Below are 115,025 nucleotides of genomic sequence, written 5' to 3' on the forward strand. Positions count from 1 at the left end.
ACCATCATCGCCTGCTGGCTCCCATCGGGTATATTCCACCGGCAGAGGCTGAAGAAAACTATTACCGACAGCTGACTGAAAAGGTCGCCGTCGAGGTCTAACTTAAACCAACCGGCCTCCACGAAAACCGGGGCGCTTCAGTTCCAGATCGCGCCGCCAGGTTCCTTGTGATTGAGGTAACGAGCGCGATGATCGCCGCTGAAAATCAATGGGTAATTTTCTAGAATGCTGCGCGTCTTAGACTTAGATATGACGCCTCCGTTTTTCCACTCAAAAAGCTCGTGGCGAGACTTCTCGGTCAGCGGCAAGCCGATGTTCTGTGTGTACTTTTCTTCTGCTGGATATTCGTACTTCGCTTGCCAATGCTCTAAGAAGGACGTTTTATCTTTTGTTTTAATTTCGAAAGAAAAATGCATGGGTAGCACAGAGGTTCCTAGCAACTAGTATTACTGTAAATACTGTAGCAGACATGCCGAATAGCCGCTTTACTGTATATGCGCGAGAGGCAGCTTTGGGTCGAAAGCAGCCACTAGCCAACGGCCGTTTTCGACCCAAAGCAGACATCATTGAAGAACTTGTTTATACACCTCCCTGCTTGTTGGGTGTTTTAGGTGCTAGCCCGAGAGTTTCCCTATCCTCATCGCTTATTGGGTTATCTATTGCGTCACGAATTTTGCGCTTGCACCAGTCGTAGAACGCCGGGTGTTCGATCCTTAGTAGCAGCTGGCCAAGCTCGTTGAACCGGATTTGATAGCAATAGCGGACAGGCCCAATCGTAAGGGTTGAGTAGAAAGACGTGGGTGCATGAGAGAGTTCGTCTCCGGTAATAATCAGTCCGCCGTGAGCGGCGTAGCTAGCCGATGTCAACCTTGCCTGTATTCGCTTATAAGTGACATCAAGGTCTACGTGTAACAAGATGAAGTTTGTATCGCTGATGCCAATGGCAAAGTCTGCGATCTGTACGTAGAAAGGTGCGCCCATCTCAGCCAAATGGCAACACATCAGCTTAGCGAAATATCTAAAGACGTTTAAGTAGAGGGGCCCACCACTCGAGCTGAACCGGGGATCATTGTGCACCTCGGCTGGATCTAATCCGCGCTTTAAGAGACTGAAGGCTTGAGCATTGAATTTGTCGAAAGCAAGATCTGCCGGTTGAGTCCTCGCATTGTTACAGACTTCGCAAACACGGGCCGAGAAATGAAAGGCTTTTGAGTTCGGACTCTGAGCATGCCGGTAGGCTTCACCGGCGCGGCCGATCACCATTCCCTGCTTTCCAAATATAGCCCGTAGCGCTGACGCCTTTATTTTGTGTTCACCTGATAGCGCTTGGCTCGACCCGCAGAGGCAGCATTGAGAGGTGAGGGGCGGGAAAAAGGGAAGCATTGTGTGGGTTCAGCGATAAAAGATAAAAATTAGTCGCCTAGTTCGACTCTTTGATTAGCAACGGTAGACTGAGAGAGCTTGATGGGTCAATGACGTGCAGACTAGTGGCCAAGATTGCGATCAGTAGACAAAGCAGGTCTTGGCTCGAAAAAAAGCCGGTCGATGACCGCTTCTGACTGACTGCGGTCTACGATTTACGTATGAAACCGACCCAAAGCTGTCAGTATCAAGAGGCAACGATCGGTCAACGACGATTACGCGGGACTTCCCGTGAAGCTTAGGAGCGGCTACAAAACTAGTAGCGTACACGTCACCCTTTATTCGTCAATCGGCCTTGAGATGCAGAGTGAGGGGTGGGTCACCGAAGACTAGTAGCGCCTCGTCGCTCGGACGAGCAGTGGAAGCCTGCCAAGCTTGAACGCCTTCGGCTAGTAGGCGAAGACCTCACCTTCTATCATCCCGCTGTAGCACGGTTGGTCATTTCTCAGTTTTAATTACGCCGGGATACTCAGTAATACCCGTCACATTGAAGAATGACATGCGGTTCTGCAAGTTCACAAGGTCGTAACGAGCTATATGGTGGTCACTAGCCGTTACGGTTGGCGACCGTAGAGTGAGGCCAAGGTCAGAGGTATCAAGCTCGACTATAAGCGCTGACACGTCTAGAGCTTTGCATGACTGCAACGTTTTATGCTTCGTGGAGGGAAATTTGATTTTGAATATCTCGTTGTAGTGAGGTTGAAAATAGCGAATCAAGCCGGCTTCGATCATTGCTATCTTCTGCTTTTTGTCCGGCGGATTTCTGATAGCATTCATCAAGCGCTTTTCGTTCGAGCTATCAGTTATTGCGCCGGAAGCTCGGCCGTCCATCGACGAGAACACCTGCTCATGGTCGAACTGGAACATGAATACAACGACTTCATTGTCAGGGGTATCGTACGCTGAGAGCGCGAGAATCTTCTGAAAAGTAGAGTGGCTTGTCAGGCGCTGCTGCGCCGAACGGTTACCTTGACCTATAGCTTGCCCCACATACAGTACCTCGAAGTGGTTCAGCACCTCCTCAGAATTGCGAGCGCCCAATATCGACGCAACGTGTGTTGCTGGAAGGTAACGGACCTGTTCTCCGGCGGAATTGTATGTCCACAGGTCCCGGAAGGGGTAATCGCACCGAATTTCAGTCGCGCCATCCCACAATTCGAATGGAAAGTCTGCAAAATCAACACGACACTCTACGCCAGCGACTTTGTAGGCAATCTGGCCTGACAACTGTTTTCCATCATGCTTCAAGCTGTCGCCAATGAAATATGAGCTGGGGCGAGCAGCAATTATATATATATGGCATTTGTCAAGTTGGTCTTGCCCCTCATTAACACTCCAGCCAGACATGAGCTGGTAGGCTGTCATCATCGCGGTATAACTATTCATATAACCAAAAGCATATTCTGTAATATTTTTTCTTTTCATCTTCTGTGAAATCCATTTGGAGCTGTTGATTTCTAGCGCGTTTTTATCTGGCTCAGAATCGAGTACGGTAACGGCGCATCCTAAGGAACAGCTAAGGGGCAGATTATTTGTTGGGATGACCGTCCGCTCCTGGCCGAAAGCTGACTTGCAACAAGTTATATCCCAATCCGTACAAATCATCTAGCGACTTTGAAATAAATAAGGCCATCACCTAAAAAGCAACAGCCCTCAAATACGGCTTTCTAAACAATGGCGAACATTTCAGGACTCACCTACGCACAGATGAAACATATCGCCAACGCTATGGGAATTCATGCCACAGATCAATCTCTATGGTCTGACACCCAATACATCAGACGCCTGCTATCTGCCAGAGGTTTTGTCACGTTCGACAATGAAATACCATTTGAATCGTGGGACGGCCTGCCCGATCTGGCACTGTTATCCATCAAGCACTACCAAGAAAACGAGGGAAATTTTTGGCAAGGGTAGTTTTCAAGCAATTGGTAGGCCAACCCTTCGTTCTGGGTTCGGTCAGCTCTCTATCGACAAACATACGTACCGACTTCGATGCTATGCAACACAAATGGTTTGTTACAGTCTCATGACCGCATAATTCCGATTCCACATCAACCTACAGCAACGAGCAACGGTCGCGTCAGCGCCGATAGAGACACACGCTGACGCCCCTGCGCATCAAAATTATCTGGGCTAAGCCAATGAGTCAACGCGTCATTTATCGCCGGCCAATCGCAATCAATAGCGGCGTACCATGCGGTATCACGGTTATGCCCTTTGACTACCGCCGCCTGCCGGAACACGCCTTCAAACGACAGGCCCAGCCGCTGCGCCGCGCGACGCGATGCTCGATTCAGTGCATTGCACTTCCATTCATAGCGCCGAAACCCAAGCGCAAAAGCTTCTTTCATCATCAACCACATCGCTTCCGTCGCGATCGGTGTACGCTGCATAAGTGGCGAGAAATTCAAATGTCCAACCTCAATACTTCCCTGCTCAGGCGAAATCCTTAAGTAACTTGCAATCCCAACCGGCGTATTCGATTCCAGATTGATGATCGCAAAAAACAGGACATCTTGGTCCTGGCCGCAACCGATCAACCAGGACGTAAAGTCTTCAAACGATTCAAACGGCCCGTAGGGAAGATAAGTCCAATTTCTCCCTTCGCTATCCAGCGAAAACGCAGCGTACAAGTCTTTGGCATGAACCGAGGGATTAAGTGGTTCCAAACGACAAAAACGCCCTCCCCGAACTTCAGGAGTCGGCCGTGTTGCTCCTTGCCAATCAGTAACTGGCATACCAAGCAACTGGCCTAACGGATTAAACACATTACTCATAAATCCACTTCCCCTATGCGCCACAAGAAATCATGCTAAAAAGTCTAATTGATGTGAATTGGCAAAGACCATTTTGATACGAAGAAATGCAGCTGAACGTCTTTATTAGGCTAAAAGCGGCTGGTCATACTTAATCAAAAACGCTCTGCCTCACACTGCTCCGGTTCCCACTGATGTAACAGCGTCGCCCATTTCCTCTGGTGTATGTCGATCAGCCCGGACCAGGCGCATTTTTTGAAAATCAACCGCGACCTTTCACAGGATGCTCGCAGGAAAAGCATCACTCAGGCCAAGGCTCCCTGGCTTGATTACCGGGCCTTGGCCAAAGTGAAAAACAAGTTGCACTTCCTGGAACATTACGACACGGAGCAGTAAGGCAAGGCCGACTGGCCGTGTGCAGCCTATGAGCGTGTGCTTGTCTGTTTCAGCACACGTTCCAGCAGTTCCTCGTAAATAGGCTTGCCCCCAAGCCATTTGGCCGTAATGTAGGCACTCATGCAGGTGATCATAAGGGGCAGCAGCAGGCTATAGGCACCGGTCAGTTCTGCAATCAGAATGATGCCGACCGTTGGCGCGTGCACCGAGGCAGCGAACAGGCCACCCATGGCCGCAATGCCGAACACAACAGGATCCAGGCCATGTAGGGCTGGCAAACTGTTTGCAAGTGTGCCGAACCCCAGCCCTGCGCAAAAAGCTAGCGAGAGAATCGGCGCAAAGATGCCGCCAGGAACACCCGTGGCATAACTGGCCGTTGTTGTTAGAAACCGGACGACAACCAGTGTCAGCAGCACGCCGAGTGCAGGTGGCGTGGTGCTGAGTTGCTGGATCAGTTTCTCGCCGCCTGTAACGGCCGAGGGAAAAGCCACCAGCAGAAGTCCAACCGACAGGCCGACGGTCGCGGGAAACGCATAGGGTAAGTGTTTATGACAAAAAGCACTCAGGCTGGAAGCAAACAGCAGCCCCTTGTTCAGAGCCAGGCCCAGAAGCCCCAGCAGGCCGCCCAGCACAACGAAGGCTGGTAGTACAGTCAGAGCAAGCGGGCTTGCCTGTATTGCGAGGTGTAGATCAGGGCCCGGGCTTGCCCCCGTGACCAGGCTGGCAAGCGCCGTGGCCAGTACACAGGCTATGGCCACTGCCATGAAGTTCCGGAACGAGAACGGGAATTGCCGCCGCATTTCTTCACCCACGAAGAGCAAAGCGGCCACCGGTGCGTTGAAGGCACATGCAAGACCTGCTGCAGCACCCGCCGCCAGAAGGCCTTTGTGCTCGTGTTCTGCCTGCCTTGTCTTGTTCGAAAGCCAGGCCGAAATCGATGCGCCGATATGGATTGTTGGGCCTTCGCGGCCCAGTACCAGACCGGATCCGATTGAGAAAATTCCAATAAAGAATTTAACCGGCAAAATGCGTTGCCAGCGGATGATGCGCACACCATCCATGGCACCCTCAATTTCCTGAACTCCGCTGCCAGCGGCTTCGGGTGCAACGCGTCGCACCACCAGAACACAGAGTACAGTGATCAAAGCAGTGATCAGCCCGCTGAGGGTCAGGTGCAGCCAGCCGTTTGTATGACTGGCAAGCCATGCAGGCCAGCGTGACACGCTATCAATGGCCACGTGAAAAAGCCCGCCTATCAGGCCAACAAGTACGCCTACCAGAGCGGCTGCGGCAAAGTGGCGTGCGTCTGAGATGGATTTAGGACTCATCAGTTAGCAGGTTTATTGTTGGGCCCTGAGTTTAACGCCTGAATCCGGATGTTATTTTTGCACGGGTGGCAGGTTGGTAAGGTGCAAATTCTTGATTCAATGGTGTAAAGAGTGTTCCGCACACTTAAAGAGTAATGTGCCCACCGGCATCGGTTTGAAACTGGTGACCCATTGACGCAGATTGGAGTTCACGGAATGTAGTCGATTGCTTAAATACTTGCTGTTGTCGCCGAGCTCCCCGTGGTATCGAGCAGTTCATTGCAGGCTAGCGTTGCATTGACCCACTAGCTGAACAGCAGTTTTATTGTTCTTTCTGGATGGCTGCTATGGGTCGAGGCTGTGTGAAAACGCATCAAGCACTGGCACCGGCAAAAAGCAGTCGGCCATAAGCGTTAATGGTCCAAGCCTACCGTGCAATCTTGATCTGCTTGCAGTTGTAGTTAAATATCATGCTGCGTGATTGGCCATTCTAAACGGAGAGGCCTATAGTTTCTGCTCTTCGGCTTCGTTTGAGCTCAGACAGTGGGCACCGTCCCACCATCAATGACATACTCAGTGCCACTAATCGATGCAGCCCGTGGCGACACCAGGAATGTGATCAAATCAGCGACCTCTTCGGGTCTGGCTGGTCGCCCGAGTGGTATGCCCCCAAGAGAGTCCATAATGATCTTCTTACCGCCCTCGTAGTCAGTCCCTGCCTGATCCGCTAACCGCTTCGCAAGCTGAACGGCTGCCTCTGTCTCAACCCAACCCGGAGAGACACGAACCACACGGATGCCTTTCGGTGTGACTTCTTTCGACAGGCTCTTGCTATAGGTTGACAAAGCCGCCTTCGCTGCTGCATAAGCGGTCGTAGACTCAGGTAATGGCAATTCGTTCTGTATTGAAGTGACATGGATGATTACTCCTGACCTTTGCTCGATCATTAACGGGAGTAACGCCCTGTCGAGGCGCACGGCAGGCATCAAGTTCTGACTGATGGCGGCTTCCCATTCTTCGTCGCTCAGGCTTGCAAAACCACCTGCGGGGGCGCTTGATCCACCAAGAACATGAACCACGATATCGATGCTACCGACATGGTTTAGAACTGCGTTCGTCACCGAGCGACACCCCTCTGCTGTAGTCAAATCGGCAGTAATGTAAATAGCGTTATCTAGCCCTAGTTCAGGTATGGATCTTGCAGCGGCGATGACCGTCACGCCGGCTTTGCACAAGGATTCGACGACGGCAGCACCAACGCCCTTGGTTCCGCCTGTAACGAGGGCTCGTCGACCAGTCAGCTCTAAACTAAGAGTCATACCCTGACCTCCAGAGAAGCAATCATGTCGCCTTCGAGCACGAAGAAGTATTGAAGATCAACAGGACTACCGATGAAGTTGCCAGACACATGGCTGGTTACTACGATCTTGCCGTCCTGGTGTTCGCAAGCGAAGGGCTCGCTTGTGTAGGCGTACTTTCTGAACGAGTTCGTTTTCCATTGTTTGATTTCAGCTAAGCCGTTGTAGGTCTGGCCTTCGTCCTTCACGATAGCGGTTTTAATGAAGCACAAGGCAACCACTTCGCTGTCGCCGCTCTTTGCTGCGAAATATGTGTCGATAGGTTTGGGTAGATTGATGGTCATGCCGATAACTCCTTCAGGGGATCGAATCGCTCTGTGCGATTCGAATTGACGAGTTAGAAGGATGAACTTAAACTGCTCAAATAACAAGAACGCACCAAAAAGTAAGGTACAAACCAAAAAGTATGGAAAAAGAATGGACAGCCACCACGGCAGCAAATGGTGTCGAGCAAGCACTCAAGATTCTCGAAGGCAAGTGGAAACTGGTGATCCTATTCCATTTATTCGGCGGCAATCTGCTTCGATTCTCCGATCTTGAACGGGCAATTCCTGCCATTACGCAGAAGATGCTGATCCAGCAGCTTCGTCAGATGGAAGCCGATGGCGTTGTTAGGCGGATCGTCCATCACCAAGTGCCACCAAAGGTGGAGTACGGTTTGACCGACTGGGGCCAGGCTCTCTGCCCGGCGCTCGATGCACTGTTGAAATGGGCTGATTTACGGGAAAAACATCGTGAAGGCGACGGGTTAACAGCCTCCAGTTAGGCAAGTTGGCGCTGTTTTCTATGACCGGTACACGATTACCGCAAATTGATCCATTGCTGGCATTGAAGAATTACTTCTAGCTGCCCGCTTCATCTACGACTCTTTTTACTACTTCACTTCGCATAGACGTTGCAAAGACCTTGAAGAAGCTTATACAAAGCAGCTTGGTGGTAAGCAATATTCTGTTTCTGAGCTAGTGCTTGTGCAGTTCGGTCAAAAGCAGCGGAAATTAATTGTGCGAGAGCATGCAGTTCTTCGGAGCTAATACTAGCTCGACTGTCTGTCCCCATCAGTAGTGCACCAAGTCCTTCTTCCAGTGCGTATGCTCCGGCCATGTCACTGAGCTGGGACAGCTGTTGTGTATTAAGAACAGCGGGTGCATCTTGGAGTAGCAACTGGGCTCTGCCGTGCTCAGCCATCGCTTTGAAGTAAGCCTTCGAGCCTTCAAGCAGCGCATCCATCGGTGACTTCGTATAAACGCTGCTTGTCTCTATGGCTCTGGCCACCTCCTGTGCCATTTGTTGTGCCACAGCTAAGAAAAGCTCCGCTTTATCTTCAAAGTGATGATAGAGTGCACCGCGAGTAACTTTAGCAGCATCCGCGATGTCCGGTGTGCTTGTTGATGCATAGCCCCGTTCGACAAACAACTGACGCGCTGCTGCAATCAACGCCGCTCTTGTTGATTCACTACGTTCTTGATGGCTACGGGATGTCTTTTTCTCTTGCATACATACAGCCTGTATGTTTAAATTTATTTACATACAGATTGTATATTTATGGAGATGGACATGAAAATCTCACAGTTTTATCCTGTCATAATGACTTCGGAAGTTGCACAGACTTCCGCATTTTATAAAGGCCACTTCGACATGGTGCCATTGTTTGAGAGTGATTGGTATGTGCACTTACAATCTGCACAAGATGACCGTATCAATTTGGCTGTTCTTGATCGCAGCCATAAAAGTATTCCGCTACAGAACCGTGATCAACAAGCATCAGGCTTACTGCTGAATTTTGAAGTAGATGATGTAGATGCCGTCTATGCAAAGTCGCTAGCCGAAGGGATGCCGATGCTACTGCCCCTGCGCAGTGAGCCATGGGGGCAACGCCACTTCATTACTCAGGACCCGAACGGAGTAATGATTGACGTCATCATGCCGATTCCCCCTAGTGAAGAATTTGCAACTCAATATACGGATCAAACGTCGGCCTTTAGCGGGTGACATGATTTTCTCCTGCCATACGCAGGCATTCAAATTCAATGCGTCAAAAATCCCGCTATCGGCCGTTAGCTTCCCATGAGCTCAATGGCTTATCTATTAGTGGGGTTGGCATATAGACCTAGAAGAGTCAGAGCTGTACCATCTGCTCCCTATCTGCGTTACCCTCGCCCTCCGAACTTAGCAAGCGCTTGAACAGGTCGAAACTAGGTGCGCGGCCTTACTGTCTGTCGTTACTAAAAAACAAACATCACCTTGGCGACTCCACTAAAGCCTTGACGCATGCCCGTGAAAGCTTGCGCGCCCAATCCGATGGTGAGCGCGTCGTCAGCTCTAGGTTTTAGCTCAAAGCCTAGTTCAAAGACACCCGTGTTGCCTTTTAGGCTGGGCGATGGCGTGTCCAGGCCATAGACAGTAGCGCGAGCCGCGCCATCAAATTCGCGCTCCCAAGCCGCGCCCAAGTAACCAGCAACCTGCCGCGATAATTGATGATTCCAGCGAACGCCCAAACGGGTACGGTGCGAGTCAACCGACTGAAAGTGATAAGGATCTCCGGCAATTGTTACTTTATCGCCCTGCTGATGTGTCCAAAAATACTTGGCTGAAAAATCAAGAGCACTATGCGTGCCTATTGGCAGCATATAGCCAACGCCCGCATGCAAGCCATAGTAAAGCGCAGACGTATCGTAGGAGGCATCGGTACTGCCTTGCATGTCATTGCTGTCCCAGTTTGAGCTGACTCGCCCTACCCGCAACGATCCTTCCACATAGGGGGCCGCCTGGCTCAACCCCAGGCCAGTCCCGACAAAGGTCTCTGACCTTCCTTGTGCATCCGCAACCGCCCAATCACGTCGCAGCAATACGCCGCCGCCTGCGTAGCGGCTTTTCCCACTCCCACGAACAACACCTGTAGAGAACTCGTTGTACGTTTTGTACTTGCCCCAACCACCTTCCACAAACACGCCCGCCATCAATTGACCTGTACCTTGCGGGATTTTCTTGGCCGCGCCGAGCATCAGGCTATAGCCGTCAACATCAACATGTGAACCCGATTTATAGCGTGAGCTACCACCACTGGACGCACCGAACGTCGACGTTCCACTAGCGCCGCTTGTAGCCCCCATGGCCCGGGCAATACCAGCACCCGCTGCAAGATCTCCCCCTTGGACCGAGAGCGCCATCATACTGGCTTGCCCTTCTACTGGGGCTTTGGTCTGTTCCATAACTACCGCGTCAGTTTTGGCGGTCGCATACAAATTCTTCGCATCGGCCGACAAACCAAAGGTGTACTTGAGCGAAATGCCCTGATAACCAGACACATCGGCCTGAGCAATTGTCGCATCGGTTTCAACACCAATGGGGTTGTGGATGAGCGTTACACGATCACCGTTCTGCAGCACATTGGCGCCACCCACGATACCCACGCCTACCTTCACCCCGCGAAGGTCGGTAGCTATAGGGGGCTGGCCCGCTTTACCTGGTGCCTTGCCCGACAAAGTAATCACTTCGGCATTAGCCTGAGTATTCGCTGGCAGGATGAAATGTAACTCTTGGAAGTCACGAATATTGCCCATTTTCAGGCCTAGGGAACGCACCTCAAGAATGTTCCCGGCACTTACCCCCGCACCAGAGTAACCACCGTAGATCAGCGTATTCGACAAATTAGGCGAGCCCTCGATGATGACGCGATTATTCAATGCATCGCCCGACGTGCCCGAATAGCCGCCGTAAACATTTGCCGCAACGGATGCCGAACCGGACAAACGTACTGTATTACTCGTAGCATTACCGCGACTAACAAAGCCACCAAAAACTGTATTGCCCACCGACGCGTCGGTGATTGACACCGAGTTGCCGCTAACGCTGCCCGTACCATTTACAGAAGCGCCCCAAACGATACCCGAGACACTAATGCCGCTACCCTTAATCATCACGGAATTATTCGTGTGCTTACCACCGCCGCCGTTACCCCCGGCAACTTCAGTCAACGTCCCGCCCGTAATTTCTACCTTGTTGCCGGCTGTCTCCGTCGTACTTTGCCCGCCATACACACTGCCAAGTTGCCCACCGTACACCAGCACGGTATTGTTATTAGCCACCGCACCAGACTCACCGCCCAAAGCGCGTCCACCAATAACAGCCGCAGCAGCAGCCCCAGGCTGCACCGTAATAGTATTGTCTGAAGCCTGTTGATTGACACCTAACTTAACGAAACCGCCATATATCCACTCATCGGGCGTCTCTTCATAAATGACGACCTCAGCGTTTGATGCAGAATTTTCTCCAACGACTGCGCAACGGCCACCGTACGAAGCCACGGTCGCACTTGCCGAACAATCTTCACCCGCACCATACCAGGTACCCCCTGTATTTATCGGTCCAGGCGCCGCTTGCGCTTCTGCGCCAAACGTAACGCTGAACATCCCTAACACGAGGGCGCCCGCTGAAATGGTACGAAATGGGGTTGCCGGCATCCAAGAAGTCTCCAGGCTGTTTTGAGTAAAAAAAAGCGCTACAACAAGGCAGCGCATTGTTAAGTAAAAATATTATGAAATAAAATGACAAATCAAGTATCAACGCAAGAAAATATCAGATACAAAAAAACGGTAACTCAGTGCGCAAAGAACAGACCGCAGCTGGCCTGCCGTTAGGCTCACAACGCCTGGCTTTGAGCCAACCTCATCACCCCCGATGCACCACTTCGGCCACGCGGAACACCGTCTGCTCATCAAAATGACGGCCCACCACCATAAAGCCAACCGGCCGGTCCTCCACCTCGCCGCAGCACACCGAAATCGCCGGATGCCCCGTCAGGTCGAACGGACTTGTGTTCAACAACATCTCCCAGCTACGGTTCACCACCTCTTGCGGCCCCGCATCCGGTCCAGGCATCGGCGTTGCCGTCATTGGCGTTGTCGGCATCACCAACACATCGTACTTAGCCAACTGCGCATCGTATTCCGCCCGCAAACGGCGACGCAAATTCTGCGCCTTTGCATATAAACGCCCACCATGACGCTCAAGCACCCGCCCCGACAACAACACCGCTTTAATCGGCGCTGCCAGCTCTGACGCATGCGCCGGCCAACTTTCATACGCCTTCATGAAACCCAGCGAATACGCGCCAATGCCGCCATAGCCCACGCCATGCCCGCGCACAATATTGTGATATGACCCCTCGATACCTATAGGCAACCACAGCGCCGAACCAATGTTGTGCCAAGGGATCGACACCTCTTCGACAATGGCGCCCATCGAAGCCAAGCGCTTCAGCTCAGCCCGAACTGCATCATCGACCCCCGCCTCGGTTTCAGCGCGCGCAAAACCCTCTTGCACCACACCAATCTTCAGCCCCTTAACACCCTGCCCCAACGCCTCGGTATACGGCTGAACCTGAACATTGCGCTGACGACCATCGATCCCGTCTTCGCCAGCAATCACCTCAAGCAACAACGCACAATCGGCCACGGTACGCGTCATCGGGCCCACATGGTCGAACGTATATTCAATACTGGCCGCACCGGTATAAGGCACCAGACCGTACGTTGGCTTTAACCCCACAATCCCGCAAAACGACGCTGGCATCCGGATAGAACCCGCCTGGTCGGCACCAATAGCCATATCGACATCGCCTGCGGCTACTAGCGCGGCGCTGCCGGTACTGGACCCGCCCGTGCTGCGCCCCGGCACGCGTGGGTTTTGAACCGGGCCATTGACGCCGGTTACGCTGTTACCGGCAAAACACAAGTACTCGCAAGACGCCTTGCCCAGAATCTCGCCGCCCGCGTCAAGAATGCGCGTCACAATAGTTGCGTCTATATCGGGCACATACCCGTCAAGAATCGACGCCCCATTGCTCATGGGCACACCCGCCACCATGACACTGTCTTTAATCGCCAGCGTCTTGCCCTTAAGCTTGCCCTGCGGCGCGCCTTTAATATTTGACTTAACAACCCAACCATTGTGCGGGTTCTCGGCCCCTTCCGGCCGGTAACCTGGCGTGCGCGGATACTTGACCGCCGGCAGCTCGTCGGGCAACTGCTCGATCAGGCGAAAGGCCGGCGTCAGCGCCGACAAATAAGCGTGGTACTCGCCAACCTCTTCGGGGGTCAGGTCGAGTTCGAGCTGTTCACTGATTTCGCTAATGCCTTGCGGGCCGGGAAATGCATATGCCATGTCTGGACTCCTTGTTGTCACGCCGCGCAATCAGCGCGCGGTGCACCGACTATAGGCACAGGCAAACCCGGCTGGCAATGGGGACAACTACCCTGCCTGGGTCAGACGCCCCGTGTAGGTTTCCAGCACAGCTTGCGCCACTGACAACATCGGGCATGTCAAACCCGCCTCTTGGGCGCGCCTCACCATGTCGCCCACTAAATGATCGCCCTCAATCGGCAGGCCCGCGCGCATGTCCCGGTACATCGATGAATTAAATGAAGAATTGGGGTTGGTCAGCACACGCTGATACCCTGCCACCGCCTGCGGATGCATGCCGTGCCCTGCCGCCTGAGCTGTCTGAACACACTCTTCAAACAACTGCAGCGCAATCTGCCCGCCAGCCTGACTGCGCATGTATTCACCCACCGTACCTTGCAGCAAACAATTGGCAGCCCCCAACGACGCCATACGGCAGAACTTGTCCCACATGTCGTCCATTACGGTTGAGCTCAGCTCGGTATCAATACCCGCCGACGCCAGCAACTGCGCAACCCCACGCGCCTTGTCTTCTTGTTCGGGCAAGCGGGCGCCCACCGTAATGCTGCTATAGGCATTGGCCACATGTATATGCGTCGGTTCGGCTAAGGTAGCAATAGTCTTGGCAATACCACCCAGCACCTTCTCGGCGCCAAAAACGGCGTCCAGCGCATCTAAATGACGCAGGCCATTAAGCAGCGGCAACACATGTGTATTGGCCCCCACAATAGGGGCAATGTCGCGAATCACCCCATTAAGCGCATACGCCTTGCTGGTCAATATAATAAGATCGTACCCATCGCCAGGCGCCGTTACGTCAACCGTGGCGGGCTTGAAGTGATACTGCCCGTCGGGGGTAGTCAGCGTCAGGCCATTGGCGTCGATCAGGGCCTTGCGAGCCGGCCGCAACAAAAACCGCACATCGGCGCCCGATTTCTGCAACATGGCCCCGAATAACCCACCGACCGCACCGGCACCCACAATCAAGGTCTTCATTTCACACCTGCGTATTAATTAACTAAAGGTTAAAGTTTATGCCAACCCGCCCTAATGCCCCGTGCTCCCCGGAAGACGTATTGCGATTCTGGTTTGACGAACTGGGCCCCAAGCACTGGTTCGACAAAAGCCCCGAACTCGACGCTCGCATCAAGACACGGTTCGAGGTCACCCACCAGGCAGCCGCGCAAGGCGAATGTTTTGGCTGGCGGACCACACCACAAGGGCGTCTGGCCGAGATCATCGTACTGGATCAGTTCCCCCGCAATATATTTCGCGATCAGGCCAAAGCCTTCGCCACCGACGCGCTGGCGCTAGTGCTGGCGCAAGAAGCCGTTGCGTGCGGCGCCGACCGTACCATCAACGCGCCCGACCTGGCTTTTTTATACATGCCCTACATGCACAGCGAATCGCTGATCATTCATGAGGAAGCCATGCACCTGTTTAACCAACCTGGGCTGGAAGGGAACTACGAATTTGAAATCAAGCACAAAGTTATCCTTGAAAAATTCGGCCGCTACCCGCACCGCAACGCGGCATTGGGGCGCGAATCAACGCCGGACGAAATAGCCTTTTTGAAACAGCCCGGCTCGGGTTTTTAAACGGCTTGAACCCCCTGTTCACCGACGCCACCTCGACCCGTAACATTCGACAACACAGGTCGCTCTAGCGACACGAAACGCAGTAACATTCGCTCCAGGACGCGTTATACGTTGGGTTCAAACCTCAAATTTTCTGCACACACATCATGTCAACTGCTCAAACATTGCCAGGGGCGCCCGGCCCCGTGCAACTGAACATCAAACCCCTGACCATCGCCGCACTTATTGGGCTGGCGGGCCTGTTTTACATTGCCGAAACAGTCAGCGGCCGCCAAGCCGCCCTGTGGGTCGTGGGTATTTTGCTGGGCGTCACGCTCTACCATTCAGCCTTCGGCTTTACGTCCGCATGGCGGGTATTTGTGTCTGATCGCCAGGGCGCGGGTTTGCGCGCGCAAATGCTGATGCTGGCCGTGGGTGTGCTGCTGTTCTTCCCGTTTTTAGCGCAAGGCACGCTGGCCGGGCAAGCGGTCAACGGCTTCGTCTCGCCACCGGGTGTGTCTGTTGTCCTGGGCGCCTTTATTTTTGGTATTGGCATGCAAATGGGCGGTGGGTGCGCGTCGGGCACGCTGTTTGCTGTCGGCGGCGGCAGTACCCGCATGATCGTTACGTTGGTGTTCTTTATCGTGGGCTCGGTCATTGGCGCATGGGCCTTTCCGTGGTGGAGCAATCTGCCCGCCCTCGCGCCTATGTCGGTGGTCAAATCATGGGGGCTGTGGCCTGCCCTGCTCGTCAATCTGGCCATTTTCGGCCTTATTGCCTGGGTCACCGTCGTGCTTGAAAAACGCCGTCACGGGCGGCTGATCAGTCATGCGGCAACAACCGGCACCACCAACTCGTTTTTGCGTGGCCCATGGCCGCTGGTATGGGGCGCAGTTGTACTCGTTATCCTTAACTTCGCTACATTGGCACTGGCCGGACGCCCCTGGGGCATCACCTCGGCATTTGCCTTGTGGGGCGCCAAAACCCTGGCATTTTTCGACCTGGCCCAACCCGACCAGTGGGCGTTCTGGGCAAAAAGTCCCGGCCCGCTAAGCGCCCCCATCACTCAAGACATTACCTCGGTCATGGACATCGGCCTGGTGCTGGGTGCCATGGGCGCCGCGGCCGCTGCGGGCAAGTTTGCCCCCATCTGGCGCTTGCCGCTGCGTTCGTTGCTGGCAGCCGTTGTCGGCGGCTTGTTGCTGGGTATTGGCTCGCGTATGGCCTTCGGCTGCAATATTGGCGCCTACTTCAGTGGCATTTTGTCGGGCAGCTTGCACGCCTGGTTGTGGCTGCCCGCTGCATTTGCCGGCAGCGCCCTGGGCGTCAGCCTTAGGCCGTTGTTTGGCCTGGCCGTTGAGAAATCACCACGGCTAACCGCTTGCTAAAACCTTATCTACCTAGCGGCGTGCCAGCAACCTAATGGTTTCGGCATGCTGCGGGTAGGCTGCCAGCAATTGGGCCGTATCGGCAAGTTCGAACTCTGCAAATTCGAAACCAGGAGCCACCGTGCACCCAACCAGCGCATAGCTGTCGGGGTTTTCAAGACTCGCAGCAAACCAGCAGCCCGCCGGTACGACGGCCTGATACGTGCACTGTGGGTGAGTCAGGGCATTGCCCAGCGTATGAATGACTAACCGGCCATCGTCCCCCAGAACATACACGTTCAAGGGCGCACCGGCATAAAAGTGCCAGACCTCGTCAGAGGCTATGCGGTGCCAGGCCGACCGGGCCCCATCGCTAAGCAAATAGTAAATCGCCGTCGAACTGGCACGTAGGGCATCATCAGAGACGCGCCGAACCTGATCTACGGCACGGTACGTCTCGCTGTAATAGCCTCCTTCGGGGTGCGGCTGCATATTCAGTCGGGCCACCAGTTGGTCTACAGTACGGGGCAAATCGTGCATGCTTGGTCTCGGTCAGGTCAGGGTTATGCGGCAATTATGACGCAACATCTTTTCGCAACGTGGTTGTGCATTTAAATGTTTCAAGGGGTTTACCCTAGAAAACGAATCAAATAAATCACATAAGCCACTAATTTATTGCTGTTTTTTAGTTTTTTTTGATATTATCTCCAGCATTGTGAATTGCTGGAACCCACATGCTGCTCAAGTCGCTTTCCACCCGTTTTTATACCTTTTTAGGCGCCTGCCTGCTGGGGCTGTCGCTTGGCTCCGCGGCACAAGCCGACGACATGCGCTCTGAAGCGGTATTTGTGCAAGATTTAGACAGTGCTTCGGTGCTGTACGACAAAAACAGCGAAGAAGTCAGGCCGATTGCTTCTATTACCAAGCTTATGACCGCGCTGGTGGTTGCCGAATCGGGCTTGCCGCTGCAACAAATGCTGTTGGTCAGCGAGGCCGACATCGACCGGCTGCGCAATTCGCGTTCAAGGCTGTCGGTAGGCACCCGCCTTTCGCGGGCCGACATGCTGCACCTGGCGCTGATGTCTTCTGAAAACCGTGCCGCACATGCCCTTGGGCGCCACTACCCCGGCGGGCTGCAGGCTTTTGTACGCGCCATGAACGACAAGGCACGCGCATTGGGCATGCGTCATAGCCGGTTTGTCGATCCTACCGGTTTATCGGCTGATAATGTCTCTACCCCGCGCGACCTGGTCAAGCTATTGCGTGCGGTAAACCGCCACCCCGTTATTAAACGCTACACCGTCAGCACCGACTACAACGTCAAAATGAAAAACGGGCGCCAGCTGGTGTATCACAACACCAACCGCCTGGTTAAAAGCAACGATTGGGACATCAATATTTCGAAGACGGGTTTCATCAACGAAGCCGGGTTGTGTCTGGTCATGGTAACGCGCATCGACAACCGCGAAGTGGCCATGGTGTTTTTAAATTCGCAAGGCCGGTATTCGCGTATTGGCGATGCAGTCAGGGTACGTAACTACGTCGAAAAACATATCAACCTGGCCATGCTGAAGTAATCCCATGTGCATTGCCTATCTGGCCTTGCGCACGCACGAAGACTGGCCTTTATTTATTGCGGCCAATCGTGACGAATTCCATGCCCGCCCGGCCCGCCCGGCAGCTCCCTGGCCCGATCACCCGCACATTATTGCCGGGGTCGACGAAGCAGCAGGCGGTACCTGGCTGGGCATTACGCGCCAGGGGCGCTTTGCCCTGTTGACCAACTACCGCGACCTGCGCATGCCTGGCCCAAGCAACCCGGTATCGCGCGGCGAGCTGGTCAAGTCTTACCTGACTGCAACCCAAAGCGCCCAAGACTACGCGGGAGCCTCGGCACGCAACGGGCATTTATACGCCGGTTTTAATTTAATTGTGGGCGACCTGCAGCAGGCCTGGTATAGCGGCAACCAAACCAAAACACCCCACGAAGCCCAGGCGCTGGCGCCAGGGCGTTATGTGTTGTCGAATCATTTGCTGGATACCGCCTGGCCCAAAACCGAACGTTTACGTACGCTGCTGGACCACTTCCCCATTACACACCTGGAACGTTCGATCAACCGGGTGTACGACCTGCTGAAAGACACTACCCAGGCCGAAGACGCCGAGCTGCCCGAAACAGGGCTAAGCCTGGAAAGAGAACGCTTGCTAAGCAGTGCGTTTATCGTCAGCCCCGACTATGGCACCCGATGCTCTACGGTGATTGCCGTACATAAAAGCGGGCACGCCATTTTTAGCGAAACCACCTATAACCGCGAAGGCCAGCCTATTGAGCGCCACGACTGGCCCTGGCACATTGGCTTGCCCGACTAATGCAGTGTTGTGCCCAGCGGGGCCTGGGTATCGATGCCGTCGTCAGGATCGCAAGACTTTTCTTTAAGCGTTGACATCGCTTCTTTCCAGCTGCGCATGGGCACACAGGTTTTAAGCCGGTGAATGGCTTGATCGACCAGCGCCGTGTGCAAATCGTGCCCCACACTTGAGGCAATATCGAGCGTGGCATCGCCGCCCAGATCGGACAAATGCGCGTGCACGTTTTGCATGACTGATTTAGGCACGACCGGATCGTTGGCGCCATGCAAAAAGTGCAGTGTGGTGGCTGCAGGGGCGACAGCAGGCAAACTGGCATAGCACCCCGAAAAAGCCAGTACTCGACCTGCCAGGTCGGGCTGGGTCAGGGTCGCTTCGAGCGCCAGGGTTGCCCCTTGCCCAAACCCAGCCAGCGCCGTGGCTTCGCCACCCAGCGACAACTGTTTTTGCACCCACTGAACATAGGCAATGAAGCGTGGCAATGCGGCTTCGACGCGCTGAACATAGTTGTATTCGTTCAGGCCGTCTTGGTCGAACCAGTGATGCCGAGACGGCGCCGTGGCCAACGGGCCATACATCAGGGCTAATGCCGCCTGCGGGAAGGCGGCCAATAGCGCTTTTTTAAGCCCTTCGAGTTGATCGGGGCTGGCTGCATCGTCGTGCAGCAAGACAAACAACAAGGTAGGACGCTGGTTCGCCGGTACAAACACGACGGGGTCGGGAATAGGAATGCTTTGATCTGACATAAAAAAAACCACAAAAGCTCAAGCCCCCATAATAAACGAAGCCGGCGCCCAAGGCTTGTTTTACGCTGCCGATACGTTTAAAATTTACTGTATATTTAAACAGTATTTATTAAACGAAAACAAACCGGGGCGGGCATGCTTAATGTGCAAGATATTCATCCGGCCTTATGGCGGGCGTCGCAGTTGGCAGCAAGCCATCGGGCAACCATCAGCACGGGTTGGACCGGGTTAAACCAACAGTTGCCGGGGCAAGGCTGGCCATGCGGGGCCATCACCGAACTATGCCTGCCCCAACCCGGCGTGGGCGAACTACGCCTGCTACGCCCGGCCCTGGCACAGTGCCCACCCAAACAACAAATTGTGCTTATCAACTGCCCTTTCATGCCTAACGCGCAATGCTGGGCCAACTGGTCATTACTGCACAATCATCCGTTGCTGTGGGTCAATGCCCAAAGCCTCCCAGACATCTTATGGGCAGCCGAACAAACCCTGCGTCACGACGCCTGCGCCGCCTTGCTGTGCTGGCTACCCAAAGGGGTATCGTCCAAGCAGCTACGCCGGCTGGGTATTGCCGCGCAAGGCACCCAGGCTTTGTGCTTCCTGCTCAATCACGTCAATCAACTTCAACAGCCCAGCCCGGCCCCCTTACGCATCGGGGTGCATCCCGCGCCCAATGGGGTGCAACTGCATATTGCCAAGCGTCAGGGGCCGGCCTGCCATGCGCCAGTTATGGTTGCCCTTAACGACTTGCCCCGGCGCCCTACGGCAACCCCGCACCCAGCCCCCGTTGTCAGCCATGCGCTTTATCAGCCTGTATTTCACTAAGCCATCGGTAGCGCTTATCTACGCACTACGCACGGCCATTCATATTGCCCAAATTTTTACGCCTCGGGTGGCCTGCCTGCATGCCAGCCAGGTCATCGTGCTCGACATCGAAGCCAGCCTGGCCTTATTCAACGGGCCTGGTGCTTTGTATAAACGTTTGCTAGGCCAATTGCAGCAGCAGGGGTTGCAACCCGTTGCCGCCCTGGCACCCACCGCACAGGGGGCCATCTGGCTGTCGCAATACCCTGGCACGTTACAACGGCGGTGCCTGGCGTTGCCTACGCTGCATCGCCGGCTCGACGCGCTGCAGCTGCAATACATTCAATCGCTGGCCCCGTGGCAGGGCTGGCTTCACGGCATAGGCTGCACGCACCTGGGCCAGCTGCGTCGCCTGCCCCGTCAGGCGCTTCAGCAGCGCACTGCCCCCACCCTGCTCCAAGCACTCGACTACGCCTATGGGCATGCGCCACAGCTGTATACCTGGGAACCGGCCCCCGAACATTTCAACCATACGCAAGAGCTCGACTTCCGTCTTGAACATGCACCGGGCCTACTCTACCCCTTGCAACGGCTTATCGACCAGGCCTGCCTATGGCTAAACCTGCGCCAGCGGTCTTGCCGGCAGTTGCATTTCTTACTGCACCACGAAAAGGGCCGAAAGGCACAGCCGCCCACCCTGCTGTCACTTTCTATTTCCGAGCCCGCCTGGCAAACCCACAGTTTTCTTCCTGTGCTTAAAGAACAACTTGGGCGCTGCGCACTGCCCGCCCCGGCCATTGCCGTCACTTTGCGTATCGATCACTCCGAGCCCCGGGCGGTACACAGCACCACACTGTTTCCCGAACCAGGGCAGTGGCAACGCAACGAACAGCAACTCTTCGATCTGCTTCGGGCCAGGCTGGGCCCGCACAGCCTGCTTGCCCCACGGCCGCGGGCCGATCACCGCCCCGAAATCGCCAATCGATGGGCCCCCATGGCCTGCTCAATACGCCCGGCCGAAAAGCCCGTGACAGGCATGCTGCCCACCGCGCCACCGCCCCGGCCATTTTTTATGCTGGATACGCCACAAGCCTTAACTGTTGTTAATCACCGCCCCACGCATAACCAACATCCGCTTACCCTGGTACAAGGCCCCGAACGCATCGAAAGCGGCTGGTGGGAAGCCAGCGCCCGGCAGGCCCGCGACTACTTTATCGCTCAAGACCCTCAGGGCATTCAGTACTGGGTGTTTCGGCCCAGCCCCTCACGCGCAAACGCAAACACTGAACGCTGGTTCTTGCACGGGCTGTTTGCCTGACCGCACCTGTTGCAATCCATGTCATCAACCCTGCCCTATGCCGAGCTCGATTGCCAGTCCAACTTCAGCTTCCTGAAAGGGGCCTCGCACCCTGAAGAACTGGTCGCCCGCGCGGCGGCATTAGGCTATACAGCTTTGGCACTGGCCGACGACTGTTCGCTGGCCGGTGTGGTCAGGGCACATGTAGCCGCCAGGCAGCACTCGCTCCACCTTATTGTCGGCAGCCGTTTTCACACTACTGTTCCCGGCCTCGAGCTCATTGTTCTGGTCCAAAACCTTAACGGCTACGGCAATCTGGCCCAGCTCATTACACGTTTGCGCACACAAGCAGGCACAAGCAAAGGCGCTGCGATACGGCTTCAAATCTCTTTGGTAACGTGCTTGCAAACGCCTGCGTCCTGCGCGCTGCAACTGGCAGGCTGCCTGATCATTGCCAAGGCGCAAGAGCACACGCCGGCCATTGTCACGGCGCTTCAAGACCTTAAACAGCATTACCCGACCCATCTTTGGCTGGGGCAAACCCGCCACTATCAACCCAGCGACACCCAACAGGTTCAGGCCAGCCACACACTTGCCAAGCAACTTACCCTGCCCGTGGTCGCCCTGGGTCAGGTCGAAATGCACGTGCGCTCGCGTCAACCTTTACACGACACCCTCACGGCCATCCGGCTTGGCACCCCGATTGAACAATGCGGATATGCCCTGCATCCCAATGCCGAGCATCACATGCGCAGCCGCTTTCGGCTGTCAAATCTGTTCAGCCCGCAAGCCCTGTACGAAACGCTGCACATCGCGGCCCAATGCACGTTTTCGCTCGACGAGCTGCGCTACCAATACCCACACGACATTGTGCCACCGGGCGTAGGGCTGGCCCAGTATCTGGCCCAAGAAACCTGGGCCGGCGCCAACAAACGCTACCCCCACGGCATACCCGACAATGTGCAAGCCCAAATCACAACCGAGCTCGATCTCATCAGCCAGTTGCACTACGAGCCCTACTTCCTTACGGTTTACGACATCGTCAGCTACGCCCGGTCGCAGCATATTTTGTGTCAAGGGCGGGGTTCGGCTGCCAACTCGGCGGTATGTTTTTGCCTGGGCATTACTGAAGTCGACCCCGCCCAAGGCAACACACTGTTCGCCCGCTTCATCAGCGCCGAACGCAACGAACCGCCCGACATCGATGTCGACTTCGAACATCAGCGCCGCGAAGAGGTCATTCAATACATCTATCAAAAGTATGGCCGCGACCGTGCTGCACTGACCGCCGTCGTTATTACCTATCGGCGGCGCAGCGCACTGCGCGATACGGGCAAGGCCATGGGCATCGACCTTTCCGTCATCGACCAGGTGTGTAAATCGTGCCAGTACCAAGAGGCCTCGCAAAGCCTGCTCGAAAAACTCCAAGAACAAGGGCTCGACACCACTGACCACCGCATTCGCGCTTGGGCTGCACTGGCGCAAACCCTGCTGGGCTTTCCGCGCCATTTGTCGCAACACCCGGGCGGCTTTGTCATTTCGCAAGGGCCGCTTAATCGGCTGGTACCCATCGAAAATGCCGGCATGCCGGGCCGCAGCGTCATCCAATGGGACAAAGACGACCTTGACGCCATGGGGTTGCTCAAAGTCGATGTGCTGGCCTTAGGCATGTTGTCGGCGCTTAAACGAGCGCTTGACCTGCTTAGCCTGAAGTATCAACGCCCATTTGCCTTGCAAGACATCCCCCACGAAGACCCGGCCACCTACGCCATGATCAGCCGCGCCGACACCATAGGCGTATTTCAAATCGAGTCTCGCGCGCAAATGAGCATGCTGCCGCGGCTGCGGCCACGTACGTTCTACGACCTGGTGATTCAAATTGCGATTGTCCGCCCGGGGCCCATACAAGGTGACATGGTCCACCCGTATTTGCGCCGCCGCCAGGGGCTTGAATCGGTCAGTTACCCATCGCCGCAAGTCGAACACGTCCTGTCGCGCACTTTGGGTGTGCCCATCTTTCAAGAACAGGTCATGCAAGTTGCCATGGTGGCCGCAGGCTTCAGCGCGGGCGAGGCCGACCAATTACGCCGATCTATGGCGGCCTGGAAGCGCAAAGGCGGCGTCGATCGCTTTCGCCCACGCCTGATCAGCGGCATGCTGGCGCGGGGATATCCGGCCAAATTTACCGAACTCATCTACAAGCAGCTCGAAGGCTTCGGCGAATATGGCTTTCCGGAAAGCCATTCGGCCAGTTTCGCCAACCTGGCCTATGCCAGCGCCTGGATCAAATGTCACGAGCCGGCCGCTTTTCTGGCCGCCTTGCTCAACTCCCAGCCCCTAGGCTTTTATTCGCCCAGCCAACTGGTACAAGACGCGGCACGCCACGGCGTAAACGTATTACCGGTCGACATCAACGAAAGCCATGTCGACGCTCATCTGCCCCTGAATGCACCCGGGCAAACCGTGCGCCTCGGGCTGAACCGCATCAAAGGCCTTTCGACCGAAGGTGCGATTCGCATCGCCCAGGTCAGGCAACAAGCTCCTTTTATCTCTGTCGACGACCTGGCGCGCCGCGCCGACCTGAACAAGCGAGACCTCGACGCCCTGGCCAGCGCCGATGCCATGGGCAGCCTTGGGGCCCACCGCCACGAAGCCCGCTGGCAAGCTGCGCTGCGCACGTCAAAAGATTTGCTGCACCAGGCCCCCATTAACGAAACACAAACACCAGTTTTAAGCGAGCCCACAGAAGCACAAAACATTTACCAAGACTACACCGCCACCGGCCTAACATTAAGGCGACACCCGTTGGCTTTACTGCGCGACCAGTTGCAACAATTGCGTTTTGCCAATGCCCAGCAACTTCACGACACCTACCCAAATCGCCGACTGGCGCGCGCGTGCGGCCTGGTCACCACGCGCCAGCGCCCCCAAACTGCCAAAGGGGTTATCTTCGTCAGTCTCGAAGACGAAACCGGGCTGGTCAACGTGATTGTGCGCCCCGAATTGGCCAGACAACAAAAACAAATATTGGTGGGCAGCACCTTACTGGGGGTTTACGGGGTTTGGCAGCGTCACGACAACGTATGTCATCTGGTCGCTGGCCGCCTGGTCAATCTTGATCATCTGCTAGGCCATTTACCCGTGCGCAGCCGCAACTTCCAGTAAGGCATGCACTAAAATACAGGTCAAACCCTTCATGCTTACCGGCCCATGCGGCCACCAATACAGGACACCACCATGAGCCTTTCGCTCTCACAGCAGCTTTCCGATGCCGTCAAGACAGCCATGCGCGCCAAAGACACTGCGCGCCTGGGTACATTGCGTTTCTTGCAAGCCGCCGTCAAGCAAAAAGAAGTCGACGAGCGCCGCGAACTGACCGACGCCGACATCACAGCCATCATCGAGAAACAAGTCAAGCAGCGCCGCGAATCAATTGCCGCTTTTGAAAAGGCCGGCCGCACTGAAACCGCTGCACAAGAGCAGGCCGAACTCGATGTACTGCAAGAGTTCTTGCCCAAGCAAGCCACGCCCGAAGAGATCAACGCTGCCATCGACCAAGCGATGGCAGCTGTAGCAGAACAAGGCGTCACCGGCGCACCGGCCATGGGCAAGGTCATGGCTATTCTTAAAACCGAACTGGCCGGCCGCGCCGACATGTCGGCTGTATCCGGCCAAGTAAAACAACGCATCATGTCGTAATGCCATGACCGACATGTCAAAAGAAAGCACCGATTACTTCGGCCTGAATATTCCCTTCATGCAGTTTATCGGGCTGCAGCCCGAAGACTTCTCGCCACAGCTGACACGTACCCGTCTGCCCTGGCGGGCCGACCTGACAAACAGCCGTGGCGATATTCACGGGGGCACGCTCATGAGTGCGCTCGACCTAACCCTTAGCGCCGCCGCGCGGGCCAACGACACGTCCACCAGTATGGCCACCATCGACATGACCTCGCACTTTTTGGCGCCCGCCAGAGGTACGGTTGTATTCGAGGCCACCTGCCTGCGCATGGGCAAATCTATTGCCTTTTGCGAAGGTCGCGCATTAAGTGAAGACGGCGAACTGTTGGTAACGGCTACCGCAACCTTCAAGGTTATGCGACCGCGTTAACGCCGCACACAAAAAGGCCCGGCATCAAGCCGGGCCAAATTACTGCTGGGCAAAAACCAGACGGCGTCAAGCTTCGGCAGATGCCTCGCAATCGGCCGGCGACAATGCAGGATAATCGGTATAGCCTTTGGCGCCCTGACCATAAAACGTACTTGGATCGGGCTCGTTTAACGCATGGCCATCGCGCAAGCGAGCAACCAGGTCGGGGTTGGCAATAAACATGCGGCCAAACGCCACGGCATCGCCATCACCATTATCAATCGCTTTTTGAGCCGTTTCGAGCGTATAGCTGCCATTGATGATGACCGGGCCGCCAAACAGCTTTTTCATTTGCGGGGCCAGGCTGTCGGGGCCTTGGGGTTCGCGCACAAACATGAACGCCAGGTTGCGTTTACCCAGTTGTTCGGCCACGTAATAAAACAGTGATGCCGGGTCGCTGTCGCGCATGGCATGCACGCCGGCACGCGGCGACAAATGCACCCCAACGCGGCCGGACGGCCAGACACTGCACACGGCATCGACAATCTCGAGCAGGAAGCGCGCCCGGTTTTCGACAGAGCCGCCGTACTGGTCGGTACGCTGATTAGAGCCGTCGTGCAAGAACTGGTCGATAAGGAAACCGTTGGCGCCGTGCACCTCGACACCGTCGAAGCCAGCATCTTTGGCGTTGCGTGCCGCCTGCACAAAGTCGGCCACAATGCCGGCGATTTCGTTGGTTTGAAGTGCGCGTGGCACAACGTAGTCGCGCTTGGGACGCAAAATGCTGACCTGCCCCTCACAGGCAATCGCGCTGGGCGCCACCGGGATTTCGCCGTTCAACAATTCGGGGTCGGAAACCCGGCCCACATGCCACAGCTGCAACACGATTTTCCCGCCGCGCGCATGAACCGCCTCGGTCACGCGTTTCCAGCCGTCGACCTGAGCCTTGCTCCAGATACCAGCGGTATCTGGGTAGCCGACGCCCTGAGCCGTAATTGACGTGGCTTCGGTAATAATTAGACCGGCATCGGCACGCTGACAGTAATACAGGCGGACCAGATCGGTTGGCGCCCGCCCTTCACCCGCACGGGTGCGCGTCAGCGGCGACATCACGATGCGGTTGCTTAACGACAAGCTGCCGAACTGAACCGGCTCAAATAAATTCACCATAGTGTGAGACTCGTATACAGGTTTACCCTAATTCAATAAAGTTAACATATTCTAGTGATATGCGGTACCCACCAAGGAATATGCACTACGCTTACCTGCACGCCAACCCAGACGGCCATTAACAAGGCGCTTCAATACGCCTACAATGGCGCCCTGTCCAACAGGAGCAAACCATGGCGCAATTTGCCGTCATCGGCCTGGGTCGTTTTGGCTCGGCCGCATCGCTGGAACTTATGAAGCTGGGCCATTCGGTGCTGGGCGTCGATACCAGCGACAAATTGGTCAACAAATATGCCGACCAGCTCACCCACGCGGTCATTGCCGACGTCACCGACCGACGCGCCATCGAAGAACTTGGTCTGGATAATTACGACGTCGTTCTGGTAGCCATTGGCGCCGACCTGGAAGCCAGTTTGCTGTGCGTGGTGCATTTAAAAAGCGCTGGGGTGCAAAAGACATGGGTCAAAGCGACATCGCGCGCGCACCACACTATTCTGAGCAAACTGGGGGTTGACCGCATCATCCACCCCGAAGAAGAAATGGGTATTCGGGTTGCCCAGGCGCTGAGCTATCCCATGGTGACGGACTACATTTCGTTGGGTAACGGTCAGTTTGTGGTCGAGATTGACGTCGGTGAGCGACTCGACGGCACAAACGTGCGGCAATTTCTTGACGAAAGCCAAGAGGACATTCATATTTTGCTGGTCAAGCGCAAAGCCGACATTCATGTGCACCCTGACGATACGTTTGAACTTCACACCAAAGATGTATTGGTCATTGCCGGGCAGCTCGACGCACTGAAAACCATCGCACCCATGCTGTCATAAACCATGCGCAACTGGGACCCGCGGTTAACGCTGCGCCACTATCATCAAGTCAGACGCAATGGTCGCTTCAATGCCGCACCGCCCATGGTGCTGGCGGGCGGCTTTATGTTGTTAAGCCTGATTGGGGCCCTGCTGCTTTGGCTGCCGTTTTCAGTTAACGCCCCGATCAGTCCGCTTACGGCTTTATTCTCGGCGGTTTCAGCGGTCACGATCACGGGGCTCAGCACGGTAGACATCAGCGTCACCTACACCCCGGTGGGGCAAGCTATCCTGATCACACTGGTTCAGATCGGCGGGCTGGGTTTTGTGACGTTTTCGATTGTGGCCGCATTAGCCTTGGGCAAACGTATTTCGCTGCAACATCAGGCCTTGGCCCAAGAGGCTTTCAATCAAACCAGCGTAGCCACGGTCAGGCAAACCGCGTTTGCCATCATCAAGATCACACTTGTGCTTGAGTTGATTGGCATTGTTTGGTTTACCTTGTACTGGTGGCAAGAGTCGAGCTTGCTGAGCGCCCTGGGACACGGCATATTTCATACCCTGGCTGCGTTCAACAACGCCGGTATCTCGTTGACTGCAACCCACCTTTCAAACTATGTCAGTGACCCGGTCGTCATTCTGGGTACTACCGCCCTGATCATTCTGGGCGGTATCGGGTTTCCCGTACTAAACGATATCCGGCAGAAGAAGTCCTGGAAGTCCCTCTCTCCGTATAGCAAAATCGTGCTTATCGGTACGGCCATCATGAACCTGATCGGCTTTGTGATGATCTGGCTGTTTGAATACGACAACCCCTTTACGCTCGGGCCGCTGGATATTGGCGGCCAAGCCTTGGGCGCCTGGCTGCAAAATGTCACGACACGCACTGCCGGCTTCAATAGCGTCGATATTGCCAGCCTTGAAGACAGCACGACCCTGCTGATGATGCTTTACATGTTTATTGGCGGCGGCTCGCTCAGCCTGGCCAGCGGCATCAAGATCGGGACGTTTATCGTGCTGATGGCGGCGGCCTATTCTTATATTTTCCAACGCCCGCAAGTCGTACTGCTCAAGCGCGCCATTTCGGCAGACACCGTGCAAAAATCGCTGGCGCTGCTGCTGATTACCGCAACACTTATCTTTTCGGCCACGCTCATCATGACAATGATCGAAGACGCGCCATTTATCAGCGTTCTTTTCGAGGTCGTTTCGGCCGTCAGCACCACGGGCCTCAGCCGCGACCTGACGTCAACATTATCGTGGCCCAGCCAGTTTTTGGTGATCTTGCTCATGTTTATTGGCCGACTTGGGCCCCTGACCCTCATATACAGCCTGAGTACCCAGCATCGCGGACGGGTGCGCTACCCCGAGACCAGCTTCCAGATCGGTTAGGCGCGTCATAATCACGTCATCTTAGCGTGACAAAATTTCGGGACATCTGCATTTACCCCCGGAATCAATGCCTTGACCCGCCTCAAATCGTCTGTTTCACCTGGCTTCATTCAAGCGGCCATTGTCATCATGGGGTTGGTGACGATTGCATTTATCTGGCTGCTTGATCACCGGCAATACTCGGCGGCGCATGCCGAAGCGTTGGACTCAAAGGCAAACGAGCACCTGAACCTGGCCACCATTGCCGCCGAACACCTGAAGCAGTTGGCAGATCGTTCGTTAGCGGTCAGTGCAGTCGTAAACTCGACCGCAAACACTTTGGGCAACAGCCCATCAGATGCGTCGCGCGCCTTGGCCAAAGACCCGGTATTCAACCGCTTTAGCATCTATGACGCGCGGGGAAACTGGCAATTCCACAGCCACGACAATCTGCCGGCGATCTTGCCGCAGCACTGGCTGGAGCAGGTTTACGCGCAAATCGAGAACCACGGCTTTGTGCCTTTTTTGCCCGTCAGCGACATCAGCGGGCCAAAAATTGCGGCCCCGAAATGGCACTTACCCCTTTTGCTGCCCGTTGCCGATCCGCAAACCCGAGGTCAGTTGGATCGCATTATGTTGGTTGAAATGGACGTCGGGTATTTGGCCAGCCTGTATCAAAACATTGAAATGGGCTATTCCGGTATTATCCAGTTGCTCGATGCTGCTGGTCAGGAACGGCTTCGCGCAGACACCAGCGGCGTTATATTCAATGGCGGTGCACTGATTGCCGGCCCGGAGCAAGCCAAAGATCCGCGGCGAGGCGGATACCGATCGGTGGCCAATGACAAGGTGTATCAAAGTATTTACGTGACTGCGCCTGAACACGGATGGCGCATTGTCGTCAGTCAGCAACTCGACGAGATTCTTACCCCGGTACAAACACGACAAACCAACCAGACGTGGTTGGGCATTATCATGAGCGTCGCCATACTGCTGGCGATTTCATGGATTTTTACCGTGCTGCGTCGCCAGCAGGCCTCACTGAAAGCCTTACAAAACTCCGAGCAAGAGAAACAGCGTCTGATTGAAAGCCTGGAAACCGCCCATCGGCGTAGCAGCCATGCCGCATCAACCGACCATCTCAGCGGGCTGTTCAATCGCCGAGAATTCATCCGGATTGCATCGGACTGCCTGACGCAGCAACGCGCAAAACGACGCCTGCTGGCGATACTGTTCATCGACCTGGACCGATTCAAATCCATTAACGACACCTTAGGCCATAAGGTTGGTGACATGCTGCTCCAAGCCGTTGCCGGACGTATCCAGCGCATGCTGGGCCCGGAAGATCAGGCAGCGCGCTTTGGCGGCGACGAATTTGTCGTCATGCTGGCCGACAACCGTAGCGAACAGCAAATTACAGAATGGGTCAAAGCCCTGACCGAAAAACTGTCGGCAACCTATTCGCTTGAGGGCGTTGAGCTGAACACCAGCCCCAGCGTAGGCATTTCGATTTGCCCGCGCGATGCCCAGGACATCGATGAAATGATTCGTTGCGCTGACGCCGCCATGTACTCGGCCAAGCGCGCCGGCCGCGGCCAGTACCGCTTCTTCGACCCGTCGTTGAATACCTCGCGCATCGAGGAATTCCATATCGAACAGGCCTTGGGCGAGGCTTTGCGCAAACGTCAATTTATCTTGCATTACCAGCCACAAGTCAGGCTGGACACACTGACCATCAGCGGCTACGAGGCCCTGGTGCGCTGGCGCCATCCTGAGTTTGGTCTGGTATATCCGGACCGCTTCATTGCCATTGCCGAGCGCAGCGGTTTTATCATTGACCTGGGTAAAGAAGTGCTGCGTCTAGCCTGCGAGCAACTTAAAAAATGGAAGGTTCAAGGCATTCGTACCACCGTTAGTGTGAATGTGTCGGCCTTGCAGCTAGGGCAAGAAGATTTTGCCGACTCGGTACTTCGCGAGCTGGCGCTGCATGACATTGCCCCGGACCAGCTCGAACTGGAAATTACAGAAACCGCGATTCTTGATCGCGAACAATTGGCGATTGAGCATCTGGAAAGGCTGAAAAAGGCCGGTATTGCCATTAGTCTGGACGACTTCGGTCTAGGCTATGCGGGGTTTGCGCATCTGTACGCCTTGCCCATCAGCAAGCTGAAGATTGATCGCGGTTTGATTGCACAGCTTTCAAACACCCACGATGACAGCCCAATTGTGTCTTCGACCATTGCCCTGGCCAAACGGCTACAGCTGCAGGTCGTTGCCGAGGGGGTCGAAACACGCGAACAACTGGTTTATTTAAAAATTTCGGGATGCGATTACGGGCAAGGCTATCACTTTAGCCGACCCCTATCGGTTGAACAGCTACCGGAATTTGACGAAGCTTTTAAACTCAAAGAAGTGGCCTGATGCTGCGCTTTATCATGTTGTTAATTGCAGTGTTGGCAGGCCCGATTGCCCAGGCCGACACCACCTGCCGCGATACCGACTTGCGTATCGCCGTGATCCCGAAAAAAAGTATGGATGCGCTGGTCAAGGACTACGCGCCCTTGCTTCGCCATCTAAGCAAACATCTAGACATGCCCGTCGAAATCATACGGGCCGGCTCGTACGACGCCGTTGCCGATGCGGTTGTTTCGGGTGGGGTGGATATTGCCTGGCTTGGCCCCGCAGGCTACTTAACCGCCCACTTGCGCGACCCAGGCGTTGAGCCCTTTGCTAATCTCGTCCTGGAAAAAGGCGCGTACACACCGGCCGGCAACCATTATCAAGCGCTGTTGGTGGTGCGCGCCGATACCGGCGCCAAAACGCTCAAAGACCTTGCCGGCCAACGGGTCGCCCTGAACGACCCTTTAAGCACTTCGGGCAGCATTTTGCCTAATCGGGCGTTCCCCGATGCGGCGGGCATGCCGCTATCCGAGTTCTTTGAAAGCCAGGTGTACACCGGTTCGCACGACCGTTCACTGGACGCCTTGCTTAACAAGCGCGTCGATGCCGCCTTTGTCGCCAGCGTCAGGGCTGATGACTACATCAAGCACGGCAAAATGAGCCCTGACACGCTACGCGTGCTGTGGCGTTCTGCGCCGATTTACTACGATCCGTTCGTGTTCAGCCCTATGGTGTGCCCGGCGCTTAAAAGCAAAATTCGCCACTTAATGCTTAACGAACCCACCGCGCTTAGTGGCTTTTTTAAATCACAACAAGCCACCGGTTTGATGCCAGCCAGCCACAGCGACTACGCGCCGCTGATCCCATTGATGGGCGAGACCACGAAATAGGGAAAAAACGTGTTACAACCGCCCCAGAAAAATCAGCATGCCTGGGGCTCGGCACAGAGCTCGCCATTGGAGACACCTTGATGTACGGGATAAAAAACACGTTAAAAAAACTGACGTTTAGCTTTTTGGTTATAGCTGGTGTGGCCGGCTGCACGGCCCAAATAACACAGCCCACAAACAGCCCGCAAAAAGAAACCGCACAAGCAGCAGCTTACGAATTCACGCTCGAGTATGAAACCCTAGAAATGAAAGACGGCGTCAAGCTAGCCGTCACTTTCTACCGGCCTGTTGCCAAAAAGCCCGGCGAAACTTTCCCGGCCCTGATCGAAATGGTGCCCTACCGTAAAGACGACTTCTTTGCCCTGAGCGACTACGGCTATGGCGCATACTTTGCCAAAAATGGCTATGTCGTTGCCCGAGTGGATGTTCGAGGAACGGGCGGCAGCGATGGCCCTGTACCCGTCAGCGAATATTCGGCCGCCGAAATTTCGGATGCCGAACAAATCATTGACCAGCTTTCCAAAAAAGAATGGTCCAACGGCAATGTCGGGATGTATGGCCTGTCATGGAGCGCCTTCAACTCGCTCATGACCGCCCACAGAAAGCCGCCAGCATTGAAAGCCATCATTGCTGCACACGGTTCGATCGACCTGTTTTACAACGACGTCCATTACAACAGCGGCGCGCTGACGCTCGATTACTACAGCCATCAAATCAGCACCGATAACGCCCTGCCCCAGAGCCCCGATTATCGAATTGACGAAACGTACTTCAAGAATCGTTTCGACAAAAAGCCCTGGATCTTTACCTGGATGCGCGAACAGCAAGACAGCGAATTCTGGCGTCAGGAATCAATCAAGTTCAAAGAGCCTCTATCGGTGCCTGCTTATGTGATTGGCGGATTGCTGGATGGTTATCGGGACTTTGTACTCGATGTCAAACAGCACTCGACCGCCCCGGTGATCGCCGAAATCGGGCCATGGAATCACGCATGGCCCGAATATGGTGCGCCCGGACCTAATTACGAATGGCGCCAAAGGGCCCTGCGCTGGTGGGACTATTGGCTCAAGGGCGTAGAAAACAACGTGCTTGATGAGCCCCGCTGGATGGCGTTCATGCGCACTGGGCAACCGCCGACAGCAGACCCGGCTATCGTGCCTGGCTACTGGCGCTGCGAGAAAAACTGGCCTGTTCAAGGAAGCACCGTTCAGCGCCTATACCCGCAAACACAACAGAAACTGACTGGCGCACCGACAAGCAAAACGACCAGCGACTCGCTGAAGTATGTGGCAGGCGCAGGTATGGCAGCGGGTGGCTGGTGGGGCGAACAAACCGGCGACATGTCGACCGACGATCGCAATAGCCTGGTGTATGACTCGGCCCCACTGACGCAAGCCATGGAGATCATGGGCAACCCGCTAGTGCATTTGCGGGTTGCAGCCGACGCACCTTTTTACCAGTGGAGTGTACGCCTTGAAGACGTCGCGCCAGATGGCACGGTGTCTCTGGTCAGTGGCGTGTCCATTAACCCTTCGCAGCGCCATTCGCGACTTTCACCGCAGGCCCTGACACCAGGCGAACCCGCGACCCTGACTGCACCGATTCACTTCACAACCTGGCGCTTCAAGCCTGGCCACCGGATTCGTCTGGCGATTTCTAATGCCCAATTCCCTATGCTTTGGCCTAGCCCGACACCCGGCACTACCCGCCTGATTCTGGGGAAAAACACGTGGTTCGAACTGCCTGTGGTGCCCACGCGCGATGCGACTGATGCTACCTGCCCCCTACCGGCACCCGAACCCAGTGACGAGGCCCCCTTTGGCAAGACACTGGAAGATACCGGTACTGTGTTTACACGGCAGCGCGACGATGAAAAAGGCGAATCCACCTTTACGACCACTAGCAGTGTGGTGTGGACGCAGTACGACAACGAGTTCCGCTCTGCCGAATCGTATGAGTGGCACGTTAAGGATGCCTCCCCTGCCAATGCCCACTTCAAGGGCAAACGCAGAAATACATTCACGATCGACGGCGTAAAAATCGACCTGCTCGGTGAAATCAAGGTTGAGTCAGATGCCACTCACTTCGACGTGACATTTACCAAAACACTGCACAAAGACGGCACCCTGATCAGGGAAAAGACCTGGATCGAGCGTATTCCGCGACGCTTCCAGTAATACCGGGCTGTTGGCGCTGTTTATTGCAAACAGTGCCCGCGCCCCTGGCAGACCCACGTTTGCCAGGGGTGCGCGCCTTACAAGCAAGCCAGACTAGGACCGCAAATAGAAAAAGGGTGACAGCAAAAAATGCTGTCACCCTTTTGAATTTATTGGTCGGGACGGAAGGATTCGAACCTTCGACCCCTTGCACCCCATGCAAGTGCGCTACCAGGCTGCGCTACGCCCCGACTAAAGAACGCTATTCTAGCACGTAAATTTTGCCGTAGTCAAAACGAAAACTAAAAAATATTTAACAGCCTAGACCGGGCGCCGCACGGCCTGCGCCACCCGACTTACGTCATCTCGCGCATATTCGTATTGGCGCGCCGTTTTTATAGTTTGCCCTACCAGCTGTATCTAGCCGTAAAAAAATGGACCGGGGCAAACCATGGGATCGGAAAAAAAGCGCAGTTCAAGTATTTTTCGGGCATCGGTACAGGCCGGCTGCGTGCTCGCGCTAGCCACTTCTGCTGCCCACGGTACAACCCCCGAAATTTACCAGGCGCTGCGACAGGCGCAGAACGCATACCAACTGGCCCCCGACAACACGCAAGCGCGACGTCAATATATCTTTGCGTTGCGCGACGCCCGCTTAAGCAACGCAGCGCTGGCAATGGCACAGCGCTACCCGAATGCAGTCAGCAGCGACGAACTGCGTGTCCTCCAAGCCGACGAAGCCGCCGAACTCACGCGCCTGGCCAGCACACCATCACGCAACCAGGAAGAACGCTACCGTCTGGCAGATCAGGCATTACAGCGCTATGACCAGTACCTGAACGACTGGCAGAAACAGGGACTAAGCGATACCGCTATTTATAGGCGCATTGAGCTGGACCGCCTGCAGGCCTTGCATGCTCGCCAGTCCATGCAGACCCTGGTTGACACCTACGAAGCAATGCAGCGTCGCGGCGTTACGATTCCGTCGTACCTGCTCAATGAAATAGCCTCGGCCTACCTGTACCTGAAACAGCCCGAGAAAGCGACGGCACTATTCCAGGCGGCACTGAACGCCGAGCGCTTGGACAGTGCGGAAGTCAATGACGACGAGCTGGCCTACTACTACGCACTGCAGGAAAGTGGTGAACACGCCGCCGCCCGGGCCCATTTAACCGCCCTATCCAACCGCCAGGGGCCATGGCGTCGGGTTGCCGGCAACCCCCAGCCTTTGCCCAACGAGAACTTTCTTAATACGGCACGCACATCGGCTATCGACCCGATTTATGCTGGACAAGTCGGTAACGCTATAGATCAATTGCAACAATTGGCCGATGAAGCACCTCGTGATGCGGGTCTGCGCATCGCACTGGGCAACGCCCAATACCTGCAAGGCTTTCATCGTCAGGCCGAAGTCACCTTGAAGCAAGCCGAGTCGTTGGAACCGCAGAATCCGGAACTCATCAGTGCGCAAGGCATGAATGCGCTGTCTTTACACGAATGGGAGCAGGCGCGCCTGCTGAAAGACTATGCCGTTACCCACTACCCCGAGTCGCCGGCAACACAGCGTTTAAAAGAAGAGTGGGAGACGCAGCAAAAATACGAGTTGCAGATCAGCGCAGTGCGCGGACACGCTACCGACAGCCCCGTTACGGGCGGCAAGGATTTTCGGACTGAAGCGACGCTTTATACGCCAACCAGTGACAACGGCATGCGCTATTTTGGTGGCGCAGGGTACGCCCAGGGCGACTTTGAAGAAGGTGAGCTCAACCAACGCTGGCTGCGCGCCGGTGCCCAATGGCGGACACGTGACCTTATTATCGAGGGTGATGTGTCGTCTCAGCAGTATGGCTACGGCACCAAAATAGGCGCACGTGCAGCCGCCACGGCGTGGCTGAATGACCAATGGCAAGTCGGTGCGCAAGCCGCATGGCGCCCGGTATCCACTCCCATGCGCGCACTGAAAAACAATATCTGGGGCAAGCGCCTTGACCTTTGGGTGCAGCGCAATGGCAAAGACGACAGCCAATGGTTGCTCGCCTTTGCGCCTACACGGTTCAGTGACGGCAATCAGCGCTTTGAAGCCCGGCTGTCAGGCCGTGAGCGGCTATACAGCAGCGCTGAATTCACCGCCCACCTGGAACTAGATGTCAGCGCCTCGCGCAACAGCCGCACCGACGTCCCCTATTTCAGCCCCCGTCAAGACCTAGAGGTATTCCCCGGCCTGGTACTGACACAAACCCTGTACCAACGCTACGACACCGTCGTCACGCACAGCCTTCAGTTACGGGCAGGCCTGTACAAGCAGCGCGACTACAGCGCCGGCAGTGTGATGGCCGTGGGCTATGGCGTGCGCTACCAAACCGGCAAAAACGTCGACATTCAAGCCAACGTGCTAGGTGTCAGGCGCCCTTATGACGGCAAGCAAGAGCGCGAACTGCGCTTTCAGCTTGAACTCAATCTGCGCTTCTAGGAGCCCTTCATGCCTCACGCCCACGTCTTGACGCCGTTAGGCGGCAACACCCGACACGCTTACGGCGCAGGCCGGGTTGCCAATGTATTGCGTTTTTCCGCCCTACTGCTTTTTTCGCTGCTCTTGGCGGCTTGCAGCAGTGTCGATCGGGGCGTGCCATTTGTGCCGCCGGCGCAAAGACAGGCGTCGCCGGCCACCCTGGCCTGGCCCACAAACCACTACCTGGCGCTGGCCTACCACGATGTCGAAGACGAAAACCCCGACCAGACCTTTGTCAGCGTCGGCACGACGCATCTTCAAGAGCAATTTGCCTGGCTGCACGCGAACGGCTATCAACCCGTCAGCGTTGACCAGATTTTCGCGGCAGCGGACGGTGGCCCCGCATTGCCGTCACGCGCCGTACTGCTGAGCTTCGACGACGGCTACCGCAGCTTCTACGAACGCGTATACCCATTGTTGCGAGCCTATGACTGGCCGGCTGTATTGGCCCCGGTAGGTGTATGGGTCGATCCGCCAGACAATGGCGGCACCGTCAGCTTTGGCGGGAAGCCAGTACCCCGCGAAAAGTTTTTAACTTGGGGGCAGATTACTGAAATGGCCGCATCGGGCCTGGTTGAAGTAGCCGCCCACACCAACAACCTTCACTACGGTATTACGGCCAACCCGCAGGGTAATCAGCAGCCGGCCGCTGCTGCGCGCCGGTACGATCCTGCAACCGGCCGATACGAAAACGACGCCGAATTCAGTGTACGGATTAGGGATGATGTTCGGGCAATAAGCCAAAAGATCACTCAGGCGACCGGTAAAGCGCCCCGGGTGTGGGTATGGCCGTATGGCACCACGAGCGGCATGGCCGCAAGCATTATTCAGTCTGAAGGCTATCGGCTACTGCTAACGCTGGACGACGGTCTGGCATCGATGCAGCAAATGGACCGCGCCCCGCGTTTACTGGTATCAAACGACCCGGCACTGACCGGCTTTGCCAACGCGGTCGTGGCCCAAGAGCGCCCCGAAGTCATGCGCGGCGTGCACGTACGCCTGGCAGACCTCTACGACCCTGATCCAGCCAAGACCGATGAGAACCTGGGCGCACTGGTGCAGCGCATTGCCGATCTGCAGATTACGACGGTATTCCTTGAGGCCGCCGACGCAGCAACGCCGGACAACACCCAGCCGGCAGTCTACTTTCCTAATAGCCAACGACCTGTACGCGCTGATTTGTTCAATCGGGTAGCGTGGCAATTAAGAAGTCGTGCGTTTGTGGATGTGTACGCGTATTTGCCGCAACCGACCAACACGGCGCTATACGAAGACCTGGCCCGGTACGCTATTTTTGCCGGCCTGGCGCTGGATGACAGCGCTTCGAACCCGACGGCAGATCAGGCATTGCGCGATCACGACATCATCCAGCGCGTCAAAGCCATCCGGGGCCAGGACACCCGTGTTGCCCGCGTACTGAAAGTGGATGACGGCGCAACCGCCGAGCACATGCAGCGCCGCCTCGACCTGGCGCTGGCATCGGCCGACTGGGTGCTACTGGCGCCAAGCCGCCAAACCGACACCCTTCAACTTAATGTGCTGGCCGATGCCGTCCAGCGCAGCGCTGCGCCTTCTCGGGCAGCCATTACCTTATCTGCCGGCACCGACGACACCCTTCTGGCCGGCCAGATGAAGCACCTTCAAACACGGGGCGTACGCAGCTACACCTATCGCACCGACGACCACAACCCCGACACACCGCGCCTTAGCGTGATCCGGCCGGTCTTGTCCAACGCTTGGTATCCCTTCAAATGATAGACAGACTCATTGCCCTGCTTGCCCTGGCCATGGTTGTGGGCGCCCCCGTTAGTGTGGCCCTGGGCTGGACCAGCACACTGTTGCTGAACTACGTCTTTTATTACCCGCTGGTGATGTCGGCACTGTGGATGAGTGGCGGCGTGTATTTCTGGTGGCGCTGGGAACGTCACTGGCCCTGGGGCCCTGACCAGCCCCCACCAAATCTCGCGGGTCACCCACGGATCAGCATTTTGATCCCTTGTTACAACGAGGGTCGGAACGCCAATGACACGATCATGGCCGCGCTGGCGCAAGACTACGACAACCTGGAGGTCATCGTCATCAATGATGGATCGAGCGATGACACCGGCGCAGTATGCGATGCACTGGCTGAACAACACCCGAACCTGCGCGTACTGCATCTGGCGCACAACCAGGGTAAAGCCATGGCGCTGCGCATGGGTGCTATGGCGGCCAACAGCGAATACCTGGTGTGTATTGATGGCGATGCCATGCTGACGCCCGAAGCATGCCGTTATCTGGTCGCCCCGCTGGTCGACAACCCACGCGTGGGTGCGGTCACCGGCAACCCGCGTATTCGTACCCGCTCAACCCTGATCGGACAAATCCAGGTAGGCGAATTTTCTTCCATTATCGGCCTGATCAAACGCACACAACGCGTATACGGACGCATCTTCAGCGTGTCCGGCGTCGTGGCTGCCTTCCGGCGCAGCGCCCTGGACGAGGTCGGTTACTGGAGCCTGGACATGATCACCGAGGACATCGATATCACCTGGAAACTGCAGATGAAGCAGTGGCAGGTGTTCTATGAGCCGCGAGCCTTGTGCTGGATCTTGATGCCAGAGACGCTGCGGGGGCTCTGGAAGCAGCGGTCGCGTTGGGCCCAGGGCGGTGCCGAGGTCTTCTTGAAAAACCTGACCGCCATCGTCGCGTGGGATCAGCGTCGCATGTGGCTGTTGATGATCGATTACGCCTTGTCGGTGCTGTGGGCCTTTGCTTTGGCAATTTCTATCTTGCTGTGGGTACTCGGTTCACTGGCCGAGCTGCCCGAACCGGCCCAGGTTGCAGCATTTTTGCCGCCCACATACACCGGCCTGGCGCTGGCCGCAGTATGCCTGCTGCAGTTCACGATCAGCATCTTGATTGACCACCGCTATGAGCCCGGGCTGACGAAATCTTTGTACTGGATCGTCTGGTACCCGTTCTTGTACTGGCTTATCAGTTTCACCACCACGTTGTACAGCTTTCCTAAAGTCATGCTTCGCCTGCGACGCCGACGTGCCCGCTGGACTAGCCCTGACCGCGGGATCAAGGAGCTCACATGACCACACTGATTCATACCCCCTGTTCCCGTATCCACAAAATTATGGACCGAGGCACAACCGCACTGGGCTGGACGGGCTTTGCCTACCTGCTCGCGCCAGACTCTATTGCCTATGCCTCAGTACAGACGCTCGCGCTGGATATGAACGCCGTCAGCCTTTTTTCGGCAACCCTGGTTTGCAGCAGCCTCGGGCTGACGGCCTGGTCGCTCTACAACAAATGGCTATATCAACGTGGCCTGACGGCGGAGGCTGCAGCCTATCACCCGCTCGTTGACGACCGGGTTGTTGCTGATCATTTCCTGATTGCGCCAGAAGACCTGGAAAGTGTTCACGAAAGCCGTCGTACGGTGATTTACCACACCGAAGAAGGCACCATCGTCAGGCTGGAAACCGATGACGACGGACGCGCAAAGCATGCTGGCCATTTGCGCCTTATAGCCTAGCCATACGGGGGAAACCCTTCCCCCTTGCAGCCGAATACGACACGCCAAAGCCTACGTTCAAAAACCTTTCCGGCCTAAGACTTTTATCTCATGTTTGTGACTGTCCCCGTCTCTATCATGGTTTTCAAGGTGTTAGCAAAACGTAGTGATGTTCACGATTGTGTAAAGCATGTTTCAGAAACGCCCGGAGGCGCTGCCATGAGTAACCGTGTTTCAGATCGCAAAACACTGCCGGCCAGAATGCTGACCGCAGTGGTATGCGCCCTGTATGCAACCGTTGCCCAGGTAGCCGCCGCGGCGCCTCTGAAAACTACCGAGAGCGCCAGCCGACCCGTGGGTACGACATCAAAAATCGATAAGCCCGCACGCTCAGGTACATCGAACGGTGCAACAAACGGCAATGGCAATGGCACGCTGAACGGAAAGCTTAATGGGAGCCTGGATGCAGACCGAGAAAGCCGCAAGCGCCTGGAAGACCCGCTGACCGGAATTGTCATCAACCGCACCATCACCGTGCTGGGCAAAGACTTCTACAACTATTTTGTGACTGCCTGGCGTCATCTGGATGGCGACAACAAATACACCATCACCATATTCGAGCGCCCATCGGCCCGTTGGGGCAGCGAGATCTGGATCGAATTCCGCCGTACCCGAATGTTCCACACTTTTTTATCGCCGGCTCGTCAGGCCGCGCGCGAAGCCAGCGAGCAGGCTGCTGACCTTGTTTACCAGAACATCATGGAAAACGAAGTGCGGCGTGCGTTGTTCAAAAGCCCTGATCTGGGCGAAGAAGAACTGTAATCAAGGAGACCATCATGTCCAGCAAGCCAGGAATTCAGCGCGTCGCTATTGCGGCCCTGATCGCCGCAATAGGAATGTCGCCGCCACTTAAAGCCAGCGAACTGATCTATTACCCCATCAACCCATCTTTTGGGGGCAACCCGCTGAATGGTTCGTGGATGCTGAACTCGGCCCTGGCCACCAACAAACACAAAGACCCTGCCCTGGATGACACCAGCGGCATAGAAAGCACACAGCAAACGCCATTGCAAGCTTTTCAGGAAAGTCTTGAGCGCGCGGTACTGTCGCGCCTGACCTCGGCCGCAACGTCTAACCTGTTTGACCCCGTCACCGGCAAGCTTGTACCCGGTACGGTCGAAACCGGCAACTTCACGATCACGATTGCCGACAGCGGTGGCGGCATCCTGACGATCACCACAATGGACAAAGCCACCGGCGCAGTGACAACTTTCGAGGTCAGCCAATGAACACCGCTCTGACATCCGTGGCGCCAGTAGCCGCAAAATCGTATAGCAACCGCTTGGCCAAACTGGGGCCTGTGCTAGCCGTCTGTGCTGCGCTGGCGGCCTGCGCTCCGTTGCAAAAGCCGGCCGAAGTCGCCAATCAGGCACAACTGACGCCAGCTACGCCTTCGACGCACGACTTGCTGAAACTGCCGCAGCCCAAAGGCAAAATTGTGGTGGCCGTCTATGGCTTTCGCGACCAGACCGGACAGTACAAGCCGGCGCCCGACAGCTCGTTTTCGACCTCGGTCACGCAAGGCGCCGCGTCGATGCTGATCAAGGCGCTGAAAGATTCGGGCTGGTTTACCCCGGTTGAGCGCGAAAGCCTGCAAGAACTGCTGACCGAACGCCGTATTGTTCGGGCGCTGGATGGCTCACAAGACAAGAATACGCCGCAGATTTATATCCCCCCGCTGGTGCCGGCCTCCATTCTGATCGATGGCGGGATCATTTCTTACGAAAGCAATGTCCGGACCGGTGGCCTTGGTGCGCGATTCCTGGGGGTTGGCGCTTCGACGCTGTACCGCGTCGACCAGGTCACCATCGGTCTGCGCAGTGTCGACATCCGTACCGGGCAAATCCTGCAAACCGTGTCCACGACAAAAACCATTTTCTCGTACGAAATCAGGCCCAGTGTCTTCAAGTTTGTGAATTTCAAAGACCTGCTTGAAATTGAAGGCGGGATCACGCGTAACGAACCTGCCCAGTTGGCGGTGAAAGAAGCCATTGAGGCGGCGGTGATCTACCTCACGGTTCGTGGGCTGAAAGACGGCCAGTGGGCACTGCGCAATGAGGCCGACTGGAATCAGCCGGTCATCCAGAGCTACCTGCAGGAAGAAACCAATTATGCGGCGGTTGCTGCCGACATGGGTCCGGGAGGCGTAGGCATGGGCGCTGACGCCGGCACGATCGTCAATACCGACACGTCGAACCCATAGCGCGCACTAAACGATTATCGCGATACGAATAAACAGAAGGGACGGGTACCGGGTTCTGAAGGCCGCCAGGTACGCGAGAGAAGCAGTGTTGGCCTTCATCAACGAGGAGAAGCAAAATGAGTATCAAACTTACTGCAGTCGCATTGGGCGTCACACTGGCCTTTGGCGCAGCTTCAGGCGCCATGGCGGCCAACAACGCCACCATTTACCAGAACGGCTGGGGCAACGATTCGTCGATCGAGCAGTACGGCAATATCAATGCCAACGCCACGGTGAACACCTACGGCAACATGAACGACAACGTCGTGGTGCAACAGGATACGATGGCCACAACGGCGACCATCAACACCAACTGGGGCAACAACAATGACAACTACATCAGCCAACGTGACGTCACCGGCTCGAGTGCCACCGTTTATCAGGCTGCCAGCTTCAGCGATGTCGTCATTGAACAAGGTGGCACCACGTCGACGGTTGGCGGCGGGTGCGGCTGGCACGGCTGCTGGCCCGGTCATTCGGTTACCGTTGACGGCACGAACCAGGTGGCTGCGGTCAACCAGTTAAGCGGCTGGGGCCATGACGCCTACATTGGCCAAACCGGCCATAACGTAACAGGCACCATCAACCAGAGCGGCCACAAAAATGAAGCCGTCATCCTTCAGCGCGGCACAGGCGGCGACGCCGACAGTGCCATCATTACGCAATCCGGCAGCCACAACAAGGCCTCCGTTGACCAGTACGGCAAAGGCCTGAACGCCACCGTACTGCAGCAAGGCAGCTACAACGTGGCTACAGTCACTCAGCGTAATTCCGGCCAAAACGCTTCTGTGACACAAGTAGGCAACTTCAACAAAGCCAACGTCGTACAACACTAAACGACGGTTACGCGGCAGGCACGCCCGGCTTGCCTGCCGCAAACCGGCCATAAACAACCCAAAAGGCATCGCCAATGCGTTCTGGCATGACGGGTTGAGGAGACAACTGTGAACATCGACGCGAACATTCAAGTGTGGCTAGAGACGGCTCAACGCACGCAACCCCAGATTATTGTGCCGTACGTAAAGAGCTCGACAGAAACGACACTGAAATATGTCGTCGAGGCCCACCGCAGCGCTGCGCAAGGCAATAGCCGCTTACGCCAAGGCGGAACTATTCACCTGACGGCTGACCAGGCCACCGCCCTGGGGACGCTCGCGCTTACACGCAGTGCTCAAGATACGTGCGAGGTGACCCTGACTTTGCGATCGGCCGACAACACCGAGCGAAAGTTTCAATTGCCCTGCCCCGGCTTTACGCCCGAAACATAAAAAAACTATTTAAATCAGAAAATTGAAAGAAATATTTAAACGGAATCTTTATTGACCCTGTCGGCAACCGTTATTACTATTGCAATACGTTGCATACCCCGGGTGCCATAGACAAGCTGCCGACATCATTCAAAGGATGTAGAAATGGCAAACATCATGATCATCGAGCCCCATGCGTTACTCCGGCTTGGCCTGGTACAACTTCTGGCCGACCTGGGCCCTGACGTTACACTGCAAAGCCAAGACTATCCGTTGGTTTCGGCACAGCCGCAAACCCAGTGGGCCACCGATCTGGTCTTGCTGTCACTGTATAACCCCGACGAAATCGCGCGTCAGGTGGCCGCCGTCGAGGCCGCGTTCAAACCGGTCTCCATCATTGCCATGGGCGAAGAGAAAGTTATGCCGGCCCAATTGGCCGCCCTCTCGGGGCGTCTGGCCGGTTATTTATGCATCAGCTGTGCGCCCGAAATGCTTCTGGCGGCAGTTCGCCTGGTATTGGCGGGCGGGAAATGCTTTCCGCCGATATCTGCCCCCCTATCGCGTCGCAGGCAACCACGCCGGCAGCCGTATCCAATACCCTGCCTGCCAGCGCCGCGACAACCGACGACCTGATGCGCCCATATACGCCGCCACGCTGGCCGCCGGTGGCCGAAACCTCACCACCACCCAAAGCACCACCCAAAAAAGAAATGGCCGAACACGAAATGTTGGGTCTGACGCCCCGCCAATACGAAGTGCTCGTTTTGCTAGCCCGTGGGTACCCCATGAAAACCGTTGGGCGGTGCCTGAATATTTCGGTGGCCACGGCCAAAGCGCACACCGAAACCCTGTATCAGCGGCTTGATGTCCACAATCGCAACGCGGCGGTGTATGCCGCTGTGTCGCGTGGCGCAAAGCTGGGCTGGGCCTGCATGGGGGGCGATGCCGACCCCGGGTCGGTCAACTGTAACCGATGACAACAATCAAATGGGGGCCTCCGGGCTTTCAGCCTGCTGCAGCGCCCACATTTGCGCATAACGCCCGTTCTGCGCCAATAGTTGTCGGTGTGTTCCCTGCTCAATTACCCGACCATGATCCATCACCAGTATTTCATCGGCGTCGGCAACTGTCGACAAGCGATGAGCAATAATCAGCGTGGTGCGATCACGCGAAATTTCGCCTAGTTCGTCCTGAATGGCCTTTTCGGTCTGGGTGTCGAGCGCACTGGTGGCTTCGTCGAGAATAAGAATTGGCGGGTTTTTAAGCAGCGTACGTGCAATCGCCACCCGCTGCTTTTCGCCGCCCGACAACTTCAGGCCGCGCTCACCCACCTGGGTGTCGTAACCATCGGGCAATCGCGAAACAAAATCGTGTATGCGGGCGGCCTTGGCAGCCTGCACAATTTGTTCCTGCGTGGCATTGGGGTTGCCGTAAGCAATGTTGTAGCCAATGGTGTCATTGAACAGCACGGTATCTTGCGGCACGATACCGATATGCTGGCGCAGGCTGTCTTGCGTCAGTTGGCGGATATCGGTGCCATTGACCTTAATAACGCCGCCGGTTACGTCATAAAACCTGAAAAGCAATCGGGACAGCGTTGACTTACCTGCGCCCGAGGCGCCCACAACCGCTAATGTTTTGCCCGCTGGAATAGTAAACGAGACCCCAAACAAAATTTGCCGGTTCGATTCGTACGAAAAATCCACGTTCTCGAAACGAATTTCGGCCTGACGCGTACTCAGGGGCCTGGCATCGGGCGCGTCGGCCACTTCGCGATCTTGCGCCATCAGACCAAACATGCGCTCCATATCGGCCAGAGCATGCTTGATTTCACGATAGACAAAGCCCAGAAAATTAAGCGGTGCATAAAGCTGGGTTAAATACGCCGACACCAGAACCACATCGCCTACTGTCATGGTTTGCGCCACCACGCCCTTGGCCGACAACCACAGTAACAGGGTAATGCCCACCGTGATGATGACGCCCTGCCCCATGTTCAGGAAATTGAGCGACACCTGATTCTTTACGGCCGAATCAACCCACTTGCCCAGATTGCTGTCGTAGCGATTAAGCTCGTAGCGCTCGTTGCCAAAGTACTTAACAGTTTCATAGTTGATGAGCGCATCGATAGCCTTACTGTTGGCCTTGCTGTCCAGATCGTTCATGCTGCGCCGATACACCATACGCTTCTCGGTGACCACCAGCGTAAAGATGATGTAGGCCGCGATGGTGCCCAGGGTAATGACGGCAAACCAGAAGTCATAACGCCAGAACAAAATGATCGCCACCATGCCGATTTCAAGCAAGGTCGGCAAAATATTGAAGACCGTGAAATTGAGTAAGAAACCAATGCCTTTGGTACCACGCTCGATATCTCGACTCAGCCCGCCTGTTTGGCGTTGCAAATGAAATCGCATCGACAAGGTAAACAGATGCTGATAAAGCCGGGTCGCAATGGTGCGGATCGAGCCTTGGGTTACCCGCGCAAACAGTGCATCGCGCAGTTCGCCAAACACACTGGTGGCCAACCGGGCAAACCCATACCCCAGCAATGCCGCGACCGGCAGCACCATAAGCGTTTGCGGCACGCTGAGCTGATCCACCAGATCTTTCAGGTAGAGCGGCAACGTAACGCTGGCCACCTTGGCGGCCACCAGGCAACCCATGGCCAGCAACACCCGCCATTTAAACTGCCATACATAGGGCAGCAGCGACTTGAGGGTCTGGATGTCGTTACGGTCGGCAGGCGCCGGGCCTCGGGCAGAAAATCTCATGGCAGGGGATACGACGTATAAAGACGCCTGATAGACGGGGCCCCATTTTACGCCGGGGCGAAAGTCCTTGCCTGTTTGTACAGAACGCATGCCGCAGGCTCATTTTTTATGCCAAGCCCGCATACAATTATCAACTGCACATTCTTGAACCCGAAACAAACAGAGGTCTCATGGCGGTCAGCCACTTCAATTACAACCACACGCTGATACAGTGCGGGCAGGGTAATGCCCAGGCATTGTCTTCGTTGTACCAGCAGGAAGCAGCCGTCATGCTGGCGCTTGCCGATCAGGTGCTTGAAGACCACGGCAAAGCGCAACAAGCCCTTCACGATGTTTGCGTCATGGTCTGGGAACATGCCGACCAGTTCGACCCGTCGGCAGGCAGCGCGCGCGCCTGGATATACAGCATCTTGCGTTACCGCCTGATGCGTGAACTACGGCACAACCCAGTACCGCTCGACACGGCACGCATCAATCAGTTGCATACCTGGCTCGACGAGAATACCCGACTGATGCACGAAGACTTGCACGACGGGCTTGAACGCGTCGAACCCCTAGCCGCAGATGCTCTAGGCCTGGCCTACTACAAAGGACTGCACACCGCACAAATAACGCGCGTGCTCGAACAGCCCGAGCATGAAATCAGGCAACTCCTGAATCAGGCCTTGCAGTATCTGGAAAAAAAGACGGCCTATGGGGGGCCCCTTCCCCAGGCCCAGCGTCTTGCCATTGCGCAATACACCCTGGGCACTTTGCAAGATCACGAAGAACAAAACGCCCGGGAGCTGATCAGTGAAAATGACGACGCCGTGCAGCAGGCGCTGCATTGGGAAACTGTCTTGCTGGCGCTGGCCGATCGGTTGACGCCGGTCATCCCGGATCCGGTCATCTATGGGCGTGTTCAAAAAACACTTGGCCTGCCCCGTATTGACCCCGACATACAACCTTTGGCCCGCCCCGAAACACCGGCACCGGCAGCCTCCGCAGCCACTGCATCTGCCGCCAGTACACCGGGCGCATCGGCCGCTAAAACAGGCGCCTTTGCCACGACGGCCTCGCCCAAAGGCGCAAGCCACACCATCACGTCAGCAAACACAGCGCCCGCGTCCAGCCGGGGCAATGCCCCAGCGCAAACACCAAACTTGTCTTCTGACGCCAATACCTCGCATGCGCCGGCAAATGCTTCGGCAGCGTCATCTGCCGCAGCGTCTAACGCGGTAGCCGGTACGCTTAAAACGACCGGACCAGGTGCAGGCATTCAGCGAAGCGCACGCAATAAGCCTCGTAGCAAACCCGCTATTTTGCTTGCAACCTTACTGATTGGCGCGGCGCTGGGTTACGTTTCGGCCAGCACCGGCATCTTCATGACGGCATCCACACCCGAACCCACTGTACCTGCTGCCCCACCCCAACCCGAAACGCTGTTCATCGCCATACTCCAACCCCCCGGCAGCACCTCGACCCCTGGCTGGGTAGTCACCCGTCCGGCTAGCCATACACTCAAACTTGAGTCTCTGATCAGCAGCGACAACGAGGCAGGTAAAGGCCTGGCACTCTGGACACGCGCCCCGGCACAAGCCGAAGCGACGTTTTTAGGGTGGTTGAATGACGGCACCAAAAATAACGTTACCCTGCCGGCAAACACAATGCTGACCAACAATCAATTGTTTGAAATTACGCTGGAAGACACCAGCCGAAGCAGCAACGCCCAGCCCGACGGTACCGTTTTGTTTATTGGTCAGGCGGTTATTACGACGTTGCCGGGGCCTGATCTTGCGCCTGCAGCGCCTCAAGCTCAGCCTGGGTGAACCCGGCAGCACGACGTGCGTCCAGATTAAATGGCCCTTTAAGCCGGGGCGCACGATACTGTTTAGCCAAAACAGCGTAATGCGCCACGGGGTCTAACCCGCGCTGGTCGCACAAATAGCGGTACCACTGGTTGCCAATGGCTACGTGGGTAATTTCGTCGCGCAAAATAATGTCGATGATGCCGGCCCCGGTAGCGTCACCGGCAGCCTGCAACTTGGCGCGTACTGGCGGCGACGCGTCCAGCCCTCGCGCCTCTAGGGTGCGGGGAACCAGAGCCAGACGCCCCAGCAAATCGGCCGACGTTCGTTCGGCCATATCCCACAACCCGTCATGGGCCGGAAAGTCGCCATAGGCGTACCCCATCGACTGCAAGTGGGCACTCAACAACCCAAAGTGGTAGGCCTCTTCGCGCGCGACCCTTAACCAATCCACATAGAACGCAACCGGCATCCCGGCAAATCGCCAGATGATGTCTAGCGCCAGATTGATAGCGTTGAATTCGATATGGGCCAGGGCGTGAATAAGCGCTGCCAAGCCTTGCGGGCTGTGCGGCGAACGCTGTTTAACCTTGAATGGACCGACCAGCTCGGGCTTGGCCGGCCGCCCCGGAATAGCGGCCGTGGCCGCCAGTTGAACCTGGGTATCGATGCCTTGGGCAAGCGCCGCCTGAAGGGTTTGTACTGCAGCAACTTTTTGCGTTGGGTCGTCTAGACAAAGTGCGTGCAGCGCCTGCAAGCGCATTATCGGCTGGTGCCGTCGAGCGCCTCGGCCAGGGCGTCGCGGATATCGGAAAGCTCGGACCGCAGCGCCTGAAACTCGGCACCTGTCAGCCGGACGGCCGCATCTTGGTCGTGGGGTACGTCGCGGGCGTCACCCAAACGATTGCGCGCACCGCTAATGGTGAAACCTTGCTCGTAGAGCAAGTCGCGAATGCGACGAATGAGCAAAACTTCGTGGTGCTGGTAATAGCGACGGTTACCGCGTCGCTTGACCGGCTTGAGTTGTGTGAACTCTTGCTCCCAGTAACGCAAAACATGGGGTTTGACGCAACACAGGTCGCTGACCTCACCAATCGTGAAGTAACGCTTGGCGGGGATCGGCGGCAAAATGACGGACGGTTCGTTCGTAGTCATGGGCGAGGGTCTGACCTATTGGGAAAGGTAAACTCAATTCAGGCGTTCGATAATAACAAACGCAGGACAGAACTCAAATTCAATTGGACGAGACGTCGGCCGGCACCGGTACGGCCTGCTCGACGGCGCTTTTAAGCTTCTGGCTGGCATGAAACGTCACCACGCGCCGGGCCTCGATCGGAATCACCTCGCCGGTTTTCGGGTTGCGCCCCGGGCGCGGCGGCTTGTCGCGCACCTGGAAATTACCAAAGCCCGACAATTTGACCTCGACGCCGCGCGCCAGCGCATCGCGGATTTCTTCAAAAAAAGTATCGACTAGATCTTTGGCTTCGCGCTTGTTCAACCCTACGCGGTCGAACAGAAGTTCGGCAAGTTCTGCTTTGGTCAGCGTACGTGTTTCCTGGACCATATGGGTACCCCTAATTAAGCGCGTTGACGAACGCCGTGAACCTTGACCAATGCGTCGAGCAACGTGGCCATACATGCCTCGACCTGTGCGTCGTCGAGCGTGACATCGGCATCTTGCAACCAGAAACGCAAAGCCAGACTGGTTTCGGGCGACTGCCCGGCCTGTACTGCGTTTTTATCACGCCAGACGTCAAACAGGCGAATGTCTTTGACAATAGCCAGTTTTGGATCGGCCGAAATAGCTTGACGCAAGGTGTGCAACAAGTCGCCGTAAGCCACGCCGGCCCCAATCCAAACGGCCAGATCGCGAATGACGATAGGCTGACGCGACAGCTCAGTCGGCGCGGGCATGGGACTTACTGAAATGGCCTCGACATCGACCTCAAAGACTACAGGCGCGTGCGCCAGTTCGAGCTGTTGAACCCAGCGAGGATGCACCTCACCCAACCAGCCGATGGGCTTGCCGTCGAGTACCAACCGGGCTGCCCGACCAGGGTGAAGCGCGGGGTGTTCGGCTGCCTCGCAAACCAGCGTCGCGGCACGAGTGCCCAGCAAAGCTTCGAGATCGCTTTTTACGTCGTAGAAATCGACCTGCCGAACCGGCACGCCCCACTGCTCGGGCGCGGCCGGGCCCCAAGCAGCGACTGCCAGACGCTGCGGCTGGTTCACACCCTTGACGGTGAGGTCGCCGTCGGACACGGCGGCGTCGCGCGCAAAAACCCGGCCCAGCTCGAACACTCGGACGCGCGACTGCTTACGATTGGCGTTATGGCGGATATTGGCCAACAAGCCCCCGATCAGACTGGAGCGCATCACGGCCAACTGACTGGCGATCGGATTCAGCAATCGAATAGGATCGGTATTACCCGCGTAGTTGTGTTCCCACGTCTCTTCAACAAATGAAAAGTTGATGACTTCCTGGTAGTCGCGCGCCGCAATACGCTCGCGCAACAAATGCGGGCCGTGGCGGGCCTCGGGGGCGGCCGTCATGACGGCAGGCGCCATCGGGGCAACATCTGGAATTTGCTCGAAACCGTAGACACGCGCAACTTCTTCGATCAGATCTTCTTCAATGGAGAGATCGAAACGATAGGACGGTGGCGACACACGGAATACATTACCGCTGACTTCGAAAGGCAAGTTCAGTCGCGAGAAAATATCTTCAACTTGCGATTGGGACACGTCGATGCCCAGCACGCGCCGGCAGCGATCGAGACGCAACTCGACGGGGTTGCGCGAAGGCAGGTTCAGAATCTGATCGTCGAGCGGGCCAACCTCACCGCCGCAAATATCGACGATCATGCGTGTCATGACCTCGAGATCTTCAGGAATATTGGCAAAGTCGACGCCACGCTCGAAACGATGGCTGGCTTCGGAACTGAACTTGAACCGGCGGGCGCGGCCCATGATGGCCTCGGGCCACCAGAAAGCGCCTTCCAGATAAATGTCGGTGGTGTCGAGCGTTACGGCGCTGGCATCACCGCCCATAATCCCGGCCAGACTTTCAAGCTGGTCGCCACTGGCAATCACACCCACGTCCGGTTGTAGGCTAACAGTTTGCTCGTTCAGCAACTTAAGGGTTTCACCCTCGCGTGCCCAACGTACGGTCAGCCCCTGACTGATGGTTTTAAGATCGAACACGTGGGTTGGGCGCCCCAGTTCAAGCATGATGTAGTTCGAAATGTCGACCAATGCCGAAATAGAACGCTGACCCGCACGTTCGAGACGAGACTTCATCCAGGCCGGCGTTTGGGCGCGCGCGTTGACACCGCGAATAACGCGACCGGCAAAGCGACCACACAAGTCGGCGGCCTGAACATCGACCGGCAAGCGATCGGCCAGCGTAACGGGAACAGGTGTTACCTGCGGACGACGCAACGGGGCGCCGGTAAGTGCCGCCACTTCGCGCGCCACGCCCAAAATAGACAAGCAGTCGGCACGGTTAGGCGTCAGCTTAAGCGTGAACAATGTATCGTCGAGGTCGAGCAAGTCGCGCAGCGACTGACCCGGCTGCGCATCAGCCGCCAGTTCGAGCAAGCCCGCATGATCTTGCGACAGACCCAGTTCGCGTGCCGAGCACAACATGCCGAACGACTCGACGCCGCGCATTTTGGCCTTGCCAATTTTCATGCCGCCAGGCAAGACGGCGCCAATGCGGGCCAGCGGTACCTTGAGGCCGGCGGCCGCGTTAGGGGCGCCGCACACAATTTGCAACGGCGTGCCCGAACCATCGTCGACCTGGCACACGCGCAACTTGTCGGCGTCGGGATGAGACGCAATATCGGTGATATGGGCAACCACAATACCGCTGAACGGCGGCGCTACCGGCTGAGTCTCTTCGACCTCGAGGCCGGCCATGGTGAGTTGGTGCGACAGTGCGTCGGTCGTCAGGTCAGGGTCGGTGAACGAACGCAGCCAAGATTCTGGGAATAGCATGATAAAAAACCTGATCCGTATTCGGGTTAGCGATTGAACTGACGCAGGAAGCGCAGGTCACCTTCGTAAAACTGACGCAAATCGTTTACGCCGTAGCGCAGCATGGTCAGACGCTCAAGACCAGAACCGAAAGCAAAGCCGATGTATTGCTCGGGGTCGAGACCGAAGTTGCGAATAACCTGCGGATGCACCTGCCCGGAACCCGAGATTTCGAGCCAGCGGCCCTGATTGGGGCCGGACGTGAACATCATGTCGATCTCGGCTGAAGGTTCGGTAAAGGGGAAAAACGAGGGGCGAAAGCGAACACAAAGGTCGTCGGTTTCGAAGAAGGCACGCAAAAAATTGGTGTACACGCCTTTGAGATCGGCGAACGAGATGTTCTCGGCAACCCATAACCCTTCGACTTGATGAAACATAGGCGAATGGGTAGCGTCACTGTCGACACGATACGTACGGCCAGGCGCAATCACCTTGATAGGCGGCTTGTTCATGCGCGCGTAACGCACCTGCATGGGGCTGGTGTGCGTGCGCAACAAGAACGGCAACCCTTGTTCGTCGTTCATGTCGACATAAAAGGTGTCTTGCATGGAACGCGCTGGGTGATTTTCGGGGTTATTAAGCGCGGTAAAGTTGGTCCAGTCGTTTTCGATTTCGGGGCCGTCGGCCACTTCGAAACCAATCGAACGGAAAATAGCTTCGACACGCTGCCAGGTTTGAATAACCGGGTGTATACCACCCACCGAGGCACCACGGCCGGGTAAAGAGACATCGATGGTTTCTGCGGCCAGACGCTTGTCGAGCTCGGCTTGTGCCAGTTCGGCGCGCCGGGCGGCAAGCAGGCTTTCGACCTGTTGCTTTAGCTGATTAATACGCGCCCCTTCGGCACGTTTCTGCTCGGGCTCGAGCTGGGCCAGGCTTTTCATCATGGCCGTCAGCGCGCCCTGCTTACCTAAAAAGCGGGCTTTGGCGTTTTCAAGCGCGGTCACATCAGCGGACTGCGCAAATGCTTCTTGGGCCTGAACAATCAGGTCATCAACCGGGGAAGTCATGGATATCGCTTTTCCAAATACAAACGGAGCCCAGAACGAGCCCCGTTTTTGTCACAACACAGTCGGTATACCGATCAGGAAGCTAGTGCAGCTTGAGCCTGAGCGACGACAGCGGCAAAACCTGCCTTGTCGTTAACAGCCATGTCGGCCAATACCTTGCGATCGAGTTCGATCGATGCCTTTTTCGTACCGGCAATGAAGACGCTGTAAGTAACGCCCAATTCGCGGCAAGCGGCATTGATACGAGTGATCCAGAGCGCACGGAAAGTACGCTTTTTGTTGCGACGGTCGCGGTAGGCGTATTGGCCTGCACGCATGACCGCCTGTTTGGCTATCCGGAATACATTACCGCGGCGACCGCGATAACCTTTGGCAGCTTTAAGGACTTTTTTATGACGGGCGCGGGCGGTAACGCCGCGTTTTACGCGTGGCATATTAGATCTCCGTTAAATCAAGCGTAAGGCATCATGCTGCGTACAGACGCAACATCAGACTTGTGAACCGCTGCAGAACCGCGCAACTGACGCTTGTTCTTGGTGGTTTTTTTGGTGAGGATGTGACGCTTGAACGCCTGACCCCGCTTGATCGACCCGCTACCGCGGACCTGGAAACGCTTGGCTGCGCCCCGTTTGGTCTTCATTTTTGGCATGATATAAAACCTGTGATTAACGCCAGCAGGTGGCTACCCCTAAGTAAGGCAACACTTTACAACCTACAAAACGTAAAAAAATAAGCCTGCCTGGCTAACAGGGGCCAGGCCAAGCTGCTTTTGCGGTTAAACCCCTGCACAACGGTTAAACGAGGCACAGCGGTTAAACCGCAAACTTTTAAGCGGGTAAACCGCGAAAAGCCCTTGATTATATGATGATTTGGCAAAGAAGTCTACCAACCCGACCGGTATTGTGCAGCCTCGGCAATGTGGTCGCGCCCGACGTCGGCGCACGCCGCCAGGTCGGCCAGCGTGCGCGCAACCCGCAACACACGGTGCACCACCCTGCCCGACCAGCACTGCTGATGCGCAATGTGGTCGAGCAAGCCCAACGCTTCGGTGGTCGCCTGGACGGCCCCAGGTAACTGCGACGGCAGCAACGCTGCGTTGGTACAGCCTTGCCTGGCCATCTGTCGCTCGCGGCACATCATTACGCGCGCCCTGACCACGGCCGACGGTTCGCCTGCCGGCAAATCGGACCACCCTTTGTCAATAGCGCCCAGCATCACCTGCAGATCTATGCGATCGAGCAAAGGACCCGACAGCCGAGCACGATACCGATCAATGCGCTCGGGCGTGCACTGACACGGCTTGCGACTGTGCCCCAGCCAGCCACAGGGGCAAGGGTTCATGGCCGCCACCAGCTGAAAACCTGCCGGAAACACGACCGACTGCGCCGCCCGCGCAATGCTGACCGAGCCGGTTTCCAGAGGTTCGCGCAACGACTCGAGAACGCGCCGGTCGAACTCGGGCAATTCGTCGAGAAACAAGACACCATGATGCGCCAAACTAATTTCGCCTGGCCGTGGAACAACGCCACCCCCAACTAGCGCCGCCACCGAACTGGAATGGTGCGGCGCCCGAAATGGCGGTGTCAGGCAAACACTCGCAGGTTGACCGCCCAAGCTGGCCAAAGCGACGACCTCCAGGGCTTGGGCCGTACATAAATCGGGCAGTAAAGTCGGCAACCTTTGTGCCAGCATGCTTTTGCCGGCACCAGGCGGACCCGACATTAGAAGACTATGGGCGCCTGCCGCGGCCACTTCAAGCACCCGCCGAGCCATCGCCTGGCCCTTGACCTCGGACAGACAGACTTGCGCGGGGGCCAGCGCAGTAGCCACGTGTGCCTGAGCAACCGGCATGGTCACTTCGCCAGACAAGTGCGCCACTACGTCTTGCAGCGTGCCGGCCGAAAATACCGTCAGACCCGGCACGGCGGCAGCCGTTGCAGCAGAGTGACGTGGCAACACCAACTGCAACGACGCGGCATCTTGCGCCACGCCCAACGCAATGGCCAAGGCGGCATCTATTGCTACTACAGCACCTGTCAGGGACAGTTCACCAGCAAAAACCAACGACGACACATCGACAGCCGCCGACCCGCCGCGCGCGCCGGTAGCGGCAATTTGGCCGGAGGCCAGCAAAACGCCCAGGGCGATGGGTAAATCGAACCGGCCAGACGACTTGGGTAAATCGGCCGGCGCAAGATTGACCGTCACACGCCCTGCCGGAAACGCGTAGCCGCTGCTGACAATGGCAGACCGCACACGGTCGCGACTCTCGCGCACGCCAGTGCCAGGCAAACCGACCAGATTAAAAGCCGGCAACCCCGAACCGACATGTACTTCGACCCTGACCGGTACAGCCTGCAGGCCACGCAAGGCACGGGTTGCCACGACTGCCAGCGACATAGCAGGCCCCTTTGGGATGAATGAACAGCCCCAAAGGTTATCGCTATCTATTACAGAATGGCGGCAAACGGGACAGTTCAGGCTACACCGGAAAGCACCTGATCAAGCCGCCTAGAAATCAAGAACCTTGACGCTCTTCCAGTGCTTTGACGCGCGCTTCTAGCGCGGCCAGACGGGCCAGTGCCTTTTCAAGCACGGCGGCTTGCACATCGAACTCTTCGCGCGTGACCAGATCGAGACGTGAAAACGTCTGGGTCATCATCGCCTTGACGTTGCGTTCGATATCGGCGGCCGGGCTGTTCTTGATCAGCTCCGACACATTTTTCTGCATGTCTTCAAACCAATCGGTACGGCTTTTCATAAAAACTCCTGATTATCGATAAACAACACCAGTGTAATTAAAAACATAAAAAACGGGCGCCGAAGCGCCCGAAATTGCTGGAGAACCAACGTTGACTTAGTTAGTGGCCGGCGTAGGCTGTGTGGGCGTAGTGGCCGGCTCGGTGGCGGGCGCCTGTTGGCCATTGCCAATCGCGTTCTGGATGGCTTTGTCGGCGTCGGCAGCGCCCTGCTTGATGGCATCGCCCACTTTATTGGCTGCGGCGGCTGCCTCGTCACGCACCTCTGCAGCCTTCTCGACAATGGCGTCTTGTGTTGACTGCGTGCTGCCGGTGGTTGATTCTGGCGCAGGCGTAGGTGCAACCGGTGTAGGCTCGGTGACGGGCGCAGCAGACGTGGGCGCGGGCTGCTCAACGGCGGGCGCGGCTACAGGCGCGGGCGCCTCTTCTTCTTTCGAGCAAGCGGCAAGTACGCCCATAGAAGCAACTAAAGCGACGATAGCGAGTTGTTTACGTTGAGTTTTCATGCGTTTCCTTCGAGGGGTTATTGGAGACAGTTACAATTCTAGCGAGACAGCTAAAACTGTCGACCCACCTAGTGTAAGCCCTAATTACAAAAATAATAAAAATAGACTCCGAAAAAACAAAAATATGCCGGAATCTCAATGGCTTCCGGACGGCAAGCCGCTTAATGTGATGTACATCACGACACATCTCACCCTGTCAGCACGCGGTTTGTTACAAATTTACCCCGGCATAACCGACCACGCTACCTGAAACCGCTTTGGTCAATGCTGCAGGTGCATAGCGTGGCGCCCACCCCGCCATAACATCCACAGCCCAGCCCGTCTCGAAACGGTGCGGCGCGATGCACCGCGATAACGCCGACGCCATGACACCCACCCAATAACGCACACCTCTGGTGCGCACCTTCGTCGACGCACCAGTTTTGGGCGGAAGAACTGGCGAATGCGGCCAACGCCCACTGTTTTACCCGCGTGTCGTTGTGACTTTCTGACTTTTTTATGAAAACTCGTTCAACCCGCATCACAAAAGTTGGCACGCTAATTGCTTTGTATCGGTCGATCGCCCTCTACATAGGAAGCACATCATGAAATTGATCACCGCAATCATCAAGCCCTTCAAACTGGATGAAGTCCGCGAAGCGCTAGCCGAAGTTGGCATTCAGGGTATGACCGTGACCGAAGTCAAAGGCTTTGGTCGACAAAAAGGCCATACCGAGCTCTACCGGGGCGCTGAATACACCGTCGATTTCTTGCCCAAGTTGCGCATTGAGCTGGCCGTGTCCGATGCGCAGGTTGAAACCGCTATAGAAAGCCTGTGTGCCGCAGCACACACAGGAAAAATCGGTGACGGCAAGATATTTGTTATGCCACTTGAACAAGTCATCCGTATTCGCACCGGCGAAGACGGCGAAGCCGCTATCTAGGAGCACACAACATGAATGCAGCTGATTTCGTCTGGGTAAGCGTCTCTACCCTGCTTGTATTAATGATGGTCGTCCCGGGCCTGGCCCTGTTTTACGGCGGCCTGGTGCGATCCAAAAACGTCCTGTCGGTGCTCATTCAAGTACTGGCCACGTTCTCGCTCGCGATCGTCGTCTGGTTTGTTTATGGCTATTCGATTGCCTTTACTGAAAGCAACGCCTTCTTCGGCGGATTCTCACGTGTGTTTTTCAATGGCATCGCCAATTTGTCCAACGGCGAATTCGCATTGTCGGGCTCGATTCCGGAAATAAGCTTTGCCGCATTCCAGGCTACTTTCGCCGGCATTACGTGCGCGCTGATCGTCGGCGGGCTCGCCGAACGCGTGCGCTTTTCGGCAGTACTGCTGTTCACGCTCATCTGGGTCACATTTGCCTATCTGCCCATTGCGCACATGGTCTGGTCGCCCGGCGGCTGGCTGTTCGAAAAAGGCGCCCTTGATTTTGCCGGGGGCACGGTGGTGCACATCAATGCCGGTGTCGCTGGACTCGTCGGCGCCTACTACCTTGGCCCGCGCCTGGGCTATGGCCGCGAAGCCATGCCCCCGCACAACCTGCCCATGACGATGATTGGCGGCGCCCTGCTGTGGGTGGGCTGGTTTGGCTTTAACGCTGGTTCTGCGCTCGGTGCCAACGAAATAGCTGCACTGGCGTTCTTCAATACGCTTGTTGCCACTGCGGGTGCAGTGCTGGCCTGGTTGTTCGTCGAATGGGCCGTCAAAGGCAAGCCATCTTTGCTGGGTGCCGTATCGGGCGCAGTCGCTGGTCTGGTAGGTATTACCCCCGCCGCCGGTCTGGTTGGCCCCCTGGGTGCACTGGTCATTGGTGTGGTGACGGGTGCTGCATGCGTCTGGGGTGTCAATGGCCTGAAGCGTCTGTTACGTGCCGATGACTCGCTGGACGTATTCGGTATTCATGCCCTGGGCGGGATTGTCGGCGCCATCCTGACCGGTATTTTGAATGCCAAGGCGCTGGGCGGCCCCGGCCTTGAAAGCGCCGCTGACATCTTGCCCCAGCTGTGGGTACAGATCGAAGGTATTTTGATTACCTTTGTCTGGACAGGTGTGGTTGCCGTCGTCGCTTATTTCATTGCCGACAAAGTGTGCGGGCTGCGTGTCAGCGCCGAAGCTGAACGCGAGGGCTTGGACATCAGCACTCACGGTGAATCGGCCTACTCAAGGTAAATGAAACGGCCGGCGGGGTGTTATTTACCCCGCCAGTACCGATAAATCGATGCGCTCGGCCCGATTCAGGGCTGATGCCACCTTGACCCGAAGTGCGTTAGTGTGAGACTGACGCACTTCTTTTTTGATGTCGAGCAATTGCTGGGGATGCATGGAGAACTCTTTCAGCCCCAACCCCAGCAACATGCGGGTCACACGACTGTCGCCGGCCATTTCGCCGCACACCGCCACCGACTTGCCGGCACGATCAGCCGCGTTGATGGTATGCGCAATAAGGCGCAACACGGCTGGATGCATCGGATCGTACAGGTCGGCAACTGCATTGTCGGCGCGATCGATAGCCAGCGTGTACTGAATCAGGTCGTTGGTGCCAATCGACAAAAAATCCAGCTGCTCGATAAAAGGTTCGATGGCAATGGCAATGGCTGGAATTTCCACCATGGCACCAATTTCTACGCTGTTACCGTAGGCCTTACCCTTGGCATCAAGCTCGCGACGCGCCGTCTCGAGCGCCCGTTTGACCGCATGCACCTCGTGCATGTGCGAAATCATGGGCACCAGAATACGTACCCGCCCATGCGCCGACGCGCGTAACAAGGCACGTAGCTGCGTGTGGAACAAGTCGGGATTGGCCAGGCAATACCGTATGGCCCGCAAGCCAAGCGCCGGGTTTGTGGCCACGGTCGTTTCGCCATCAAGGGTTTTGTCAGAGCCGATATCGAGCGTTCGAATGGTGACAGGCTTGCCCTGCATGGCTTTAACCACAGCAGCATAGGCCTCATACTGCTCTTCCTCATCGGGCAAATTGCTGCGCCCCATGAACAAAAACTCGCTGCGAAACAAGCCAATACCATCGGCACCGGCAGCCACAGCCGCGTGGGCCTCTTCCGGCAGTTCGATATTGGCTTCAAGCAAGATACGAACGCCATCAAGCGTGACGGCATCGGCGTCACGCAACAAGCCGAGCTCAGCGCGATCGTCGGCATACGCTGCCTGCCGGCGACGATATTCTTCGAGGACGAAATCGGGCGGGTTGATCAGTACGCTGCCGCTCATACCATCGACGATAAGCAAATCGCCGTCACGTACCAGCGAACGCACGTTGCCCATACCCACCACGGCAGGCACATTCATGCTGCGGGCTACGATAGCCGTGTGAGATGTCGGGCCGCCCAGGTCTGTTAGAAATGCACCGAAGCGCGCACCGCGCAAACGCAGCATGTCGGCAGGCGAAATATCGCGGGCCACGACAATAAGCTCTTCCGACAAACCTTCGTCGAAGCTGGGTAGTACCACGGGCCGCCCCGACAGCACACGCAGCACGCGCTCTATGACCTGACGGATATCGGCCCCGCGCTCACGCAAATACTCGTCTTCCATGGCGGCAAATTGCTCGGCCAAAGACTGCCCTTGCGTGGTTAGCGCCCATTCGGCGTTGTAATGTCGCTCGGCGATCAGCTCGCAGGCATGGTCAGACAACATCGGGTCGTCGAGCAGCATGCAATGCACGGTAAGCAAGGGCCCCATTTCGCGAGGCGCGTCTTCGGGTAAGTGATCGACCATGTGCTGAAGTTCGTCGCGCGCCTGTATCACGGCCTCTTTCAGGCGAGTACATTCTGACGCAACGTCTTCGGGCTGAATACGGTAGTGGACGACTTCGAGCGCCGCCGCACCCATGACAACAGCACGGCCAATAGCGTAACCCTTGACTACCCCCTGCCCCCGCAGAGACAGCATGGCACTGTAGTGGTGTGGAACCAATGGAGCAGATTGGGTCATACGCACCCGGAAAATAAAATTATTCGGGTTCGCCGAACTTGTTGTCGAAAAGTGCCTTGATTTCAGTCAGGGCTGCATCGGCATCGGCGCCTTCGGCGTCGACAGTTACCGTTACCCCCAGACCGGCCGCCAACATCATGACCCCCATAATGCTTTTGGCGTTTACTCGCTGGGCGCCCCGGGCGATAAACACTTCAGTTTGGCCAAAACGCGAGGCCAATTGGGTAAGTTTGGCGGCTGCTCGAGCATGCAAGCCCAGTTTGTTGCTGATGACGATATCGATAGAAGGCATATAGTATTTTTGTGTTGTCGGAGCCGGTACGCGACAGGGCGCACACTATTTTATTAAATATTACGGTGCCTCACCTGCCCGCACAATACCCCGCTCTGCACTGGCACGCACCGACCGCACCAAAGCGCGAAAATCGTCACGCGGCCCAGTAAGCGCCTTCAATACCATGCATAAATTTGCGCCGGTCAGCAGCTCGACGTCATAGCCTTGCGAGCGCGCCATATCAAGCGCCTTGCGCGCCGTATTGTAGGGCGTCGCCCCATAAATATCGGCAAGCATGAGGGTTTGGGCCGGTGGCGCGGCACACACCGCAGCAAGAATGTCGGGCAGACGTTTCTCGGGCGTGTCAGTGGGCTTGATGTCAAATAGTGTCAGCTCGGGTTCCTGGCCAAGCACGTGGCGAGCGCAAGATACCAACGCGGCACCCAGCGGCTCGTGCATGACCAGAATGATCCGGATCACGGCTCAGACTCCAACCGCTTTTTCGAGCGCCTGCGCAAAACAATCGGCCACATCGAAGCCCGTTTGCTCGGTAATTTCGACAAAGCAGGTTGGACTGGTCACATTGACTTCGGTCAGGTAGTCGCCAATGACGTCGAGGCCGACCAACAACAAGCCGCGAGCGCGCAAGACCGGGCCGATGGTCTCGGCGATGGCGCGATCGCGCTCAGACAGGGGCTGCGCGACACCACGACCGCCGGCCGCCAGGTTGCCGCGGGTTTCGCCTGCCAATGGAATGCGTGCCAAGGCGTACGGAACAGGCTTGCCGTCGATGATCAGAATACGTTTATCGCCCTTGACGATATCGGGGATATAACGCTGCGCCATAATGGTGCGCTCGCCGTTGAGCGTCAGCGTCTCAAGAATGGCGCCCAAATTCGGCTCTTCGGGCTGCAGCCTGAAAATACCTGTACCGCCCATACCGTCGAGGGGTTTGACGATGACATCTTTGTACTTGGCATGAAACGCACGCAAACGAGCATTGTTGCCTGTCACGATGGTGGGCGAAGTAAATTGCGCGAACTCGGTAATCGTGAGTTTCTCGGGGTGATTACGAATAGCCGCACCCGAGTTGAACACTTTCGCGCCCTGCTTCTCGGCGTACTCAAGCAAGTGCGTGGAATAGACATATTCCATATCGAACGGCGGATCTTTGCGCATGACCACCGCATCGAAATGCGTCAGCGGCTGTGCCACCTTGACACCATTAGCTTTCCACCAGTCTTTACCATGCAGGTCAGCATCGTCGACCAGCGTAATTGACGAGCTGTCGGCCATGACGACGCCCTCGTCTATGAAAAGATCATCTTGCAAGGCAACACTGATGTCATGCCCCCGCGCTTTAAGCGCGCGCATCATGGCGACAGAGGAGTCTTTGTAGGCCTTGAGCGAAGGCAGCGGATCGATAATGAAAAGGACGTGCATGATGTACCTGCGAAAACAATCCCCACCAGACTAGGCCTGATGGGGATGCGAATGGGTAAGATCAGGAGGCCGAGTCGCCTTTTTGGGGTACCTTCTTGCGAGGCGCCAGCACCATGACCATCTGGCGACCTTCAAGTTTAGGCATGGCCTCGACCTGACAGAGCTCGGACAGATCGTCGCGAACGCGTTCGAGGACGCGCATGCCTAGCTCTTGGTGCGCCATTTCGCGGCCACGGAACCGCAGCGTTACCTTGGCTTTGTCGCCATCTTCGATGAAGCGGCGCAAGTTACGCAGCTTGACCTGGTAGTCGCCTTCGTCGGTACCCGGACGGAACTTGACTTCTTTGACCTGAATGACTTTTTGCTTAGCCTTGGCTTCGGCCTGGCGTTTTTGTTCTTGGTACTTGAACTTGCCGTAGTCCATCAGGCGGCAAACCGGCGGATCGGCGTTGGGCGCAATCTCGACCAGGTCTACTTCGTGATCTTCAGCCAATTGCAATGCATCGGCTACTTTTACGATGCCTAACTGCTCACCGTCTACGCCAATAAGTCGCACCTCGGGGACACGAATTTCGCCGTTGATGCGATTGTTTTTATCGGTTGCGATATCTAGAACTCCTTGATAATTAACAATTATTCCTGCCCGGCCTGACGCCGGGAGGTGATATCTTCTTGCAGGCGCTGAGCGAAGTCGGAAAGGGGCATCACGCCCAGATCGACATTGCCGCGACTGCGTACTGCCACCGTACCGTTGTCGCGCTCTTTTTCGCCAACGACAAGAATGTACGGAATTTTCTGCATACTGTGCTCTCTGATTTTACGAGTGATTTTTTCACCACGCAAATCTGCAGAGGCCCTGAAGCCTTGTTTTTTAAGCTGTTGAGCGATTTCGGCGGCATAATCGGCGAAATTCTCGGAAATACAACAGACCACGACTTGCTCGGGCGCCAGCCACGGCGGCATGGCACCAGCATGGTTTTCGATGAGAATACCGATAAAACGCTCGAAAGAGCCCAGAATAGCCCGGTGCAACATAACGGGTGTTCGACGCTGATCGGACGCATCGACGTATTCGGCGCCCAGACGCGCAGGCATGGAAAAATCGACCTGGATCGTGCCGCACTGCCAGTGACGGCCAATCGCGTCTTTCAGGGTGTATTCGATTTTAGGGCCGTAGAACGCACCATCGCCTTCGCTGACTTCGTATTGGCAACCCGTACGGTTCAGACTTTCCATCAGCGCCTGTTCGGCCTTGTCCCAGACCTCGTCACTGCCAATACGCTTCTCGGGGCGTGTAGCCACTTTGTACAAAATTTCGGTAAAGCCAAAGTCGGCATAGACCTTTTGCAGCAATGCGGTAAACGCAGCGCACTCGTCTTGCAATTGGTCTTCGGTACAAAATATGTGGCCGTCGTCTTGCGTAAAACCACGAACGCGCATCATGCCGTGCAACGAACCCGACGGTTCGTTTCGGTGACACTGGCCGAATTCGCCATAACGAATGGGTAGCTCACGATAGGAGTGCAAGCCGGCATTGAAAATTTGCACGTGACCTGGGCAGTTCATGGGCTTCAAGCCGTAGACACGGTTCTCGGACTCGGTCGTGAACATGTTCTCGGAGTAGTTGTCCCAGTGACCGGTTTTCTTCCAGAGCGACAGATCGAGAATTTGTGGCGCCTTGATCTCTTGGTAACCGTTATCACGATACACGCCACGCATGTATTGCTCGACCTGCTGCCAGAGTGTCCAGCCTTTGGGGTGCCAGAAAATAAGACCGGGTGCTTCGTCTTGAAAGTGGAACAAGCCCAGCTCGCGGCCTAGTTTGCGATGGTCGCGTTTTTCGGCCTCTTCTAACATGGTCAGGTAGGCTTGCTGGTCTTCTTTGGTGGCCCAGGCTGTCCCGTAGATGCGTTGAAGCATTTCGTTGTTGCTGTCGCCGCGCCAGTAGGCGCCAGCCACCTTCATGAGCTTGAATACTTTCAGCTTGCCGGTTGACGGCACGTGAGGGCCGCGGCACAAGTCGATAAAGTCGCCTTCACGATAAAGGCTGATAGGCTCGTTTGAAGGGATGGACGCGATGATCTCGGCTTTGTAGGTTTCGCCGATGCTCTTGAAAAACGCTACTGCGTCGTCGCGCAACCACTCTTCACGCGTCACCGTCTCGTCTTTGCGGGCCAGTTCAGCCATTTTCTTTTCGATGGCGGCCAAGTCGTCGGGAGTGAACGGACGCTTGTACGAAAAGTCGTAGTAAAAACCGTTGTCGATCACCGGCCCAATTGTTACCTGGGCATCAGGAAACAGGCTTTTTACGGCGTAGGCCAGCAAATGCGCCGTCGAGTGACGGATAAGGTCAAGACCGTCGGCATCTTTGGCGGTAACGATAGCGAGCTTCGCATCGCGTTCAATGACGTAACTGGTGTCAACCAGTTTGCCCTCGTCGTTGTCGAACGACACACGCCCGGCCAATGCGGCTTTACCTAGCCCCGTACCAATAGAGTACGCAACATCGTTAACAGAAACGGGACCGGGGAATTCGCGCTGCGAACCATCGGGCAACGTAATTTGAACCATAAAAACCTATCCTGAAAAAACCCGGCACACGCCGCGTTTTTGATTATGCTTGCCAGGTACCGCAGCTAAAAAACCTTGCACGCGCAATAATACCGAGCTTATCGACCCCTAGTGTAACATTGCAGGCAATCCACTCGACGACAGATATTTTTAAAAAAACACACACGCAACAGCGCTTTTGGCTTGACAAGCCATTTTTTAATGCGCTATAGTAGCGTTCTTTAGGCGGTTAGCTCAGTTGGTTAGAGCGCTACGTTGACATCGTAGAGGTCGCTGGTTCGAATCCAGTACTGCCTACCATTTTTATGTTGCCGATATTTTTTAATCGGTGGCCACACTAAAAACCCGCAGCCAGTTTGGCTCTGCGGGTTTTTTGTTGTCTGCAACAATGTTGGCTCGTTCCCATTAACGGGGCCTTTTCAAAATATGTGTCCGGCCAGGCATCGCATGCCCCCTACGGGGCTACCCGGCGTCCAGACCTTGCCCGTGGCGGGCGCGGAACTCGTGGGCTCGACCCAAGGGGTCGAAAACGCCCACTCAAACAGCCGCGCCCTTGCATCCACGGTCAAAGCCTTCCCGCCGGCATGCTCAAAGCCTGACCAGACACATATTTTGAAAAAACCCTACGGCTTGGAACAGAGGAACGGATCCAGTTTGTCGGGCAAGCGGAAATACCGTTAAAAATTATGGTTTCCACCCCATCACCTGTGGATACACACGCTTTAACCAAGCCTCACTTCCCGACACAATATCGGGACAACCCTGGCAAAGATGTATAATTCGCCCCGTTTCAGGTGCCGTTGTCAGTCTTGATGATGGTTAAACGGGAAAGCGGTGCGTCTTTTAATCAGACAAACCCGCTGCTGCCCCCGCAACGGTAAGCAAGTGCGGGCGTACCACAATGCCACTGGGTTCTACCCGGGAAGGCGGTACGTCAAAACTTGTGAGCCCGGATACCGGCCTGCTACGCCCAGCGATATGCCACGGGGACCTGGCACCGGCTGTTGCGGCCCGTGCGGTCGCCATGGTCTGCACATTTCCCTTTGGTATTGTCATTTCATTACACCGACATGCGGGGTCGCTTGTCGCAAAGGGAACACCATGCAAACTCGTCTTACCCCCCTGGCAGCCTTGCTGTCAGCGGCCATCTTTACGCCCGTTCACGCCGAACGCCTGCTCGAACCCGTTGTTGTTACGGCTTCGCGTTTTGAGTCCGCCCAGCAAGACCGCCCTATCGCAGCCCAGGTCATTACCGCCCAGGAAATCCGCGACAGCTCGGCCACTAACGTATCTGAAGTGCTCAGTAAACTGGGTGGGGTTTACACTCGCACGAATCTTGCGGGCTTACCCGACGCCAATCTGGATTTGCGCGGCTTTGGCATGACAGGCGACCAGAATACGCTGGTACTGCTCAACGGTCAGCGCATTTCAGAAAATGAAAATGCACCGGCACGCCTTTCGTCCATCCCCATCGAAACCATTGAACGCATCGAAATTTTGCGAGGTTCGGGCGCGGTGCAGTATGGCGGCGGCGCCAGCGCCGGCACCATCAATATCATCACTAAATCTCCTGTTGGCACACCGCTATCCGGGTATGTGTTTACCCAAGCCGGTAGTCATAAGTCACGCGATGTACGAGGCGGCTTGCAAGTCGGCGGCGAGCATTGGGGCGGGCGTTTGGATGCTCAACGCTACGAATCGGATAACTACCGCGCCAACAACCGCGCCACAAGTAACAACGTCAATGGCGAAGCCCGTTTCGGCAATCAAAATGATTTTGTGGCCTTGTCGTTCATGGCCGACGAGCAGAAGTCGGGTTTGGCCGGCGACCGCACCGAAGCACAACTTGACTCCGACCGGCGAGGTACAAAATCGCCTGATGACTACTTGAACAGCCGAAGCCACATGTTTGCCTTGCGTGGCGAAAAAGCGCTGGGTGCGGTCACGCTAGCGATGGACACCAGCTATCGCGAGAAAAAAACCCGTTTTATGTACACCGGCTGGGATTACAAGTCTGAAGACGATATCGACGTGTTCAGCATCTCACCGCGCGCAATCTGGCAAACCGAATTCAACACTATCAAGAACAGCCTTAGCGTCGGACTCGACTGGAGTGACTGGTCTGCCAAAAAGAATACTTTCACAGCGTCGACCGGCACACAAAGCGGCGACGAACGTGGCAAGCAGACCAACAAAGCGGTGTATTTACGCAACGAAATGGATTTTGCGACAGGAACACGTGTCAGTCTCGGCGTGCGTCGTGAAGCTGTCGAGCAGCATCAATGGCAAAAAATCGGCACGCGCTCAGACCGCCGCGCCAATCACCATTTGACGGCACACGAAATTGCGATCCAGCAAACCCTAGGCGCAGGCCTCTCGGCCTACGCCAGAACGGGGCGTAGCTTCCGGGTTGCAAACATCAATGACAACAACTGTTTTTCAGCCCCGTGCGCCGACTTGCTCAGGCCGCAGCAGTCGCGAGACACTGAAGTTGGTATTGAGTGGCAAAATGCCGTGGCTGGCCTGCGCGTTGGGCTCTTCAATATGGATGTGACCGACGAAATCCATTACAACGCGCTAACCTTCACCAACATGAACTTATCGCCTACCCGCCACCGCGGCCTTGAACTGGAAGGTCGCGTCGCCTTATGGGATAGCGTCGATGTTGCCGTCAACTACACCCGGACACAAGCGACCTTCCGTGAAGGCACCTACAACGGTATTAATGTGGCAGGCAACCGGGTACCGCTCGTACCCAAAGACCGCATTGGCGTCAACCTGGGCTGGCAAGTGACGGCCGCGACCCGGGCCACGCTGTACGTGCAGTATGTTGGCAGCCAACGCTACGACAATGACCAGGCCAATCGCTTCAGAAGCATGCCCTCTTATACGATTACCGACTTCAAAATCAGCCACCAGATCAACAACTGGCGACTGGCGGCGGGCGTAAACAATTTGTTTGACGAAAAATACTATTCATACGGTATCGTGAATGGCTCAAACACTTCATTCAATGCCTACCCCGAAGACCGGCGCAACTTCTATGCCAGTGCCGAGTATCGTTTCTAAGCGAATACTTTCAGCCGCCTTGTGCTTCGGGGTGTGCCTGGGCAGCTTGCTGCCCGGGCTGGCCACCGCTCAAGCAACGGCACAAGCCTTGCCGGCGGCCGTACCGCCGCAGCGTATTGTGTCGCTCGACCTGTGCACTGACTGGATTTTGGCGCGTCATGCCGATGCAGCACAGGTCGCGGCATTGTCACCCGTCAACCCACCCTATCAGCCCAAAGGGCTACAGCGCGACTGGCCGCGCCACGACGGCACACTCGAACGCATTATTGAACTCAAGCCCGACCTGATCATTACCGGCGAATACAACGCTATTACGCTGCGCAACCGCTTGAAAACCCTGGGCTTCAGGGTCGCAATACTGCCCTTGCCAACCAGTCTGGACGGCATTCGAACCTACGAACACCTTGCGCTTTCCTTACTGAATAAACCTGCCGGGCGTGCACATCCCGGCGCAGCGCCGCATCCCCAAACTGAAAAAAACGCAGAAGCCGAGACCAACACGGCACCACGACTGCTGTTACTGGGTGCCAACGGGGTTGGGACTGGCACAAACACATTCGAACACGACGTACTAACGCAGGCCGGCTGGCGCAATTATTTGGACGCGCCCGGCTACCAACAGCTTGATCTGGAACGCGTTGTCACCGACCCGCCCGAGGCCATACTGTGGGCGTCTACCGAAGGAAATGCTTTGGCCAACGCTTTCACGGCGCACCCCGCACTGCGCAGCGCCCTGCCACCAAGCCGATGGCTGTCGACCGATTACTGGCGCTGGCAGTGTCCTGGCCCCTGGACGTGGGAATTGATAGACGACTTGCACAGGTGGCTTGAATGACGACATTAATCTGTCTGGCCGTCATGCTGGCAGCGGCAATCACATCGCTGACAGTGGGGTCTACACCCGTTGGCGTGGTAAGCGGACTGCTCGACTGGATACGAGGAGACGCCACGCCGGCAGCCGTGATTATTGGCGACATTCGTTTGCCACGGACCCTGCTGGCGCTTGCTGTGGGCGCAGCCCTTGGTCTGAGCGGCGCCGCCCTGCAAGGGCTGTTGCGCAACCCACTTGCTGACCCCAGCATTACCGGAGCCAGTCAGGGCGCTGCGCTGGGCGCGGCCGCCGTCTTTTATTTTGGCCTGCTGCCCCAATTGGGGGGACTCGCTCCGGCGGTAGCCGGACTGGCCGGGGCCGGGCTGGCGCTGATGCTCATGCTATGGCTTGCCGGCACAGCACAAGCGGCCACTGTTATTCTGGCTGGGCTAGCGGTATCGACCCTGGCCGGAGCTGCCCTGGCCGCTGTGCTTAATTTCGCGCCCAACCCCTACGCCATGCAAGAGTTGGTCTTCTGGCTGCTGGGCTCAGTGTCGGAACGCGGCATGAATCATTTAGCTATATTGCTTCCTGCACTGGCTGCGGGCACCCTCTTGATCTGGCGGCAACGCCAACTGCTGTCGGCATTGAGTCTGGGCGAGCAAGTGGCACAAAGTATGGGGCTGAGTTTTGCACAAGGCAGCCGCCATATCGTGTTGGGTGCCGCATTGCTGGTGGGGTCTTCCGTCGCGGTGGCAGGCAATATCGGCTTCGTGGGCCTGCTGGTGCCGCACATTGTGCGCCCGTTCGTCGCGCATCGGCCCGACCGGCTGCTGATTCCTTCCGCGCTTGCCGGTGCCGCACTGGTCTGCATCGCCGATATTTTTGTACGCTTGATGCCAGCAGGCAGAGAAATAAAGCTCGGCGTTTTGACGGCCTTATTAGGCGCCCCGCTACTGCTGTGGCTGATCTGGAGAGGACGCAAACAATGGCAATGATCGATGTCCGTCATTTATCGCTTCCCGATCGACTGAATGACATCAATTTCTCGGCCCATGCCGGCCAACTAGTCGGTGTCATTGGCCCCAACGGCGCGGGTAAATCAACGCTGCTTCACTGCCTGGCCGGCTTGCTGCCTTACCACGGCAAAAACCTTTTCAACGGGACCAATATAGCCGCCATGGCGCCGCGTGAACGCGCACGCCGCATTGGCCTGCTTCCTCAACAAGGCGACAGCGTCTGGCCATTATCGGTGCAAGACATCGTGGCCATGGGGCGTTTGCCATGGGGCGACAACGATGCCGCTGCCATTACCGAAGCAATGACGGCGGCGGGCATCGCGCACATGCGCCGTCGACGTATCGACAAACTGTCGGGCGGCGAACGCGCCCGCGTTTGGCTGGCACGTGTTCTGGCTGGCCGCCCTGATGTGCTAATTGCCGACGAGCCCACCGCAAGCCTGGATTTGTTCTACCAGCGCAGCGTAATGAACAGCCTGCGCACCTACGCCAACCAGGGGCATGTCGTCATTATTGCCTTGCACGACTTTGCCTTAGCCGCCCATTACTGCGACCAGATTTGCCTGATGCACGAGGGCCAAAGCGAATGCGTAGGTACGCCGGCCGAAGTCCTGACGCAGGAACAGCTCAGCCGCGTGTTTCGTACCTCTATTCGCGTCGACCTGGACGCGAACCCACCCGTGATTGCGGCATGCTACACAGCATCGCGTTAGCGGATACGACCCGACCCAGGCCCCTTGGCTTTAGATCAAACGCACATAGAACCTATGAAACCCGGCCAAAATATTGACGAGCTCTGTTATCCGTTCATTTACGAAACATCGGTATTGTGTGATTTTGAAGTCGTGACCGATGAGTTGTGCGGGCATATTGGCGCGGCGCTGTCGTATATGCCGACCGACATGCCCGACCTGGTCGCCGACCTCGACCGTCTGCAACCCCTGGCCTTTCATGTCAATGGCTCAATTCGGGGCCGACTGGCAGTCGACGACGTCGATATTGCGTGGTTGCAATCCAGGTTGACCCACTATCGGGCGCAGATAAAAGACCGCGTCAACGGCTTTGTATTGCCACGTGGCATTGCGCCCATCCCCCAGCTTCATCTGGCGCGATCAGCCGCCAAAAAGGCTATTAGGGCCATGGTGCGTGTAGAACAAGAAGGTAGGGATGTACCCATGATTTTGCCGCGCTTGTGCAACCTGATGTGCAACTTCTTTTTTACATTGACGTTAGTCATTAACCAAAGACGAGGGGTTGAAGAAGTAGCCTTCGTCAGCAAGAGCTACGGGCCCCCGCGTCGGCCTGCCCCACAGCAGCAATAAACTCAGCCACACGTTCAGGTGCTTTAACGCCTGGCGAGACCTCTACCCCGCTACTGACGTCTACAGCAAACGGGCGCACACTTGCCATGGCGTCGGCCACTGACTGTGCGTTTAGCCCGCCGGCCAGCACCAGGGGTCGAGCGTTTGGATCCGCGCGCAAGGCATCGAGCAAAGAAAAGTCGAAACTGCGCCCACTACCGCCATAGCCGGCGCTGTAGCTGTCGAAAAGCCACGCCGATGCGTCCGCGAACTCAAAGCACGCCGCGTGAACTTTTTGCGGAGTTTCTAGCCCGGGGCCGCCCACGCGAAAAGCACGCATATAACGCCGCCCGAATTGGCGACAGTATTCAGGAGACTCGTCGCCATGAAACTGAAGGACATCAGGCTGAACCTGATCGATCACCTGGTTGACATGATCGGCATCGGCGTTGACAAACAAGGCAACGACATCAACCAGCGCAGGCACGGCCAAACGCAGAGCACGTGCCTGATCAATGGAAACACAACGTGCGCTTTTTGGATAGAACACCAGGCCAATGGCATCGGCACCGGCCGCCACGGTGGCGTGAACATCTTCGCTACGCGTTAACCCGCAAACTTTAATCCGGGTTCGATACTGCATCATAAAAAGCCTTTAAAACAAAGCGGCATTACTGAAAAGCGGCGGCCGCATCCGGCGTGCCTTCAGCGTTGTACCCACCATAATCGGTGCCATAGTTGGCGCCTTGCAGGTCGACGGTAGCGGCGTCTTGCACAGGCGCATTTGACTTGTAATGCGTCACCATGCCCGGGAACACCAATACAGCCGCCACCATCAGCAACTGAATTACGATGAACGGGATGGAGCCCCAATAAATCTCGCCGGTGGTGACCTTGGCCACCCGCTGCCCGGTGACGCGGTCGATATAGTCGGACTTAGGCGCGACCGACCGCAGATAGAACAAGGCAAAACCAAACGGCGGGTGCACAAACGACGTTTGCATATTGACGGCCAACAATACACCGAACCAGATCAGGTCTATGCCCATTTTGTCGGCGACAGGCCCCAGAAGCGGCACAATAATAAAGGCCAACTCGAAAAAGTCGAGAAAGAACGCCAGCACGAACGTCAAAACACTAACAACGATAAGAAAGCCCCACTGGCCGCCGGGTAACCCGGCCAGCAAGTGCTCGACCCACAAGTCGCCGTTAATGCCGCGGAAGCTCAAACTGAAGATAGTCGAACCGACCAGTATGAACACCACAAAACACGACAGGCGCGTGGTGGTTTCCATCGCTTGCTTCAATAGCTTTAGCGTAAGGCGGCGGCGCGCAAGCGCCATGAGTAAAGCCCCCACGGCCCCCATGGCGCCGCCTTCGGTTGGCGTGGCCAAGCCAATAAAAATTGTGCCCAACACCAAAAAAATAAGAAACAGCGGCGGGATCATGACAAACGTGACCCGCTCGGCGATTTGCGATAACCAGCCCAGCTTGAGCCCTTTATTAAGCAGCGCAATTACCCAGGCCGTCAGCCCACCCGCCAACAACACAATGACAACCTTCTCGTCAAAGGGCACGTCGGTACGGTCGGCAAAATAATGCTGCGTGGCAAAGTAAGCGGCCGCTGCCGATAACAGCACAAGAACAGACAGCGACCGCAAACCGCGTCGCCCGTTGGGTTCGACATACACCCTGGCCTCGGGCGGCAAGGCAGGCGCGGCTGAAGGCTTGAGCAAACTGATAATAATGACGTAAGCAATATAGGCACCGGTAAGCAACAAGCCGGGCAACATGGCGCCACGGTACATGTCGCCGATAGAGCGACCCAATTGATCGGCCAGAATAATCAACACGAGCGATGGCGGAATAATTTGCGACAACGTACCCGAAGCGGCAATGACGCCGGTGGCCAGCCGCCTGTCGTACCCGTAGCGCAACATAATGGGCAGAGAAATAAGGCCCATTGAAATGACGGAAGCCGACACCACACCGGTTGTGGCGGCCAGCATCGCACCCACCAACACCACAGCGATGGCCAAACCGCCACGAATCGGACCGAACAACTGGCCGATGGTTTCGAGCAAGTCTTCAGCCATGCCGGATCGTTCGAGGATCAGCCCCATCAGGGTGAAAAATGGTACCGCCAGCAGGGTATCGTTGGCCACAATACCAAAAACGCGCTGGGGCAAGGCCTGAAACAAAGCGGGCTGAATCATACCCAACTCGACCGCCAACAAACCGTACAAAATGCCGATAGCCGCAAGCCCGAACGCGACGGGAAACCCCAGCAGTAAAAACACCACCAGGTTAAAGAACATGATGGGCGCGAGGTTTTCAACCAGAAACATCATGGTTTGACTCCGGTGCCATTCAGGTTTTCGGCATGCACACCGTCTACCAGCGTCATGTCATCGTCTTTTTGTACCAGCATGGGGTCATCGCACTGGCCACGCAAGAAACCCACACATTTAATTAAATGCGACACGCCTGCAAGCGCAAGCAGGCCAAAACCCACCGGTATCAACAGCTTCGCCGGCCAACGGACCAATCCACCTGTGTTTGACGATTGTTCGTTGAGCACGAACGAATCGACAAACATGGGAATAGACAACCAGAAAATAAGCAGGCAGGCGGGCAGCATGAAAAACAGAACGCCGAAAATATCAATTTTGACTTGGGTGCGACGGGATAATTTTTGCGACAAGATGTCAACGCGAACGTGCTCGTTGCACAAAAAGGTGTACCCGGCCGCCAGCAAAAAAATGGCGCCAAACAAATACCACTGCAACTCGAGCCAGGCGTTGGAACTGACATGAAACGCCTTTCGCACCACGGCGTTACCCGCGCTGATGATCACCACGACCAATGTCAGCCAGATAACGACCCGCCCTACCAGGCGATTAAGCGCATCGATTGCGCGCGCCACTGAGAGTAAAAAGGTCATGGAATTGACTTGAAAAAGAAATATTCGGGAAACGCTGAGACAGATTCTAACGCGCCGGACGTAGTCGCGGCATTATCCCGGCGTGCTTGCCGTACGGCCTGCTCCATGAACAGCACGCCTGCAACTGTTAAAAAAGGGGCTGTAAACCCGAGCCCGCCAGCCCCAGATGATCGATAAAATTTTTGTGCGCATCGACAATTGGCAACCCGAAATGAGCCGGGTAATCGACACGCGCAAAATACAAGCCATTGGCGGCAAACGTAGGCGCGGCCAAACGACGATCACGCTCGGCAAGCAATGTATCGACCCATGACGCAGGCTGTCGGCCTAAACCCACGTAAAGCAAGGTCCCCATCAGGTTGCGCACCATATGATGCAAGAACGCATTCGCCTTGAAGGTAAAGATGAAAAACTCGCCATGCTGCTGGATGTCGGCGATTTCAAGGGTACGCACAGGGCTGGCCGCCTGGCACTGAGAAGACCTGAAACTGCTGAAATCGTGCTCGCCCAAAAGACGGGCTGCGGCATTGCGCATGGCGTGAAGATCTAGCGGCTGATAAGCCCAACCCGCCCGGGACCGGGTCAATGGTGAGCGTACACGGCTGTTACGAAGCACGTATACATAGGTTCGAGCCGTAGCAGAAAAGCGCGCATGGAAATCGTCGGGCACATGAGCGGCCCACTGCACTGCGATGCTGTCGGGCAGCAACGTGTTCAACCCCCTCACCCAAGATTCAAGCTTGCGCTCTACCGAGGTATCGAGGTGAACAACCTGTCCAACCGCATGCACGCCCGCATCGGTTCGGCCCGCGCAGACGGTTTCTATAGGCTGGGTAGTAAACGACAGCAGTGCCTTATGCAGCTCGTCTTGTATGGTCTGTCCGTCGGGTTGTGTTTGCCAACCGCGCCAGGGCGCACCATCGTAGGCCAGGCCCAATGCAATACGAGGCATAAGACTTACGTACGCGTTCCGGGTTTCTGGTTGTCGTCGTCGAGATCAAGGTTGATGCCCTGAAGACGCTCACGCACCATGTCTTCGGTAATACCGGAGTCGGTCGAGTCGTCGGCGCGACCCACGCGACGCAACAACCACGCAACAACAAGCACAATAATTGCCAGGATGCCGGTAATGATGACCAGCAAATTATCTTGAAACCACGACACAGGAGTGACAGCCTTGGAAGGTGAGGAAGACGCCGATGAGGCATCGGATGAAGCACTGTTTGCGCCCGGCGACGACGCGCCCGGCATTGAGGTTGAACCGGCCGACGCAGCGGTTACGGACACGCCCGAACCTGTTGCGCCCGCCGTTGATGCGCCAGCGACGGTTTCGGTGGCAGCACTACCGGCGGCCGTAGCCCCGGTGGCGCCGTTAGCGGCGGTTGTTGCTCCGGCCCCTGTCGTTGCAGACGATGCGGAACCCGCTTGCGCGGATGCACCGGCGGTCGTTGCAGCTGCACCGGTATCGGCGCCAGATGCAAGATTAGACGCCGTTTGCGCCACTTGCCCAACAGCTTCTGCTAAAGCCGAGACGCCATCGGCGACAGCTTCAGTAGCCGCCGGCCCCTGCTGTTGCAAAGCTTGGTTCAGGGTTTTAACGTTTTCTTCGAGGTCGGCGATACGCTCACGAGCCTCTTCAGTGTTTTTCTGAGTAGCCACGCGCGCGTCGTCGGCGGCGGGTGCGCCAGACGCCGTTTGCGCCGAAGCCAAAACGAGCTTGTCGGCCGCACTTTGCGGCGTGCTTGACATTGAGGACGACGTATTGGCCGCTGGTGAAACGCCACCGCGGTCGGTTGCACCAGACTGCAACGGCGCGCCGGTTTGACGTGCCAGCCGTTGCCGATATTGTGCAAATGCCGCCGCATGTTGCTGGAACACGCGACGCGCCTGCGCGTCGGTAAGTGCGGTTAGTGCGGCTTGGTCGGGTACGACGAGCGACGCACCTGCCTTGACCAGGTTGACGTTATCGCTGATGAATGCATTGGGGTTAGCCAACTGCACCGCGACCATCCATTGATACAACGACACGCCAGGCACGGCGTGACGACGCGCCAGCGAGAACAGGGTGTCGCCCTGACGCACCTGGATAGCCGGGCGGCTTTCGCCCTGCCCTTGCGGCGGGCTGCCAACACCCGATGACGACATGATAGGCGCCTGAGACTGTGCAGCGCGAACCACTTGCATGTCGGTAGGCGCCAGCAAGCTGACCTGATGTTGTTGCTGGCCGGACGCAGAACGCACGACGAGCAGGAGGTCGGCCACATTGGCCGACAAAGGTTGCGCCGAGCTAACAGTGATGGTGCGAGACCCGGCCCGCATACCGTCGACCAACCCCACTTGCATGGAGGATAAATCGACGGGCGGCGTTAAACCGGCCTGCTGCCAGGCCGACGCCGGCGCCACCACAACCGACAACGACTGGATGTCGTCGGGCGTAAGGTTGTGCACCGGCACCTGGACACGTAAGGGCTGGCCTGTTGACGACAACAGGCGCGAATGCCCGAAACTCATCGCATGAACTGAAGTGCTGAACGAAGCGGCGGCCAAAATAACCGCAGACACCACACGTAAAGACAACTTGTTTACAGCCCAGCGATGAGATTTGTGCATATTAGAGTTCGCCCAAAGTGATGCGCAGCATGCGACGCAGCGGCTCGGCAGCACCCCACAACAACTGATCGCCAACGGTGAAGGCGCTAAGGTACTGCGGCCCCATCGACATCTTGCGCAGACGGCCTACAGGAATGTCGAGTGTACCTGTAACAGCCACAGGCGTCAGCCCCTGCATGGTGGCTTCGCGCTCGTTAGGAATGACCTTGGCCCATTTGGAACCCTCGCGAATGATGTCGGTGATTTCGTCGAGCGGGACATCACGCTTGAGGTGCAGCGTAAGCGCCTGGCTATGGCAGCGCATGGCGCCGATACGCACGCACAGACCGTCGATGCGCGTTGGCTCGGTGCCAAAGGCTTCGCCGCGACCCAGGATTTTATTGGTCTCGGCTTCGGCTTTCCATTCTTCACGCGACACGCCGTTACCCAGATCTTTGTCGATCCAGGGAATGAGGCTGCCTGCCAGCGGCACACCGAAATGGTCACGAGGCAAGTCGGCGTCTTTTTGTGTTTGCAGAACGCCGCGATCGATTTCGAGAATGGCCGATGCGGGATCGTCGAGCAAGGACTTGACCGACTGGTTAATGATGCCGAACTGGGTGAGCAGTTCGCGCATGTGCTGCGCACCGCCACCAGACGCCGCCTGGTAGGTCATGCTGGTCATCCAGTCGACCAGGTCGTTGTTGAACAAACCTGCCAGACCCATCAGCATGCAGCTGACCGTGCAGTTACCGCCCACAAAGTTTTTAACACCACGCTGCAACGCAGCATCGATGACCGCCCGGTTGACCGGGTCGAGCACAATGATTGCGTCGTCTTTCATGCGCAAGGTGCTGGCCGCGTCGATCCAGACGCCATCCCAGCCTGCAGCACGCAGTTTAGGATAGACCTCGGTGGTGTAGTCACCGCCTTGGGCCGTCACAATAATGGGCAGCTTTTTCAGGGTTTCAATGTCGTAGGCATTTTGCAGCGGGCCCGCGCCATCGGCCCAGGCGGGTGCTTTGCCACCGGCATTGCTGGTGGAAAAGAAAACGGGCTGGAACAAAGAGAAGTCGTTTTCGTCGCGCATGCGCTGCATGAGCACCGAACCAACCATGCCGCGCCAGCCGACCAAACCTACTGATTGAGTCATAAAAAATTCACCTGAAAGTTAAAAATAAACGTTCTATTCTAACGCTTTAAGTACGGCGTCGCCCATTTCAGAGGTTGAAACGCGTGTCGTACCTGCCTCGTAGATGTCGGCTGTACGCAAACCTTGCTGCAAGACTTTCTGCACGGCCGCTTCGATGCGATCGGCCTGAGGTGCCGCGTCGAGCGAGTAACGCAACATCATGGCGGCCGACAAAATAGTTGCCAGCGGGTTGGCGATGTTTTTGCCAGCGATATCGGGGGCCGAACCGTGGCTGGGCTCATACAAGCCCTGGTTAGACGCATTCAGCGAAGCTGAGGGCAACATACCAATGGAACCCGTCAGCATGGCCGCTTCGTCGGACAAAATATCACCAAACAGGTTACCGGTGACGATGACGTCGAATGCCTTGGGCGCACGCACCAATTGCATGGCGGCATTATCAACATACATATGGGTCAGTTCGACATCGGGGTATTCTTTGGCGACGTCGATCATGATGTCGCGCCAGAACTGGGAGGTTTCGAGCACATTGGCTTTGTCGACGCTGCACAGCTTTTTGCCGCGCTTGCGTGCTGCCTGGAAAGCCACATGGCCAATACGGCGCACTTCGGTCTCGGCGTAGTGCATCGTGTCGAACCCTTGACGGTCGCCCTTGAAGGGGCCATCGGACAATTCGCGTACACCGCGGGGCTGACCAAAATAGATGTCACCGGTCAACTCGCGCACGATCAGGATGTCCAGCCCGGCCACGACTTCGGGCTTGAGCGACGAGGCGTTAGCCAGTTCGGGATACAAAATGGCAGGACGCAAGTTGGCAAACAACCCCAAGGCACGGCGCAGGCCCAAAATAGCTTGTTCCGGGCGGTGTTCACGCGGCAGGTTGTCATATTTCCAGTCGCCGACAGCACCAAACAAAATGGCATCGGCCTTCTTGGCCAGCTCGAGGGTAACTGGCGGCAAGGGGTGACCATACTGATCGTAAGCTGCACCACCCACCGGCTGGGTTTCAAGATCCAGATCCAGCTTCAGGGCGCCCAACACGCGCACGGCCTGCTCGATAATTTCTGTACCAATCCCGTCACCGGGCAACACCGCAATTTTCTTAGTCATAACGTATCTATAAAAATAATTGTCAGAAACAGCGTGGCCCGCAATAGCGGGCCGCTGCGTGCTGCGGCCAAACCGGCGACAACACAAACAAAGCTTGCACACGCATGCGCGTGCAAGCTGAGAGGACGGATCAGGCCCCGGGCTGACCCACAAGCCAGGGATGACGTGCCAGACGTTCAGCTTCGAACGCCTTGATTTTGTCGGCCTTTTGCAAGGTCATGCCGATGTCATCCAAGCCGTTCAACAAGCAATGCTTACGGAAAGGCTCGATATCGAAAGACAGTTCACGCCCGTCGTCAGTGACGATTTTTTGCGCGTCCAGGTCGATGCTTAAACGATAACCCGGCTTGGCGTTGACGTCGTCAAACAGGCGGGAAATTTCGGCTTCGGGCAAGACAATGGGCAGCAAGCCGTTCTTGAAGCAGTTATTGAAGAAAATATCTGCAAACGAAGGGGCCAAAATCGCCCTGAAGCCAAACTGCAGCAAGGCCCAGGGAGCATGCTCGCGGCTGGAGCCGCAACCAAAGTTTTTACGCGCCAGCAACACCGAAGCGCCCTGATAACGTTCTTGATTAAGCACGAAATCGGGGTTTAAAGGCCGCTTGCTGTTGTCCATGCCGGGTTCGCCATGGTCAAGATAACGCAAGGTATCGAACAAGTTCGGGCCAAAACCCGTACGCTTGATCGACTTGAGAAACTGCTTGGGCATGATCAAGTCGGTATCGACGTTTTCGCGGTCGAGAGGTGCCACCAGACCTTGATGAGTAGTAAATGCTTGCATGGATAACCTCTTTTAAATAGCGCGAACGTCGACGAAATGGCCGGCTACCGCCGCAGCAGCTGCCATGGCCGGGCTGACCAGGTGGGTACGACCGCCCTGCCCCTGACGCCCTTCGAAGTTACGGTTTGAAGTTGACGCACAACGCTCGCCCGGCTCGAGACGGTCGGCATTCATGGCCAGACACATCGAGCAACCCGGGTCGCGCCATTCGAAGCCGGCTTCGATAAAAATTTTATCGAGGCCTTCTTGTTCGGCCTGGGCTTTGACCAGCCCCGAACCTGGCACCACCAGCGCCTGCTTGATGTTGGCGGCAACACGCTTGCCGCGCACAACCGCCGCCGCTTCGCGCATGTCTTCGATGCGCGAGTTGGTGCACGACCCGATGAAGACGACATCGGGGCGAATTTCGGTGATGGGCGTATTAGGTTCGAGCCCCATATACTTAAGCGCACCCTCGATACCGCTGCGACGCACAGGATCGGACTCGAGCGCCGGATCGGGGACGCGGCCGTCGACGGGCAACACCATTTCTGGCGACGTACCCCAGGTTACCTGGGGCTGAATATCAGCCGCTTTCAATTCAACCACGCGATCGAAATGCGCGCCTTCATCGCTGTGCAATGTTTTCCAGTAGGTAACGGCCTGATCCCACTGTTCGCCTTTGGGGGCATAAGGACGGCCACGGAAATATTCGATGGTTTTGTCGTCGACAGCGACCATACCCGAACGGGCACCGGCCTCGATGGCCATATTACAGACTGTCATGCGGCCTTCGATAGACAGGCTGCGCACGGCGCTACCACCGAACTCGATGGCATAACCCGTAGCACCGGCCGTACCGATTTGCCCAATGACATACAGCACGAGGTCTTTGGCGGTACAGCCGCGCGGCAATTCGCCCTCGACCTTGATCAGCATGTTCTTGCTCTTTTTCATGAGCAAGGTTTGCGTGGCCAGCACGTGCTCGACTTCTGACGTACCAATACCAAACGCCAGGGCGCCAATCGCGCCGTGCGTGCTGGTGTGTGAGTCGCCACAGACCACCGTCATGCCGGGCAACGTGGCACCCTGCTCGGGTCCAATCACGTGCACGATACCCTGGCGCAGGTCAGTCATGCGAAATTCAGTAATGCCAAAGGTTTCGCAGTTTTTGTCCAGCGTCTCGACTTGCAGACGAGAAATGTCGTCTTTAATACCCTGGTCGCGCCCGGCAGTGGGCACGTTGTGGTCGGCCACGGCCAAGTTGGCGCTGATACGCCAAGGTTTGCGGCTGGTCAGTTCCAGGCCTTCGAAAGCCTGGGGGCTGGTGACTTCGTGCAACAACTGTCGGTCGATGTACAGCAGACAGGTGCCGTCGGTTTCTTCGTGCACAACGTGTGCAGACCATAATTTGTCGTACAGTGTTTGGGCCATGACTAGACTCTTGAGTAATTTGAAGAAGGCTACGCGTTTATTATGACAGCGCAGAAAGCTAGTACAAGTGCAGTAGATATACTGGTATAAGCAGTACCAGCCTAGCGGCGGCTTTGCTGATACAACGGCATCATTTGCGCAGCAATGTTTTGCAAATCGGCGATGCGCGTGTCGGCCGACGGGTGCGTTGATAAGAATTCAGGCTGCCCCGCCCCGCCGCTTACCGCCGACATTTTTTGCCACAAGGTAACCGCTGCATATGGGTCGTAGCCGGCACGCGCGGCCAGCTCAACGCCCATACGGTCAGCCTCGATTTCGTGGGTACGGCTGTTGGGCAAAGTAAACATGACATTGGTAAGTGCCCCGCCCAGGTCGGCCGAGGCCTGACTACCGGTAACTGCCGCCAGTACCGACAACCCAATATTGGCAGCCATTTGCTGCGACACCTGCTCGCGAGCATGCTCACGCAAGGCATGGGCAATTTCGTGGCCGATGACTGCGGCCAGTTCGGCGTCGGACGCATTTAATTTGTCGATCAGGCCGGTATAAACGGCGATTTTGCCGCCTGGCATGCACCAGGCATTCACTTCATTTGATTTGAGCACATGAACTTGCCAGTTCCATTGCGCAGCATCGGGGCGAAACACACCGACCTGGGCAATCAGCCGCTGGGCAATGGCCTGTACACGGCGGGTTTGCGCCGCGTTGACATCAAGCGCCCCTTGCGCGCGCGCCTGAGAAATAAGCGTGCTGTACTGCGAGGCAGCCTCTTGTTGCAACTGCTGTTCGGACACCAGGCTGGACATATACTGCTGCCGCTGGATGCCCACGGCACCCGAATTGGTGGTTTGAACAGCGGCACAACCGGCAAGCGTCAGCGCAAGCACGGCTGCCCCAGCAGAAAGAAAACGACGGATGGCAACAGACTTCATTTTCAATCTCCTTCACACCAATACAAACAGCAACAGTAGCCCGCTAACCGCACTGGGCGCGATGGCGCAGCGCGTGATCCATAAGAATAATAGCCAGCAAGGCCTCGGCAATGGGGGTTGCGCGAATGCCTACGCACGGGTCGTGGCGGCCCAACGTTTGAACTTGCACAGGCTCGTTGGCGCGATTAACCGAACGACGCTCGACACGGATGCTGGACGTAGGTTTGATGGCCAACGACACCAGCAAGGGCTGACCCGACGAAATACCGCCCAACACACCACCTGCGTGATTAGTTTCGAAACCATCGGGTGTGATTTCGTCGCCGTGCTCGGAACCGCGTTGCGTGATACAACCGAAACCAGCCCCGATTGATACCCCTTTAACCGCGTTCAGGCCCATCATGGCATGCGCAATATCGGCGTCGAGACGGTCGTACAACGGCTCGCCCCACCCTGCAGGCACACCTTCGGCAACGACCTCGATGCGCGCACCGATCGAGTCTCCGTCGCGACGCAGCTGATCCATGAACGCTTCGAGCTCGGGGATGATGTCGGCGTTGGGCGCAAAAAACGGGTTGTTCTCAACGTGCGACCAATCTTGAAATGGAATGGAAACCGGGCCCAACTGGCTCATGTAGCCGCGAACCTTGATACCGTAAGTTTGCGCCAACCACTTTTTGGCAATAGCCCCTGCAGCGACGGTAGGCGCCGTCAGGCGCGCCGACGACCGGCCCCCACCGCGCGGATCACGATGTTCGTATTTTTTCCAGTAGGCGTAGTCGGCGTGGCCAGGGCGGAAAGTATCGGCAATATTGCTGTAGTCTTTGCTGCGGGCGTCGGTGTTACGGATAAGCAAACCAATCGGTGTTCCCGTCGTCACCCCCTCGTACAGACCCGACAAAATCTCAACCTGATCGGCCTCCTGGCGCTGTGTCACATGACGCGATGTGCCCGGACGACGGCGATCGAGCTCGGCCTGGATGTCATTGACCGACAGGGCCAGCCCAGGGGGGCAGCCATCGACGACAGCGCCAATGGCGGGGCCGTGCGATTCGCCAAAATTAGAAACACAGAACAACTTGCCTAGAGTATTGCCGGACATGATTAACGGTATTTTTGAATAGGGTCAACGATATATGGGCGAGCCACGCAGAGGCCACCCAGGAACAGAACATGATTATTGCATTATGACGAACAACTTACCGCCAGACCGCGCGCCCAATCGGGTGCCGGGGCCGCGTACGCCTCGAAACCGGGCCGCTCGGTAAACGGATCTTGCAACAGCATCAGCAAGGTTTCGATTTCGGTAGCGTCGTCGCGCAGCGCGGCGTCGATGGCCTGCTGAGCCAGATGGTTACGCAGCACATACAACGGGTTGGCCGCGTTCATGCAGGCTACACGGGCCTCGGGGTTTTGGTCGTCGGTCGCCAGCCTTGCGGTGTACTGTGCGAGCCAGGCCTGGGCGGCATCGGGTTGGGTAAACAAGGACAAAAACAATGCCGGGTCTTGCGGGGCCTGAGCCAAATATCTAAATGACAAGGTGAAGTCGGCAGACTGGGTGTGCAGCAAGCGCCACCAGTCGTCAACCAATTGCGCATCGGTGTCTTCGTCCCAGTAGGTCAAGCCAAACTTGCGCACCAGGTTCGCCCGGTAGGCCTGCAAAAACACCGGTTCGAACTCTTGCAGCTGCGCCTTAAGGGCGTCAGGTTCGATGTCCAGCCCCGTCAGGGCGCTGGCCAAGCGGTAAAGATTCCAGTTCATGACCGATGGCTGCACATTCCAGGCGTACCGGCCATGGGTGTCGGTGTGGTTGCAAATATGGTTGACCTGGAAGGCATCCATAAACCCATAGGGCCCATAGTCGAGCGTCAGGCCAAGCACCGACATGTTGTCGGTATTCATGACGCCATGGCAAAAACCAACGGTTTGCCAATCGGCCACCAAACGAGCCGAACGACGCACAACCTCGCCCAGAAACTTGAGCGCCATATTTTGCAGTGGGTTGGCCCCACCCAGCGCGTCGTCGGTAGGCAATGCTTTAGCGCATTGCGGGTAAAACCGCTGAACGACGTACTCGAGCAGCGCTTTTAAATGTTCGGGATGATTGGCCCAATGCTCGAAAGAGCCGAACCTGACAAAGCTGGGCGACACCCGGGCAACAACTGCAGCCGTTTCGACGGATTCGCGATAGATTGGGTCATCGGCAACAACGAGAGCCAGCGAGCGTGTCGTCGGGATACTCAGACCGGCCATGGCTTCGGCCGCCAGGTACTCGCGTACCGACGAACGCACCACCGCCCGGCCGTCACCGCGCCTTGAGTAAGGCGTCATACCCGAACCTTTCAGTTGCAGCTCGAAAGGGCCCTGATCGGTGATGATTTCACCCAGCAAATGCGCCCGACCGTCGCCCAATTGGCCAGCCCACACGCCAAACTGATGCCCGCTGTACACAGCCGCCAGGGTCATGCCCCCCGGCAAGGGTTGATTGCCCGCGACCACATCAAGGAAGCCGGGCGAGGCCAGGTCGGCTGTAGACAAGCCCAGCATGTGAGCCACTTGAGGATTAGCATGCAGCAACCGCGGGCGTACCAGCGGTTGTGTGGGCAACGCAGTGTAAAAATCACCCGGCAAACCAGCGAACGAATTACCGACATTTAACCGGCCAAATGGCGAGCTGGAAGTATTCATTTGACGCCCGATGCCGAATTGCCTGCGTTATTGGCGCCCCGCTCAGCCGCAGCCTGAGCCTTTTTTGCGGCCTTGACGGCCTTTTTGGCTGGCATGACATACAAAATGGCGCACAGGTAGAACACCAGCGACAACACGATTTCGACGCCGCCCAGCATGGCCGACAATGGGGACGGATCGGAATAAGCCCGGACAACCCCCTCCATGAAGTACAGCAAAATCAGCATGGACGCCCATTGCAGCGTGTACACACTACCCTTCAATACACCGCGCAAGGGCAATAATAAAGGCAATACTTTAAGCACCAGCAAAGAGCCGCCCGGGCGCAACGGGGCCAGGCCAAGCTCCCAAACCAGACACAATACGATGAGGCCCACCAGCGACGCAATGGCGCCGTAGCGGTAAACAGGATTAAGTTGGGGTTTCATACTGGTATTATTACCCGAATGCCGATCTTCGTCATGAACGCAATCACCGAATGACAAAACCAGAAGCCGAATCCCGTAGCGCTACCGACCCGCTTTCAAAAAGGTTGGGCCAATGGTGCTGCGATGCCCGGCAAGTGTTGCACTACGCCATGCAACGCGCCGCCGAAAAAAAACTGACGCAGGTAGCGTCCAGCCTGACATTCACGACGGTGCTGGCCATTGTGCCCATGCTGGCCGTAATTTTGGCCCTTTTCACTGCGTTCCCGCTGTTTGCCGACTTTCGCGAAGCCCTTGAAAACTTCCTGGTCAACAGCCTGATGCCGCCCACGGTGTCTGACACTGTCATGCGCTACCTTAACCAGTTTGCCGCGCAGGCCTCGGGGCTAACAGCCGTGGGCACTGTGTTTTTGCTGGTGGTTTCGGTCATGCTGATCATGACCATCGATACCGCTTTAAACGATATCTGGCAGGTAGAGCAACAGCGCCCATTACCGCAACGCATACTGGTGTACTGGGCCATTATTACGTTGGGGCCGGTGCTGGCCGGGGCCAGCCTTTGGGTCACGTCGTATCTTGCCCAACAGGCCGTATTCAACGTTGGGCATATCACGTCGAGCGTGCGCTTCTGGCTGTCGTTTATACCCATGTTCATTACAGGGCTGGCCTTTACCGCCTTGTTTGTCTGCGTCCCCAACCGACATGTATTCTGGCGCGATGCGCTGGCCGGCGGCTTTGGTACCGCGATCGTCCTCGAAGCCATGAAGTCGGGGTTTGCGCTCTACATTACCAAGTTTCCGTCGTACACCATTATTTACGGGGCTTTCGCCACCCTGCCTATTTTCCTGCTCTGGATTTATCTGTCGTGGCTGGCCATTTTGTTTGGCGCAACGGTTGCCGCCACCTTGCCCAGCTTGCGCCTTCGCCGCTGGGCCGAACAACGCCGGCCCGGGGCCACGTTCATCGACGCCATACGTATCATCCGTCTGCTGCGCAGTACACAGGCAAGTGGCGAACCCGGCCGCAGCACCCGTTTTCTGGGGGCCCATTTACGTTTGCACTACAACGAACTTTCTAATGTATTGGCCACCCTCAAGCAGTTGGGGTTTGTCGTGCCCACGCAAAAGAAAGGCCAAGATTACTGGGTGCTGGCCTGCGACTTGCGCGAAGCCCAGTTAGGCACCCTGATTGACGCACTACTGATAGAGCGCGGCCAAAACGGCCTGGCCGACGACCCAAGCCTAGCCGCCGCAGTATCGATCGCACTGGCGGCCCAACAAAAAATAAGTATTGAAGACGTACTGAACGGGGAAATCGCTATACCCGAAAGCCCCGGAATAGTGCAGAATAATTCAACAAAACCAGAAAAGCCCACGGAGGCAAGCCATGCTTAAAGTCAGTGAAATTCTACGCGTTAAAGGCAATACCCTTTACACGGCCACCCCCGACACCCCTATCAACCAGGCGCTGGCCACCATGGCCGAACAAGACATCGGTTCGCTGGTCATAATGGAACACGGTGAACTGGTCGGCATGCTCACCTTTCGCGAAATCATTCGTCACCTCACCAAAAACAACGGCCTGATTGGCGATTTCACCATTCGCAGCGTCATGGACGACGCTCCCGTCAGCGTAACGCCCAACACCAGCGCCGACGAAGTCCAGCGGCTCATGCTCGACAAGCACGCGCGCTACATGCCCGTCATGGACGGCCCGGTGCTGCTGGGGGTGATTTCGTTTTACGACATGGCCCAAGCCATTGTGGCCGCGCAAAAGTTCGAAAACAAAATGCTCAAGGCTTACATACGCGACTGGCCCGAAGGCCAGGAAGACCCGGAAGACGATAAGGTATGAAAACGGGGGCAACATGCCCCCGTTTGCTTTAAGGCATTGTTATGCCTGCCACGACACGAAAATACGCTGTATATCTTGTCACCGTGCATTGCGTGCGTTACTACTGGCCGCTGGGTACCTCGACCTGAGCCAACGCGGTTGCAATAACGGCCGGGTCGTTTGCACGCAACAGGTTAGGGTCAGACAGCATACGGCGCCACCGACGCGCCCCATAAAGCCCTGTCATCCATCCCAGCATGGGCCTGACCACCACGCGCAACGGCACGCCCCGGGCCACTTGTTGCGCCGCATAGTTCATCATGGCCGACACAACCGCTTGCCGTGTGCCCACCGGAGTATCGGGCCAGCATAGCCGGCTGATGTCAGACAGCACGCCCGGGTCGTGCCAGGCTGCACGCCCCAGCATCACACCATCGAACTGGTCCAGCAAAGCCCCCGCCTGTTCAGCTTGCGCAATCCCGCCATTGAGCACCACGACGGCATCGGGAAAATCGGCGCTCAGTCGCGTCGCCACCTCGTAACGTAACGGCGGAATTTCGCGATTATCTTTCGGGCTTAACCCCTTAAGCACGGCATTACGCGCATGCACAATAAACACTCGACATCCGGTGTTGTAGATTTCGCCCACAAAGTCGCGCACGAAATCATACGATTCGTTGTAGTCCAGGCCAAGGCGGTGCTTGACCGTCACGGGTACCGACACCGCATCTTGCATGGCCTTGATGCCATCGGCCACCAAGCGGGGTTCGGCCATCAAACAAGCACCAAACGCCCCTTTTTGCACCCGCTCTGAAGGGCAACCGCAGTTCAGGTTGATCTCGTCGTAGCCCCACTGCTCGCCAATGCGGGCAGCGCGCGCCAGCGCATCGGGTTCACTTCCGCCAAGCTGCAGGGCCACCGGGTGTTCGGCCGGGTCGAAATCCAGCAGGCGCGGCAACTGCCCGTTTTCAATCGCACCCGTCGTAATCATCTCGGTGTACAAACGGGCATGCGGCGCCAGCAACCGATGAAAGAACCGGCAATGGCGATCGGTTACGTCGATCATAGGGGCGACGCACAAGCGCCAGCCCGGGTGCCCGCGCCGAATGGCGCCTGAAGAATCTGTCACAACAAGACCTGTTTGAAGAGAATGCCCAAAATTTTAACGCCTGCGGGTCACAGGCTGCAGCGGGTAGACTAAAATCGGCCCTTTGACGACGCAACCTTAAACTTTTTATTCGCGCCATGGCCGTTTTTACCCCTGTTTCCGACTCCGACGCACAACACCTGCTTTCCCGTTATTCGCTGGGCGAACTGGTCTCGTTGCGCGGCATCACCGCCGGTATCGAAAACACCAACTATTTTTTAACGACCACACAGGGCGAATATGTCTTGACCATTTTCGAGGTCTTGACCTTTGAACAGTTGCCGTTCTATATCGAACTGATGCACCACCTGGCCGAACAGGGCATACCCGTGCCCGAACCGCAAACCGATTGCGACGGCCTGCGTATTGGCAAACTGCATGGCAAACCCTGTGCCATTGTTACCCGCCTGAATGGCGGCTACGAGCCCGACCCCAGCGCACGCCACTGCGCGCTGGCTGGCGAAACCCTCGCCCGCACACACCTGGCCGGGCAGTCGTTCGGTATTCACCAGCCCAACCTGCGTGGGCTGGCCTGGTGGCAAGCCACTATTCCGCAGGTGCTGCCGTTTTTAAACGGCGAACAGACCGAGCTTATCCAGGCCGTATTGCGCGAACAAACAGAATTCGCGCAAACCAGCACCTACCAGCAACTGCCCTCGGGCCCGGCCCATTGCGACCTGTTCCGCGACAACGTTTTGTTCGACGGCACGTTCGAAAGCCCCCGCATGGGCGGTTTTATTGACTTTTACTTTGCCGGCTGCGACACCTGGCTGTTCGACGTAGCCGTCAGCGTCAACGATTGGTGCATCAACCGCCACGACGGCAGTTTCAACACCGAAAAGCTCAACGCCTGGCTATCGGCTTATGCGGCTGTCCGCCCCTTTACCGATGCCGAAAAAGCCGCCTGGCCGTTTATGCTGCAAGCCGCTGCCCTGCGGTTCTGGGTATCGCGCCTGTACGATTTTTTCTTGCCCCGGCCTGCCCAAACCCTAAAGCCGCACGACCCCACCCACTTCGAGCGCGTACTTGTTGCTCGCCGGGCCCACGCCCCTGCACTGACAGGTTAAACGGCAACGCGCTCTGGGTTAAAACAGCGCATTGGCGTTTTTGCCCGAGCACCGACAATTTTTACCGTAACTGGAAACTTACCGCGCATGCAAGCCGCCATTCTTCCTTACTCCGCCGGTTGGCAATGGATCAACGACGGTATCCAGCTGTTCAAGCGCCAGCCCATGGCCATGTTCTTCTGGAGCCTGGTTACGGGGCTGCTGATTACCATCACATACCTTATTCCCCTGTTCGGCCAGATGGCGCTTATTGCCGCTATGCCGTCGCTGACCTTTATTACCTTGAACGCGTGCCGTCACATCGAAGCCGGACGGCAAATAATGCCCGGCATGTGGCTGGCCCCCATGCGCGACGCCGTCGCCCGCAAGGGGCTGTTTCGGCTAGGGCTAGCCTACTTGGCTTGCTGCCTGCTGGGCGGCCTGATCGCCACCGTACCCTTTTTAGACAGCCTGATGGCGGCCGTTAATACCGACGGTCGCATCGACGAAGCGGCATTACTGCAGGCCGTACAGGGGCCATTTATTACGTTTGCTGTTATTTATGTACTGATTTCGGCCTTCTTCTGGCATGCCCCGGCGCTAGTGGGCTGGCATCATATTCGCATGACGCAAGCGCTGTTCTTTTCGATGGTAGCCTGCTGGCGCAATAAATGGCCGTTTTTGCTGTATGGCGTCAGTTGGGCCGTAATATTCTTGGGCGCCCAGTTTGCTGATGGCTTTTTGATGCAGTTGGGCTTGTCGGCCGCCACCGCACAACTGCTCATGACCCCCGTCAATCTGTTGATTGCCGCCGTGCTGTACTGTAGCTTTTACCCCACCTACATGAGTGTTTTCGGCAATAATTACGCCCGTCAGAACGACCCGACCCCTACCGACGAGCACACCCCGCCTAACGCGGGTTAGGCCCAAGCCGCAGGCCGGGCCTGCGCCCTACACCCAGTCGGCCCATACCGGCTTTAAACCCTGCGGCAACGGGGGCAAAGCGCCCAGGTCGACCGGGCTTTCGTCTGGCGAATGGAAGTCGGACCCACGCGACGCCTTGAAGCCATAGTGCTTTGCTATTTGCGCGTAAATGGCGTATTGGTCGGGCCGGTGGCTGCCCGTGACCACTTCAATACCCTGCCCCCCAGCGTCACGAAACACCCCGTACAGGGCATCGAACTGGGTGTCGTCAAACTTGTAGCGGCCCGGGTGCGCAATAACCGCCATCCCACCCGCTGCCTGTATCCAGCCAACGGCGTCTTCAAGCGAGGCCCAACGGGTAGGTACATTGCCTGGTTTACCATCGCCCAGATAGCGGTCGAACACCTCTTGCATGGTCTTGAACCAGCCCCGGCTTACCATGTAACGCGCAAAATGCGTACGGCTCAGCAATTGCGGGTTGTCGGCATAGGTCAAGGCGCCTTCATAGCAGCCGTCAAACCCCAAAGTAGCCAATTTGTCGCCCATGTCGCGGGCACGGCTTTCGCGCCAGCCGCGCAACTCGTTCAAAGCATTGACCAGACCGGCGTTTTCCGGGTCGATATTCAGCCCCACAATGTGCACGGTTTGACGCGCCCACGACACCGAAATTTCTACCCCAGGGATGAACAGTAAGCCATGGTCGGCCGCTGCTTTGGCCGCCGGCCCCAATCCACCCAGTTCGTCGTGATCGGTTAAAGACCACACCTGCACCCCCTGCTTGCACGCGCGCTGCGCCAGCGCCTCGGGCGCGAGCACGCCGTCGGAAAACGATGAGTGACAGTGAAGGTCGACGTTAAGGGGTGCGGCTACAGCCATTGAAGGTGTCCTGGGGCAATTGAAAATTCATTTTATATGAGTTCTTTTCTATATTTATACAGGCCGGGTTCAGTCACCATGGGGCAAAGCGACATTGCGCTGCCAGTAGCGACGATACTGCACGCGTTCAGCCTTAACACGCAGGCCCTCAGCCGTTGAGTCGACTGTCAAGGCCCCATGCCAATCGGTTCGCCAAAAGTGTGCGCCTGCAGCTTCCCAGCGCTGCTGTACAGCCGGCGCGGGGTGACCGTACCGATTCTGCCAACCATTTTGTGAAATGACATGCAATGGACGCGTCGCCTGGACAAAAGCCTGCGACGATGAAAACCGCGACCCATGATGCGCAGCAACCACGACATCGGTCGGCCCCAAGCCTCGCGCCAGTAAACGACGCTCTTCTGCGGCACCGATGTCCCCGGTCAACAACACACTATGATGCTGGCCCTGAATCTGCAGTACACAGGCGTTTCGGTTACGCTGGCCTGAAGTCGAACGCACATTCTTGTCAGCCGACGGCCTGGGTGCCCCTGGTACCACATGCCGTCGCTCTGGCTGCTGTTCGGGCAAGGGCCACAAAAACGAAAATGTCACGCCGTCAACGCGCCAGCTAGCCCCGTACGCACAGCTCGTCGCCGCCAGCGGCATATTGACCCTCTGACTGTCACCCAGAAGGCGCTGCGATTGGGCTAAATAGGCATCCAGCGCAAAAGAGGTGTACGACTGCCCTACAGAAACGGCTTTGAGCAACGACAACGCACCACCGGCGTGGTCGACGTCTGCATGCGACACCACCAGCACATCGACGGATCGAACACCAGCAGAGCGCAAATAAGGCACCACGGTACGCGCCCCTTCGTCGGCGTCGGGCCCATGCCGCACGCCGGTGTCAAAAACCAGCGTACGAGTCGCTGTTTTTACCACCAGTGCACTACCCTGCCCCACGTCAAGTGCCACTAAAGACCAATTGCCGGGCGCCGGCCGGGCAGGCACCCAAAACAACGCCGGCGCCATGAACGCCCAGCCCAATGCCCTGAGCGGTAGCCCGTAGGGCGCAATCGCCACCAGTAAGCCTGCTACCGCCAAGACAGTCAATATCTTAGGCCCAGACGCCACCGAGACGCTGGCCCATGACCACTGCGCCAACATCTCGGTGGGCATCATCATTAACTGCATCGCACCGTGTGCCACCCATACCAGCAACTCCGCGATAGCTTCCAGACCCGGCGCTATAGATACCGCAGCGGCCACCAGCGCTAAGGGCGTTACGATAAAACTAACCACCGGAATCGCATAAGCATTCACCAATGGCGACACCAACGACACATCGTTGAATAACAAGGCCAGCAAAGGCATTAGCCCCGCCGTAATGGCCAATTGCAGTCCCGTTGCCATATACACCGCCGACCAAACCGTGGCCCGGCGCCCTTGGGAAAAGCCTGCCGCACGGCGCCCCCACCATTGGGCGCTGGCCATCAGCACATACACTGCGCCAAAAGACAGCCAAAAGCCGGTAGCAAAAAGCGCCCAAGGGTCTAGCATCACGACGATCACGGCAACCAGCGCCAACAAACGCGACAGCGACAATGGCACCCGAAGAATTTGAGTTGCTGCAACCACTGCCAGCATCAGAAAAGTTCGCCGAGCAGGTACCCCCCAACCGGCCAAAAGACAATACAGCCAGGCGACAATCAGTGCGGCAACAGCTGCAGCCACCTGTGCTGGCACCCGTTCAGCCCAACCACGTCCCCGCCAATGCACCCGCCTCCATAGGGCCAGCACCATTAAGCCGCCGATGGCAGCAATCATGGTGATGTGACTTCCGCTGATTGAAATTAAATGCGTCAGACCTGCGCGGTTATAAATCATCCAGTCGGCAGGCCCAATACTGGCCTGGTCGCCGATCGTTAACGCCAACAACACCCCGCCATACCGAAGGCCATCAACATACGGCCTCATGGCATCGCGTACGTAATGCCGCGCACGCTGCGCGCTGCCCGCAATGCCCACCCAGCCGTCGTCGTGCATGTAGGCCGGCCGGCCACGTACCGCCCCCAACGCCCTTATTCCGTGGCTGAACACATAAGCTTCATAATCAAAGGCCGATGGGTTGCGGGCGCCCGACGGCGACTTCAAGGTCAGTGCCATACGCCACACCTGCCCCGGGATCAGATCCGGAAACTCGGCCGGCGGCGCGCTACTTCGGCCATAAACACCGGCATATCCCGGCGCGTTCCATGTCACCATAATGTGTCGCGGTACGCCTTCAGGCTGCGACGACAGCACCTCGGCCTCGAACTGTCGGCCGTCAGCCGACAGTTTCGGCAAGCCAGCAATACGCAACACAACGCGCGACACCCTGTTTTCGTTGGTGGCCGCCAGTCGATCGCCCAACCGGTATTCGACACGCACGGCTGTGATACCCAATGCGAAGATGCCGATCCACAGTACCCATAGCAGCCAACGCCATCGCGTCGGCACGACGCGACCGGCAAGCAGGCACATCAACACGAGCGTGCCCCATTCGGCCAACGTCGGCATGCGGGGCAACAGGTGTGCCGCTGCCGTTCCCCCCAGTACTGCTAGCGCACACAACCGCCCTCTCACCCTGTCGTACTCCAAATTGCACAGGCTAACCGCCGGCAGGCATGACAAGGCGCACCAACGCGCTCATTTGCCCACCCCGGCAAACCCGCCGGCTTTTGTTATGATTTCGCCGTCATTTACGGAGAACAAAATTGAAAGTCATCATCACGGGTGCGGGGATTGGCGGGTTGTCACTGGCACTGATGCTGCATGCCCGCGGCATTGAGTGCGAGATTTACGAAAGCGTTCCCGAGCTTAAACCTTTGGGTGTGGGCATTAATTTGCTGCCCCACGCTGCCAACGAAATGGACCAGTTGGGACTGCTGGAGACACTAAGTAACAACGCGGTGGCCACGTCGGCGCTGCACTACTACAACTGCCACGGACAAAAAATTTGGCAAGAACCACGTGGCCTGGCTGCCGGCTACCCAGTACCCCAGTTGTCCATTCATCGGGGCAAACTGCAAATGCTGCTGGCCCAAGCCGTTATCGAACGCCTTGGCGCCGACCGACTACATACCGGCATGACGTTTGAATCGGTTCAGGAAAATGAAGACGGCGTCACCGCCTGCTTCGTCAACCGCGAAGCCAACACACGCCATACCGTGAAAGCCGATGTACTCATCGGGGCCGACGGCATTCATTCGGCGGTGCGCAAACAGTTTTACCCCGCCAATGACGACTTCCAGTTTTCGGGCCGTATTTTGTGGCGTGCAGTCACCTACACGACACCGTTTCTGGATGGCAAGACCATGTTCATGGCGGGCCACCCCGACGTCAAATTTGTGGCCTACCCCATTTTGGACGACCAGACGCCGGCCGGTAAGACGGCCATTAACTGGATCGCGGAACTGACCGTACCCGACTACGACCTGAGTAAAACCGACTGGAATCGCGGCGTCGATAAAAGCGTGTTCGAGGGCCCGTTCCAAAGCTGGAAGTGGGACTGGATCGACATTCCTGCCCTGATCGCCGGTACACATGCCGTGTACGAGTTCCCACTGGTCGACAAGAACCCCTTGCCGCGCTGGTCATTTGGGCACACGACGTTAATAGGCGATGCGGCGCACCCGTTGTACCCCATTGGTTCTAATGGTTCGGCGCAAGCCATTCTCGACGCACGTTGCCTGGCCGACCACCTGCAAAAGGTGGTTTCGGGCAAACATCGCAGCGTGCCTGCTGCGCTAAAAGAGTACGAGGCCGACCGTGTTCCACCCACTACAGGCCTGATCCTGCGTAACCGCCTGAATGGGCCAGAGCAAGTGATGCAGATGGCGCATGAACGGGCGCCCGAGGGCTTTACACACATTCACGATGTTGTGTCGCCCAACGAACTGGAAGAGGTATCTACACGCTACAAGCGCATTGCCGGGTTCGACCCGAAAGCACTGAAGCGCGCCTGAACGGGCTGCATTAACGCCCTGGCAATGCCACCAGCCGGGGCAGCACACGACACGCCGTGTGCCAGGTGGTTTCAATGACTTGCGCGACCGGCATGTCGCGCAAGTCGGCCAGTGTTTGTGCAATATGCGCAACCTCAGCCGGTTCGTTTCGGGCAGGCGGCCCGCCAGGCGTGCCCAACCATGCCGGCGCAATATCCGGTGCATCGGTTTCAAGCACCAGGCTGTCTAAAGGCAACTGTGTTGCCAAGCGGCGGATTTGCAATGCGCGGGTAAATGTCATGGCACCGCCTATGCCCAACGCAAAACCCTGGTCTATAAACTGTCCCGCCTGCTGAAAGCTGCCATTGAAGGCGTGCGCAATACCGCCGATGCGCCCGCGCTTACGCAGCCCCTGCAGCAACAAGTCTTGTGACTTGCGCACATGCAACAGCACCGGCAAACCAAACCGATGCGCCAGATCGAGCTGGGCTTCGTAAAACCGTTGTTGCTTCGCCCGCATGGCGGGCTCGCACAATTCGGGCACAAAAAAATCAAGGCCGATTTCTCCCACGGCGACCAGACGCGGGTCGTTGATATGCGCACTCAACCAATGCGCCAGCGTGTCGAGGTCGTGCGCTTGCGCGCGCGGCACGTACATAGGATGAATACCCAGGGCGTACGCCCCACCCTTCAACTCACGGGCCAATGCTTGCACGGCAGCGAAATTGGCCACTTCGACTGCCGGTAACACAATACCTTGAACGCCCTGCTGCTGAGCCCGCGCAATAACGGCCTGGCGGTCGCTATCGAACTCGGCTGCGTCAAGATGACAATGGGTGTCGATCAGCATGACCAGAGTATGCCTACAGTCTGTTAATGCGTGGCGTGGTATTGCTCGGCCTCGACCAGACGGCCATCGACCATGTACAGTTGCCGGTGCGCTAGTGCGGCCAACGCAGGGTCATGAGTCACTATGGCAAAGGCGGTGCCCGATTCGCGGTTGACGCGTACCAGCAGGTCGAACATAGACTGCGCGGTATGCCTGTCGAGGTTACCGGTAGGCTCGTCGGCCAGCACGCAAGCCGGCCGGGTAACCAAGGCGCGCGCCAAAGCAACGCGTTGGCGTTCGCCGCCCGACAGCTGACCGGGGAAGTGGGCCACGCGGTGCGACAACCCCACCTGCTCTAGCACGGCCGCAGCTTGCTCGCGTGCGTGCGGGCGCTTTTCTCCGCGAACAATCAATGGCATGGCTACGTTGTCGAGCGCCGAAAACTCGGGCAGCAAATGGTGAAACTGATACACAAAACCTAAAGCCTGGTTGCGCAAAGCACTGCGCCGTGCCTCTGACAAGCCCGCGGTAGATTCGTTATTAACGCGCACTTCGCCGCCCGAGGGTTGATCGAGCAAACCCAAGGCGTGCAATAAGGTGCTTTTACCCGAACCCGAAGCGCCGACAATGGCCACCATTTCGCCTGGCGCCACATGCAAGCTGACGCCGCGCAAAACGTCGATACGGCTGCCGCCCTCTTCGTAATACTTGGTCAAGTTTTCGGCATCGAGCACATTGGCTTGTTGAACAACATCAGTCATGACGCAACACCTGTGCAGGTTGAAGACGCGAAGCGCGCCAGCTGGGGTATAGGGTGGCCAATAAAGACATCACCAAAGATGTCAGCCCAATAATCAGCATATCGCTTAGCTGCGGGTTGGAAGGCAATTCGCTGATGAAATAAATTTGCTGGGGCAAAAACTCAATACCCATGAGGTTTTCAATAAAGGGCACGATCACGTCGATGTTGTAGGCCACCAAGGCGCCCAGGCCTACGCCAACCGCAGTACCCACCACACCAATCAAAGCCCCCTGAATAAGAAAAATTCGGGCAATGTCGCCCGGCGTCGCGCCTATGGTGCGCAAAATGGCAATATCAGATTGCTTGTCTTTAACCGCCATCACTAATGACGACAACAAATTGAAGGCCGCCACGGCCACAATCAGCGCCAAAATCAAAAACATCATGCGCTTTTCGGTCTGGACGGCAGCGAACCAGGTTCGGTTGTTTTGCGTCCAGTCGCTGGCCCGCACATACGGCGGCAACGCCTGCATAAGCTCGCGCGCCACCACCGGCGCCTGTTGCATATCTGTAATGCGAAGCCTTACTCCGCTGATACCGCTGTCGCGAAACACCCGAGCGGCATCTTCGACGTTAACGAAGGCCAACGAGACGTCGTACTCGTAATAGCCCGAGGAGTACACGCCACCCACCGTAAACTGCCGCATGCGCGGCGTAAAGCCAGCCGGCGATACGGCCCCCTGAGGCGCCAAAACCATAACCGTGTCGCCTACAGTGACCCCGAGCGAACGGGCCAACTGGTTGCCCAGCACAATATTGAAAGCGCCGGGCGTCAGGCTGTCGAGTGAACCAGCAACCATTTGGCCGCGCAGATCGGACACCGCGGCTTCGGCCCCCGGGTCGACGCCGCGAATTTGCGCACCGTTCAAAGACTCGCCGCGCGCGACCATGGCCTGAGCCGACACAAACGGCGCCTCACCGGTGATAGCGCTATTAGCGGACGCGGCCTGATCGGCAATAGACCGCCACTGTTCGAGCACCTGCATGGGCGACGCACTCGGCACAAATAACTCGATGTGCGGCAACACCGACAACATGCGGTCGCGCACCTGAGTTTGGAAACCGTTCATGACCGACAGCACAATAATAAGTGCCGCTACCCCCAAGGCAATGCCCGCCATCGACGTGCCCGCAATAAACGAGACAAAGCGGTCGCGCTTACGAGCTCGCCCGCGGGCACGTGCCAGGCCCGCATACCGGGCCCCTATCCAGAAAACATACGACATCAGTCAGATCACCACGTTGTCATTAACACTACAATACGACCATGCAGATCGTTATCCCCGGCGCACTGCCCAACGCGGGCACCGCGCGCGAACTCACACCGCACCTTGTAAAAACAGCGCCTAACCTTGTGCGCCGTTTTGAGGGCAGCCACGCCCGCAGCACAAACATTAACCTGCTGGACACCGCCTGCACCAGCCTGGAATACTGGCTGCTGCAGCGCCACGGTTTTTTACCCGAAAACAGCCAGAACATGTCGGCCGGTTTAGGGCCCTTATGGGCGCAAGCTCCTGTCGCCCCCGACCAAGCCGTGTGGCTTGCCGAACTGGTACATGTCTCGCCGTCGCGAGACGGCGCCGGTTTGTTGCCTGCTGCGCAACTGGCGATTACGCCAGAGCAGAGTTTAGCCTTATTCCAGGCCGCCAAACCCTTGTTCGATGCCCCCGGTTTCGAACTGACACACACCGGTGCCGCACGTTGGCGCATTACTTTGCCTGCCAACATTTTGCCGGCCAGCGTCAGCCCGCAACTGGTCAGCGCCACGCGTGTCAACGACTGGTGGCCACAAGACACGGCCACCCGGCCATTACGGCGCCTGGTTAACGAATTGCAAATGACGTGGTACGAACACCCAGTCAATCAAGAACGCGCCCAAATGGGGTTGGCGCCCATCAACAGCCTTTGGGTTTTTGGCGGCGCATCTCCTGCGCAGCTGACCCGGCCCGATGCAGGGGGCTTCGAGATCTGGCACGAGGCAGAAGCCGCCTTTGCGCAATCAGACTGGGCCGCGTGGCTGCAGGCTATGGCCGCCTTCAATACCCGAGTTGCCGGCCTGGGGCCTGATGCGCACCTGGTATTGCTGGGCGAAGACCGTATCGTTACCCTTGAACCCCCAAGCCTGGGGCAGCGCCTGTTGCGCCTGCTGCCAGGCCGCACCAACTGGAGTCACTGGTGGTCACCCCGAAACTCGTAACACGTCCGGCCAACGACAAAGCCGCAGAACAACTCGCTGCCGCCGGCGTACACCCTTTGCTGGCACGACTTTGGGCTGCAAGAGGCGTGAGCAGCCCGGACGAAACCGGACAGCAATGGGCCAACCTGATTCCGCCGCGCACCCTGACCCATGTCGACACGGCGGCTCAATGGCTGGCCGACGCTATCGATCAGCGCAAGAAGCTGTTGGTCATTGCCGACTACGACTGCGATGGTGCCACCGCCTGCGCAGTCGCCGTGCGTGCGCTGCGCAGCATGGGTGCCCTGGTCAACTACCTGGTGCCCAACCGTTTTGAAACGGGCTATGGGTTGTCACCCGAAGTGGTCGCCCTGGCCGAACGCCACCCCTCGGGCAAGCCCGATATCCTCATTACCGTCGACAATGGCATTGCCAGCGTTGACGGCGTCGAGGCGGCGCTGGCCGCCGGTATCGAGGTACTGGTAACCGACCACCATTTGCCGGGTGACGTTCTGCCTCGTGCCCAGGCTATCGTCAATCCCAATCAACCGGGCTGTGGCTTTCCGTCAAAGAACCTGGCGGGCGTGGGGGTTATTTTTTACTTAATGCTGGCCCTGCGAGCCGAACTGCGCTCGCGCGGCGTCTACCCGGCCAATGGCGGCCCCAGGCTCGACCAACTGGCCGACCTGGTTGCGCTGGGCACGGTCGCCGACGTCGTCAAGCTCGACGGCAACAACCGGCTGCTGGTCACGCAGGGGCTCGACAAAATGCGCAGGGGTCAAATGCAGCCCGGCCTTCGCGCGCTTTTTGCCGTGGCCGGCCGCAACCCGGTACAAGCCAGTGCATTCGACCTTGGCTTTGCCTTGGGCCCGCGTATCAACGCAGCGGGTCGTCTGGCTGACATGAGCCTGGGCATCGAATGCCTGATTACCGACGACGAAAACTACGCCTTAAAGCTGGCCCGCGAACTTGACGGCATTAACCAGCAGCGTCGTGGCATTGAAACCGAAATGCAAGAACAGGCCCTGTCGAACCTGGAGACCGAACACCAACCTGAACGCGCCAGCGTATGCGTGTATCACCCCGACTGGCATCAGGGCGTTGTGGGCCTGGTTGCATCCCGACTTAAAGAGGCCTACTGGCGCCCTACCCTGGCGTTCGCCCGTTCCGGCGATGACGAGCTGCGTGGCTCCGGCAGGTCTATTCCCGACGTCCATCTGCGCGACGTGCTCGACCTGGTGTCCAAACGTTTGCCGGGTGCCATCCTGAAATTTGGCGGGCACGCCATGGCTGCCGGCCTGACCTTGCGTGAATCGGCCTATGCTCAGTTTCAAGAGGCGTTTGACGACGCGGTACGCACGTTGTCGGGTAAATCATTCTTCGAACCCATCATCGAAACCGACGGCTCGCTGGAAACCGGTTACGCCAACGCCGATGTTGCCGGGCTGTTGCAACAGCAGGTATGGGGCGCCGGCTTCCCCGCGCCTGTGTTTCGCGATACGTTCTGGGTCAGGCATCAACGCCTTCTAAAAGACAAGCACCTGAAACTGAGCCTGGAGCGCGGCCACCAGCGCTTCGACGCCATTTGGTTCAATCACCCCGAAACCCTGCCCGAGTGCATTGACGCGGCGTATCGGCTTGATCAGAACGTCTGGAACGGTATGGTCAGCGCACAATTGATCATCGAGTACGCCGGCCCCGCGCAAGATCTGGCGTAACCCGCCCTACGTTAAGTAGCCAGCGCCCGCAGCAGATCTCGTCGGCTTTTGCAACAGAACGTTGCACAGCCGCCAGCAACCGGCCGCACAGCGCATTGCAACCCGTGCCGAATGGGCCTATATTTTTAGCATCGGCCCGGGTCTGCCCCCCACCACACGACATGGCCCGGGGGCCGGCCCTTCGGGTCCGTTCAGTCGCTGACTTTGCCCAGGACGTCGCCATGGCCCATCGTAAAACCGTCAACACCATGTGGCTCGACGCGGTCAACATGCTCGACCGCGCCGACCAGTTGCATCGCCAGTTCTTCCGATTGGGCAGCGCCCAAAGCCGTGGGCCATCGTGGGAGCCGCCCGCGGATATTTTCGAGACGCCCGATACACTTTCGGTCATGGTCGCGCTACCGGGCATAGCGCCCGATAACCTGCAAGTGACCATCGAGCACGATGTCCTGCATATTCACGCCCATCGACCCATGCCTGGCCCGCGCGGCGCGCACCTTAAACGGCTGGAAATCCCCTACGGCCACTTCGAACGCCATATTCGGCTGCCCTCTGGTCACTTCCAGATCCAGGACTCCAGCCTGAGCCAGGGCTGCCTGACCCTGACCCTGAAAAAACTGCGTTAAATCAGGAGGTTTCCATGACAAGCCCCGACCGCAGCGCCGCCCCCGATACCCCCCCTTCGTTGTCTGTCACCAATCCCGCTGTCGAACATGCCACCGCATCACCCCAGGCCGTCGACGACCTGCACATCCCTGAAGACGCCCTGATCCTGATCCCGGTGCGCAATTTTGTGCTGTTTCCCGAGCTGGTCGTCCCCATCGGCATCGGACGCGAAACCTCGATTGCAGCCGCCCAAGCCGCGGCACGCAGCAATCGGCCGGTCGGGATCATCCAGCAAAAAGACCCTGAAGTCGATGAACCCGGGCAAGACGACCTGTACAGCGTGGGAACCAGCGCCAGCATCTTGCGCTACATCACCACCCCCGACAACAACCATCATGTGATCTGTCAGGGCGAACAACGCTTTCGCATCATCAAACTACTGGACGGCTTCCCGTTCAAGGTCGCACAGGTCGAACGCTACACCGAGCCCAACATCGATTCGCCCGACATCGATGCACGCATGCTGCAGCTTAAAACGCGTACCGACGCCGTCATCGCCCTATTGCCCGACGCCCCCGAGGCCTTGTCCAGCATCGCCCAGAACATCACTTCGCCAGCCATTTTTGCCGATTTCGTCGCCGGCATGATCGACATCAAGCCAGCAGAAAAACAAGAGATTCTGGACACGCTCGACCTAAAAGCGCGGCTTGACAAGGTCCTCGCTCACCTCGAGCGCCTAGACCAGGTGCTTCGTATACGGCAAGCCATCGCCGAAGAAACCAAAGAACGGGTTGACGACAGGCAACGCGAGTACCTGCTGCGCGAACAACTGAAAACCATCCGCGAGCAATTGGGGGAAGACGACGAACAAGGTGCCGATGTTGCCGAACTGCGTGAAAAAATTGAACAGGCCAAACTGCCAGAGGCTGCCGATGCAGCCGCACGTAAAGCCCTGAAGCGACTGGAGCAAATGTCAGATGCCTCGGCCGAATACAGCATGCAGCGCACCTACATCGAGTGGCTGATCGAGCTGCCCTGGCACGTCGAGACCGAAACACCGATTGATATTGCCAAAGCGCGCGACATCCTTGATGCCGACCACTACGGACTGGCCAAAATCAAAAAGAGAATTCTTGAATACCTGGCTGTACGCAAACTCAACCCCGACGGCCGCAGCCCCATACTGTGTTTTACGGGGCCGCCGGGTGTGGGCAAAACATCGTTAGGCCAAAGCATTGCGCGAGCGACCGGCCGCAAATTTGCACGACTGGGGTTGGGCGGCGTACACGACGAGGCCGAAATCCGTGGGCATCGGCGCACCTATATTGGCGCACTTCCAGGCAACATCATCCAGGCCATTCATAAGGCGGGCGCTCGCAACTGCGTACTGATGCTCGACGAAATCGACAAGCTGGCGGCTAGCGCCCACGGCGACCCCGCGGCGGCATTGCTTGAGGTACTCGATCCCGAGCAAAACAACGAGTTTCGCGACAACTATCTGGGCATTGGTTTTGATCTTTCAAAGGTCTTGTTCATTACTACGGCCAACGTGCTCGACAACATTCCAGGCCCGTTGCGCGACCGAATGGAGGTCATTTCGCTGCAAGGGTATACGCCAGACGAAAAGCACCAGATTGCCTTACGCTATCTGCTTGACCGCCAGCTTAAAACCAACGGTTTAACCCAGGCGCAGTGCCAGGTCGACGATGACGTCATCGACGCCATTATCCAGGGCTACACCCGCGAAGCCGGGGTGCGCAATCTTGAGCGCGCACTGGGCGGTGTCTGCCGTTACGCCGCCATGGCCATAGCCGAAAACCGCCAAAGTCAGGTGCACGTCACAGCCGCATTGCTCCCCGACATTCTTGGCCCCGTCAAGTTCGAAAACGAAGTGGCCATGCGTACTAGCTTGCCAGGCGTTGCCACAGGCCTGGCCTGGACGCCCGTAGGCGGCGATATCCTGTTCATAGAGGCCAGCCGCACGCCAGGCAGCGGCCGACTCATTCTGACCGGGCAACTGGGCGACGTCATGAAAGAAAGCGCCCAGGCCGCGCTCACCTTGGTCAAGGCTCACTTCGAGGCCTTTGGCTTGCCACGAGACTACTTCGACAAACACGACATTCATGTGCACGTGCCGGCCGGCGCGATTCCCAAAGACGGCCCCAGCGCCGGGGTCGCCATGTATACCGCTCTGGCCTCGCTCATCAGTGATCGTGCGGTTTACGCCAACCTGGCCATGACCGGCGAAATCAGCTTGCGTGGCCTGGTGCTGCCAGTGGGCGGTATCAAAGAAAAACTGCTGGCCGCGCTTCAGGCCGGCATTAAACGCGTCATGCTGCCCGCCCGTAATGCCAAAGACCTTGACGACCTGCCCGCGCAGGCGCGCGAACAGCTGGACATTGTGTTGCTGGACAACGTTGATCAAGCCATAGAAACCGCGCTTGAAGCGCCGGTAGTGCCCGTCAATGAAGACGACCCGGCCCATCCCAAACGCATCTGGCGCTGGTCTCCGCCCTGAACGCACCAGCCAAGCCCAAATGACACCGGCTTGGCTGTGCGGCTTCAGCCTTAACAAGGCACGGCAGGGTCTTAAGGTAACTGGCCGCTATCGGTTTTTGCTGCCAGCAAATCGACCAGCAGCCGGTCGCGCTCGGGCACGAAGTCTTGCTCGGCATGCGTTTGCAGCATTTCGCGTACGCCTTGGGCAACTTTCTTCTTGAGCTCGGGTGTCATCGACGGGTCACCCAAATCGTGCCACCAGTCCTCAATCGGCCCGCCCAGGTGATCCAGCAGATGTTCAATACCGGCAGCGCCGCCCGACAAATGCAGATTCATGAACGGCCCAAGCAACGCCCAGCGCAAACCCGGTCCGTGAGCAATGGCCGCGTCGATATCGCTGACACTGGCTACGCCCTGGTCAACCAGGTTAAAGGCTTCACGCCACAACGCCGCCTGGAGGCGATTGGCAATATGCCCTTTGACTTCTTTACGCGGATGAATCGGGCGCTTGCCGATGTCGGCATAAAAGCGCATGGTGCGCTCGACCACATCGGGTGACGTTTTCGCCCCCCCGATCACCTCGACCAACGGAATCAAATGCGGCGGATTAAAGGGATGCCCCAGAACAACACGTTCGGGAAATCGACAGGCGCTCTGGATACGGCTCATCAACAAGCCCGATGAGCTGGAAGCCAACACGATATCGGCATCAAGCACAGCGTCCATACGTTTGAACAAATCAATTTTCAGATCTTCTTTTTCAGGCCCGTTTTCCTGAACAAAGTCTATGCCGGACAATGCGGTGTCGAGATCGGCAAAAAACTCAATACGCTGCTTGTCGGCGCCGGGCGCCAGACCAATGCGTTCAAGACTGGGCCACAACGCATCAATGCTCGCCAGCAGCCGTTCGTGTGCGCCAGCGCTTGGGTCGGTTGCACGTACGGCCAGCCCTTGGGCCAGAAAATAGGCCGCCCAGCTGGCGCCAATAACCCCTGTACCTACCACGCCAACAGTTTTGATGACCCGTGTAGAAACACTCATGAAGCAACCCCTTTGTTGGTAGAAAAAATATGTTGGTCGATTAAGGCCAGCGCCCGATCGAGTACCGCCTGTGTCGTCAAACCCGTCGTGTCGATATTGGCGTTAGCCAGTGCGTACAAGGCGCTGCGCGCCGCCAGCGCACTGACAATATTGGCCATCGCTTCGTCACGCAACTGGGGTGTGGCAATGCGAGCATCGTGTTGCGCCATGACACGGCGAAAATGCTCTTCGGGTCGGGCATGCAACCACACGGTGTAAAACGCGTGCAAAAGCACTTCGTAGGTCGCCGGTTCGGACACAATACCCCCGCCCGTAGCCAGCACGACCTGCGGACGACCCGCAATCACGGCGTCGAGACACTGCCGTTCAAGACGACGATAGCCAGCCTGCCCATAAATGGAGAACACTTCGTTGAGCGACATACCCGCCATTTGGGCCACCTGGGCATTCAGTTCGATAAACGGCGTACCCAACTGCTGCGCCAGCGCCGGGCCCAGGGTAGATTTTCCCGCACCCCGCAGGCCAATCAAAGCAATGCGCTTGACACCGCCCTGCTGCGACGACCGCTCATCGAGGTGGCTGACCAACCAGCTACGAATACTGCGCAAGCTATCGGGTGACTGACGCTTGAGCATTTCGACAATCAGCGCGTAATCCGCGCCAAATCGGTCGTGATCGGACAACAACGCGTCGGTTGAAACGCTCAGCGCGCACGCCAACCGATGCAATACGGCTATCGAGACATTGCCATCGCCCCGCTCGACCCGCGACAGATACGGTAATGAAATGCCCGATTCAGTCGCCAGTTGCTTCATGGTCATGGCTCGGGCGGCGCGAGCAGAACGCACGCGCAAGCCCAGGCGCTGAGACAAGGCAGCCGTATCGTCGGGCGCGTCAGTCAGACTGTTCATTGCGTTACCGGCATTACAGGTAGATGACGTCGCCGGTTGCTTCGTCTGCGTACAAGGCATCTACCAGTGCAGCGCGTTGCTTGAGCACCGCCGACTGATTGATATAACCCTTATCGGTAATCTCACCCGCATCAACCGACGATGGGTCGGCCATGAGTAAGGCCCGATCAGCGTAGGTGGAACTGGCCTGGCTAGCCGCGTGCAATGCACGCAAACCAGCACTTACCCGATCGCGCACGGCCTGATGCGCAAGAACGTCCGCCACAGCAGCGTCGTCGGCCAAACCCGCCAGACGTCGGCATGCCGCGATGTTCGGGAAAATCAGAAAGCCCACTGAATTGCGGTCATGTCCGGTCACGACAATGTCTTGCGCCACCGGCGTCATGGCCTCGATGCCTTTGACACGCAAATTACCCACGCTGACCCAGGTCCCCGTCATCAATTTGAAGTCTTCGGACACCCGCCCGTCAAACACCAGACCTGCTTCGGGGCGGGCCGGATCGGCAAATTTGGCTGCATCACCAATCAGATAAAACCCCTCGTCATCGAACGCTTTGGCGGTGACATCGGGCTGGTTGAAGTAACCCGGCGTCACGTTTGGCCCCTTGACACGCACTTCCAGCTTGTCACCACTGGGCACCAATTTAAGCGACACGCCCGGTACGGGCACACCAATCACGCCGGATCGATCGGCCTGGAAATGACAGTCAGTCGCTAAGGGCGAAGTTTCGGTCGAACCCCAGGCGGTCACCATGGGCACCGCATAACCCAGTTCCTGAATAGACAACTCGATGAGGCCGTCCCACAAGTGCTGGGGCAGCGCGGCCGCCGCATAAAAGATCACCTGCAATTTCGAAAAGAAGTTCCGACGCAAATCAGCGTCTTCGCGTAAGGCGGGAACCAGCATATCGAAGGCTTTGGGCACATTCAGGTACAGCGTCGGTGCGACTTCGCGCAAGTTGTTCAGGGTGGTGTCAAACAAACCCGGTACCGGCTTGCCGCCGTCAAGGTAGAACGTGCCGCCGTTGGCCAGAATCAGATTCAGATTATGGTTGCCGCCAAAGGTGTGATTCCAGGGCAGCCAGTCGAGCAAGACGGGCGGCTGCTCAGTTAAAAACGGCCATACCTGCCGTTTGGCCTGCTGACTGGCGCACAACATGCGCTGGGTGTTGATCACCCCTTTCGGATAACCGGTCGAGCCCGAGGTGAACAATATTTTTGCCACGGTGTCTGGCGTAACGGCCGCATAGGCACGATGCACGGCGGCCAGGTCGACCTTTTCAAGCAAGTCTGAAAAATGCAATGCCGCTTCGGTCGGCAAGGCATCTTCGTCGGCCACTACCACCTGGGCATGATGCAGGCCCTCGATAGCCGCAAGTGCAGCCTGAAACTTGCCGGCACCACCCACGTAAATAAGCGCAGGGTCAAGACGTTGCACCAGATTTTTGAGCTTGGCATGATCTTTGGACAGCAAAGAATAGGCCGGCGAAACACCGGCATAAGGAATACCGACATGCATGGCCGCCAACATCAACAACCCATGGTTGACTTCGTTGTCGGACAACACACATACCGGACGGCCCGGCCCGTAGCCACGCTCAAGCAACCAAGACGCAATACGCTGGACTTTATCGAGCGCCTGGCGATACGTCACCCCAGCCCACAGCCCCGCCGGGCTGCGTTCGGCCAGAAACAACCGTTCGGGTGCCTCATCCGCCCAATACTCAAGATACTCGCCTACGCATCGGGCGTAAGGTTCTAGCGCAACGGGGTTCTCGACAAGCGTCGTGCCATCGGCACGACGGGTCACGGTAATGGCGGGCGCAGCAAACAGCGCGCCCAGGGGGGCCTGGGGCTGGTTCATGGTTGTCTCCTGATGCTTGTTTCTAATGTATTTTCAGCGACTATACGAAAATATAGTTTTCAATGCAATCTATAGTTTATTTTTAGGCGTGCGAAGCGAACGCGGTCTAGCGGGATGAAAATATTTTGATTTTGAGGCGCTTCAGACCTGAAGAGGCTTTGAATGGTGCACGCGTGTGGCGCCTTAAAATTTTTCGGGGCAAGTAAAGCAAACGGCTGCCTACCCGGCTGCGCGCTTTCGCTTTGTGGCATTATTCAACTCATGACTTCGCTGCCCCTCTTTCCGCTTGCCCGCGCGCTGTTTCCCGATGGCGTCATTCATCTGCGTATCTTCGAAGTACGTTACCTCGACCTGGTCCGGCGCTGCCTTGAGAATGACACTGGCTTTGGCGTTGTGGCGCTGACCAGCGGCACCGAGGTCCGCCAGCCGACCTCGCGCGAAACCTTTGTTTCGTCGGGCACACTGATCACTATTGAAGAAGCCGTAACGCCAATGACCGGTCTGATGCAAATACGGGCCCGGGGCACTCAACGCTTCACACTGAACACATTTGAACAAAAGCCCGGCGGGTTATGGACAGGCAACGCCACGCTCCACGAGCCTGACCCTGCCGTCAGCATCCCGCAAGACCTGCAAGATTGCGCCGATGCGCTGGGCCGCGTCATCGCCGACCTGCAACGCGAAGGCGTGCCACCCGAAGCGATGCCGGTGTCCGCCCCCTACCGGCTTGAAGACTGCGGCTGGGTAGCCAACCGATGGGCCGAATTGCTGCCGTTGCCGCCTACGCAAAAAGCCGTGCTGCTCAATACCGCCGACCCGACAGAGCGGCTGGATATGCTGCGCGAAGTGCTTATCGTGAAAGGCGTACTATCATGACAGCGCGCCGTCACTTCCGTCCCAAGGTCGGCCTTATTCTGGGCAGCGGCTCGGCGCGCGGCTGGGCACATATCGGTGTTATCCAGGCCTTGCGCGAAGCCGGCCTGAAGCCAGACATCATCTGTGGTACATCCATCGGTGCGCTGGTCGGCGCCGTACATGCTTCGGGCGGGCTCGACGAGCTCGACGCCTGGGTGCGCGAACTGGGTCTGCGCGACGTCGTCTCGTTCATGGACTTAACCCTCTCAGGGGGAATGCTCAAAGGCGAACGCCTGATGGGATTCTTTAAACGCAAGTTTCAAGATCGCGACATCGAGGACCTCGACACCCCTTTTGGTGCGGTGGCCACCTCGCTACACAACGGGGCCGAAATCTGGCTGCGTTCGGGCAGCACCCTGGGCGCCGTACGGGCCTCCATCGCATTACCCGCCTTGTTTGCGCCGGTTAGACACAACGGGCAAATTCTTGTCGATGGCGGGTTAGTCAACCCGGTACCGGTATCGCTGGCCCGGGCCATGGGAGCCGACATCCTGATCGCAGTTGATCTGAATTCTGACCTGCTGGGGCGGCACCTGCGCCGCGGCCCTACCCCCCAGGCCGAAGCAGAATCCCCACCCGCTCAAGAAGACGACTGGTTCAGCAAGCTACAAAATAATTTAACCGCTCTTCTGCCCGAATCGTCTGAGCACGATCGCAACAAGCCAGAAGAGCCCGAGATCCCCTCGGTGCTCGATGTGGTGGCATCGAGCATCAACATCATGCAAGAGCGCATCACCCGTAGCCGCATGGTGGGCGAACCGCCGCATATCGTCATTGCGCCCCGGCTCGCGCATTTGGGGCTCATGGATTTTCATCGGGCAACCGAAGCCATCGAAGAAGGCCGGCGCGCAGCAAAAGAGTGCATTCCGGCGATTAAAGCCTTCGACATTGATTTGTCTTAACGCAGCAACCAGGCCGACGCTTTTGAAAGCGGCGCCAACAGCATCCGCCCGACCACCGTCGGCAAATCGAGTGGCTTGACCACCATTTTTACCGCCATTTCGACCGGGTAGTGGCGTTGCAAGCCGCGACCCAAGCGACGACACAGCAGCTTGAAACGGGCACGATCGGGTGTCTGCCCCCCTTCGTGCAATTGATACACATGCCACAACGCACAGTCGGCATCAGAGGCCCGCGCCTCGAGTACACGCCGCTTGAGCGCCTGGAATATTTTCCAGCGACCGGGCGGCTGAGCTTGCTGATACTTGCGAAAATACCGATAAAAATGCTTGTAGTGGTTGACCTCGTCGGCACGAATTCGCTGTGCAATACCTGCCAGCACCGGCTCGGTCGCCTGACGCGACAGCGCTGTGTAAAACGTTGCAGTGCCTGTTTCAACCACGCACCGAGCCACCATCTCAAGCCCCTGGGTAGGCTCAAACTCGTCGACGGTACACATTTGCGAGTATTCGGCATAAAACGCATCGTAAGCACGCTGCCAGTCGAACTCAGGCCACACATGCTGGGCATAAGCCCGCAACACACGGCCATGGCGCACCTCTTCGTGTTGCCATTGCTGCGTCAGCCATTCGGCTACTTCAGGGTCGTTGCCAAAGTAATCGATCAAATTCTGGGTGTATAAATCGGCGGCAATCTCGACAAACGAGGCGCCAATCACCATATAGAACAAGTCTTCGTTATCGCGCACGAGATCAACATCAACGTGCGCCAGTGGCACGCTGTCCAGCGTCCATTCGGTAGGTAGGGGCAGTACTGCAGACATAAGTTCAACCTGTGACATAAGCGCGCAGTTAAAAGATTACGGGAAGCGCGCATGGCGATCAAGAGCCAAACCCTCGACCTGTCCCGAACAACATCACGCCGCAACGGCGCTGTGCGATTGTGTCACGAAAAATTAGCTGGACGAAAAACCATGAATTTATTATGGTTATCGCCGACGTGTTGTACGGTAAACCCGGCAACACCAGGCAAGGCATCAGCGCCACCACAACACGCCTGTGCCGGCACAATGTATTAACCACCAAGAAGGAATCGACTATGCAACAAGTACCCGCTTGTGACTCCACCGAACGCTACGGCCGTGTGACGCGCATTTTGCACTGGATTATGGCCATTTTGCTGGCCTGGCAATTTACGTCAGCACTCGCCCATTTTCTGGCTGAGGACAGCGCCTTAGACGAGCTGTTATGGGGTACGCACAAAGCGGTAGGCTTTTTGCTGATGCTGCTGATTGTTATTCGTGTGTTGTGGGCGCTGCTCAATCTGCGTCACCGCCCGCCCGCAATCAGCGCCGCCGCCCGAGTTGGCCACGTTGTGCTTTACCTGTTGATGCTACTGGTACCCCTTGTGGCCTTAATGCGCCAATACGGCTCGGGCCGCGAATTCTCGCCCTTTGGCATCCCCCTGATGCCCGGCTTTGATGAAAGCCTGAAAATCAAATGGATGACCGACCTGGGCAGTAATTTCCATAGTCTGCTGGGCTACGTTTTGCTGGTACTGGCGCTGGGTCATATTGCCTTTGCGCTAAAGCACTATTTTGCCGGCGAACGCCAGATCACCGACCGCATGCTGAAATAAGCTGTTTTATTAGGGTTTTCCTTGACACCCCGCCACGGGCACGTTACCCTAAAAAGGTGCTTGCCCTTGTGGTTAAAGGGCATCGTTCAATCGGCAAGGCGCATTACCCATCGCGGTGGCCTTGCTGTCAATTTGGGTGCCACACCGCGTGCACCTGCGCTACGTAGCCTCAGCTACGCTTTTTGTTCCGTTTTACGGCGGCTGCCCCACCCCGGGGGCTCATAATTTTGCTGCAATGCGCAACGCATTGCGGCCAAGGTTTGTTTTTACAAAGGAAAACGTCCCATGGCAAAAGAAGAACTACTTGAAATGAATGGCTCGGTCACTGAAGTCTTGCCCGATTCCCGCTTTCGCGTCACCCTCGAAAACGGACACCCTGTTGTCGCCTATACCGGCGGCAAAATGCGCAAACACCACATCCGTATTCTGGCTGGCGACAAAGTTAAGCTAGAAATGTCGCCCTACGACCTGAGCAAGGCCCGTATTATTTTCCGCCATATCGAAGGCCGCCCCCCAGTTACCGGCGCACCGCGTCGCCGTCGCTAAGCCAACGGCTTAATCGGTAACGGGCGTTGCAAAGCGCTCGAGCACCCCTGAATGATCGGAAATGTCGGCCCACGACGCCGCAGCGGGGAAATCGATGACCGCCAGCCCTGCCGGCGGAAACTCATGGCGTAACCTCACCACGGCATTTTTGCTGCCGCGCCCGATCAGGCGCATGGCCAACGCAGAAATGCCGGGGTTATGCCCCACCAGCACCACACTTTCATATTTGTCGGGCGCCGCCTGCACAACGTCAAGCAGTGCCTGTACCGAAGCCTCGTAAATTTTTGGCTCGAATACCGCCGGGACTTGACCCGGCAGTTGACGCTGCACAACCGACCAGGTATCGCGCGTGCGCTGTGCCACCGAGACAATAGCCCGCTGCGGCATCACACCCTCTTGTGCCATGTAGGCCCCCATCTCCAGGGCTTCGCTAAGGCCTCGCTCAGATAACGTACGCTCGATGTCGGGCTGCCCCGATCCATGTCCTGAATGTGCATGACGTAACAACACCAGACGACGCGGAGCAACTGACATACGTTTCAACCTTAGAAATATTCATATAAGACCGTATTTTGCCCCATTCGGCTGCGGGTGTGAATGCGCCAGGACAATTCGGTCAGCCCACCATATCACTGGCGCGCCCAATAGGCGCGGCGCGACAATAACCTTGCGCGCCAAGGTAACGTGCGGACAAAATGAAAACTGCTTGTCGTACCAGATACCTTCTTGATCAAGCAAACGCCCTAAACGGTCACGCAATGCCAGTAACCCGACCGGCACCTCCGACGGCCCCACCCACGCCAGCTTTAGCCGCTCAAAAGTATCGACCTGGTCTAGCCTCAGCTCGAAAGCCAAGCGCGGCAGCGTCTGCGCAATATGGCGTAATGCGGCGTGTTGATCAGGGCGTGGGTGCCCCAGAAAGGCCAGCGTCAGGTGAAAATCGGCCTGATGCGTTAAGCGCCCGCCTGCGAACGACGCCTGCAAAGCCGTCAACTGGCGCGCCACCACCGGGTTGGGCCAAAGGGCAAAAAAATAGCGCGATGTTTCCATCGCGCTATTTTCAGGCTTTACCCAGGCTGAGGCAATCAGGCCGTTGTAGCCTCGGCTTCGGCCGGTACGTCAACCGAACTGCGAATCAAGTGATCGAAGGCACCCAAAGCCGCTTTGGCGCCATCGCCGCAAGCAATGATAATTTGCTTGTACGGCACGGTGGTTACGTCGCCGGCAGCAAATACGCCGGGGATGGACGTTTGACCTTTGGCATCGACTTCGATCTCGCCATATCGCGTAAGCGATACGGTATCTTTAAGCCATTCGGTATTAGGCACCAGACCAATCTGGATGAACACGCCTTCAAGTTCCACCTCGCGTGATTCACCCGATTTACGATCGGTGTAGCTGAGACCGTTGACCTTCTTGCCATCGCCGTGGATTTCGGTAGTTTGCGCCGACACGATAATGTCGACGTTAGGCATGCTGCGCAATTTACGCTGCAACACTGCATCGGCACGCAGCTCGTCGCCAAATTCGATCAAGGTGACATGAGCCACGACACCGGCCAAGTCGATCGCGGCTTCAACGCCCGAGTTGCCACCACCAATAACGGCAACGCGCTTACCCTTGAACAGCGGGCCGTCGCAGTGCGGGCAGTAGGCCACACCGGCATTGCGATACTGTTGCTCGCCGGGCACGTTAATTTCGCGCCAACGCGCACCGGTTGCCAAAATCACCGTTTTGCCCTTCAGGGTTGCACCGCTTTCAAGCTGAACTTCGACCAACTTGCCGCCTGTGACCAACTTGGTGGCACGTTGTACGTTCATGATGTCGACATCGTAAGCCTTGACATGCTCTTCGAGGGCGGCCGCAAAACGTGGGCCTTCGGTTTCTTTGACCGAAATGAAGTTCTCGATAGCCATGGTGTCGAGTACCTGACCACCGAAGCGCTCGGCCACGACGCCCGTGCGAATGCCTTTACGCGCTGCATACACGGCAGCCGCTGCGCCGGCCGGGCCACCGCCCACAATCAGCACATCGAAAGGCTCTTTGGCACGCAAGGCTTCAGCCTTGCGTGCGCCGGCGCCCGAATCAAGCTGCGCAAGGATTTCCTCGACGCTGGAACGACCCTGGCCAAACTTCTCGCCATTCAGGTACATGGTGGGCACAGACATGATCTGGCGCTCGTCGACTTCAGACTGGTACAGTGCGCCGTCGATGGCCACGTGACGGATGCGCGGGTTGATGATCGACATCACGTTAAGCGCCTGAACAACGTCGGGGCAGTTCTGGCACGACAGCGAGAAATAGGTTTCAAAGTTGTAGTCACCATCAAGATTGCGGATCTGTTCTATGACCGCTTCGTCGAGCTTGATGGGATGGCCGCCGACCTGGAGCAATGCCAGGACGAGCGACGTGAATTCGTGCCCCATGGGGATACCGGCAAACGTCACGCTGATGTCGGTACCGGTGCGGGCGATGGTAAACGAAGGCTTGCGCTGTGCGTCGTCGCTGCTCTCAACCAGCGTAATCCGGTCGGACATTGCGGCGATTTCCTGCAACAGCTCGCGCAGTTCTTGCGACTTCGCGCCACTGTCGAGATTCGCATTGATCTCGATGGGCTGGGAAATCCGCTCCATGTAGGATTGCATCTGAGTTTTAAGGCTGGCTTCTAACATAACAGTGACCTTCTATAAAAATTATTCTTCGGTATGGCCGCAGCCCGGTTTGTGACCAGACTGCGGCTTGCAATGGCGGGGCCCGTTTTGGCAGACCGGCGCCATTTAATGCACGCTAAAACTGAATTTAGATCTTGCCGACCAGGTCAAGCGAAGGCTTCAGTGTTTCGGCGCCTTCTTCCCACTTGGCGGGGCAAACTTCACCGGGGTGAGCAGCGATGTACTGAGCGGCTTTAACTTTGCGCAGCAGTTCGGAGGCTTTACGGCCGATGCCGTTGTCGTGTACTTCCATGACCTTGATTTCGCCTTCGGGGTTAATTACGAAGGTACCGCGCAGCGCCATGCCTTCTTCTTCGATGAGGACTTCGAAGTTACGGGCCAGCACTTGTGTTGGGTCGCCCAGCATGGGGTACTGAACTTTCTTGATGGCGGCCGAGGTGTCGTGCCATGCTTTGTGCGAGAAGTGGGTGTCGCACGAAACAGCGTAGACTTCAACGCCCAGTTTCTGGAATTCGGGGTACAGATCAGCCAGGTCTTCGAGTTCAGTCGGGCAAACGAACGTGAAGTCGGCAGGGTAAAAAACAAAAACGGACCATTTACCTTTTACGGCCTCGTCGGTGACGTCAAAGAATTTGCCGTTTTGGAAAGCTGTGCTTTTGAATGGTTTGATTTTGGTATTAATCAGGGACATTTTTGTTTCCTCTGTTGTGGTTGAAAAGTGAAAGTGATGTCAGTATAGGAAAGCCAGGGGCAT

General features: G+C 57.0%; 107 protein-coding genes, 2 tRNA genes, 1 pseudogene and 1 riboswitch. Of the genes and pseudogenes, 51 read left to right on the forward strand and 59 right to left on the reverse strand.

The window, feature by feature from the left end; genetic code table 11:
* Nucleotides 1-137: 137 nt before the first annotated feature.
* From CHR62_RS11875 to CHR62_RS11885, 3 genes are all read right to left on the reverse strand, one after another.
* Nucleotides 138-416: a hypothetical protein gene (locus tag CHR62_RS11875; protein ID WP_123661076.1), complete on the reverse strand. Its 279-nt coding sequence runs from the start codon at nt 414-416 to the stop codon at nt 138-140.
* 163 nt (nt 417-579) lie between these two features.
* Nucleotides 580-1,263, reverse strand: coding sequence for a hypothetical protein (locus CHR62_RS11880; RefSeq protein ID WP_199722936.1), 684 nt, complete (start codon nt 1,261-1,263; stop codon nt 580-582).
* Between the two features lie 597 nt (nt 1,264-1,860).
* The gene (locus CHR62_RS11885; protein ID WP_123661078.1) at nt 1,861-2,847 is read right to left on the reverse strand and encodes a hypothetical protein; all 987 of its coding nucleotides are present in this window, start codon (nt 2,845-2,847) and stop codon (nt 1,861-1,863) included.
* A gap of 249 nt (nt 2,848-3,096) precedes the next feature.
* On the opposite strand from CHR62_RS11885, the gene CHR62_RS11890 reads away from it, so the two are divergent.
* Complete coding sequence (locus CHR62_RS11890; RefSeq protein ID WP_199722937.1) at nt 3,097-3,339, forward strand: hypothetical protein; 243 nt, start codon at nt 3,097-3,099, stop codon at nt 3,337-3,339.
* A gap of 137 nt (nt 3,340-3,476) precedes the next feature.
* Here the strand turns inward: CHR62_RS11890 and CHR62_RS11895 are convergent, their stop codons facing one another.
* A complete protein-coding gene (locus CHR62_RS11895) occupies nt 3,477-4,202 on the reverse strand; it encodes a GNAT family N-acetyltransferase (protein ID WP_123661079.1) in 726 nt (241 codons plus the stop codon).
* Nucleotides 4,203-4,406: 204 nt separating this feature from the next.
* On the opposite strand from CHR62_RS11895, the gene CHR62_RS11900 reads away from it, so the two are divergent.
* On the forward strand, nt 4,407-4,577 hold the full coding sequence (locus tag CHR62_RS11900) for a DUF3470 domain-containing protein (protein ID WP_093971907.1): 171 nt from the start codon (nt 4,407-4,409) through the stop codon (nt 4,575-4,577).
* 26 nt (nt 4,578-4,603) lie between these two features.
* Here the strand turns inward: CHR62_RS11900 and clcA are convergent, their stop codons facing one another.
* The 3 genes from clcA to CHR62_RS11915 form a co-directional block, all read right to left on the reverse strand.
* Nucleotides 4,604-5,905, reverse strand: coding sequence for a H(+)/Cl(-) exchange transporter ClcA (clcA, locus tag CHR62_RS11905; protein WP_123661080.1), 1,302 nt, complete (start codon nt 5,903-5,905; stop codon nt 4,604-4,606).
* A gap of 515 nt (nt 5,906-6,420) precedes the next feature.
* Nucleotides 6,421-7,203 carry an SDR family oxidoreductase gene (locus CHR62_RS11910; protein WP_123661081.1) on the reverse strand — a complete coding sequence of 261 codons (783 nt, stop codon included), beginning with the start codon at nt 7,201-7,203 and terminating at the stop codon, nt 6,421-6,423.
* Nucleotides 7,200-7,526 carry a nuclear transport factor 2 family protein gene (locus tag CHR62_RS11915; RefSeq protein ID WP_123661082.1) on the reverse strand — a complete coding sequence of 109 codons (327 nt, stop codon included), beginning with the start codon at nt 7,524-7,526 and terminating at the stop codon, nt 7,200-7,202. The genes CHR62_RS11910 and CHR62_RS11915 overlap by 4 nt, the downstream gene beginning before the upstream one ends.
* 122 nt (nt 7,527-7,648) lie before the next feature.
* Here CHR62_RS11915 and CHR62_RS11920 point away from each other — a divergent pair, with 122 nt between their 5' ends.
* Nucleotides 7,649-8,008: a helix-turn-helix domain-containing protein gene (locus tag CHR62_RS11920; protein ID WP_199722938.1), complete on the forward strand. Its 360-nt coding sequence runs from the start codon at nt 7,649-7,651 to the stop codon at nt 8,006-8,008.
* A 113-nt stretch (nt 8,009-8,121) separates the two neighbouring features.
* On the opposite strand, the gene CHR62_RS11925 is transcribed toward CHR62_RS11920, so the two are convergent.
* Entirely contained in the window at nt 8,122-8,736 is a 615-nt protein-coding gene (locus CHR62_RS11925) for a TetR/AcrR family transcriptional regulator (protein ID WP_123661084.1), read from the reverse strand.
* 60 nt (nt 8,737-8,796) lie between these two features.
* Here CHR62_RS11925 and CHR62_RS11930 point away from each other — a divergent pair, with 60 nt between their 5' ends.
* Nucleotides 8,797-9,231: a VOC family protein gene (locus CHR62_RS11930; RefSeq protein ID WP_123661085.1), complete on the forward strand. Its 435-nt coding sequence runs from the start codon at nt 8,797-8,799 to the stop codon at nt 9,229-9,231.
* A 233-nt stretch (nt 9,232-9,464) separates the two neighbouring features.
* On the opposite strand, the gene CHR62_RS11935 is transcribed toward CHR62_RS11930, so the two are convergent.
* The 3 genes from CHR62_RS11935 to CHR62_RS11945 form a co-directional block, all read right to left on the reverse strand.
* Complete coding sequence (locus tag CHR62_RS11935) at nt 9,465-11,702, reverse strand: autotransporter outer membrane beta-barrel domain-containing protein (protein WP_158609125.1); 2,238 nt, start codon at nt 11,700-11,702, stop codon at nt 9,465-9,467.
* A gap of 208 nt (nt 11,703-11,910) precedes the next feature.
* Nucleotides 11,911-13,404 carry an amidase gene (locus CHR62_RS11940; RefSeq protein WP_123661087.1) on the reverse strand — a complete coding sequence of 498 codons (1,494 nt, stop codon included), beginning with the start codon at nt 13,402-13,404 and terminating at the stop codon, nt 11,911-11,913.
* A gap of 87 nt (nt 13,405-13,491) precedes the next feature.
* The gene (locus tag CHR62_RS11945) at nt 13,492-14,418 is read right to left on the reverse strand and encodes a ketopantoate reductase family protein (protein WP_123661088.1); all 927 of its coding nucleotides are present in this window, start codon (nt 14,416-14,418) and stop codon (nt 13,492-13,494) included.
* 38 nt (nt 14,419-14,456) lie between these two features.
* On the opposite strand from CHR62_RS11945, the gene CHR62_RS11950 reads away from it, so the two are divergent.
* Together CHR62_RS11950 and CHR62_RS11955 are read left to right on the forward strand one after the other, a co-directional pair.
* Nucleotides 14,457-15,020 (forward strand): DUF924 family protein, encoded by a 564-nt coding sequence (locus CHR62_RS11950; protein ID WP_123661089.1) that lies wholly within the window; start codon nt 14,457-14,459, stop codon nt 15,018-15,020.
* 146 nt (nt 15,021-15,166) lie between these two features.
* Nucleotides 15,167-16,387: a YeeE/YedE family protein gene (locus tag CHR62_RS11955; RefSeq protein WP_123661090.1), complete on the forward strand. Its 1,221-nt coding sequence runs from the start codon at nt 15,167-15,169 to the stop codon at nt 16,385-16,387.
* A 12-nt stretch (nt 16,388-16,399) separates the two neighbouring features.
* On the opposite strand, the gene CHR62_RS11960 is transcribed toward CHR62_RS11955, so the two are convergent.
* Nucleotides 16,400-16,897: a cupin domain-containing protein gene (locus tag CHR62_RS11960; RefSeq protein ID WP_370318063.1), complete on the reverse strand. Its 498-nt coding sequence runs from the start codon at nt 16,895-16,897 to the stop codon at nt 16,400-16,402.
* A 203-nt stretch (nt 16,898-17,100) separates the two neighbouring features.
* Between CHR62_RS11960 and pbpG the strand changes: the two genes are divergently transcribed.
* On the forward strand, nt 17,101-17,943 hold the full coding sequence (pbpG, locus tag CHR62_RS11965; protein WP_123661092.1) for a D-alanyl-D-alanine endopeptidase: 843 nt from the start codon (nt 17,101-17,103) through the stop codon (nt 17,941-17,943).
* Nucleotides 17,944-17,947: 4 nt separating this feature from the next.
* Nucleotides 17,948-18,736 (forward strand): NRDE family protein, encoded by a 789-nt coding sequence (locus tag CHR62_RS11970; protein ID WP_123661093.1) that lies wholly within the window; start codon nt 17,948-17,950, stop codon nt 18,734-18,736.
* On the opposite strand, the gene ypfH is transcribed toward CHR62_RS11970, so the two are convergent.
* Nucleotides 18,733-19,479: an esterase gene (ypfH, locus tag CHR62_RS11975; protein ID WP_123661094.1), complete on the reverse strand. Its 747-nt coding sequence runs from the start codon at nt 19,477-19,479 to the stop codon at nt 18,733-18,735. The genes CHR62_RS11970 and ypfH overlap by 4 nt on opposite strands.
* A 135-nt stretch (nt 19,480-19,614) precedes the next feature.
* Here ypfH and imuA point away from each other — a divergent pair, with 135 nt between their 5' ends.
* From imuA to CHR62_RS12000, 5 genes are all read left to right on the forward strand, one after another.
* Nucleotides 19,615-20,304 carry a translesion DNA synthesis-associated protein ImuA gene (gene imuA / locus CHR62_RS11980; RefSeq protein WP_123661095.1) on the forward strand — a complete coding sequence of 230 codons (690 nt, stop codon included), beginning with the start codon at nt 19,615-19,617 and terminating at the stop codon, nt 20,302-20,304.
* Complete coding sequence (locus CHR62_RS11985) at nt 20,276-21,601, forward strand: DNA polymerase Y family protein (RefSeq protein ID WP_123661096.1); 1,326 nt, start codon at nt 20,276-20,278, stop codon at nt 21,599-21,601. Before imuA ends, CHR62_RS11985 begins: the two co-directional genes overlap by 29 nt.
* A gap of 18 nt (nt 21,602-21,619) precedes the next feature.
* Nucleotides 21,620-24,745: an error-prone DNA polymerase gene (locus CHR62_RS11990; RefSeq protein ID WP_123661097.1), complete on the forward strand. Its 3,126-nt coding sequence runs from the start codon at nt 21,620-21,622 to the stop codon at nt 24,743-24,745.
* 72 nt (nt 24,746-24,817) lie between these two features.
* Nucleotides 24,818-25,279, forward strand: a complete 462-nt coding sequence (locus tag CHR62_RS11995) for a GatB/YqeY domain-containing protein (RefSeq protein ID WP_093971471.1) — start codon at nt 24,818-24,820, stop codon at nt 25,277-25,279.
* A 13-nt stretch (nt 25,280-25,292) separates the two neighbouring features.
* Nucleotides 25,293-25,691, forward strand: a complete 399-nt coding sequence (locus tag CHR62_RS12000; RefSeq protein ID WP_093971495.1) for a PaaI family thioesterase — start codon at nt 25,293-25,295, stop codon at nt 25,689-25,691.
* A gap of 66 nt (nt 25,692-25,757) precedes the next feature.
* Here the strand turns inward: CHR62_RS12000 and CHR62_RS12005 are convergent, their stop codons facing one another.
* Nucleotides 25,758-26,840, reverse strand: a complete 1,083-nt coding sequence (locus CHR62_RS12005) for an alkene reductase (protein ID WP_093971470.1) — start codon at nt 26,838-26,840, stop codon at nt 25,758-25,760.
* Between the two features lie 173 nt (nt 26,841-27,013).
* Here CHR62_RS12005 and CHR62_RS12010 point away from each other — a divergent pair, with 173 nt between their 5' ends.
* From CHR62_RS12010 to CHR62_RS12030, 5 genes are all read left to right on the forward strand, one after another.
* Nucleotides 27,014-27,667: a TrkA family potassium uptake protein gene (locus CHR62_RS12010; protein WP_093971469.1), complete on the forward strand. Its 654-nt coding sequence runs from the start codon at nt 27,014-27,016 to the stop codon at nt 27,665-27,667.
* A 3-nt stretch (nt 27,668-27,670) separates the two neighbouring features.
* Nucleotides 27,671-29,038, forward strand: coding sequence for a TrkH family potassium uptake protein (locus CHR62_RS12015; protein ID WP_123661098.1), 1,368 nt, complete (start codon nt 27,671-27,673; stop codon nt 29,036-29,038).
* 72 nt (nt 29,039-29,110) lie between these two features.
* A complete protein-coding gene (locus CHR62_RS12020) occupies nt 29,111-31,438 on the forward strand; it encodes an EAL domain-containing protein (protein WP_199722939.1) in 2,328 nt (775 codons plus the stop codon).
* Entirely contained in the window at nt 31,438-32,307 is an 870-nt protein-coding gene (locus tag CHR62_RS12025) for a phosphate/phosphite/phosphonate ABC transporter substrate-binding protein (protein ID WP_123661099.1), read from the forward strand. Before CHR62_RS12020 ends, CHR62_RS12025 begins: the two co-directional genes overlap by 1 nt.
* Before the next feature lie 80 nt (nt 32,308-32,387).
* The gene (locus CHR62_RS12030) at nt 32,388-34,484 is read left to right on the forward strand and encodes a CocE/NonD family hydrolase (RefSeq protein WP_123661100.1); all 2,097 of its coding nucleotides are present in this window, start codon (nt 32,388-32,390) and stop codon (nt 34,482-34,484) included.
* Nucleotides 34,485-34,637: 153 nt separating this feature from the next.
* Here CHR62_RS12030 and CHR62_RS12035 read toward each other — a convergent pair.
* A tRNA-Pro gene (locus tag CHR62_RS12035) sits at nt 34,638-34,714 on the reverse strand.
* A 200-nt stretch (nt 34,715-34,914) separates the two neighbouring features.
* Here CHR62_RS12035 and pgaA point away from each other — a divergent pair.
* The 11 genes and pseudogenes from pgaA to CHR62_RS15840 form a co-directional block, all read left to right on the forward strand.
* The gene (gene pgaA / locus CHR62_RS12040) at nt 34,915-36,933 is read left to right on the forward strand and encodes a poly-beta-1,6 N-acetyl-D-glucosamine export porin PgaA (RefSeq protein ID WP_123661101.1); all 2,019 of its coding nucleotides are present in this window, start codon (nt 34,915-34,917) and stop codon (nt 36,931-36,933) included.
* Between the two features lie 9 nt (nt 36,934-36,942).
* The gene (gene pgaB, locus CHR62_RS12045; protein WP_123661102.1) at nt 36,943-38,727 is read left to right on the forward strand and encodes a poly-beta-1,6-N-acetyl-D-glucosamine N-deacetylase PgaB; all 1,785 of its coding nucleotides are present in this window, start codon (nt 36,943-36,945) and stop codon (nt 38,725-38,727) included.
* On the forward strand, nt 38,724-40,055 hold the full coding sequence (gene pgaC / locus CHR62_RS12050; protein WP_123661103.1) for a poly-beta-1,6-N-acetyl-D-glucosamine synthase: 1,332 nt from the start codon (nt 38,724-38,726) through the stop codon (nt 40,053-40,055). The genes pgaB and pgaC overlap by 4 nt, the downstream gene beginning before the upstream one ends.
* Nucleotides 40,052-40,498 carry a poly-beta-1,6-N-acetyl-D-glucosamine biosynthesis protein PgaD gene (pgaD, locus tag CHR62_RS12055; RefSeq protein ID WP_093971462.1) on the forward strand — a complete coding sequence of 149 codons (447 nt, stop codon included), beginning with the start codon at nt 40,052-40,054 and terminating at the stop codon, nt 40,496-40,498. Before pgaC ends, pgaD begins: the two co-directional genes overlap by 4 nt.
* Before the next feature lie 198 nt (nt 40,499-40,696).
* Nucleotides 40,697-41,299: a curli production assembly/transport protein CsgE gene (locus CHR62_RS12060; protein WP_233574985.1), complete on the forward strand. Its 603-nt coding sequence runs from the start codon at nt 40,697-40,699 to the stop codon at nt 41,297-41,299.
* Between the two features lie 14 nt (nt 41,300-41,313).
* Nucleotides 41,314-41,766: a curli assembly protein CsgF gene (locus tag CHR62_RS12065; protein ID WP_093971461.1), complete on the forward strand. Its 453-nt coding sequence runs from the start codon at nt 41,314-41,316 to the stop codon at nt 41,764-41,766.
* Entirely contained in the window at nt 41,763-42,740 is a 978-nt protein-coding gene (locus tag CHR62_RS12070) for a CsgG/HfaB family protein (protein ID WP_123661104.1), read from the forward strand. The genes CHR62_RS12065 and CHR62_RS12070 overlap by 4 nt, the downstream gene beginning before the upstream one ends.
* 116 nt (nt 42,741-42,856) lie before the next feature.
* Entirely contained in the window at nt 42,857-43,615 is a 759-nt protein-coding gene (locus tag CHR62_RS12075) for a hypothetical protein (RefSeq protein ID WP_123661105.1), read from the forward strand.
* Between the two features lie 108 nt (nt 43,616-43,723).
* Entirely contained in the window at nt 43,724-44,047 is a 324-nt protein-coding gene (csgH, locus tag CHR62_RS12080) for a curli-like amyloid fiber formation chaperone CsgH (RefSeq protein WP_123661106.1), read from the forward strand.
* A 144-nt stretch (nt 44,048-44,191) separates the two neighbouring features.
* Entirely contained in the window at nt 44,192-44,659 is a 468-nt protein-coding gene (locus CHR62_RS15835; protein WP_233574986.1) for a hypothetical protein, read from the forward strand.
* A gap of 95 nt (nt 44,660-44,754) precedes the next feature.
* Nucleotides 44,755-45,003, forward strand: a pseudogene (locus tag CHR62_RS15840) (response regulator transcription factor); the annotation flags it as partial.
* Nucleotides 45,004-45,009: 6 nt separating this feature from the next.
* Here the strand turns inward: CHR62_RS15840 and CHR62_RS12090 are convergent.
* Nucleotides 45,010-46,800 carry an ABC transporter ATP-binding protein/permease gene (locus CHR62_RS12090; RefSeq protein ID WP_093971492.1) on the reverse strand — a complete coding sequence of 597 codons (1,791 nt, stop codon included), beginning with the start codon at nt 46,798-46,800 and terminating at the stop codon, nt 45,010-45,012.
* A 170-nt stretch (nt 46,801-46,970) separates the two neighbouring features.
* Between CHR62_RS12090 and CHR62_RS12095 the strand changes: the two genes are divergently transcribed.
* Entirely contained in the window at nt 46,971-48,608 is a 1,638-nt protein-coding gene (locus tag CHR62_RS12095; RefSeq protein WP_123661108.1) for a sigma factor, read from the forward strand.
* Here CHR62_RS12095 and CHR62_RS12100 read toward each other — a convergent pair.
* The 10 genes from CHR62_RS12100 to CHR62_RS12145 form a co-directional block, all read right to left on the reverse strand.
* Nucleotides 48,550-49,350, reverse strand: coding sequence for a ferritin-like domain-containing protein (locus CHR62_RS12100; RefSeq protein WP_093971455.1), 801 nt, complete (start codon nt 49,348-49,350; stop codon nt 48,550-48,552). The two genes, CHR62_RS12095 and CHR62_RS12100, sit on opposite strands and share 59 nt — an antisense overlap.
* A complete protein-coding gene (locus CHR62_RS12105) occupies nt 49,350-49,742 on the reverse strand; it encodes a MerR family transcriptional regulator (RefSeq protein ID WP_093971454.1) in 393 nt (130 codons plus the stop codon). Before CHR62_RS12105 ends, CHR62_RS12100 begins: the two co-directional genes overlap by 1 nt.
* A 79-nt stretch (nt 49,743-49,821) precedes the next feature.
* Nucleotides 49,822-50,151, reverse strand: a complete 330-nt coding sequence (locus tag CHR62_RS12110) for an integration host factor subunit alpha (protein WP_093971453.1) — start codon at nt 50,149-50,151, stop codon at nt 49,822-49,824.
* A 14-nt stretch (nt 50,152-50,165) separates the two neighbouring features.
* Complete coding sequence (gene pheT, locus CHR62_RS12115) at nt 50,166-52,586, reverse strand: phenylalanine--tRNA ligase subunit beta (protein ID WP_123661109.1); 2,421 nt, start codon at nt 52,584-52,586, stop codon at nt 50,166-50,168.
* Nucleotides 52,587-52,612: 26 nt separating this feature from the next.
* Complete coding sequence (gene pheS, locus CHR62_RS12120; protein WP_093971451.1) at nt 52,613-53,635, reverse strand: phenylalanine--tRNA ligase subunit alpha; 1,023 nt, start codon at nt 53,633-53,635, stop codon at nt 52,613-52,615.
* A 74-nt stretch (nt 53,636-53,709) separates the two neighbouring features.
* Nucleotides 53,710-54,069 (reverse strand): 50S ribosomal protein L20, encoded by a 360-nt coding sequence (gene rplT, locus CHR62_RS12125; protein ID WP_093971450.1) that lies wholly within the window; start codon nt 54,067-54,069, stop codon nt 53,710-53,712.
* A gap of 17 nt (nt 54,070-54,086) precedes the next feature.
* Entirely contained in the window at nt 54,087-54,284 is a 198-nt protein-coding gene (gene rpmI / locus CHR62_RS12130) for a 50S ribosomal protein L35 (protein ID WP_119443091.1), read from the reverse strand.
* Nucleotides 54,285-54,517: 233 nt separating this feature from the next.
* On the reverse strand, nt 54,518-56,035 hold the full coding sequence (locus CHR62_RS12135; protein WP_123661110.1) for a YifB family Mg chelatase-like AAA ATPase: 1,518 nt from the start codon (nt 56,033-56,035) through the stop codon (nt 54,518-54,520).
* 118 nt (nt 56,036-56,153) lie between these two features.
* Nucleotides 56,154-56,396 carry an accessory factor UbiK family protein gene (locus CHR62_RS12140; RefSeq protein ID WP_093971447.1) on the reverse strand — a complete coding sequence of 81 codons (243 nt, stop codon included), beginning with the start codon at nt 56,394-56,396 and terminating at the stop codon, nt 56,154-56,156.
* Between the two features lie 96 nt (nt 56,397-56,492).
* On the reverse strand, nt 56,493-56,900 hold the full coding sequence (locus CHR62_RS12145; protein WP_123661111.1) for a hypothetical protein: 408 nt from the start codon (nt 56,898-56,900) through the stop codon (nt 56,493-56,495).
* Between the two features lie 584 nt (nt 56,901-57,484).
* Here CHR62_RS12145 and glnK point away from each other — a divergent pair.
* Nucleotides 57,485-57,823: a P-II family nitrogen regulator gene (gene glnK / locus CHR62_RS12150; RefSeq protein ID WP_093971445.1), complete on the forward strand. Its 339-nt coding sequence runs from the start codon at nt 57,485-57,487 to the stop codon at nt 57,821-57,823.
* An 11-nt stretch (nt 57,824-57,834) separates the two neighbouring features.
* Nucleotides 57,835-59,061: an ammonium transporter gene (locus CHR62_RS12155; protein ID WP_123661112.1), complete on the forward strand. Its 1,227-nt coding sequence runs from the start codon at nt 57,835-57,837 to the stop codon at nt 59,059-59,061.
* Between the two features lie 24 nt (nt 59,062-59,085).
* On the opposite strand, the gene ptsP is transcribed toward CHR62_RS12155, so the two are convergent.
* From ptsP to thrS, 6 genes are all read right to left on the reverse strand, one after another.
* Entirely contained in the window at nt 59,086-60,840 is a 1,755-nt protein-coding gene (gene ptsP, locus CHR62_RS12160) for a phosphoenolpyruvate--protein phosphotransferase (RefSeq protein WP_233574987.1), read from the reverse strand.
* Nucleotides 60,841-60,859: 19 nt separating this feature from the next.
* A complete protein-coding gene (locus CHR62_RS12165) occupies nt 60,860-61,132 on the reverse strand; it encodes an HPr family phosphocarrier protein (protein ID WP_093971442.1) in 273 nt (90 codons plus the stop codon).
* A 60-nt stretch (nt 61,133-61,192) separates the two neighbouring features.
* Nucleotides 61,193-61,594, reverse strand: coding sequence for a PTS sugar transporter subunit IIA (locus CHR62_RS12170; RefSeq protein ID WP_093971441.1), 402 nt, complete (start codon nt 61,592-61,594; stop codon nt 61,193-61,195).
* A gap of 3 nt (nt 61,595-61,597) precedes the next feature.
* Nucleotides 61,598-62,557 carry a glutathione synthase gene (gene gshB, locus CHR62_RS12175; protein WP_093971440.1) on the reverse strand — a complete coding sequence of 320 codons (960 nt, stop codon included), beginning with the start codon at nt 62,555-62,557 and terminating at the stop codon, nt 61,598-61,600.
* Nucleotides 62,558-62,618: 61 nt separating this feature from the next.
* Entirely contained in the window at nt 62,619-63,191 is a 573-nt protein-coding gene (infC, locus tag CHR62_RS12180; RefSeq protein WP_233574992.1) for a translation initiation factor IF-3, read from the reverse strand.
* Complete coding sequence (thrS, locus tag CHR62_RS12185) at nt 63,191-65,128, reverse strand: threonine--tRNA ligase (protein ID WP_123661113.1); 1,938 nt, start codon at nt 65,126-65,128, stop codon at nt 63,191-63,193. Before thrS ends, infC begins: the two co-directional genes overlap by 1 nt.
* 223 nt (nt 65,129-65,351) lie before the next feature.
* Here thrS and CHR62_RS12190 point away from each other — a divergent pair.
* From CHR62_RS12190 to CHR62_RS12215, 6 genes are all read left to right on the forward strand, one after another.
* Nucleotides 65,352-65,428: transfer RNA gene (locus tag CHR62_RS12190), tRNA-Val, on the forward strand.
* 475 nt (nt 65,429-65,903) lie between these two features.
* Nucleotides 65,904-66,108: riboswitch (cobalamin riboswitch) on the forward strand.
* Nucleotides 66,109-66,229: 121 nt separating this feature from the next.
* Nucleotides 66,230-68,197, forward strand: coding sequence for a TonB-dependent receptor (locus CHR62_RS12195; RefSeq protein WP_093971437.1), 1,968 nt, complete (start codon nt 66,230-66,232; stop codon nt 68,195-68,197).
* On the forward strand, nt 68,172-69,032 hold the full coding sequence (locus CHR62_RS12200) for an ABC transporter substrate-binding protein (RefSeq protein WP_199722940.1): 861 nt from the start codon (nt 68,172-68,174) through the stop codon (nt 69,030-69,032). Before CHR62_RS12195 ends, CHR62_RS12200 begins: the two co-directional genes overlap by 26 nt.
* Entirely contained in the window at nt 69,029-70,006 is a 978-nt protein-coding gene (locus CHR62_RS12205; protein WP_123661115.1) for an iron ABC transporter permease, read from the forward strand. The genes CHR62_RS12200 and CHR62_RS12205 overlap by 4 nt, the downstream gene beginning before the upstream one ends.
* A complete protein-coding gene (locus CHR62_RS12210; protein ID WP_123661116.1) occupies nt 69,997-70,740 on the forward strand; it encodes an ABC transporter ATP-binding protein in 744 nt (247 codons plus the stop codon). The genes CHR62_RS12205 and CHR62_RS12210 overlap by 10 nt, the downstream gene beginning before the upstream one ends.
* Before the next feature lie 54 nt (nt 70,741-70,794).
* Complete coding sequence (locus CHR62_RS12215) at nt 70,795-71,349, forward strand: ATP--cob(I)alamin adenosyltransferase (RefSeq protein ID WP_123661117.1); 555 nt, start codon at nt 70,795-70,797, stop codon at nt 71,347-71,349.
* Here the strand turns inward: CHR62_RS12215 and CHR62_RS12220 are convergent.
* The 13 genes from CHR62_RS12220 to CHR62_RS12280 all read right to left on the reverse strand — a co-directional run bounded on the left by CHR62_RS12220 (nt 71,300) and on the right by CHR62_RS12280 (nt 85,366).
* Nucleotides 71,300-71,974: a phosphoribosylanthranilate isomerase gene (locus CHR62_RS12220; protein WP_173862546.1), complete on the reverse strand. Its 675-nt coding sequence runs from the start codon at nt 71,972-71,974 to the stop codon at nt 71,300-71,302. The two genes, CHR62_RS12215 and CHR62_RS12220, sit on opposite strands and share 50 nt — an antisense overlap.
* Nucleotides 71,975-71,999: 25 nt before the next feature.
* Nucleotides 72,000-73,679 carry a TRAP transporter large permease subunit gene (locus CHR62_RS12225; RefSeq protein ID WP_123661118.1) on the reverse strand — a complete coding sequence of 560 codons (1,680 nt, stop codon included), beginning with the start codon at nt 73,677-73,679 and terminating at the stop codon, nt 72,000-72,002.
* The gene (locus tag CHR62_RS12230; RefSeq protein WP_123661119.1) at nt 73,676-74,272 is read right to left on the reverse strand and encodes a TRAP transporter small permease subunit; all 597 of its coding nucleotides are present in this window, start codon (nt 74,270-74,272) and stop codon (nt 73,676-73,678) included. The genes CHR62_RS12225 and CHR62_RS12230 overlap by 4 nt, the downstream gene beginning before the upstream one ends.
* A 127-nt stretch (nt 74,273-74,399) precedes the next feature.
* Complete coding sequence (gene truA / locus CHR62_RS12235) at nt 74,400-75,224, reverse strand: tRNA pseudouridine(38-40) synthase TruA (protein ID WP_093971429.1); 825 nt, start codon at nt 75,222-75,224, stop codon at nt 74,400-74,402.
* A gap of 5 nt (nt 75,225-75,229) precedes the next feature.
* A complete protein-coding gene (locus tag CHR62_RS12240; RefSeq protein ID WP_123661120.1) occupies nt 75,230-76,882 on the reverse strand; it encodes a FimV family protein in 1,653 nt (550 codons plus the stop codon).
* A 1-nt stretch (nt 76,883) separates the two neighbouring features.
* Entirely contained in the window at nt 76,884-78,014 is a 1,131-nt protein-coding gene (gene asd / locus CHR62_RS12245) for an aspartate-semialdehyde dehydrogenase (RefSeq protein WP_093971427.1), read from the reverse strand.
* 33 nt (nt 78,015-78,047) lie between these two features.
* Nucleotides 78,048-79,124, reverse strand: coding sequence for a 3-isopropylmalate dehydrogenase (leuB, locus tag CHR62_RS12250; protein ID WP_093971426.1), 1,077 nt, complete (start codon nt 79,122-79,124; stop codon nt 78,048-78,050).
* 130 nt (nt 79,125-79,254) lie between these two features.
* Nucleotides 79,255-79,905 carry a 3-isopropylmalate dehydratase small subunit gene (gene leuD, locus CHR62_RS12255; RefSeq protein WP_123661121.1) on the reverse strand — a complete coding sequence of 217 codons (651 nt, stop codon included), beginning with the start codon at nt 79,903-79,905 and terminating at the stop codon, nt 79,255-79,257.
* Nucleotides 79,906-79,917: 12 nt separating this feature from the next.
* On the reverse strand, nt 79,918-81,318 hold the full coding sequence (gene leuC, locus CHR62_RS12260; RefSeq protein WP_093971424.1) for a 3-isopropylmalate dehydratase large subunit: 1,401 nt from the start codon (nt 81,316-81,318) through the stop codon (nt 79,918-79,920).
* Nucleotides 81,319-81,419: 101 nt separating this feature from the next.
* Nucleotides 81,420-82,250, reverse strand: coding sequence for a M48 family metallopeptidase (locus CHR62_RS12265; protein WP_123661122.1), 831 nt, complete (start codon nt 82,248-82,250; stop codon nt 81,420-81,422).
* A 43-nt stretch (nt 82,251-82,293) separates the two neighbouring features.
* On the reverse strand, nt 82,294-83,352 hold the full coding sequence (aroC, locus tag CHR62_RS12270; protein WP_093971422.1) for a chorismate synthase: 1,059 nt from the start codon (nt 83,350-83,352) through the stop codon (nt 82,294-82,296).
* A gap of 83 nt (nt 83,353-83,435) precedes the next feature.
* Nucleotides 83,436-84,938: a YdiU family protein gene (locus tag CHR62_RS12275; RefSeq protein ID WP_123661123.1), complete on the reverse strand. Its 1,503-nt coding sequence runs from the start codon at nt 84,936-84,938 to the stop codon at nt 83,436-83,438.
* Entirely contained in the window at nt 84,935-85,366 is a 432-nt protein-coding gene (locus CHR62_RS12280) for a DUF2069 domain-containing protein (RefSeq protein ID WP_123661124.1), read from the reverse strand. Before CHR62_RS12280 ends, CHR62_RS12275 begins: the two co-directional genes overlap by 4 nt.
* A 50-nt stretch (nt 85,367-85,416) precedes the next feature.
* On the opposite strand from CHR62_RS12280, the gene CHR62_RS12285 reads away from it, so the two are divergent.
* Both CHR62_RS12285 and CHR62_RS12290 read left to right on the forward strand, forming a co-directional pair.
* Entirely contained in the window at nt 85,417-86,757 is a 1,341-nt protein-coding gene (locus CHR62_RS12285; protein WP_233574989.1) for a YihY family inner membrane protein, read from the forward strand.
* A complete protein-coding gene (locus CHR62_RS12290; protein ID WP_093971419.1) occupies nt 86,750-87,217 on the forward strand; it encodes a CBS domain-containing protein in 468 nt (155 codons plus the stop codon). The genes CHR62_RS12285 and CHR62_RS12290 overlap by 8 nt, the downstream gene beginning before the upstream one ends.
* Nucleotides 87,218-87,317: 100 nt before the next feature.
* Here CHR62_RS12290 and dusA read toward each other — a convergent pair whose 3' ends face one another.
* Nucleotides 87,318-88,304, reverse strand: a complete 987-nt coding sequence (dusA, locus tag CHR62_RS12295) for a tRNA dihydrouridine(20/20a) synthase DusA (RefSeq protein ID WP_255416211.1) — start codon at nt 88,302-88,304, stop codon at nt 87,318-87,320.
* A 137-nt stretch (nt 88,305-88,441) separates the two neighbouring features.
* Between dusA and CHR62_RS12300 the strand changes: the two genes are divergently transcribed.
* Together CHR62_RS12300 and CHR62_RS12305 are read left to right on the forward strand one after the other, a co-directional pair.
* Nucleotides 88,442-89,410 (forward strand): homoserine kinase, encoded by a 969-nt coding sequence (locus CHR62_RS12300; RefSeq protein WP_123661125.1) that lies wholly within the window; start codon nt 88,442-88,444, stop codon nt 89,408-89,410.
* 87 nt (nt 89,411-89,497) lie between these two features.
* Nucleotides 89,498-90,313 (forward strand): BPSS1780 family membrane protein, encoded by an 816-nt coding sequence (locus CHR62_RS12305; protein ID WP_199722941.1) that lies wholly within the window; start codon nt 89,498-89,500, stop codon nt 90,311-90,313.
* A gap of 27 nt (nt 90,314-90,340) precedes the next feature.
* On the opposite strand, the gene CHR62_RS12310 is transcribed toward CHR62_RS12305, so the two are convergent.
* Together CHR62_RS12310 and CHR62_RS12315 are read right to left on the reverse strand one after the other, a co-directional pair.
* The gene (locus CHR62_RS12310) at nt 90,341-91,189 is read right to left on the reverse strand and encodes a PHP domain-containing protein (RefSeq protein ID WP_123661126.1); all 849 of its coding nucleotides are present in this window, start codon (nt 91,187-91,189) and stop codon (nt 90,341-90,343) included.
* Nucleotides 91,190-91,258: 69 nt separating this feature from the next.
* Entirely contained in the window at nt 91,259-93,727 is a 2,469-nt protein-coding gene (locus CHR62_RS12315) for a DNA internalization-related competence protein ComEC/Rec2 (protein WP_158609126.1), read from the reverse strand.
* Between the two features lie 197 nt (nt 93,728-93,924).
* On the opposite strand from CHR62_RS12315, the gene CHR62_RS12320 reads away from it, so the two are divergent.
* Nucleotides 93,925-95,175: a flavin-dependent oxidoreductase gene (locus CHR62_RS12320; protein ID WP_123661128.1), complete on the forward strand. Its 1,251-nt coding sequence runs from the start codon at nt 93,925-93,927 to the stop codon at nt 95,173-95,175.
* A 10-nt stretch (nt 95,176-95,185) separates the two neighbouring features.
* Here CHR62_RS12320 and CHR62_RS12325 read toward each other — a convergent pair whose 3' ends face one another.
* From CHR62_RS12325 to CHR62_RS12335, 3 genes are read right to left on the reverse strand one after another with little or no spacing between them, the layout of a single operon-like run.
* A complete protein-coding gene (locus CHR62_RS12325; protein WP_123661129.1) occupies nt 95,186-96,004 on the reverse strand; it encodes a TatD family hydrolase in 819 nt (272 codons plus the stop codon).
* Between the two features lie 23 nt (nt 96,005-96,027).
* Nucleotides 96,028-96,744, reverse strand: coding sequence for an ABC transporter ATP-binding protein (locus CHR62_RS12330; RefSeq protein ID WP_123661130.1), 717 nt, complete (start codon nt 96,742-96,744; stop codon nt 96,028-96,030).
* Complete coding sequence (locus CHR62_RS12335) at nt 96,737-98,011, reverse strand: lipoprotein-releasing ABC transporter permease subunit (protein WP_093971405.1); 1,275 nt, start codon at nt 98,009-98,011, stop codon at nt 96,737-96,739. The genes CHR62_RS12330 and CHR62_RS12335 overlap by 8 nt, the downstream gene beginning before the upstream one ends.
* Before the next feature lie 41 nt (nt 98,012-98,052).
* Here CHR62_RS12335 and CHR62_RS12340 point away from each other — a divergent pair, with 41 nt between their 5' ends.
* The 4 genes from CHR62_RS12340 to lon all read left to right on the forward strand — a co-directional run bounded on the left by CHR62_RS12340 (nt 98,053) and on the right by lon (nt 103,803).
* Nucleotides 98,053-98,982 (forward strand): hypothetical protein, encoded by a 930-nt coding sequence (locus CHR62_RS12340; protein ID WP_123661131.1) that lies wholly within the window; start codon nt 98,053-98,055, stop codon nt 98,980-98,982.
* Nucleotides 98,961-100,679 carry a single-stranded-DNA-specific exonuclease RecJ gene (recJ, locus tag CHR62_RS12345; RefSeq protein WP_123661132.1) on the forward strand — a complete coding sequence of 573 codons (1,719 nt, stop codon included), beginning with the start codon at nt 98,961-98,963 and terminating at the stop codon, nt 100,677-100,679. The genes CHR62_RS12340 and recJ overlap by 22 nt, the downstream gene beginning before the upstream one ends.
* A 221-nt stretch (nt 100,680-100,900) precedes the next feature.
* Entirely contained in the window at nt 100,901-101,305 is a 405-nt protein-coding gene (locus CHR62_RS12350; RefSeq protein ID WP_123661133.1) for an Hsp20/alpha crystallin family protein, read from the forward strand.
* A gap of 14 nt (nt 101,306-101,319) precedes the next feature.
* Nucleotides 101,320-103,803, forward strand: coding sequence for an endopeptidase La (gene lon / locus CHR62_RS12355; RefSeq protein ID WP_123661134.1), 2,484 nt, complete (start codon nt 101,320-101,322; stop codon nt 103,801-103,803).
* 71 nt (nt 103,804-103,874) lie between these two features.
* Here lon and CHR62_RS12360 read toward each other — a convergent pair whose 3' ends face one another.
* The 3 genes from CHR62_RS12360 to CHR62_RS12370 are packed head-to-tail and all read right to left on the reverse strand — an operon-like array spanning nt 103,875 to nt 107,600.
* On the reverse strand, nt 103,875-104,825 hold the full coding sequence (locus CHR62_RS12360; protein ID WP_123661135.1) for a 3-hydroxyacyl-CoA dehydrogenase NAD-binding domain-containing protein: 951 nt from the start codon (nt 104,823-104,825) through the stop codon (nt 103,875-103,877).
* Nucleotides 104,822-105,736, reverse strand: coding sequence for a helix-turn-helix transcriptional regulator (locus CHR62_RS12365; RefSeq protein WP_123661136.1), 915 nt, complete (start codon nt 105,734-105,736; stop codon nt 104,822-104,824). Before CHR62_RS12365 ends, CHR62_RS12360 begins: the two co-directional genes overlap by 4 nt.
* 13 nt (nt 105,737-105,749) lie before the next feature.
* Nucleotides 105,750-107,600: a feruloyl-CoA synthase gene (locus tag CHR62_RS12370; RefSeq protein ID WP_123661137.1), complete on the reverse strand. Its 1,851-nt coding sequence runs from the start codon at nt 107,598-107,600 to the stop codon at nt 105,750-105,752.
* A gap of 261 nt (nt 107,601-107,861) precedes the next feature.
* Between CHR62_RS12370 and CHR62_RS12375 the strand changes: the two genes are divergently transcribed.
* Together CHR62_RS12375 and rssA are read left to right on the forward strand one after the other, a co-directional pair.
* Complete coding sequence (locus CHR62_RS12375; RefSeq protein WP_123661138.1) at nt 107,862-108,476, forward strand: LON peptidase substrate-binding domain-containing protein; 615 nt, start codon at nt 107,862-107,864, stop codon at nt 108,474-108,476.
* On the forward strand, nt 108,473-109,417 hold the full coding sequence (gene rssA, locus CHR62_RS12380) for a patatin-like phospholipase RssA (RefSeq protein WP_123661139.1): 945 nt from the start codon (nt 108,473-108,475) through the stop codon (nt 109,415-109,417). The genes CHR62_RS12375 and rssA overlap by 4 nt, the downstream gene beginning before the upstream one ends.
* On the opposite strand, the gene CHR62_RS12385 is transcribed toward rssA, so the two are convergent.
* Nucleotides 109,414-110,238: a ferritin-like domain-containing protein gene (locus CHR62_RS12385; protein ID WP_093971396.1), complete on the reverse strand. Its 825-nt coding sequence runs from the start codon at nt 110,236-110,238 to the stop codon at nt 109,414-109,416. The two genes, rssA and CHR62_RS12385, sit on opposite strands and share 4 nt — an antisense overlap.
* Before the next feature lie 161 nt (nt 110,239-110,399).
* Here CHR62_RS12385 and CHR62_RS12390 point away from each other — a divergent pair, with 161 nt between their 5' ends.
* Together CHR62_RS12390 and infA are read left to right on the forward strand one after the other, a co-directional pair.
* On the forward strand, nt 110,400-111,053 hold the full coding sequence (locus CHR62_RS12390; protein WP_233574991.1) for a cytochrome b: 654 nt from the start codon (nt 110,400-110,402) through the stop codon (nt 111,051-111,053).
* Between the two features lie 285 nt (nt 111,054-111,338).
* Nucleotides 111,339-111,599: a translation initiation factor IF-1 gene (gene infA, locus CHR62_RS12395; protein WP_093971395.1), complete on the forward strand. Its 261-nt coding sequence runs from the start codon at nt 111,339-111,341 to the stop codon at nt 111,597-111,599.
* A 9-nt stretch (nt 111,600-111,608) separates the two neighbouring features.
* Here the strand turns inward: infA and CHR62_RS12400 are convergent, their stop codons facing one another.
* The 4 genes from CHR62_RS12400 to ahpC all read right to left on the reverse strand — a co-directional run bounded on the left by CHR62_RS12400 (nt 111,609) and on the right by ahpC (nt 114,962).
* The gene (locus CHR62_RS12400; RefSeq protein WP_123661140.1) at nt 111,609-112,133 is read right to left on the reverse strand and encodes a histidine phosphatase family protein; all 525 of its coding nucleotides are present in this window, start codon (nt 112,131-112,133) and stop codon (nt 111,609-111,611) included.
* Between the two features lie 21 nt (nt 112,134-112,154).
* Complete coding sequence (gene thpR / locus CHR62_RS12405; protein ID WP_093971393.1) at nt 112,155-112,649, reverse strand: RNA 2',3'-cyclic phosphodiesterase; 495 nt, start codon at nt 112,647-112,649, stop codon at nt 112,155-112,157.
* Between the two features lie 35 nt (nt 112,650-112,684).
* Nucleotides 112,685-114,271: an alkyl hydroperoxide reductase subunit F gene (ahpF, locus tag CHR62_RS12410; RefSeq protein WP_123661141.1), complete on the reverse strand. Its 1,587-nt coding sequence runs from the start codon at nt 114,269-114,271 to the stop codon at nt 112,685-112,687.
* 127 nt (nt 114,272-114,398) lie between these two features.
* Entirely contained in the window at nt 114,399-114,962 is a 564-nt protein-coding gene (gene ahpC, locus CHR62_RS12415; RefSeq protein ID WP_093971391.1) for an alkyl hydroperoxide reductase subunit C, read from the reverse strand.
* Nucleotides 114,963-115,025: the final 63 nt, after the last annotated feature.

Source organism: Pusillimonas sp. NJUB218 (genome assembly GCF_003788685.1).
In the GTDB taxonomy this organism is placed as follows: Bacteria; Pseudomonadota; Gammaproteobacteria; order Burkholderiales; family Burkholderiaceae_B; genus Neopusillimonas.

Excerpts from the sequence above, each read along its gene's own strand:
- CHR62_RS11940 (WP_123661087.1), bottom strand. The coding sequence starts at position 13,404 with ATGGCATATGCATTTCCCGGCCCGCAAGGCATTAGCGAAATCAGTGAA.
- CHR62_RS12285 (WP_233574989.1), top strand. The coding sequence starts at position 85,417 with ATGACAAAACCAGAAGCCGAATCCCGTAGCGCTACCGACCCGCTTTCA.
- thrS (WP_123661113.1), bottom strand. The coding sequence starts at position 65,128 with ATGGTTCAAATTACGTTGCCCGATGGTTCGCAGCGCGAATTCCCCGGT.
- CHR62_RS12200 (WP_199722940.1), top strand. The coding sequence starts at position 68,172 with ATGCCAGTGCCGAGTATCGTTTCTAAGCGAATACTTTCAGCCGCCTTG.
- rplT (WP_093971450.1), bottom strand. The coding sequence starts at position 54,069 with ATGCCACGCGTAAAACGCGGCGTTACCGCCCGCGCCCGTCATAAAAAA.
- CHR62_RS11925 (WP_123661084.1), bottom strand. The coding sequence starts at position 8,736 with ATGCAAGAGAAAAAGACATCCCGTAGCCATCAAGAACGTAGTGAATCA.
- CHR62_RS11935 (WP_158609125.1), bottom strand. The coding sequence starts at position 11,702 with ATGCCGGCAACCCCATTTCGTACCATTTCAGCGGGCGCCCTCGTGTTA.
- CHR62_RS12225 (WP_123661118.1), bottom strand. The coding sequence starts at position 73,679 with ATGATGTTTCTGGTTGAAAACCTCGCGCCCATCATGTTCTTTAACCTG.
- CHR62_RS12155 (WP_123661112.1), top strand. The coding sequence starts at position 57,835 with ATGAATGCAGCTGATTTCGTCTGGGTAAGCGTCTCTACCCTGCTTGTA.
- CHR62_RS12140 (WP_093971447.1), bottom strand. The coding sequence starts at position 56,396 with ATGAAAAGCCGTACCGATTGGTTTGAAGACATGCAGAAAAATGTGTCG.
- CHR62_RS12195 (WP_093971437.1), top strand. The coding sequence starts at position 66,230 with ATGCAAACTCGTCTTACCCCCCTGGCAGCCTTGCTGTCAGCGGCCATC.
- CHR62_RS12025 (WP_123661099.1), top strand. The coding sequence starts at position 31,438 with ATGCTGCGCTTTATCATGTTGTTAATTGCAGTGTTGGCAGGCCCGATT.
- glnK (WP_093971445.1), top strand. The coding sequence starts at position 57,485 with ATGAAATTGATCACCGCAATCATCAAGCCCTTCAAACTGGATGAAGTC.
- CHR62_RS11900 (WP_093971907.1), top strand. The coding sequence starts at position 4,407 with ATGTCGATCAGCCCGGACCAGGCGCATTTTTTGAAAATCAACCGCGAC.
- leuD (WP_123661121.1), bottom strand. The coding sequence starts at position 79,905 with ATGCAAGCATTTACTACTCATCAAGGTCTGGTGGCACCTCTCGACCGC.
- CHR62_RS11950 (WP_123661089.1), top strand. The coding sequence starts at position 14,457 with ATGCCAACCCGCCCTAATGCCCCGTGCTCCCCGGAAGACGTATTGCGA.
- CHR62_RS12210 (WP_123661116.1), top strand. The coding sequence starts at position 69,997 with ATGGCAATGATCGATGTCCGTCATTTATCGCTTCCCGATCGACTGAAT.
- CHR62_RS12165 (WP_093971442.1), bottom strand. The coding sequence starts at position 61,132 with ATGCCTTCTATCGATATCGTCATCAGCAACAAACTGGGCTTGCATGCT.
- CHR62_RS12230 (WP_123661119.1), bottom strand. The coding sequence starts at position 74,272 with ATGACCTTTTTACTCTCAGTGGCGCGCGCAATCGATGCGCTTAATCGC.
- CHR62_RS12110 (WP_093971453.1), bottom strand. The coding sequence starts at position 50,151 with ATGGTCCAGGAAACACGTACGCTGACCAAAGCAGAACTTGCCGAACTT.
- CHR62_RS12275 (WP_123661123.1), bottom strand. The coding sequence starts at position 84,938 with ATGAATACTTCCAGCTCGCCATTTGGCCGGTTAAATGTCGGTAATTCG.
- CHR62_RS12005 (WP_093971470.1), bottom strand. The coding sequence starts at position 26,840 with ATGGTGAATTTATTTGAGCCGGTTCAGTTCGGCAGCTTGTCGTTAAGC.
- CHR62_RS12075 (WP_123661105.1), top strand. The coding sequence starts at position 42,857 with ATGAGTATCAAACTTACTGCAGTCGCATTGGGCGTCACACTGGCCTTT.
- CHR62_RS11880 (WP_199722936.1), bottom strand. The coding sequence starts at position 1,263 with ATGGTGATCGGCCGCGCCGGTGAAGCCTACCGGCATGCTCAGAGTCCG.
- CHR62_RS11890 (WP_199722937.1), top strand. The coding sequence starts at position 3,097 with ATGGCGAACATTTCAGGACTCACCTACGCACAGATGAAACATATCGCC.
- CHR62_RS12010 (WP_093971469.1), top strand. The coding sequence starts at position 27,014 with ATGGCGCAATTTGCCGTCATCGGCCTGGGTCGTTTTGGCTCGGCCGCA.
- CHR62_RS11875 (WP_123661076.1), bottom strand. The coding sequence starts at position 416 with ATGCATTTTTCTTTCGAAATTAAAACAAAAGATAAAACGTCCTTCTTA.
- CHR62_RS12240 (WP_123661120.1), bottom strand. The coding sequence starts at position 76,882 with ATGCACAAATCTCATCGCTGGGCTGTAAACAAGTTGTCTTTACGTGTG.
- CHR62_RS11955 (WP_123661090.1), top strand. The coding sequence starts at position 15,167 with ATGTCAACTGCTCAAACATTGCCAGGGGCGCCCGGCCCCGTGCAACTG.
- asd (WP_093971427.1), bottom strand. The coding sequence starts at position 78,014 with ATGACTCAATCAGTAGGTTTGGTCGGCTGGCGCGGCATGGTTGGTTCG.
- CHR62_RS12365 (WP_123661136.1), bottom strand. The coding sequence starts at position 105,736 with ATGAACAGTCTGACTGACGCGCCCGACGATACGGCTGCCTTGTCTCAG.
- pgaA (WP_123661101.1), top strand. The coding sequence starts at position 34,915 with ATGGGATCGGAAAAAAAGCGCAGTTCAAGTATTTTTCGGGCATCGGTA.
- CHR62_RS12100 (WP_093971455.1), bottom strand. The coding sequence starts at position 49,350 with ATGCGCTTGCAGGCGCTGCACGCACTTTGTCTAGACGACCCAACGCAA.
- pgaC (WP_123661103.1), top strand. The coding sequence starts at position 38,724 with ATGATAGACAGACTCATTGCCCTGCTTGCCCTGGCCATGGTTGTGGGC.
- rpmI (WP_119443091.1), bottom strand. The coding sequence starts at position 54,284 with ATGCCAAAAATGAAGACCAAACGGGGCGCAGCCAAGCGTTTCCAGGTC.
- CHR62_RS12375 (WP_123661138.1), top strand. The coding sequence starts at position 107,862 with ATGACTTCGCTGCCCCTCTTTCCGCTTGCCCGCGCGCTGTTTCCCGAT.
- CHR62_RS12300 (WP_123661125.1), top strand. The coding sequence starts at position 88,442 with ATGGCCGTTTTTACCCCTGTTTCCGACTCCGACGCACAACACCTGCTT.
- CHR62_RS12290 (WP_093971419.1), top strand. The coding sequence starts at position 86,750 with ATGCTTAAAGTCAGTGAAATTCTACGCGTTAAAGGCAATACCCTTTAC.
- CHR62_RS12390 (WP_233574991.1), top strand. The coding sequence starts at position 110,400 with ATGGTTATCGCCGACGTGTTGTACGGTAAACCCGGCAACACCAGGCAA.
- CHR62_RS12135 (WP_123661110.1), bottom strand. The coding sequence starts at position 56,035 with ATGTCGCTGGCAGTCGTGGCAACCCGTGCCTTGCGTGGCCTGCAGGCT.
- pheT (WP_123661109.1), bottom strand. The coding sequence starts at position 52,586 with ATGCTATTCCCAGAATCTTGGCTGCGTTCGTTCACCGACCCTGACCTG.
- CHR62_RS12030 (WP_123661100.1), top strand. The coding sequence starts at position 32,388 with ATGTACGGGATAAAAAACACGTTAAAAAAACTGACGTTTAGCTTTTTG.
- pbpG (WP_123661092.1), top strand. The coding sequence starts at position 17,101 with ATGCTGCTCAAGTCGCTTTCCACCCGTTTTTATACCTTTTTAGGCGCC.
- CHR62_RS12265 (WP_123661122.1), bottom strand. The coding sequence starts at position 82,250 with ATGAAGTCTGTTGCCATCCGTCGTTTTCTTTCTGCTGGGGCAGCCGTG.
- CHR62_RS12015 (WP_123661098.1), top strand. The coding sequence starts at position 27,671 with ATGCGCAACTGGGACCCGCGGTTAACGCTGCGCCACTATCATCAAGTC.
- pgaB (WP_123661102.1), top strand. The coding sequence starts at position 36,943 with ATGCCTCACGCCCACGTCTTGACGCCGTTAGGCGGCAACACCCGACAC.
- CHR62_RS12360 (WP_123661135.1), bottom strand. The coding sequence starts at position 104,825 with ATGAGTGTTTCTACACGGGTCATCAAAACTGTTGGCGTGGTAGGTACA.
- CHR62_RS12145 (WP_123661111.1), bottom strand. The coding sequence starts at position 56,900 with ATGAAAACTCAACGTAAACAACTCGCTATCGTCGCTTTAGTTGCTTCT.
- CHR62_RS12060 (WP_233574985.1), top strand. The coding sequence starts at position 40,697 with ATGAGTAACCGTGTTTCAGATCGCAAAACACTGCCGGCCAGAATGCTG.
- ahpC (WP_093971391.1), bottom strand. The coding sequence starts at position 114,962 with ATGTCCCTGATTAATACCAAAATCAAACCATTCAAAAGCACAGCTTTC.
- aroC (WP_093971422.1), bottom strand. The coding sequence starts at position 83,352 with ATGTCCGGCAATACTCTAGGCAAGTTGTTCTGTGTTTCTAATTTTGGC.
- CHR62_RS11910 (WP_123661081.1), bottom strand. The coding sequence starts at position 7,203 with ATGACTCTTAGTTTAGAGCTGACTGGTCGACGAGCCCTCGTTACAGGC.
- CHR62_RS11915 (WP_123661082.1), bottom strand. The coding sequence starts at position 7,526 with ATGACCATCAATCTACCCAAACCTATCGACACATATTTCGCAGCAAAG.
- pgaD (WP_093971462.1), top strand. The coding sequence starts at position 40,052 with ATGACCACACTGATTCATACCCCCTGTTCCCGTATCCACAAAATTATG.
- gshB (WP_093971440.1), bottom strand. The coding sequence starts at position 62,557 with ATGCACGTCCTTTTCATTATCGATCCGCTGCCTTCGCTCAAGGCCTAC.
- CHR62_RS12095 (WP_123661108.1), top strand. The coding sequence starts at position 46,971 with ATGGCGGTCAGCCACTTCAATTACAACCACACGCTGATACAGTGCGGG.
- CHR62_RS11990 (WP_123661097.1), top strand. The coding sequence starts at position 21,620 with ATGTCATCAACCCTGCCCTATGCCGAGCTCGATTGCCAGTCCAACTTC.
- CHR62_RS12310 (WP_123661126.1), bottom strand. The coding sequence starts at position 91,189 with ATGGCTGTAGCCGCACCCCTTAACGTCGACCTTCACTGTCACTCATCG.
- lon (WP_123661134.1), top strand. The coding sequence starts at position 101,320 with ATGACAAGCCCCGACCGCAGCGCCGCCCCCGATACCCCCCCTTCGTTG.
- CHR62_RS12070 (WP_123661104.1), top strand. The coding sequence starts at position 41,763 with ATGAACACCGCTCTGACATCCGTGGCGCCAGTAGCCGCAAAATCGTAT.
- ahpF (WP_123661141.1), bottom strand. The coding sequence starts at position 114,271 with ATGTTAGAAGCCAGCCTTAAAACTCAGATGCAATCCTACATGGAGCGG.
- CHR62_RS12385 (WP_093971396.1), bottom strand. The coding sequence starts at position 110,238 with ATGTCTGCAGTACTGCCCCTACCTACCGAATGGACGCTGGACAGCGTG.
- CHR62_RS11985 (WP_123661096.1), top strand. The coding sequence starts at position 20,276 with ATGCGCTTTATCAGCCTGTATTTCACTAAGCCATCGGTAGCGCTTATC.
- imuA (WP_123661095.1), top strand. The coding sequence starts at position 19,615 with ATGCTTAATGTGCAAGATATTCATCCGGCCTTATGGCGGGCGTCGCAG.
- clcA (WP_123661080.1), bottom strand. The coding sequence starts at position 5,905 with ATGAGTCCTAAATCCATCTCAGACGCACGCCACTTTGCCGCAGCCGCT.
- CHR62_RS12065 (WP_093971461.1), top strand. The coding sequence starts at position 41,314 with ATGTCCAGCAAGCCAGGAATTCAGCGCGTCGCTATTGCGGCCCTGATC.
- CHR62_RS12315 (WP_158609126.1), bottom strand. The coding sequence starts at position 93,727 with ATGCCGACGTTGGCCGAATGGGGCACGCTCGTGTTGATGTGCCTGCTT.
- CHR62_RS12000 (WP_093971495.1), top strand. The coding sequence starts at position 25,293 with ATGTCAAAAGAAAGCACCGATTACTTCGGCCTGAATATTCCCTTCATG.
- CHR62_RS12340 (WP_123661131.1), top strand. The coding sequence starts at position 98,053 with ATGCAGATCGTTATCCCCGGCGCACTGCCCAACGCGGGCACCGCGCGC.
- CHR62_RS12215 (WP_123661117.1), top strand. The coding sequence starts at position 70,795 with ATGAAACCCGGCCAAAATATTGACGAGCTCTGTTATCCGTTCATTTAC.
- CHR62_RS12105 (WP_093971454.1), bottom strand. The coding sequence starts at position 49,742 with ATGACTACGAACGAACCGTCCGTCATTTTGCCGCCGATCCCCGCCAAG.
- CHR62_RS11920 (WP_199722938.1), top strand. The coding sequence starts at position 7,649 with ATGGAAAAAGAATGGACAGCCACCACGGCAGCAAATGGTGTCGAGCAA.
- CHR62_RS11930 (WP_123661085.1), top strand. The coding sequence starts at position 8,797 with ATGAAAATCTCACAGTTTTATCCTGTCATAATGACTTCGGAAGTTGCA.
- truA (WP_093971429.1), bottom strand. The coding sequence starts at position 75,224 with ATGCCTCGTATTGCATTGGGCCTGGCCTACGATGGTGCGCCCTGGCGC.
- pheS (WP_093971451.1), bottom strand. The coding sequence starts at position 53,635 with ATGACTTCCCCGGTTGATGACCTGATTGTTCAGGCCCAAGAAGCATTT.
- CHR62_RS12370 (WP_123661137.1), bottom strand. The coding sequence starts at position 107,600 with ATGAACCAGCCCCAGGCCCCCCTGGGCGCGCTGTTTGCTGCGCCCGCC.
- CHR62_RS12205 (WP_123661115.1), top strand. The coding sequence starts at position 69,029 with ATGACGACATTAATCTGTCTGGCCGTCATGCTGGCAGCGGCAATCACA.
- leuC (WP_093971424.1), bottom strand. The coding sequence starts at position 81,318 with ATGGCCCAAACACTGTACGACAAATTATGGTCTGCACACGTTGTGCAC.
- CHR62_RS11970 (WP_123661093.1), top strand. The coding sequence starts at position 17,948 with ATGTGCATTGCCTATCTGGCCTTGCGCACGCACGAAGACTGGCCTTTA.
- rssA (WP_123661139.1), top strand. The coding sequence starts at position 108,473 with ATGACAGCGCGCCGTCACTTCCGTCCCAAGGTCGGCCTTATTCTGGGC.
- ypfH (WP_123661094.1), bottom strand. The coding sequence starts at position 19,479 with ATGTCAGATCAAAGCATTCCTATTCCCGACCCCGTCGTGTTTGTACCG.
- CHR62_RS12325 (WP_123661129.1), bottom strand. The coding sequence starts at position 96,004 with ATGCTGATCGACACCCATTGTCATCTTGACGCAGCCGAGTTCGATAGC.
- CHR62_RS12400 (WP_123661140.1), bottom strand. The coding sequence starts at position 112,133 with ATGTCAGTTGCTCCGCGTCGTCTGGTGTTGTTACGTCATGCACATTCA.
- thpR (WP_093971393.1), bottom strand. The coding sequence starts at position 112,649 with ATGGAAACATCGCGCTATTTTTTTGCCCTTTGGCCCAACCCGGTGGTG.
- CHR62_RS12330 (WP_123661130.1), bottom strand. The coding sequence starts at position 96,744 with ATGACTGATGTTGTTCAACAAGCCAATGTGCTCGATGCCGAAAACTTG.
- CHR62_RS12220 (WP_173862546.1), bottom strand. The coding sequence starts at position 71,974 with ATGATGCAGTATCGAACCCGGATTAAAGTTTGCGGGTTAACGCGTAGC.
- CHR62_RS12335 (WP_093971405.1), bottom strand. The coding sequence starts at position 98,011 with ATGTCGTATGTTTTCTGGATAGGGGCCCGGTATGCGGGCCTGGCACGT.
- CHR62_RS12090 (WP_093971492.1), bottom strand. The coding sequence starts at position 46,800 with ATGAGATTTTCTGCCCGAGGCCCGGCGCCTGCCGACCGTAACGACATC.
- CHR62_RS11885 (WP_123661078.1), bottom strand. The coding sequence starts at position 2,847 with ATGAAAAGAAAAAATATTACAGAATATGCTTTTGGTTATATGAATAGT.
- CHR62_RS12305 (WP_199722941.1), top strand. The coding sequence starts at position 89,498 with ATGCAAGCCGCCATTCTTCCTTACTCCGCCGGTTGGCAATGGATCAAC.
- infA (WP_093971395.1), top strand. The coding sequence starts at position 111,339 with ATGGCAAAAGAAGAACTACTTGAAATGAATGGCTCGGTCACTGAAGTC.
- CHR62_RS15835 (WP_233574986.1), top strand. The coding sequence starts at position 44,192 with ATGGCAAACATCATGATCATCGAGCCCCATGCGTTACTCCGGCTTGGC.
- CHR62_RS11945 (WP_123661088.1), bottom strand. The coding sequence starts at position 14,418 with ATGAAGACCTTGATTGTGGGTGCCGGTGCGGTCGGTGGGTTATTCGGG.
- ptsP (WP_233574987.1), bottom strand. The coding sequence starts at position 60,840 with ATGACCCAATCTGCTCCATTGGTTCCACACCACTACAGTGCCATGCTG.
- CHR62_RS11895 (WP_123661079.1), bottom strand. The coding sequence starts at position 4,202 with ATGAGTAATGTGTTTAATCCGTTAGGCCAGTTGCTTGGTATGCCAGTT.
- leuB (WP_093971426.1), bottom strand. The coding sequence starts at position 79,124 with ATGACTAAGAAAATTGCGGTGTTGCCCGGTGACGGGATTGGTACAGAA.
- CHR62_RS12280 (WP_123661124.1), bottom strand. The coding sequence starts at position 85,366 with ATGAAACCCCAACTTAATCCTGTTTACCGCTACGGCGCCATTGCGTCG.
- CHR62_RS12350 (WP_123661133.1), top strand. The coding sequence starts at position 100,901 with ATGGCCCATCGTAAAACCGTCAACACCATGTGGCTCGACGCGGTCAAC.
- CHR62_RS11995 (WP_093971471.1), top strand. The coding sequence starts at position 24,818 with ATGAGCCTTTCGCTCTCACAGCAGCTTTCCGATGCCGTCAAGACAGCC.